The following is a 114,280-nucleotide window of genomic DNA, read 5'->3' as shown; positions in this document are numbered from 1 at the left end:
CGGCCCTCCACAGGCTGGCCAGCACGCCATAGATCGGGTTCATCATCATGTGCTTCCACAGCAGCGCATTGACCGTGGGCATTACGAAGAACGGCGAGATCAGCAGCACCCGCACGACGCCGCGCCCCGGGAACGGCTCGTTGATCAGCAAAGCGATCAGCACGCCCAGCACCAGGGTGATCAGCACCACGCTGGCCAGGAAGTTCAGCGTGTTCCACACGGCGGGCAGGAAGTCCGGATCGGTGATGAAGAAGGCGTAGTTGTCCCAGCCGGCAAAGCGGTGCTCGCCCGGCTGCATGAGGTTGTAGTTGACGAGCGAGAAATAAATCGTCATCAACAAGGGCACGAGCATCCAGCACAGCAGCACGGCCACGGCGGGCGCCATCAGGGCGCGGGGCAGCAGGCGCCTGGCGGACGCCGCCCTGTCGGGAGTCCTATCGGCCCTCATTTGTAGTAGCCGCTTTTCCTCATCTCGCGTTCGGCCAGCGTCTGCGAGGTACTGAGCGCCTGCTCCACCGTGACCTTGCCCGACAGCGCGGCGCTCATCTGCTGGCCCACGGCAATGCCAATGGCCTGGAACTCTGGAATCGCGACGTACTGCACGCCGGCATAAGGGGACTTGGGCTCGGTCGCATCGGTCAGGCTCACGCTGTCGATGGCCCGCTTCTCGGCTGCGGCAAAGCCCGCCACCTTCTGAAACTCGGCATTGGCATAGGTGGACTGGCGCGTTCCTGTGGGCACGGCACGCCAGCCGTGCTCCTGCGCGACCAACTGCACATACTCCCTGGAGGTGGCCCACTTCACGAAGACCTGGGCCGCATCGGCCTTCTTCGAGCTGGAGGGAATGGCCAGGTTCCAGGTCCACAGCCAGGTCGATCCCTTGGGCGTGCTGGCGATGGGTGCAGCCGCATAGGCCACCTTGTCGGCCACCTTGGATTGCTTGGGGTCGCTCACGAAGGAGGCGGCGATGCTCGCATCCACCCAGGCGCCGCACTTGCCCTCGTTGAACAGCGCCAGGTTCTCATTGAAGCTGTTGGCCGAGGCGCCCGGGGGGCCATAGGCCTTCATCAGGTCCACATAGAAACCCACGGCCTTCTTCCAGGCGGGTGTGTCGATCTGCGGCTTCCACTGCATGTCGAACCATTGGCCGCCGAAGGTATTGGCCATGGTGGTGATCAGGGCCATGTTGTCCCCCCAGCCCGGCTTGCCGCGCAGGCAGATGCCATAGACCCCGGCCTTGGGATCGTGGACCTTGGAGGCGAACTCCCGGACCTGCTCCCAGGTGGGCTTGTCGGGCATCTGAAAACCCGCCTTGTCCGCCAGGTCCTTGCGGTACATGAGCATGGAGCCTTCGCCATAGAAGGGCGAGGCATAGAGCTTGCCTTCGTAGGACAGGCCTTCGCGGATGGTGGGCAGCAGGTCGGCCGCGTCATAGGCGGCGTCGGTGGCAATGGGCTGCAGCCAGCCCTTCTTCGACCAGATCGGCACCTCGTAGATGCCCACGGTCATCACATCGAACTGGCCGCCCTTGGTGGCGATGTCGGTGGTCACGCGCTGGCGCAGCACGCCTTCTTCCAGCGTCACCCATTTGAGCGTGATGTCGGGGTGGGCCTTCTCGAACCGGGGGGTGAGCTTTTGCATCTCGATCATGTGGCCGTTGTTCACGGTGGCGATCACGAGTTCGGTGCCGGCGAGTGCGCCCACTGCGGCAGTGGCCATGGCCCATGTGAGGCTGGCCTTGAGCAAGCTGTGCATTTTTGTCTCCTTGTTCCCTGGTCTTCGAATGCTGGATCACCGCGCCTCCCATCCCGGCTGCGGATGAGGCATTGTGGCGACGGCCTCGTGCCCGGACTGGTACGACAGATGCGCCTTTCGATACTTTTATGCGCAGCCAAGCCGGTGATATCCCTTAGCCGATGCATCAAACCATTTGCCGCTGCTGCGGCGCATCCCTACCTCCTAGAATTCCGTTCATCCGCATCTCCGAGGCAGACCATGGCCGTGCAGCGCATCCCTGTTCCACCGAGTGCACTCGGCGAGTCCCCCTTCTGGCACCCGCAGGAACACCGGCTCTACTGGTGCGATATCCAGGACCGGCACATCCATTCCTGGGAGCCCGCCACAGGCCTGCACCGCAGCTGGGCCACGCCCAGCGAACCGGGCTGCTGCGCTCCCACGGACCGGGGCCACATCGTGGTGGGGCTGCGCGATGGCTTCGGCCTGCTGGACACCGCCACGGGACACACCGAAATGATCGCCCGCCTGGACCATGATCCGCAGCAGCTGCGGCTCAACGACGGGCGCTGCGACCGCGCCGGGCGGCTGTGGGCGGGGTCACTGTTCTCGCCCAAGACGGCGCCCGATGCCGCGCTGTGGTGCCTGCGTGCGGACGGCGCCGGAGGCTACGCCGTTCAGCGCATGGCAGGCGACTGCACCACGGCCAACGGCCTGGCCTTCAGCCCCGATGACGCCTGGATGTACTGGGCAGACACGCCAGCCCATCGCATAGACCGCTTTGCCTTCGACCTGGACTCCGGCACGCTGGGCACGCGCTCGCTGTGGAAGGCCTTCGCCCCCAAGGCCGAGGGCAGGCTCTATGGCGGCCGCCCCGACGGCGCCAGCGTCGACGTCCGGGGCAACTACTGGGTGGCCATGTACGAAGGCGGCTGCGTGCTGCAACTGAGTCCCGAGGGCGATGTGCTGCAGCGCCTGGACACGCCCGTGCGCTGCCCCACCATGGTCTGCTTTGGGGGGGAGGACCTGCGCACGCTGTACATCACCTCGGCCGGACACGGCCGGCCCGATCCGGAGCGATCGGCGCAGGTGCCTGCCGGCGCACTGATGGAGTGCCGTGTCGATGTGCCGGGCCTGCCGGTGAACAGCTTCCGCGAAGCCTGAGCCTGCTCGGTCCCGGCAATGTGTTGCCAGGGGCGTCAGGCCCGCATGCGCTGCAGCAGTCCTGCGGTCGATGCATCGAGCTCCGCCACATCCCCGCTGGCCAGGCGCTGCTGCAGGTCGCGCGCCAGCAGCTTGCCCAGCTCCACCCCCCACTGGTCGAAGCTGTTGAGGCCCCACAGCGCGCCCGCCACGAACACGCGGTGCTCCTGCAAGGCGATCAGCGCACCCAGCGCCGCCGGCGTGAGCGCATCCAGCAGTACGAAGGTACTGGGCCGGTTGCCCGGGAAGTGGCGATGGCCATCATCGCAGGAACGCCCCTGCATCAAGGCCTGGGCCTGGGCCAGGGCGTTGGCCAGCAGTTGCTCATGGTGGCCCTGCAGGCCGTGCGACGGCCGCTGCACGGCGATGATCTCCAGCGGCACGATGTCCGTACCCTGGTGCAGCATCTGGAAGAAGGCATGCTGCCCATCCGTACCCGGCTCGCCCCAGAGCACGGGGGCTGAGCCCAGCGCCAGCGGCCGGCCCTGGCGATCCACGCGCTTGCCATTGCTCTCCATCTCCAGTTGCTGCAGATAGGCCGGCAGGCGCCGCAGGCCTGCGTGGTAGGGCGCAATGCAGCGGCTGGCAAAGCCCAGCAGATTGCGGTTCCAGACATCGAGCAGGCCCAGGCGCACGGGCAGGTTGGCCTGCAGCGGTGTCGTGCGGAAGTGGTGGTCCATGGCATGCGCGCCGGCCAGCAGGTCGCGGAATGCCGCTGCTCCCACGGCGAGGGCCACGGGCAGCCCGATCGCCGACCACAGCGAATAGCGCCCGCCCACCCAGTCCCAGAATCCGAAAGTGGTGGTGATGCCCATCTGCGCAGCCGCCGAGGCATTGGTGGTCAGCGCCACGAAATGCCGCGCCACATCTTCACCGCCCTGCGCATGGAACCATTGCAGCGCACTGCGCGCATTGGTCAGCGTCTCCTGCGTGTTGAAGACCTTGGAGGCCACGATGAACAGCGTGCTGCGCGGCTGCAGCCCATCGAGCACCGATTGCAGCTCATGCCCATCCACGTTGGAGACGAAGTGCATGCGCCGCCGTGCATCGCACATTCCCTGCAGCGCCTGCACGGCCATCTGCGGCCCCAGGCCTGATCCGCCGATGCCCATGCACACCACATCGGTGATGCCGGCATCGGCCCTCACGCGCTCGGCATAGGCCAGCATGGCATCCAGCGTTTCGTGCACCTGGGCCAGGGCCCATGCCAGGCCCGGCGGCGACTCGCCGCGCGGGCAGCGCAGCAGCGCATGCAGCACGGCGCGGCCCTCGCTGCCGTTGACGTGCTCGCCGGCGAACATGGCATCGCGCTGCTGCTCCACTGCGCACTCGCGCGCCAGACGCAACAGCAGCGCCTCGGCCGGTGCATCCCAGAGGTTCTTGGACAGGTCTGCAAAACAGTGTGGCGCCTCCTGGCTGAAGTGCGCGAACCGGCCGGGATCATCGGCAAAGGCGTGGCGCAGATCGAAGCCCTTGCGCAGGGCCAAGGCATGGTGGTGCAGCGCAGGCCAGACAGTGGCATGGTCGCAGCGCGGGGGCTGGGGAATGACGGACAGCATGGGATGAAAGTAATCTGATTACCAAATCGACAACACATCTCTGGAACAAAACCTCAATACCTTCCTATAATTTATCCGATTCTTCAAAATTTTGGTAACCAAGTTACCAAAAAAAATAGGCACATCAACTTGTGGAGACAGCATGGGTTTCGATCTGGTTTTGTTCGGTGGCACGGGTGATCTCGCATGGCGCAAGCTCATGCCCGCGCTGTTCCAGGCGTTCCGCCACGGCACCCTCCCCGAGGGGGGACGCATCCTGTGCGTCGGTCGCGATGATCTGAGTGACGACCAGTACCGCGCTCTCATCCAGGGTCGCTTCGAAAAGGTGGAACTGTCCAAGCGCCCCAGTCCAGAGGAGTTCTCGCGTTTCGCGGCCCTGCTGCACTACCTGCGCATGGACCTGTCGCAACCCGCCGACTACGAGCGCCTGGCCACGGCGCTGAACACGCGCGGTGCCGAGACGGTGGTGATGTACCTGGCCACTGCGCCCAGCCTGTTCACCACGGTCTGCGAGCAGATTGCCGCCGTGGGCCTGAATGGCCCGCAGACGCGCGTGGTGCTGGAAAAGCCGCTGGGCCACGACCTGGCCTCCAACCAGGCCATCAACGCCACGCTGCGCAAGGTCCTGCGCGAAGAGCAGGTGTTTCGCATAGATCACTACCTGGGCAAGCCCTCGGTCCAGAACCTGCTGGCCCTGCGCTTCGGCAACGCACTGTTCGAGCCGCTGTGGCGGCGCGAGACCATTGCCAACATCCAGATCACCATTGCCGAGGAACTGGGCGTGGAAAGCCGTGGCGCCTTCTATGACCAGACCGGCGCGCTGCGCGACATGGTGCAAAACCATGCCCTGCAACTGCTGTGCGCCATCGGCATGGAGCCGCCGATCAACGCCTCGGCCCACGCCATCCGCGACGAAAAGCTCAAGGTGCTGCAGTCGCTCAAGCCCTGGACGCCGGAAACCCTGAGCCAGCACGTGGTGCGCGGCCAGTATCTGGCCGGCGCCAGCCAGGGCCAGCCCGTGCCCGCCTACCAGCAAGAGAAAGGCGTGGCGGCCGGCAGCCAGACCGAGACCTTCGTCGCCCTGCGCACCGAGATCTGCAACTGGCGCTGGGCCGGCGTGCCCTTCTACATCCGCACCGGCAAGCGGCTGGCAGGAAGGGATGCGCGCATCGTCGTGAACTTCCGGCCCGTGCCCCATCCCATCTTCCGCTCGCCCCTGTCCGAAGCCAACCGCCTGGTCATCAACCTGCAACCCAAGGACGGCCTGGAGCTGCACCTGCTGGCCCAGGGCGCCACCCAGCAGCAGGCCGAGCCTTCGCTGGCCCCCGTGCACCTGAACCTGGACTTCGACCAGCGCTTCGGCGCCAAGCGCGTGGGCGCCTACGAACGCCTGCTGCTGGACGTGATCGCCGGACGGTTGAACCTGTTCGTGCGCAGCGACGAGCAGGAACAGGCCTGGCGCTGGGTGGAACCCATACTGCAGCACTGGCGCAACGATCTCTCGGGGCCGCGCGGCTATGCGGCTGGCAGTTGGGGGCCCAGCGCGGCCAGCGCGATGATTGCGCGGGATGGGTTTTGCTGGAGCGAGGAGGTTTAGGCACCCCCTGAGGCGCTTCGCGCCTTCCCCCTCTCTACTCGCTACGCGAGGGAGGGGGACGACGCCCTCGCCGCGAGGCGACTCTTGCTCGGCGTCTCTCGCCTGACAGCGCCAGCTTCCTGCGCCGCGCCTGCATATGGCGCCACGCAGTTGGCTTATGGCCCGTGAGAAACGCTGAATCATGGGGGAACCTACAATGAGGCCCCGAGAGACTGACCACACCATGAATCCTGCTGCGCCGGCTGCCGTTGCCGCCCCCACTTCCTCCCTGATCGATCCCAAGCTCGCCATGGGATGGATGCACACGACGCGCTTTTTGACGACGGCTGCGCAACTGCACCATCTTCCCAAGGTCGATGTGCCCGAGATCGCGTTCGTGGGCCGCTCCAATGCCGGCAAGTCCACCTGCATCAACACGCTGACGCAGCAAAAGCAGCTGGCCTTCGCCTCGAAGAAGCCCGGCCGCACGCAGCACATCAACCTGTTCTCCCTGGGCAAGCAGGGCGTGACCGACGCCGTGCTGGCCGATCTGCCCGGCTACGGCTACGCCGCCGTGTCGCGCACGGACAAGCAGCGCTGGCAGCGCGTGATGCTGAACTATCTGGTCAGCCGCGAGAGCCTGACGGGCATCGTGCTGCTGTGCGATCCGCGACTGGGCCTGACCGAACTCGACGAAGCCTTGCTCGATGCCCTGCGCCCGCGCGTGCAGGAGGGCCTGAAATTCCTCGTGCTGCTGACCAAGGCCGACAAGCTCACGCGTGCCGAGCAGGCCAAGGTGCTGTCCATCACGCGACTCAATGCCGGCGGTGGCGAGGTGCGCATGTTCTCCGCGCTGAAGAAGCAGGGTGTGGACGAGGTGGCCCAGCTGCTGTGGCACTGGAGCCATCCCGAAGGGCTGGCCCAGCCGGCCGCCGCTGCACCGCAGGCGGACGTCGCAGCCGCGACGCCCGGCGAGAGCGACAGCCCCCAAGATTAGCGCCCGGAGGCGCTCGTGTAGCCAGCGCCCCGCAAGGAGCGCAACATGGTGACCACCTGCATTCGCGAGCTGCCTCACGGCATCCATCTGCACTGCCGCGTCAGCGGCGAACCTGGCCGGCCGTTGCTGCTGTTCCTGCACGGCTTTCCCGAAGGCAGCTTCATCTGGGAAGGCATGCTGGAGCAGTTCGGCACGCAATGGCGTTGCGTCGCCCCCGATCTGCGGGGCTTTGGCCGTTCCAGCCAGCCGGCCGGCGTGGAGCAGTACAAGGCCAAGCACCTGCTGCAGGATCTGGCGGCGCTGATCGCCATCGAAAGCCCTGGCGCACCAGCCGCCTGCGTGATCGCCCACGACTGGGGCGGTGCCCTGGCCTGGGGTCTGGCCAATCGCCATCCCGGGCTGATGCAGCGGCTGATGATCCTCAACGCCCCGCATCCAGGCGCCTTTCTGCGCGAGTTGCTGGACAACCCCGTGCAGCAGGCCGCAAGCCAGTACATGCATTTCCTGCGCCGCCCCGACGCGCCCGCCCTGCTGGCCGACAACGACTGGCAGCGCATGCTGGGATTTTTCCGCACGCCGCAGGGCGAGTTGCCCGGATGGCTCACGCCGCAGTTGCAGCAACGCTACCGCGAGCACTGGGACCTGGGCGTGCAAGGCTCCTGCCACTACTACGGCGCCAGTCCCCTGGTGCCGCCCCGGCCCGAAGATCCGGACTCAGCCGACGCACTGCGCAACCTGAGGCTGCCGCCCGAGATGCTGGACATCGGCGTGCCCACGCATGTGCTCTGGGGCGACAGCGACCCGGCGCTGCAGCCTGCCCTGGTAGAAGGCCTGGAGCCGTGGGTGCCGCGCCTGACGGTGCAGCACCTGGCTGGCACTTCGCACTGGGTCGTGCACGAGCAGCCCGATGCGGTGCGGCAAGCGCTGGAGCAGTTCCTGTCCCGCCCCGTTCAGTAGACCGAAGGCTCGCCCTCGGGCCGGGTCTTGAAGCGCCTGTGCACCCAGTAGTACTGGTCGGGCATGGTGCGAATCGCCGCTTCCAGCTCACGGTTCATGCGGGCCGTATCGGCCTCGGCATCGTCGGTGGGAAAGTCCGTCCATGCCGGCGTGATCTCGGCCACGTAGCCCGTGGGTGTCATGCGCGTATACATGCCCAGCACCTTGGCCCGGCCCAGGCGTGCAAAGCGCGACAGCGAGGGGATGGTGGCCGCGTTCACGCCGAAGAAGGGCACGAAGACCGAGTCGTTGCGGCCGAAGTCCATGTCGGGCAAAAGGTACAGCAGCCCGCCCTTGCGCAGGCTGGAGATGATGGGCTTGACCCCGTCGGCGCGGTTGAGCATGCGCACGTCGCCAAAGCGCTGGCGCCCTGACATGAACCACTCATCGACCGCAGGGTCCGGGTGGGTGGAGAAGATCGAGGTGAAAGGCCGCGTGGTGTGCAGAGGCAGCGCCAGGCCACCCGCGTCCATGCTGTAGAAATGCGGCGCGAACAGGATGGTGGGCGTATCGCCGTCGAGCTCATGCACGGCGCCCTGCAGCTTCACGCGCTCGGCCACCACCTCGCGCGGCGCGGCCCACAGCCAGCTGCGGTCCAGCCAGGTCTGGCAAAAGACGATGAAGTTGCTGCGCGCCAGCTCCACGCGCTGCGCCTCGGTCAGCTCGGGAAAGCACAGCGCAAGATTGCGCAGCGCCACCTTGCGGCGCGGCGCCGCCAGCACGAACAGCACACGCCCCAGAAACGCACCCAGCCCCCGCAGCCACGGCAGCGGCATCCAGGCCAGCGACCGCATCAGCCACACGCCGATGCGCCCGCTCATGCATGCACCTCGTTGGCAGGTGCTTCACGGCGCGGCTGCTTGTAGCGCGCATAGCCCCACAGGTACTGCTGCGGGCATTGGCGGATGGTGTGTTCCATCGCCTCGTTGATCTGCTGCACCGCAGCTTCCAGATTCTCGGACAAGGGCACGGGCAACTCCTCAAGATACAGCGCATAGCCCCGCCCCCAGGACAAGCGCTCACAACGGGCCACGATCACAGCGGCCCCCGTCTGCAACGCCAGGCGCGCCGCCAGCGTCATCGTATAGGCATCACGGCCGAAGAACGGCGACCAGACGCCCTGCCCCTCGGGCGGAACCTGGTCTGGCAGCAGCCCCACAGCCGCGCCCTTGCGCAGCGCTTTGATCATCTGGCGCACGCCGGCCAGTGTGGTCGGCACTGCCTGCACGCCGGGGCGGTTGCGCGCCGTCTCCATGACGCGGGCCAGCCAGGGCTGGCGCGCGGGGCGGTAGAGAATGGTGATCTCGCCATGCTCGGCCGACCATTGCCGCGCCGCATGCTGCACCGACAGCTCGAAGCAGCCCAGGTGCGGCGTCAGAAAGATGATGCCGCGCCCGGCCGCGTAGGCCCGGCGCACGCATTCCTCGTTGTGCATCTCGCAGCTCGGCTGCCTGCCCATCCACATGCGCGGCAGCTCCGCCACCATGCGCCCCGCGTGTCCCACGGCCGGCGCCACGGCGCCCAGGCCGTAGCTAGCCTGCCTGGCGTTGGCCAGAAAGCGGCGCCGGTACGTGGCCGAAGCGGCGAACGCCACCCAGCCCATGAGCGCGCCAAGGGGGTGCAATAGCCACAAAGGCAGTGCAGCAAACAGTCGGAACAGGGATGGCATTAAAATGATGGGTGTCGCTGAGTTAACTGAGCAACTTGCAGAGCGACGTTAAACAATTTCTGCTAAAGCGTTCGCCAGAGCTCCTGCAGCTTGGGCAGCGCCCAGCAAAAAAGCTGCAACCAAGGAGTTTATTCATATGGCGAACGACTTTCTTTTCACCTCGGAATCCGTCTCTGAAGGCCATCCGGACAAGGTGGCTGACCAGATCTCTGACGCGATCCTGGACGCCATTTTCGCCCAAGACCCGTACAGCCGCGTTGCGGCCGAGACGCTGACCAACACGGGCCTGGTGGTTTTGGCAGGTGAGATCACCACCGGCGCAAACGTCGACTACATCCAGGTCGCACGCGACACCATCAAGCGCATCGGCTACGACAACACCGACTACGGCATCGATTACAAGGGCTGCGCCGTGCTCGTGGCCTACGACAAGCAAAGCCAGGACATCGCCCAGGGCGTGGACAAGGCCAGCGATGACGAGCTCAACACCGGCGCCGGCGACCAGGGCCTGATGTTCGGCTACGCCTGCGACGAGACGCCCGAGCTGATGCCCGCGCCCATCTACTACGCGCACCGCCTCGTCGAGCGCCAGGCCCAGCTGCGCAAGGACGGCCGCCTGCCCTTCCTGCGCCCCGACGCCAAGAGCCAGGTGACCATGCGCTACGTGGACGGCAAGCCCCACAGCATCGACACCGTGGTGCTATCCACCCAGCACAGCCCAGACCAGTCGGAATCGGCTACCAGGATGAAGTCCAGCTTCACCGAAGCCATCATCGAGGAAATCATCAAGCCCGTGCTGCCCTCCGAGTGGCTGCAGGACACCAAGTACCTGATCAACCCCACGGGCCGCTTCGTTGTCGGCGGCCCCCAGGGCGATTGCGGCCTGACCGGCCGCAAGATCATCGTCGACACCTACGGCGGTGCCTGCCCCCATGGCGGCGGCGCCTTCAGCGGCAAGGACCCGACCAAGGTGGACCGCAGCGCCGCCTACGCCGCGCGCTACGTGGCCAAGAACATCGTGGCCGCCGGCCTGGCACGCCAGTGCCAGATCCAGGTGGCCTACGCCATCGGCGTGGCTCGCCCGATGAACATCACGGTCTACACCGAAGGCACGGGCGTCATCCCCGACGCCGAGATCGCCAAGCTGGTGGCCGCGCATTTCGACCTGCGTCCCAAGGGCATCATCCAGATGCTGGACCTGCTGCGCCCCATCTACAGCAAGACCGCCGCCTACGGCCACTTCGGCCGTGAAGAGCCCGAGTTCACCTGGGAGCGGACGGACAAGGCAGCCGTGCTGCGCGCTGCAGCCGGCCTGTAAGCAAAACGCCAGGGGCGCTAGCCCCACCTGATGGCCTCCCAGCCCCATGCCACGCCTGCCGCGACATGGGGCTTTTTTCATCGCGGGCCTTCTCACAACACTCACATCACTTGCGCAGCAGGCGCAGTAACCGGGTTTCACGGCTGTTAAACTGCCTGCGCTTTTCCCATGAGAGGCCATTTGCAAGGCCAACCCATCCAAGCTCCGCCACATCCGAGACAAGACAAGAAGCAATGGCTGCCTCCCCCAAAGCGATCTACTGGTTCAGTGCCCTTCTTTTGCTGGCCATATTGGGCGTTTACCTGCCCGGCCTGAACAACGGGCTGTTGTTCGACGATATGCGCCTGACGGATGGAACGATCTTCGGCAACTATGGCAGCCTGCTGGATTTCAAACAGCGCACGCTGTCGTATGGCAGCTTCGTCTGGATCGAACAGCTCTTTGGAGCCGGCTGGTGGAAGCAGCGCGTCTTCAATATCGCCTTGCATCTCGCGGCCGTAGCGGCTTTGTATGCACTGTTCAAGGCCCTGCTGACGCAGACGCGCTTTCCGCATGACATCGAAGAGCAGCCCCATTTCCTCGCATCGCGCGATGCAGCCCTGCAGTTGGGCTTGATCCTTTTTGCACTGAACCCCGTCGCGGTCTACGCCGTTGGATACCTGGTGCAGCGCTCCATCGTCATGGCAACGCTGTTCGCGGTGCTGGCATGCTGGGCCTTTGTGCGCGGGCTTCAGAGCGGGCGCGCTCTCTGGCATGCCACGGCATTGATCTGCTATGTGCTTGCCGTACTGTCCAAGGAGCATGCGTTTCTGACAGTCGCCATGGTGGTGCCGCTTTACATTTTTGTCAGGCGCCCCGGCATGAAGGCGGCCATGGTCATTGTGGGAGTGGCCTTGATGCTGCTGGCCATTGCCTCGGCTGCCGTCTTTCATTTCTTCGGTAGTCTGGTGGGTCAGATTTTCGACGAGCAATCCCAGGGCTATGCAAGGCAATTGGAAGCCCTTCAACCCGGCATCACCTCTCGGATCTATCCCCTGAGCATCCTCAACGAGGCAGCCCTTTTCTTTGCCTATGGCTTTCTGTGGATCGTTCCCTATGCGGGCTGGATGTCCATCGATCTGCGACCGGCATTTCCTCTCGGCTTCGGCTCGATCTGGCACCTAGCCGGCGCGATCGGTTACCTGGCCCTGCTGGCCTGCTCGATCTGGGCCGTGCTCAGGCGTCCCGGTGTCATTGGCCTGGTCGCGCTCTGCCTCCTGTTTCCCCTGCTCTGGTATGCGACCGAATTCGCCACGGTCTGGCTGCAGGACCCCTTCGTTCTGTATCGCAGCTATCTGTGGGCTGTGGCCATCCCGGGATTGGCGGCCATTGCGCTGACGGGGGTCAAACCACGCACCATCTACATCGTCGGCATCGTCATCGGCGTGGTGTTCGGAGCCCTGGCTTTCGAACGCGTGCTCTCTCTTCAGGATGTAGGCACATCCTGGGCCGATGCCGCTGAAAAAATCGACAAAAAAGCCCCCGCCAATGCCGTGGGACGTGGCCGTGCCTTCCTGAACGTAGGAACAGCACACGCAGACAAGGGCATGCTCGACCAGGCGCTGCAGGACTTCGCCACGGCCAACGCACTTGGAGACCTGGGAGGCAATGCGCTGTTCAACATGGGTGCTGTGCTTTCTCAGCAGAAGAAATTCTCCGAAGCCCTGAATGCCTTCTGGGCAGCGCAATCAAAGGGCTTCAACGGCCAAGCTCTGCATTACCAAAAAGCCGAGGCGCTTTTGGCCCTGGGCCAACCTCGCGAAGCACTCCAGGAATACACCAAAGCACTCTCAGCGCCTGCGGAAGATACTGCCAGCGCCAAGCAGATGGAGCAAACCCTTCGCCTCAAGCGCGCAGAAACAGCCATCGGGGCTCAGCAATATCAGGTAGCCCTTGATGACTTTCAAATTCTGCTGAAAACCTCGCCTAGCGCCCCTCGATTGATTGTCGGGATGGGTCTGGCCTTGATTGGCAAGGGCGAAAGTGCCCAAGCCAAGGAATTACTCAAACCGCTGGTAGCCCGCGACCCCAGCGCACCTGCGCTGTACGGTCTTGCCATGGCCTATCACGGCCAAGGAAATCTGACTGAAGCCCTGAAATACTTGGACCAGGCCATTCGGCGGGAGCCTCAAAATCCGCAATATAGGCAAATCCGTAACCAGTTGAGCCAACAGTCGGCGGCCAAACCCCAGCCAGCGAAGTAAGGCCCTCTGCAATGGCCCTGCGCATACTTCACGTCGGTAAATTCTTCCCTCCCTACCGGGGCGGCATGGAAGTCTTTCTGGCCGACCTGATACACGAGCAACGACGCCAGGGTGTCGATGCCCATGCCCTGGTCCATGGTGATCCGGAGCCGGATGATCCCGCCTGGCTGGAACGCGTGCCCGTTCAATTCAATCTGGTCTATGCCCCCATGGCCATGGGATTCCGGCGCGCACTGGGCCGCGCCATCGAACGCATTCAGCCCGACGTACTGCACCTGCATCTGCCCAACAACTCGGCGCTTTGGGCACTGACCCTGCCCATCGCGCGGCGCGTGCCCTGGGTCATCCACTGGCACTCCGATGTGGTGGTGTCCAACATCAAGTGGTCCGTGGCATTGGCCTACATGCTGTACCGGCCGTTCGAGCAGGCCTTGCTGGAACGCGCCCAACAGGTATTCGCAACGTCGCCACCCTATCTTGAGGCCAGCAATGCCCTGCGCACTTGGCGCAGCAAATGCGAGATCGTTCCGCTGGGCCTGAACCTCGAAACCATCCCTGCACCAGCATCGCTGCAGCACGGCCAAGGCTGGCGCCCCGACACCCGGCTGCGCCTGTTGTCCATCGGGCGGCTGACCTACTACAAAGGCTTCGAGACCTTGATCCGAGCCGTCTCGGCCATGCCAGGCGTGGAGTTGCTGATTGCGGGAGAAGGCGAGCTGCGAGCATCCCTGGAAGAGCTGATACGCCAATGCACGCCCGCGGGTAGGCTGCCCTCCGTACGACTGACAGGCTCCGTTTCGGATGCAGAAAAGCATGCGCTGTTTGCAGAGTGCGACATCTTCTGCTTGGCCTCACGTGAGCGCACGGAAGCATTCGGTATTGTGCTACTGGAGGCCATGCTGCATCAACGTCCATGCATTGTCACGGACCTACCGGGCTCCGGCATGCCATGGGTTATTGCGCAAGCACGCACTGGACTGCATGTTCCTTTCGAAGACATCGAGGCATGGCGCAGTACGATTGCACGCTTGCAGCATGACGGGCAGATGCGAGAACGCTTAGGCAATGCCGGTCCCATCGCTTTGCAACGGATGTTCGGCATTGGAGCATGTGAGCGAGCTGTGGCGCGGCACTATCGCTATCTTGCGCCGGGCCTCGCTCCGGCATCAGCGCGCCACGAATTGATGGTGGTGATCTCGACCCGCAACCACGAGGCAAGCATTTCTCATCTCGTGCTTCGAGCAAAAGCGCTGGTGGACGCCCCCATCCTCGTGGTAGACAATCGCAGCACTGATGCCACGTGCACTTTCGCCGAACAAAGCGGCGCACGAGTGCTGCGGCCCCTTTTGGCCATGACCACGTGGGGCAGCCTGCAGACAGGCATTCGCTACGCACTCGCACAGGGCTTTGAATCAGTCATCACAATAGATGCCGACGGACGCTATGAGGTCGAAGAGATTTCTACGCTACTCAAGGCAGATGCAAGTGCCGATGTGGTTGTTGGCTACTTCGAAGACAATTACAGTCGGGCTCGACGTGCTGCGTGGCAGTGGCTTCGATTTATCACAGGCTTTCCATTACGTGATTTCGTTTCCGGCTTTCGGCTCTACAGACATTCGGCACTGCGCGTTGCGGCCACACCAGATGCCACGTTGCTGGATTATCAAGATATAGGCACTTTGCTGCTCATGCGCAGAGAAAAATTAGGTATTGCCGAAGTAGCTTTACCCATACATACAAAAAAGCCCGACCGATCCAGAATGTTCCAGTCTTGGGCCAATGCAATACGCTATGTTGCTGTTTCTACGCTTCTTGGATTGGCACACCTGCGTTCGAAAAAAATACCCGACTAGATGCTCTCGAAACAAAGTTCCGCTTGCATCCGTCGTATGAAACGCTCTTCCGTGAACCGCTGAGAGCTGGCAATGCAAGCCGTGGACATTTCGCCTGCCTGCATATGTTCCATCTTCTCCATAGCAGCGATGACGGCCTGTGGAGTCGGAGGATTTTCCACAAGAAACCCAGTCTTACCGTCTTCGACGGTTTCAAGCAGCCCACCTTGTGCAACTCCAATAACTGGCTTTCCTGCAGCCATGGCTTCTACAGGAGACATTCCAAAATCCTCATCCACAGGGAGGTAAATCACGGCTTTTGCATGACCGACCCATCTACGGAGCTCATCATCAGTCTGCCATCCTGTGAAAATGATGTTCTGCATACCCGAAGCCAGCAGCTTCAAGCGCTCCAGCTCTGGCCCTCCTGACAGCACCACAAGGCGCCGCTCAGGCGTCTGCATGAACGCACGAACGATGACATCCACGCGCTTGTTCGGCACCAGGCGGGCAGTAGACAAATAATAGCCTTCATCATCCAATTGCTTGAAATGCTGCGTAGCGACAGGCGGATATACGACCTCGGAGTCAAATCCTGTATGAAGCTTCAATCGACGTTTCACATTCTCGGAGTTTACAAGAATTCTATCCATCCGACCGACAGCTGCCTCATACTGACGGCGGAACCACCATATGAACAATGCATATATTGGGCGTAATAAAAAATGAAAGTTCTTTATAGAATCCTCATATAAATCATATGCAAACCTAGGAATGGTATGGCAATAATAAATACGCACCCCCTTACGCTGACTGTATACAGCAAATGGTGTATAAAATCCGCTATAAACAACCTGATCCGCATCATATAAAAATTGCGAACGGAATCTAAAGCACCACATGCTTTCAAGAATTCTTGGCAAAAAGGCAGACCCCCCTCCTTTGAGTTCATGCACTTCAACGGAGGTTTTATCCAACAAAGTCTGTGCCTGTGGATAGCACCGACTTACCACAGTCTCAAAGTCAGGAAGTGCCTTTGCAAGAGTGAGAGTGACGCGTTCCGCACCGCCTACCACCTGCATGAAATCATACAGAAGAAAATTCTTTTTTTTCATGCCTATTGCCATTGCAAAGACCACTTTTCTGAACTATTTCAGCTTGCGCGCAGGAACACCCACATATACCCCCGGCTCTGTGATTGCATTGCAAACCACTGCACCCGCACCAATAACCGAGTGGTTTCCAACCAACAATCCATCAATGATTACAGCCCCTGCGCCAAGCATGGAGAAACTCCCAATAGTGCTTCTGCCGGCAATAACCGATTTCACAGAGACGTGAGAAAAATCCCCCACCACTGATTCATGTTCAACAATGGCGCCAGTATTAATAATGGCACCACGGCCAATGGAGGCCATTGGCCCCACATGCGAGTGATGCGCAATAAAGCTTCCCTCAGCGATGACACTTCCGCACCCTATACTAGCTAAAGGAGATATCAAAGAAATCAATTTCAAACAGGAGGCTTCGATATCTTGGCACTGCTTAGCACGCTTGGCGTTGTCCCCAGAAGCAGAAATGGCGTCGCATGACTCACCTTCAAGGGCCGGAAGAGAACCGACAACCGGATGACCCAGAAAATTCTCATTCGGCTTGGCATTTTCATCCACAAAAAGCAAGCTGCCATATCCGCACGCCAAGGCAACATCAGCAACGCTACGCGCATGCCCCCCAAATCCCAGGATGATCAAGCGTCGATTAAGCATTGGAATGCACCACCGCATTCATGGCGGAAATCTCATCCAGCACCTGCAAATGCTCCCTCACGACGTCGGTCCATGATCGCTCGCACAATTCAGCATATGTCTTGAGTTGAAGCGATAGAAGCTCAGCCCTGTTCTTGATTGCCCATTCAATGCGGCTCGCACAATCCTCCCAATCATAGGGATCGAAGAATGTGGCATCCTGAACATCTGGATCCTGTATAACTTCTTCCGTTACTGGAATCCTTGCCATAACTACAGGCGTGCCGACCGACAACGCCTCCGTGAACGTAAAAGGACACCCTCCCTCGCTCAAGCTAGGATTAACAGCCAAGGTTGCAAGTTTATAGAAAGCGGCAAGCTCTTCTATTTTCAATCCATGAAGAAAAATTACGTCATTCTCTAATCTGTTATCAAAAATAAATTGCCATATTTCAGGGATAGCACTTGGATGCCCAGTCAGAACCAACTTTACACCCAAATATCTTCGTCTCAGCAGATGCAAATAGGCTCGCAGAAGTGTCATCACATTTTTACTTGGCCTAAATTGGCTTGCGTAGAAAAGAAATTCCACATCCCCATTGCTAAATGCGGAGGTGTAATCCACATTGGTACTTCTTTGCAACGCGCCTCTCATCAAGGACTGGCAATATTTACGCGAAGTGGCCTCGACATCAGGAAACCCCGTGATCTTTACCCAATGATGAAGATCGTTTGGCGCGTGCGGTACGACCCTGACGTTAATAGCAGGTATACCGTATCTATCTATCAAAGTATTCCATTTTGTAGTCTCACTGTAAGTTACAAAATTACATCCCCCTTTAATCGATTTCTCCAAAGTCTCATACACAGTCGCAAGGCGATTACCGCCAAGCATGGAAAATCCTACAGGAAAGTCATTCAATACGACATCTGGAACACACATTAGACGCGGAGCTTTGATTTTATTAAAGCTTGGCCAAAATGCCGTGGGGCTGTACCATGCTCGGACACGAGGCAAGCTATCTATGATGTCCTGCATACGAGCAGCCTCAATTTTTTGCATCTCGTCAAAAAGACGAAACAACAGCCCCTCTTTATCAGGTCTAGCGAGCAGTGAATTTATCCTGCTAGCAATTTTATGGCACCACTTGATTTGCGAGGAAGCACGCCGGCGCATCATGCTCCAGCCTCTTTTGATCACAAGTATGGCGGCAACAGGCAACGCAATAATAGAAATTGGAAACGCAACGATTAGGGCAACCAACGACAACAGCAAAAATGCTACCATTGACGAAAAACTATTGACAGCAACAGCTTTTTTCGCAAATACTTGCCAAACTCGTGAAACCTTTCCCATTGCGAAGTCCAGCATACGCTGGAATCTCCCGCTTCGTCTTTTGAATCGAGAACGATATGCTCGCCACGCTTCAAATACGCTCAAAATATATGGTTTATTTTGTGGCGAAGCAATCTCGAAAACTTCTGCCGAGACCTGTTCACTCTCAAAAAGAGTATGAAGAGTTTCCTGTGACCAACTGGGGCAGACGATTATGAACCGTGCATCACCTAGTTTCTCAGCACCTTTAAGAAACATGGCGAGATGCCGCCCAAGCCCTTCCGCTCGCAAATCTACGGTGGGAGGGAAAGCCAAGTAAATTCCATACTGCTTCAAAGACATGCACGAACCTCTTGCCAGTATTTTTTGGCATGATTCCCGATTGATTGAGCCCTCAACAGGGCTTCAGAGGGAAGCATATCTCGCCGTGCTGCTATATTGTTTTCCATCATCTTAAGCTTTTTAGCCATATCTCTCGGAGATTCCGGATCCATCCAGGCCATTCGCAAAGAGAACTGTTCATCAATCTCGCGCATCGCGGGATAATCGCTGGAGAGCGCCGGAACGTTTAAACATGCGCCTTCAATGACGGAAAAAGTACCATTATCCGATTTACCAGAGTGCCAAATGAACTTGGCATTCGCCAACGTTTTTCTGTAAGCAAAATCTGGCAACTCCCCCATCCACTTGACTCTCCGCCTCAGTAGTCTATTTTCTCTAAACAATTTGGCAACTGAATCAGTTTTAGGGTTTGTATCCACCAATATATTTCGAGAATTCACACCGGTTACCCTGCAATCCAGCGTACCATTCATTTCCTCATAATATATATGGAGGGCTTCCAAAGAATTTTTGTGATTCTTATGCGGTGTGGAATTAGTTGTCCAAATGAAATATGAAACTTCTCCATCCAAGGAAGCAATAATTTCCCGATTTATTTCAAATTCCGGAGCCAGCATCGGCACTTTACTTACTTTTTTCGATTCTATTCCTGCATATTGCAGTGCATCTTTCCGCGTAAACTCCGATGTCACCAATATCTTTTCGGCAGAGCGCACAGCCGACAAAAACATCAACTCATATCGCTGAGGAATAACATCAATATACCTTTGCAAGAAATCGTACATCATAAGCACGACGGGCTTCAAAGGAAGAATAGGATAAATCATGCGGTGACTCACTATTATCCAAAGATTGCAATCCTGAAGATTTCGTATCCCATCTTCTGGTACTAGATAATGCTCTGAAGCGGGTCTCCAATTTTCATATCCTGCATAACGCATTGCTCGGCTTGCCTCTTCTGAAGATAATGTTCTCCATTTAAACGGCCGCCGCTTTATTTCTTTTGGAAAATCATCGAAATCTGAATCAGAATAAACGAATGGTTCATCTGGATGCAAGAAAACAACCTCTGCGGCATCACCAGACTGGTGACTGCCCATATGGATTGCATGTGCCAGCGCCTGGACTCCTCGCAAACTACCACCTCGATAGGCTACGGGCAAGACAACTGCTATCCTTTTCTTTCGAGCTACACTGGGGCGCATTGCTTGCTCAGCCCGTACTTCAGCCAAATTGGATGCAATCTGAGCAAATCCAGTGCGCCACGCGGGCTCGCAATTTTCTGGGATCATGGATTGAAGAAGTGCCGCCTGCGTATGACGAATGCTCTCAATCAACTCTTGATTGCCCGATAAAATAGCTTCAATCTTGCGCCTTGCTTCCACAACTGTTTTACAGCGCCCAGGCAAACCAACACCACCCATCCGATCCAACATGCCTCCCGCCATAAAGACAAGCGGCATACCTGCTCGGATTGCCTCAAACGGATGGTAGTGGATATGATTTGGCTCCTGAGAGTGATAAAACATAACGCGACTTTGAGCCATATTATAGGCATGCTCATCGTCTGTCACATAACCCAAGACACGCTCGTCATTTACAGATATAGGCTGTGCACCTGCGACTATATATGGAACACCCTCAAATGCTTTTTTGAAATTCCTATAAATCTCTCCATATATAGGACTTGATGCGATTTCCGGGCAAACGAAATAGATTTTTCTCTCTTTGCCCTCCCATTTGTCCTTAATTTCTGCATTCGCGAGGCCCAGAGGAAGAAAAATTCTCCGGTCACGCAAGTAAGGCGGCTCGGCGTCAGCTATGTGAGAATATGCTTCGCCAAAATAAAAACGCCGCCCCATGCGCCTTATGCAGACCCCCCCATATCCATTCCTGGCAATATAATCGTTGAGCACTAAATCATAAGAAGCGCTCTTGTCACGACCATATATCCGCCAAATGGCGATTCCCCTGAAGTGCTTCGATAGACTATCAAGAGCCTCTCGATTCATTGGCAAAAAGAATATGACATCGAAATATTTGTTCGCTAATTCCCACGTAGCTTCTGGAACACCATCGTACCAATCAGTGGCATTCAGTATAGCGAGATCATCTTTTGGAATTTCGAGCGAAGCATCCTCAGAATAATCAATAGAAGCAGTTCTAAACGATTGATCTTGAGGAAAAGATTTTGGCGTAAATATCTGATTCACACCGATATTCTTCAACATCGATATTTCGAATTTTCTCGCAGTTGTGTGATTCAACAACCACATCACCCGCAAAGGCTTTTCTTCACTCATGACAGCCCGTTCACTTTTTTATATTCAATTATTGCTTTACTCACCGCACCATCAAATACAATTTCCCCTCGATGCAGAACAACCCCTCTCTGGCATAAATTCTCTAGGGCACTGAAATCATGGGATGCCAGAATTAGAATATCAGCCTGTTCAACCAAAGAAACGATACGTTGCTTTGCCTTGTTCATGAAATTCGCATCGCCCGCACCAATTACCTCATCCAGCAGAAGAATATCCCCCCCCACAGCGGTTGATATCGCAAATGCCAGTCGCACCTGCATTCCCGCAGAATAAGTCTTAATTGGATAATCTATAAACTCTCTTAATCCTGCAAACTCAACGATTTCGGGCTCTTTCTCCCGCATGAACTCTGGAGAAAGACCTAGCAGAAGGCCTCTATAAAGTATATTTTCACGGCCAGTTGCGTCCGGCTCAAATCCTAAACTCAGGTCAAACAGTGAACGAACTTCACCATCTACCTGAACGCACCCGCTTGAAATTGGATATAGCCCAGCAACGGTTTTCAAGAATGTGCTTTTACCAGCTCCGTTGTGGCCCAGCAGACCTACGCGCTCACCCTTGCTTATATCGAGATTGATATTTTTAAGAGCATGCACATCCTGCAAGCTCACTCGCTTTTTTCGACGAAGAAGCGTATTTGCCAACAGTTCCCTGACAGAACGCTCTTTGAATGAAACAGAAGCATAGTGGAGATTTACAGCTTCAAGTCGGATATGCGGATTTCTCATAAATAAAATATAACTTTACGCTCTGCTTTTCTTCCGACAAGCCAGGCAATTAGTGCAAATATCAATGCCAATAAAATTGAATAAGCATAATTTTCCCAAGTAGGCCATTTCCCTTCCAGCAATGGTGCGCGGATCAGTTGAAGCAAATGATAGATAGGATTGTTATCCACCAGAAATCCCATTCCTCCTTGCCTGAACATTTTTACTTCAAAATAAACAGGAGAAACAAACCAAAGAGCCTGCAGCACCAGTCCCGCTGCATGAGGTATGTCACGAAAACGTACACCAACATAGGCTAAAAGGGTGGACATCGGCCAAGCGATCAAGGCAGCGACGGGGAATATACTCAATGACGCCAACCAACTCCATCCAAAATTCTGCGGCATCACAGTCAAAGACCAGCCATAGAGTGCCAAGCTGGCCAGAGCAAGAACGGTCAAGCTGCCGAGAACGGTTCTCAGAGTATAAATTGCCAACGGATGCCTACATTGTTTTATATATGCATCTGCTTGAACAAAAGACAATGCTCCTCCAGTGACATTCGCCGCGATAAATTCCCAGACGATGATCCCGGAAAGAATATAAGGAGCATACGTTGTGATATCCGAATTGAACATCTTGCTGAAAACAATGGCAAGCAGCGCAGTCATCCCCAGTGGCTGGATAATAGACCACAAAGCTCCAAAAAAAGATCTCCGCCAACGAGACCTCAAATCAGACATTGCCAAGTGAGTCCAAAAATATCTGGCTCGCCAAATCCCTTGCCAATATTTACGCATGAACCGCTCCAAGCAGCATAATATTCTTTCTCATTAATTGCTTCTTAGATCTCTCCAACAGCAAAATTTTAACGATATTCATTGGATTCTCTAGCGGCCATTTTTATTTCCTGCCAACTATGCGGTCAAAGTATCAATAGATAGACAACATAGCGGGCAGGAAGATAATTTATAAAGTAACTGTCGATATGGCCTGTGAAAATAACTGACTCTATTTATTCTTTAAAATACCGTGAAATCTGAGCACAAATCATCGCTACCTCATCTTGAGAAAGAGCGGGATAACTTGGCAAATTGATACCACGGCTTGAGATGGACTCGGCAACAGGAAATATCTCATCAGTTTGACAATGTGGCATTGCATTGGCCAAATAAAATACAGGGCGTGTTTCCACACCCTGAGCCTTCAGATACGCCCTCAAGGGAGCCCGGTCCGAAGCATCGTTCACCGCAATAGAGCACATCCAGAATGAATGCCGGGTATCCTGCAGTTCAGAATGAAATTTCAGCGGCAAATTTCCAAGATTTGACTCATACCACGATGCGATCTGGCGCTTTCGCTCCAAAATCTCGTCCGCCTTTTCCAATTGTGCCAAACCGATTGCGGCACAGATGTTTGTCATACGATAGTTGTATGCCACCACATCATGCCAGTACTCCCTCGTTTTTGAGACTCCCTGGTTTTTCAGATGAAAAGCGCGCTCAATCGTTGCGGGATCGTTTGCCACAACCATTCCGCCCTCTCCGGTCGTTATGGTCTTGTTTCCGAAAAAAGAAAAGGTGGCAATATCCCCAAAGGTTCCTACATGCTTTCCTTTGTAGTAGGAGCCAAATCCCTCCGCACAATCCTCTATCAGCAAAAGGTTCTTTTCTCGGCAGATCTTGACAATCGGATCCATGTCACAAGGAAGTCCATACAAATGAACAACCATCACCGCTTTTGTACGGTCGGTGATTTTTCGCAGTATGTCATTCGGGTCTATTTGCCAGCTCTGAGCCAGAGAATCTACATAGACAGGTGTAGCACCTGTTTGAATAATGGTATTCACCGAAGCGATGTAGGTCAGCGCGGGAACGATGACTTCATCACCTGCCTTGATTCCAACCGCTTCCAATGCAAGGTGTATCGCGACCGTGCCGTTGTTAACGCTGGTTGCCTTGTTTACTCCAATGTACTCGGCAAATCCATCTTCAAACCGCTGAATGAACTCTCCCTTGGAAGATATCCAAGTGGAATCCAGACATTGGTTGACATAGTTCTTTTCTTGACCAGTGAAATAAGGCTGATAAACAGGAATCATTTTCTGACCTCTTCACTTATTTCATTCGTGGTAATTGAAATACTTGAAACCATGCTGCTTGACCAGCTCATCCCTTTGGGCCTCCTTCAGGTCTTCACGCATCATTTCAGAGACCAGTTCCTGGAAGGACGTTTGCGGCACCCAGCCCAGCTTCTCCTTTGCTTTCGAAGGATCGCCCAAAAGCGTTTCAACTTCGGCCGGACGGAAGTAACGGGGATCAACAGCGACAATGCATTTATTCGTTGCAATGTCGTATCCCTTTTCTTCAATGCCCTCTCCATCCCATCGTATTTGTATACCAGCCTCCTTTGCCGCCAGCTCCACGAACTCCCGGACGGAATGCTGCTCGCCAGTGGCAATCACGAAATCCTCTGCCTTGTCCTGCTGCAACATCAGCCACTGCATCTCAACATAGTCGCGTGCGTGACCCCAGTCACGCAAAGCATTCATGTTTCCAAGATAGAGGCAATCCTGTAGACCCAGCTTGATGCGTGCCAGTGCCCGTGTGATTTTTCGTGTCACGAAGGTTTCACCACGGATCGGAGATTCATGATTAAAAAGGATCCCGTTGCAGGCATACATACCATAGGCTTCCCTATAGTTGACGGTAATCCAATAGGCATACATCTTTGCAACCGCATAGGGAGACCGCGGATAGAATGGGGTTGTCTCCTTTTGAGGTATTTCCTGCACCAATCCATACAACTCGGATGTGGATGCTTGGTAGAACTTCGTTGTATCCTTCAGTCCGGCAATGCGAATTGCCTCCAGGAGGCGGAGTGTTCCCAGCGCATCCGAATTCGCAGTATATTCCGGCTCTTCAAAGGAAACTGCCACGTGGCTTTGTGCTGCAAGATTATAAACCTCATCCGGCCGAACCTCCTGCACCACTCGAATAAGGCTTGAGGAATCTGTCAAATCCCCGTAATGCAGCGTCAGGTCGTAGCCTTTTTTATGCGGATCGTGATACAGATGGTCAATACGATCCGTATTGAACAGCGATGCCCTGCGACGAACGCCATGAACTTCGTAATTCTTTTGCAAAAGAAACTCAGCCAGGTATGCACCATCCTGGCCTGTAATACCCGTAATCAAAGCAATTTTTTTCTTCATATCGATACCCTACTCGATCATTAAAAATACAGCGATATTATTGGTTAGATAATCTACTGCAACTTCTTCAAATTAAAACTGCCCCGGTCAACTGAAATAATTCAATTTTAGAAGACGGAAAGCAAAAAGAGAATTCTCAATACCCTATCCGGGTTAGCTCAACCGCTGAACACGGCCGTAGGTGTCCTCGAATCTCACGATATCATCTTCTCCCAGATAACTTCCGGACTGTACTTCAATGATTTCCAGAGGAACCTTTCCAGGATTGGCCAACCTGTGTATATGCCCAAGGGGAATATAAGTCGACTCATTTTCACCGAGCAAAAATGTCCTTTCACCGTTGGTTACTTCGGCAGTTCCCTTGACCACCACCCAGTGCTCTGCACGGTGATGATGCATTTGCAAGCTCAAGCTTGCGCCAGGATGGACGACGATGCGCTTGACTTGAAAACGCTCTCCGCTATCGATGCTGTCGTACCATCCCCAGGGTCGATGCACCTTGCGATGCGAATGTGCGAGTGCATGGCCAGTCTGAACGAGGTGGGCGACGATTTTCTTAACATCCTGAGTGCGACGCTTGTCAACCACCAGAACAGCGTCGGGCGTCTCCACGACGACCACATCTTGCAGCCCTACGCCAGCAACAAGTCGGCTGCTTGAGAGCAGCAAGGAATTGGAACAGCCATGCTGGACAGCGTCACCCATCAGCGCGTTTCCTTCGGAATCCTGCTCACGCACATCCCATAGCGCATCCCAGGCACCTACATCCGACCAACCGGCTTCCATGGGCACCACCCGTGCAGCGATGTCCAGTTCCGGCATTGTGGACAAGCGCTCCATCACGGCATAGTCAATAGAGTCCGACGGGCAGGCCGCAAATGCCGCCGCATCAGGGCGGATGAAATCCAGGTCGCGCTGAGCAGCTCGCATGGCGTCTTGGCAGGCGCGGAGAATATCGGGCCTGCAATGCTCCATGGCTTTGATCCAGACACTGGCTCTCACCATGAACAAGCCGCTGTTCCAAAGATAGTTCCCTTGTTCCAGATAGTGCCGTGCACGTTCGGCATCGGGCTTTTCCGCGAAGCTTTCCACACGGTGGACGCCTTGCTCGTCAATTTCGCTGAACTGGATGTAACCATAGCCCGTCTCAGGGCGGTCCGCCACGATACCGAAAGTGGCCATGCAGCCTTCACTGGCCTTCATATAAGCCTTATGCACTGCACCATGAAAGGCTTCACGATCAGCAACCACATGATCTGCCGGCATGGCGAGAAGTACGGGGTCCTCCCCGTCCGCACATGCATGGAGTGCCGCCAAAGTCAGCGCAGGGGCCGTGTTGCGACCTACCGGCTCCAACAATATGGCGGCTTGCTGGATACCTACATGCGTAAGCTGACTTGCAGCCAGAAAACGATGCTCCACGTTGCAAACCAGGACAGGAGCCACGGCCTGCGGAATTTGTGCGGTCAGCCCTTGAAGACGTGTTGCTGTCTGCTGAAGCATCGTCTGACTGTCAGCAAGTGCCAGGAACTGCTTTGGATATGTCTCACGCGAAAGTGGCCACAGGCGGGTACCGGAGCCTCCGCACAAAATGACGGGGAGCAGGGGAGAGGTCATGAGGAAAAGGTGTTGGAAGAAGCTGGGCTGCGCAGGGTTTCGGTATCCGCCTCCAGCATGGCTAACCGCTGGTTGAGACGGCGCACGTCGCGCTCAATGCGGGTGTTCATCATGTCGGCGTGTAACGCCTTTAAAAACAACACGATACAAGCCAGCAGTAGCAAAATTGCGGGGGGATAACTGATGCTCAGAACAGCGGCGATGCCATCAACCAAGCCGGGCCAAACGCCGAGCACCACCGCAGCCATGGCCACCGCTACCCAGAACAGTCCATGCATGAGATAGAGGTGGTCGCGGCGTATCAGGTACAGAATCAGCGCGGCCAACCCTACACCCATGACAGTAGTTGTTACCTGAAGTGATGCCATATTGATAATAAAAGACTACCGAATAACGTCGTTCGGTTGATGCAGTGCAACAAAATCACCAGCTGGCACAGCCAAAACGGACCAAGGAATACGTAAAACCTCCCATTGTAGGTTCGCCATCGCGTTGCGCTGGATTTTCTCCCTTTGGTGTCACCCTCGCCTTGACAAGCCCCCACCCCCAGATCCCGTTGCCTACAACGGCACACCATCCTGACAAAGCGGCGGATGGCAAGCAGAGTTCACGCGGCACTACACTGAAGCATTCACATGCTGTCGCCCAAAGCGTTGCTTCTGTGCATCTACCAATGCCATCCTTGAACACCCAGCTCCTGGTCATAGACCCCCAGAACGATTTCTGCGATCTGCCTGAGGACTGGCGCCCCGGCGGGCAACGTCCCAGCCTTCCCGTGGCGGGCGCCCATGCCGACATGCAGCGGCTTGCCGGTTGGATACGGCGCGAGGGGGCGAAGGTGGACGCCATCACGGTGACGCTGGACTCGCACCAGCGCTATGACATTGCCCACCCCGCCTTCTGGCAACAGGGTGACGGCGGCGATGTGGCGCCGTTCACCCCTATCACGGCGGCGCAGGTGCGGGCGGGGGTGTTCCGGCCGCGCAACGCCGAGGCGCTGCAGCGCAGCCTGGAATATCTGGATGCACTCGAAGCCAACAGCCGCTACACGCTGATGGTCTGGCCCGTGCACTGCGAAGTGGGCAGTTGGGGCCACGGTATCCATGCCGATGTGCTGGCGGCCTGTGGCGACTGGCAGCAGCAGCGCCAGCGCGCCGTGTACAACGTTTTCAAGGGGCTCAATCCCTGGACCGAGCATTACAGTGCCCTGCAGGCCGAGGTGCCGGACCCTGCCGATCCGGCGACCCTGCTGAACACCGGCCTGCTGGAGCGGCTGGACCGGGCCGACTTGCTGGTCGTTGCTGGCGAGGCGAGCAGTCACTGCGTGCGCTCCACGGTCGAGCATCTGGTCGAGCACCTTCCCCATCCTGAGCGCATCGTGCTGATGCACGACGCCATGAGCCCGGTGCCGGGCTTCGAGTCCGCGCACCATGATTTCCTGGCAGCCATGCAGGCCCGCGGATTGCGGCTGGCCTCCAGCCAAGAACTCCACCTGTAGGGGCCGGACCGCCTTCCCGCGCACAGCCTCCTTTCCTGTTTCCCCAGCATCGCACCATGGCTCCCATCATCACCAGCCTGCTCGACACCGATCTCTACAAATTCACGATGTGGCAGGCCATGCTGCACCGCAATCCCCAGACCGAGGCCGAGTACGAATTCGTCTGCCGCACGAAGACCGCTTTCCCGCTGGCCGAGCTGCTGCCCGAGGTGGAGCGCGAGCTGGACGCCCTGTGCGCGCTGCGCTTCACGCCCGAAGACCTGGCCTACCTGGGCGGGCTGCGCTTCATGAAGAGCGACTTCATCGACTTTCTGCGCATCTTCCAGTTCCAGCGCGCCTTCATCCGTGCGTGGGCCGATGGCGATACCCTGCACATCGAGGCCAAGGGCCCCCAGGTCCATGTGATGGGCTTCGAGATCTATGTGCTGGCCATCGTCAACGAGCTGTATTTCCGGCGCTTCGACGCGGAGGCGGCGCTGGCCGAAGGCCGCAGGCGCCTGGCCGGCAAGATCGAGCGTCTGCGCCACCTGGCCTGCGAGGCCAGGCTGCGCAACCCGTTCGAGCTGTTCGACTTCGGCGTGCGCCGGCGCTTCTCAGGCGCCTGGCAGCGCGAGGTGGTCCAGGCCTTTGCCACGCAGACGGCGCAGTGGTTCAAGGGCACGTCCAACGTGCTGCTGGCGCGCGACTTCGGCATCGTACCCATAGGCACCATGGCCCATGAGTACCTGCAGAGCTACCAGGCCCAGGGCGTGCGCCTGCGCGACTTCCAGATCGCCGCGCTGGAGGACTGGGTGCAGGAGTACCGGGGCGACCTGGGCGTGGCCCTGACCGACACCGTGGGCATGGATGCCTTCCTGGCCGATTTCGACATGTACTTCGCCAAGCTCTTCGACGGGCTGCGCCACGACTCGGGCGACCCGTATGCCTGGGGCGAGAAGGCCATCGCCCACTACCAGAAGCTGCGCATAGACCCCCAGGCCAAGCGCCTGGTGTTCTCCGACGGCCTGGACCTGGACACGGCCCTGGCCCTGTACCAGCGCTTTGCCGACCGCATACAGCTGGGCTTCGGCATCGGCACGCGGCTGACCAACGACATGGGGCTGGAGACCATCAACATCGTGATGAAGCTCACCCACGCCAACGGCCAGCCCGTGGCCAAGATCTCGGACTCGCCGGGCAAGACGCTGTGCAACGACGAAACCTATCTGGCCTATCTGCGCCAGGTCTTCGGCCTGGCCCAGCCTGTCGCCGCCTGACACCGCCAAGGCTCCATTCATGCTGCGCATCACCATTGCCCAACTCAACCCCACCGTCGGTGACATCGCCGGCAACGTGGCCCGCATGGCCGAGGCCGCTGCCCGCGCCGCGCACGAGCGGGCCGACCTGCTGGTCTTTCCCGAGCTGTCGCTGTGCGGCTACTACCCTGGCGACCTGCTGGACGAGCCCGCCTTTCGCGAGCGCCTGGAGCAAGGCTTGCAGCAGCTGCTGCAGGCCACGCGCCAGTGGCCGCAATTGCACTGGGTCATCGGCGCGCCCACGCGCGCCAGCGGGCCGGGCAAGCCGCTGCACAACAGCCTGCTGGTGCTCAAGGACGGCGCCGTGCGCCTGCGCTACGACAAGCAGCTGCTGCCCACCTACAACATCTTCGACGAGCGCCGCCACTTCGAGCCCGGCCCCGACGCGGCCAAGGTGCTGCGCATAGGCCAGGCCCAGGTGGGCTTTCTGGTGTGCGAGGACGGCTGGAACGACGCCGGTGCCGACTACGCCACCAACCCCTTCGCGCGCATGGCCGACGCCGCGCCCGACCTGGTGGTCAGCATCAACGCCAGCCCCAGCCACCTGGGCAAGCGCGAGCAGCGCCACGAGATCTTCGGCCAGGCGGCCACGCGCCACGGCCTGCCCATCCTCTATGTGAACCAGATCGGCGGCCAGGACCAGATCGTGTTCGACGGTGCCTCGTTCGCGGTGGAGCCCGGGCGCGGCGTGGTCTTCGAGGCCGAGCGCTTTGTCGAAGACCTGCGCACGCTGCAGTTCGACGATGGGCGCTTCCTCGACGCGGCCGGCCAGCCCTGCATGAGCGTGCCGGCCGCAGGCCTGCCCACCATGGAGTTCTACCGCCGCCAGATCGTGCTGGGCCTGCGCGACTATGCGCGCCGCTGCGGCTTCACGCGCGCGGTGGTGGGCAGCTCGGGCGGCATAGACAGCGCGCTGACACTGGCCCTGGCGGCCGAGGCCCTGGGCGCGGACAACGTGGTGGCCGTCACCATGCCCTCGCGCTTTTCGTCGAGCGGCTCGGTCGATGACTCGGTGATCCTGTGCCGCAACCTGGGCATCACGCTGCATGAGCACCCGATCCGCGAACTGGTCGACGGCTATGCGCGCCAGTTCGAGGCCAGCTTCGGCCAGCCGCTGCAGGGCCTGCCGCTGGAGAACCTGCAGGCACGCATCCGCGGCACCACGCTGATGGAGTACTCCAACGCCTTCGGCCACCTGCTGCTGACCACGGGCAACAAGTCCGAGATCTCGGTGGGCTACTGCACGCTGTATGGCGACACCAACGGCGGCCTGGGCCTGCTGGGCGATCTGTACAAGACCGAGGTCTTCGAGCTGTCGCGCCACATCAACCGCAGTGCCGGCCGCGAGCTGATTCCCCAGGCCATCATCGACAAGCCGCCCTCGGCCGAGCTGGCGCCCGACCAGAAGGACGAGGACAGCCTGCCGCCCTATGCGGTGCTGGACGAAATCCTCAAATACGCCATCGAGGGCCGGCACCTGTCCACCGCCGAATACGGCACGGCCGAGCGTTTTGTGACCCAGTTGCTGGGCCAGCCCGGCGGGGCCGAGCTGGTTGACCGCGTCAAGCGCATGATCTTCCGCAGCGAGTACAAGCGCCGCCAGGCCCCGCCCATACTGCGCGTGCGCCCGCGCGCCTTCGGTACCGGGCGCCAAATGCCCATTGCCGCCCACTACGAATGAAGCCAGAGTGAAGCCACCGAGCCTGTTTATGCAAGAGACTGCCGCCATGGACGCCCCCACCGAAACCCCGGCCACCAGCGAGCGCGTGCACACCGCCGTGCTGATCGGGCGCTTCCAGCCGCTGCACAACGGCCACATGGCCCTGCTGCGCGCGGCGCTGGAGCGTGCCGAGCAGATCGTCGTCGTGCTGGGCAGCGCCTGGCAGGCGCCCAATCCCAAGAACCCCTTCAGCTGGCAGGAACGCGCGCAGATGCTGCGCGAGGCGCTGCCGCCCGCGGACGCGGCCCGCCTGCACTGCGTGCCCGTGCGCGACTACTACAACGAGCCGCTGTGGGTACAGGCCGTGCAGCAGGCCGTGCAGTCCTGCGTGCCCGAAGGCGCCAGCGTGGCCCTGGTCGGCCATTTCAAGGACGCCACCAGCGGCTACCTGGCGCGCTTTCCGCGCTGGCAGCTGATCAGCCTGCCGCGCCTGGGCCAGTTCGACGCCACGCCGCTGCGCGACATCTACTTCGGCGAATCAGGCGTGGACTTCGAGGCCCTGGCCGCCCAGGTGCCGCCCGCCACCCTGCAGTTCCTGCGCCAATGGGCCACCACGCCCGCCCATGCGCAGATGTGCGAGGAATGGCGCATGCTGGCCCGGTACCGCCAGGCCTGGGCTGCGGCGCCCTACCCGCCCGTCTTCGTGACCGTGGACGCACTGCTGCGCTGCCGCGTGCCGCACGAAGGCGCGCAACAGGACCACATCCTGCTGATACGCCGCGCCCATGCCCCGGGCCTGGGCCTGTGGGCGCTGCCGGGCGGCTTCCTGGAGCCGCGCGACACGCTGTGGCAGTCCTGCCTGCGCGAGTTGCGCGAGGAGACCTGCTCCACGCTCAGCGAGGCCGACCTGCAGGCCGCCCTGCAGTCCGTGCAGGTCTTCGACCACCCCGACCGCAGCCTGCGCGGGCGCACCATCACCCATGTGCATTACCTGGACCTGGGCGTGCTGCCCTCGCTGCCGCCCGTGCAGGGCGGCGACGATGCGGCACTGGCGCGCTGGGTGGCCGTCTGCGACCTGCCCGCCATGGAAAGCGCGTTCTTCGAGGACCACTTCCAGATCCTGCGCCAGTTCCTGCCCCTTCCGGTGCAACAGCCCCTGGCGGACACGGGCGTGAAAATCGGCTAAAACCGGAGATTGCGGCGCCATCTTGCGCCGCAATACCGTTTTTCCGGGCTTCCCGTGTTCCCCCGCGTTTGAATGACTACCACCCTACAGATCCGACCCGCCACCCCCGATGACGCCGAGCTCATCGTCCGCTTCGTGCGCGAACTCGCCGTCTATGAAAAAGCCGAGCATGAAGTCCTGGCCACGCCAGAGCATGTGAAGCGCACCCTGTTCAGCGACAACCCCGCCGTCTTCGGCCTGATCTGCCTGCATGGCGACCAGCCCGTGGGCTTTGCGGTCTACTTCTTCAATTACTCGACCTGGCAGGGCCGCCACGGCCTGTACCTCGAAGACCTCTATGTCACGCCCGAGGCGCGCGGCCTGGGCGCGGGCACGGCGCTGCTGCGCCGGCTGGCGCAGATCGCCGTCGAGAAGGACTGCGGTCGCTTCGAGTGGAGCGTGCTCGACTGGAACCTGCCCTCCATCGAGTTCTACGACCGCCTGGGCGCCCTGCCCCAGACCGAGTGGATCCGCTATCGCGTGACCGGCGACACCCTGCTGGAGATGGCGCGCGAGCCGGGCTGAGGCCGGCCTCCTTTGTCTGCCTACTCTGGCTCCACGCCCTGGCGCACGGCCTGCTCGACCACCTCGCGCGTCAGCGTGGGCACGAAGGTCTCGATGAAGGCATAGGCATAGCCGCGCAGCCAGGCGCCCTTGCGCAGGCCCAGCCGTGTGGTGTTGACCTCGAACAGATGGCCGGCGTCCAGCGTGCGCAGGCCCTGGTCGCGCTCGGCATCCAGCGCCACCGAGGCGACGATGCCCACGCCCATGTCCAGCTCCACATAGGTCTTGATCACGTCGGCATCCATGGCCGTGAGCACCACGTCGGGCTCCAGGCCCTCGCGCGCAAAGGCCTCGTCGATGTGGGCGCGGCCCGTATAGCCCTGCTCGTAGGTGATGATGGGAAAGCGCGACAGCGCCTCCAGCGTCAGCGCCTGCTGCGACTGCAGCAGCGGGTGGCCGGGCGGCACGACCACGCCGTGCGTCCAGCGGTAGCAGGGCAGCGCGACCAGGCCTTCATAGCCGGCCAGCGCCTCGGTGGCCACGCCGATGTCGGCCTCGCCGCTGCGCAGCATCTGCGCCACCTGCTCGGGCGAGCCCTGGTGCAGGTGCAGGCGCACCTGCGGATAGCGCTGGCGGAAGTCGCGCACCACATGGGGCAGCGCATAGCGGGCCTGGGAGTGGGTGGCGGCAATCGACAGCCGGCCCTGCTCGCTGGCGCTGAAGTCAGCGCCCACGCGGCGCAGGTTGTCGGCCTCCAGCATCAGGCGCTCGACGATGGGCAGCAGCGCCTCGCCGGGCGGCGTCAGCCCGGTCAGCCGCTTGCCTGCGCGGATGAAGATCTCCACGCCCAGTTCTTCCTCCAGCTCGCGGATCTGCCGGCTCACGCCGGGCTGGGATGTGTGCAGCGTGTGGGCCACCTCGGTCAGGCTGTAGCCGCGGCGCACGGTTTCGCGCACATAGCGCAGTTGCTGGAAGTTCATGGGCAAGGCTCCGCCCGGGGCCGGTGCGGCCCGGGCCTGTGAAAGGCAAAAGCAGAAAGGAAAGAGAGAGGGGGACGGCGAGAGGCTTCAGGCCGAACAGGCCACGGCCGGCTCATCCGGGGCATCGGCCGCTGCCTCGCGGGGCAGCTCCAGCAGCTCGATCAGATTGCCTGCGGGGTCGCGCGCATAGCAGCGCCGGCCCTCGCTCACGGGCGCCACCTCCAGCGCCAGGCCGCCGTGCACCAGCAACTGCTGGCGCAGCGCATCCACGTCGCTGACCGTCAGCGCCAGGTGCACCAGGTTGCCCGCCGCGCGCTCGGTGCCGCCGGACTGCCCCTTGTAGGGCACCAGATCGATGCGCTGCCCGCCGGCCAGAAAGCTCAGGCCCGGACGCCCGGCAACGGACAGGGCAGACAGGCCCAGCACTTCGCCATAAAAGCGCTCCATGGCCGCCTGGGCACGCGCCGGGAAGGACAGCTGGACATGGTGGACGCCACAGACGATGGCCACGCCCGGCTTCATGGCAGTGCGGCCGGCAAGAGGGGAAGGCCAGGCGGGGCGTGTGGTGTGGGTCATCGAAGCGTCTCGGAAAAGAATCAGCAGCCCAAATGCTGCTGCAGGCCATTGTCGAGACAAGTCGAAAAAACCAAAAATAATAAAAATTCAGTCTGTTATTTCCAAATCATCTCAAGAGATCGAACGCCGGTGGTCGGCCCGGCGCGCCAGCCATTCGCCGCCGAACTGCAGCACCGACACCAGGGCCACCAGGATGACGATGACCTCGAACATCACGCGCGTCTCATAGCGCTCGTAGCCATAGCGGATGGCCAGGTCGCCCAGGCCGCCCGCCCCCACGGCGCCCGCCATGGCCGAGGCATTGACCATGGCGATCACGCTCACGGTCATGCCGCCGATCAGGCCCGGCAGCGCCTCGGGCAGCAGCACCTGGCGCACGATCTGCGGGCGGCGCAGGCCCATGGCGCGCGCCGCCTCCACCAGGCCGCCGTCCACCTCGCCCAGGCTGACCTGGGCGATGCGCGCAAAGAACGGAATCAGGTTGGCCGACAGCGGCACCACCGCCGCCCAGGTGCCCAGCGTGGTGCCCACGATGGCGCGCGTCACCGGCAGCAGGGCCACCAGCAGGATGATGAAGGGAATGGCCCGGCCGATGTTCACCGCCGCCGACAGCCCCCGGTACAGGCGCGGCCTGGCATAGAGCCCGCCCGGCGCCGTGGTGTGCAGCACGATGGCCAGCGCCAGCCCGGCAACGATGGCGATCAGCGAGGACGCGCCCGCCATCAGCAGGGTTTCCAGAAAGGCCTGCAGGTATTTATCGAGCGGGGGCAGGGACATGGCCAAGCAGTTGCAGTGAATCGGCGCCCAGCGCCTGTTGAAGGGAAGACAGCGCGGCCGGCGAGAGCGGGGAGAGCGACGAGGGCAGATCCTGCACCGGCACGCCCACCAGCAGGCGGCCCTGCGAACGCCCGCGCATGCAGTCCAGCCCGCCCTGCAGCAAGCGGGCACGCGGGCCCAGCACCTGGAGCTGCGCCAGCGGCAGGCCCTGCTGGCTGCCGCCGTCGGCCCATCCGATGGCCAGCACGGCGACGGCCTCCGGGCCATCGGCCGCTGCCACCAGTTCCAGGTCCGCCGCCAAGGCCTGCCGCAGCGGCCGCAGCAGCGCACGCGCAGCCTCCGAGCGCGGTGCCGCAAACAGCTTCCAGACCTCGCCGATCTCCTGCAGCCGGCCCTGGTCCAGCACCAGCACGCGGTCGCAGACCTCGCGGATCACGGCCATGTCGTGCGTGATGAGCACGATGGTCAGCCGCAGCTTGCGGTTGATCTCGCGCAGCAGCTCCAGGATGGACTGCGTGGTCTCGGGGTCCAGGGCCGAGGTGGCCTCGTCGCACAGCAGGATTTCGGGCTCGTGCACCAGCGCGCGCGCAATGCCCACGCGCTGCTTTTGCCCGCCCGAGAGCTGGGCCGGATAGGCGCCGCTCTTGTCCGCCAGCCCCACCAGGGCCAGCAGCTCGTCCACCCGTGCGCGCACGAGCGCGGGCCGCCAGCCCGCGGCCTGCAGCGGCAGGGCCACGTTCTCGTACACCGTGCGCGAGGACAGGAGGTTGAAGTGCTGGAAGATCATGCCGATGCGCCGGCGCAGCGCCACCAGCGCGTCCTCGTCCAGCGTGGCGACATCGGTGCCGTCCACCAGCACGCGGCCGCTGCTGGGCCGCTCCAGCGCATTGATGGTGCGCAGCAGCGTGGATTTGCCGGCGCCGCTGCGGCCGATGATGCCGAACACCTCGGCACGCGCTACCTCGAAGCTCAGCGCCTGCAGTGCGTGCACGGGCTCGCCCGCGCTCCTTCCCGTGCCCGTGCCCGGGTAGTGCTTGCGCACGCCCTCGAAGACGATGTGCGGCCGCTGCAGCGCATCGATTGCATGGGGCTCGCCGGCCGCCGCCTGTTCCACCTTCATTGCCTTACACGCCTCAGAAGGCCGGCAGCACCGAGCCCTGGTACCTGCTCACGATGAACTGGCGCACGGGCTCGGACTGGTAGGCGCGCAGCAGGGCCGCGACCCAGGGTGCAGCGCGGTCGCGCTCGTGCACGGCAATGATGTTCACGTAGGGATTGCGCTCGCGCCTTTCGACGGCAATGCCATCGCGCGTGGCGATCAGCCCGGCCTGGTAGGCAAAGCTGTTGACGATGGCCGAGGCATCGAGATCGTCCAGCGAGCGCGCCAGCACCACCGAAGCGGCCTCCACCAGCTGCACCTTCTTCTGGTAGCTGGCGATGTCGGCCAGGCCCGCCGTGCCCTTGAAGGGGTCGAAGCCCTCGCGCAGCTTCAGGATGCCCTGGTCCTGCAGCACCACCAGCGCGCGCGTCTGGTTGCTGGGATCGTTGGGAATGCCCAGGCGCGCGCCAGCGGGCAGGTCGGCCAGGCGTTTGTGCTTTTTCGAATAGAAGGCGATGGGCGAGATATAGGTATCGCCCGCCGCCACCAGCCGGTAGCCGCGCTGCTGGTTCTGGTCGCGCAGGAACGGCACATGCTGGAAGGAGTTGGCCTCGATGTCGCCGTTGTTCAGCGCCTCGTTGGGGCTGGCCGCGCCGCTGATGACCACGGGCTTGACCTGCAGCCCCTGCTCGCGTGCCACGCGGGTCACCACCTCCCAGATTTCCTCGTCCACGCCGCCGCGCACGCCCACGCGCAGCGGGCCGGCCTGCGCGGCGCGGATGGCGCCTGACATCGCCGTCACCGAGGCCCCCGCCGCCAGTCCCCGCAGAAATACTCGCTTGTCCATCGCACAGTCCTTTCAATATCAGCTATTCATTCCGTTGTGCCCCGAAGGCCATCAAAGCGCGCATGACCCAGGCCAGGGCAGCCGAGCAAGGGCCGCCCCGCAGCGAGGGCTGCGTCCCCTTGCCCGCAGTGCGTAGCGCTGCGAGAGCGGGGGGAAGCGGCGCAGCCGCTCAGGGGGGCTAATACGCTCCTGGGTGCAACTCACGGCCGGCCGCGCGGGCCTGGGCCTGCAGCCGGGCGAAATGCTCGGGATAGAAGCGCTCGGCCACATCCAGGTGGGAGCGCACACGGCCCTTGAGCGCGTTCTCGCCCACATGGCTGAACAGCGGGTTGTCCGGGTCGCTCTGCGGCCCCGTGGCCAGCACGGCCAGCTCGGGCGGCAGGGTCAGCAGCGGGACCTGGCCCAGGTCCAGGCGCGGCGCCAGGAAGTAGGCGATGGAGTAGCGCTGCACGCCCGCGCGCGGCACCAGCACGCGATGCACGTTGGCGCGCAGATAGCCGTTGGTGGCCAGCTCCAGCATCTCGCCGATGTTGATGACGAAGGCCCCCTCACGCGGCGGCACATCGACCCAGCCGGCCGGCGTCTCCACCTGCAGCCCGCCCACCTCGTCCTGCAGCAGCAGGGTCAGCAGACCACCGTCCTTGTGCGCGCCCACGCCCTGGCCTGCTGCGCCCAGCTCGCTGCCCGGGTAGTGGATGATCTTGATGCGATGCGCAGGCAGGCCGCTGACCAGGGCGTCCAGCGCGCCCTCGGGCAGCTGCAGCGCGGCCACGAAGTGGCGCAGCAGCTCCAGCGCCACGCCATGCGCTGCCGCCTGCCAGGCCAGCACCTCCTCGCGGAACCCGGGCAAGGCCTGCGGCCACTGGTTGGGGCCTTGCAGCCCCTTCCAGTCCGGCACGCCGGGGCCTGCGGGAATCTCGGGCGATTCCTCCCCCAGGTCGATCTGCTCGCGCTGGTCGGGCCGCTGGCGCGTGATCTCCATGCCCACGGCCGTATAGCCCCGGAAGTGCCGCGTGTTGGCAATGGCCAGCGCCTGCTTGTCGGCCAGCGGCTGCGCAAAGAATTCGCGCGCGCGCCGCTGTATGCCCTGCCATGCGTCCCGGCCTATGCCGTGCCCTTCCAGGTAGAAGAAGCCGGTGTCGCGTGCCGTGCGCGCCAGCTGGCGCAGCGCCTGGGCCTGCGTGGCCGGGTCGCGCAGGGCCTGCAGATCGATGACGGGCAGGGCCGGGGTTGCCGCTGTGGCGGCGGGCGCGTCGAGAGTGGATGCTGTCAAGGTGCTCATGCTGTGCTGCCAGGGAATGGGGAAGGAAGGAGCGCTCAGGCCGCCAGGCGCTGATCGCGGTCTTGCTCGCGGTTTTGTTCGCGGTCTTGTTCGCGTTCAGCAGCCAACACCGCATGGCCCTGCGCCTGCTCCAGCGCCTGCGCCAGGTCGGCCAGCAGGTCCTGCGGGTGCTCTATGCCGATGGACAGGCGCACCAGCCCGGGCGCAATGCCCACGCGCGCCAGTTCCTCGTCGCTGAGCAGGCTGTGCGTGGTCTCGGCAGGAATGGCGGCCAGCGACTTGCTGTCGCCGATGTTGACCAGGCGCAGGAACAGGCGCAGCGCGTCATAGAAGGCGCGCGCCGCCGGGCGGCCGCCGCGCAGCTCGAAGCCCAGCAGCGCCGGCACATGCCCGCCGCGCAGCTGGCGCAGGGCCAGCGCGTGGTCGGCGTGGCCGCTCTGGCTGGCGTGGTGTATGCGCTCCACCAGCGGATGGCGCTGCAGGAAATCGATCACTGCCAGCGTGTTGCGGCTGGCGCGCTCCTGGCGCAGGCCCAGTGTCTCCAGGCCCTGCAGCAGCAGGAAGGCGCTGTGCGGCGCCAGCGCCGCGCCGCAGTTGCGCAGCAGCACGGCACGGGCCCGCGCGATGAAGGCGCGGTCGGGAAATTTCTCGGTGAAGACAAAGCCCTGGTAGGCCGGCTCGGGTGCGCTGAACTGCGGGTAGCGCCCCGCGTGCGCCACCCAGTCGAAGCGGCCGCTGTCCACGATCAGCCCGCCCAGCACATTGCCGTGTCCGCCGATGGCCTTGGTGGCCGAGTGCACGACGATGTCGGCGCCCCAGTCGAAGGGCCGCAGCAGCAGCGGCGAAGCCACGGTGTTGTCCACCACCAGGGCCACGCCGGCCGCATGGCTGATGTCGGCCAGCTGGCGCAGGTCGGCAATGCCGCCCGATGGATTGCCCACGGACTCCACGAACACGACCTTGGTGCGCGGCCCTATCGCCCGGTGCAACGCCTGCAAATCATCCTTGGCCACGGCCGTGCTCTGCACGCCGCGCGAGGCCAGCACATGGGCGATGAAGTTGTGCGTGCCGCCATACAGCTGCGAGGCCACGACCACATGGTCGCCCGCACTGGCCAGCGTGGCCAGCGCCACGTCGATGGCGGCCATGCCCGAGGCCAGGGCCAGCGCGGCCACGCCGCCTTCGAGAGCCGCAATGCGCTGCTCCAGCACCGCCAGCGTGGGGTTGGCCGTGCGCGAGTACACATCGCCCTCCTCCACCAGGCCGAACAGGTTGGCGCCGTGCTGGGCGCTGTCGAACACGAAGGAGGTGCTCTGGTAGATGGGCACGGCCGCGCTGCGCTGCTGCTCGCGCCCCCGGTAGCCGGCGTGCAGGGCCTGGGTGTCCTGCTGCCACAGCGCATCGCTGGCTGCGTCGTGCGGGGCGGACTCGGTGCCGGTCGCTGAGGTCATGCATGGACTCCGTATGAGTGGTCGATGCAGCCCATTATTCGAAGCCCGCGTCCTGCGCACTACGAAGAAAAACGCGTTCGCTTATTCGGTTTGCGCATGTCGCCGGGCCGCGCCCTTCCTAGTTGCCACGCACATATGGATGCGCGTTTTGCGTCGTTGGAAACACGGCACTCAGCGGACAGCATCGGCAGTCCCGAAACTGCTTTGGAGGGAGTTCCATGACCCGCAAGACCCAGACCGAGATCGACAGGACCCAGGACAGCCGCTGCGCCCATGGCGCCGATTGCGGTGCTTTCGGAGCGCTCGATGCTCCCGAGGCATCCGAGCCCTCGCTCTCGCGCCGCACCCTGATCCGCGCCGGCGCCGCAGCCGGCGCGCTGGGCTCGGCCGCCTGGTTCAGCGGCCGCGCCGGGGCGCAGCCGCGCCAGAAGATCACCTTTGCCTGGAGCCAGGCCAGCTTCTGCCATTCGCCCATTCCCGTGGCGCTGGAGCGCGGCTTCTTCGAGCGCAACGGCCTGGACGTGGAGCTGCTGAACTGGGGCGGCTCGGCCGACCAGTTGCTGGAGGCGCTGGCCACGGGCAAGGCCGATGCGGGCGCGGGCCTGATCCACCGCTGGATCAAGCCGCTGGAGGCGGGGCTGGACGTCAAGCTCATCGGCAGCGTGCACGGCGGCTGCCTGCGCCTGGTGGGCCTGAAGTCGGCCGGCGTCACGCTGGACCCCAGTACGCTCAAGGGCAAGACCATCGGCGTGGCCGATCTCAACAGCCCGGCCAAGCAGTTCTATTCCATCCACCTGGCCAAGCGCGGCCTGGATGTGGACAAGGACATCGAATGGCGCGTCTACCCGGCCGACCTGCTGGATGTGGCCGCCAAGAAGGGCGAGATCCAGGCCATTGCCGACGGCGACCCGAATCTCTACCTGATCGAGAAACGCAACCCCGGCACCTTCCTCGAACTGGGCAACAGCGCCAAGAACGAATACGCCGAAAGCATTTGCTGCGTGATCGGCGCAGGCGCAAAGTTCGCCCGGGCCAACAAGCCCGCAGCGGCCAGCGTGGTGCGCGCGCTGACCCAGGCCTCGGACTACATCGCCGAGAACCCCAATGAAACGGCGAAGATCTTTGCCAAGTACTCGCCCAAGGTGCCCGTCGAAGACCTGCAGCGCCTGCTGGCCGAGCTGACCTTCAAGCACCATCCGCACGGCAAGCCGCTGCGCGACGAGGTCCAGGCCTTTGCAGCCGACTTCCGCACGGCCGGCGTGCTCAAGAAGCAGACCGACCCTGGCCGCTTTGCCAGCCACATCACGCTGGACGTCCTCGCATGAGCACCGCAAGACCACGCTGGCGCCTGGGCGCCACGGATGCCGCACCCGGCCTGGAACGGGAACAGGTGCAGGACTCGCGCAAGGCCGGCCCCTGGCGCACCGGCCTGCTGGCCGCCGCCGCCTGGGCCGGCCTGGGCATGCTGACCCTGCTGTGGCCCAACAAGGAGATCGGCTTCAGCGAATGGGCATTCACGCAGGAGTTCGGCATTGCCGCCCTGGTCGTGGCCCTGTTGCTGCTGGCATCGGCCGTGCTGCCTGTGCGACCCGTACGGGCAGCACGGCGCATCGACCGCTGGCTGCGCCCGGCCGGTGCCTGGCTGGTGGCCGCGCCGCTGCTGCTGGCGCTGTGGGAGACGCTGACGGCCAAGCTCGGCGCGCTGCCGCCGCCGTTCTTCGCGCCACCGCAAAGCCTGATCGACGTAGTGCACGAGGACTGGCAGCGCCTGGGCCTGTCCACGCTGTATTCGCTGCGGCTGCTGCTCAACGGCATCGTGTTCGGCGCGGTGATCGGGTTTCTCACGGGCGTGTGGATAGGCTGGTCGCGCATCGCGGGCTACTGGGTGCATCCGCTGCTGCGCTTCCTGGGGCCGGTGCCGGCCTCGGCCCTGCTGCCGCTGGCCTTTTTCTTCGCGCCGTCGAGCTACTCGGCAGCCGTGTTCCTGGTGGCGCTGGCTACGTTCTTTCCGGTGGCCGTGCTGACCTGGTCGGGCGTGGCATCGGTCAGCAAGAGCTACTACGACGTGGCGCGCACGCTGGGCGCATCGCCCTGGTTCCTGGTGCTGCGCGTGGCCATCCCGGCCGCCCTGCCCCAGGTCTTCGTGGGCCTGTTCATGGGGCTGGGCGCCTCGTTCTCGGTGCTGATCACGGCCGAGATGATGGGCGTGAAGGCCGGCCTGGGCTGGTATCTGCAATGGGCCCAGGGCTGGGCAGCCTACGCCAACATGTACACGGCGCTGCTGGTCATGGCCGTGCTGTGCTCGGGCCTGATCACGCTGCTGTTCACCGTGCGCGACCGCACGCTGTCGTGGCAGAAGGGAACCGTCAAATGGTGATTGCCGCAGAACACGCCGCCAACGCCGCAGCCACGCCCGCCATCGCAGGGGCGGCCCTAGCCGGCGCGGCCATCGATGTGCAGGCCGTCAGCCACTGGTTCGGCCAGGGGCAGGGCGCGCTGCAGGTGCTCGACGAGGTCAGCCTGCAGGTGCGGCCCGGCGAGTTCGTCGCCCTGCTGGGCCCCAGCGGCTGCGGCAAGTCCACGCTGCTGCGCCTGGTGGCCGGGCTGGACGCGCCCACGGCCGGCGCCGTGGCGCAGGACGGCACGGCCATCACCGAGCCCGATCCCTCGCGCATCGTCGTCTTCCAGGACCCCACGCTGTTTCCCTGGCGCACGGTGCGCGGCAACGTGGCCCTGGGCCTGCAGGCACGCGGCCTGCTGGACAGCCAGGCCCACCGCATCGACGAGGCCCTGCGCCTGGTGGGGCTGGAGGATTTCGCGGACAGCCATCCCCACCAGCTGTCGGGCGGCATGGCACAGCGCGCTGCCCTGGCGCGCGCCCTGGTCAACGACCCGCGCCTGCTGATCCTGGACGAGCCGCTGGGCAAGCTCGACTCGCTGACGCGGCTGGCCATGCAAAGCGAGATCCTCAAGATCTGGCAGCGCGCAGGCTTTTCCGTGCTGCTGGTCACGCACGATGTGGAAGAGGCCCTCTTCCTGGCCCACCGTGTGCTGGTCTTCAGCCAGCGGCCCGCCCGCATCGTGGCCGAGATCGATGTGGACCTGCCCTACCCGCGCCAGCGCGGCCACGCCCGCCTGTCCGAGCTGCGCCACGAGGCCCTGCGCCACCTGGGCCTGGACCAGACCTGGTAGCGCCCGCATCCGATGCAACGCAGCGACTCCCCCGACTGGCTCAACCCCTTGATCGGCGCCATGCAGCAGGCCCAGGTCGGCCTGCTGCAGCTGCTGCACGGCCTGGGCCTGGCCGGCACGGTGGATGGGCAGCCCGCCTGGCCGTGGGCCGTGCGCCTGTCCGGCGAAAACCTGCTGATCGACCTGGGCCAGGCCCGAGGCCTGATGTGGTCGCTGGCGGCCGTGGCCACCGCCATCGTTTTGCTGGTGCTGGCCCTGGTGCTGGTCCTGGTGCTGCGCCGCATCCGCCTGCCGGCCCTGGTGCTGACCGCGCTGGCCGCGCTCGCCCTGCTGCTGGCCCCCTGGCCGCGTGCCGACCTGATCCTGGTGCCCGCGCATGCCACCAGCTTCCATGCCTCGCCCACGGGCTTCAGCGTGGAGAGCATTGCGCGCGGCAGCGCCGCCTATGCCCAGCACTGCACGGCCTGCCACGGTACCGATGGCCGGGGCCACGGCCCGCTGGCCGCCAGTCAGCCGGTCTGGCCCCCCAACTTCACCAGCCCGCTGTTGTGGCGCCGCGCCGATGGGGAATTGCTCTGGGCCATTCTTCATGACCGCCGCCCCGTGGAGTCTGGCGACGGCGCACGGGCACACGGCCAAGCCGACCGGCTGTCCAGCGACGACGCCTGGGCCCTGATCGACTTCATGAAGGCCCGCGCCGCAGGCCAGATGCTGCAGATCGCCGGCAACTGGCCCTATCCCGTGGGCCTTCCCGACATGGCCGTGCAGTGCGCAGGCCAGCCCGCACGCCGCCTGAGCACCTGGCAAAGCCGCCAGCAGCGGCTGAGGGTGGTGGCAGGCAGCGGCCCGGTGCAGGAAGACCCGCGCCTGGTCAGCCTGCAGCTGTCGCCCGATGGCGGCAACCGCACCGCCAGCGCCCTCGACTGCACCGTCAACGACCCGCGCGCCTGGCAGGCCATGGCCCTGCTCAGCGGCTCGGAGCAGCTGCAGGGCATGCAATGGCTGGGCGACCGCAGCGGCTGGCTGCGCGCGCTATCGCGTCCGGGCGCCCAGGGCTGGTCGGAGGACGACCTGGTCTGCCGCACGGACACGCCCGCGAGGACGATGGTCGAGGCGACGACGGCCGCTGCGGCAACGGCCGGCCCGTCCGATGGCTCATCCGATGGCCTCGGGGCCCTGATCGCTCGCATGGATGCCGAGCCCGTGCGGTTCATCAAGGGTGGGTTTGTGCACTGAGGGATCAGGCATCCGCCGCCATGAGGCTGGCATAGGCGCCCTGGCGCGCGAGCAGCTCCCGGTGGGTGCCCTGCTCCACGATGCGGCCGCCCTCCAGCATAGCCACGCGGTCGGCGCGGGCCAGCATGGCGGGCCGGTGGGCGATGAGCAGCACGGTACGGTGCTCGCGCAAGGCGTCCAGCGCACGCAGCAGGGCTTGCTCGCTTTCGCTGTCGAGATGGGAGGAAGCCTCGTCCAGCACCAGCACGGGGGCACCGGTCAGCAGCGCGCGCGCCAGGGCGATGCGCTGGCGCTGGCCACCCGACAGGCGCATTCCTTGTTCTCCACAGCGCGTGGCATGGCCTTGCGGCAGCCCGCTGATGAAGCCATGGGCCTGCGCCAGCATGGCGGCCTGCTGTACCTCGTCATCGCTGGCGTCAGGCCGGCCCAGGCGGATGTTGTCGGCGATGGAGATGTCGAACAAATGCACCTCCTGGCGGACCACGGCAAGTTGCTGCCGCAGCACGGCCAGCGGCAATTCACGAATGTCCATGCCGCCCATGCGCAGGCTGCCGGCGTCGGGCTCGCCCAGGCGTTGCAACAGCTGCACGCAGCTGCTTTTGCCGGCGCCGGACGCGCCGGCCAGGCCCACCATTTCGCCAGGCCGCAGGGACAGGTCCAGTCCGCGCAGCACGGGTACGCCGCCACGCTGCCAATGCACACCGCAGAAGTCCAGCGACGCCGTGGCCGGCGCCTCACGGGTTCCGCTGTCCGCAATGCGCCGGGGCTGGCGCAGCAGTTGCACGATGCGGTCGGCACCAGCCTTCACATCGCCCAGCCCGCGCGCGGCCTGCGCCACTTCGGCCAGCGGCGCCAGCGCCATGCCGGCCAGTACCACCACGGCCGGCAGCCAAGCGGCATCGATGTGCCCATGGTCCAGCAGCCAGGCGGCCACGGCAGCCATGGCCAGGGCCGACACGGCCGGCAACGGGTCCGCGGTGGCCAGTTGGCCCGCAGCAAGCGACGCATGCCTGCGCACCTGCGGGGACAGCGCCGCAGCCTTGTCACGCATGCGTGCCAGCCAGCGCGGGCCGGCCTCCAGCAGCGCCAGTTCACGCAGCCCGCGCAGGCCTTCCACCACATCGGCATTGAGTTCGCCCTGCGCCGCTGCCAGCGCCCTGGCCTGCCGCTGCGCCTTGCCGGCCAGCCACCAGGACACCAGCACCGGCAAGGCAACAAAGGGCAGCCAGGCCAGGGCGAGCAGCGGATGCAGCCAGGCCAGCAGGCCCAGCGCGGCCAGCGGCACGCACAGGGCGCCGGACAGCTCGCCCAGCATGTGGGCGTAGAAGTGCTCCATCAGCTCGGCATCGGCCGTGGCGGTGGCGGCGATGTCGCCGCTGCGCTGCGGGCCGGCCGCATTGCCTGCGCCACGCTCCAGCCCGTCGTAGATGCCCAGCTGCAGTGTTTCTATCAACGCAAACGCCAGCGCATGGGAGGCATGGGTCTGCCACCATTGGCTGAGCGCGGCCACCAGCGCCGTCAAGGCCAATGCGCCCAGTGCCGGTTGCAGCGCAGTCCACGGCGCGCCCATGGCGGCCTGTCCGGCAATCCAGGCAGCCAGCACCCAGGCGCCGACCACGGTAGCCTGCGCCAGCGCGGCGGCCAGCAACGTCGCTGCCAGCAGGCGCTTGTGCGACGCCACCGGCGCCAGCAGGCCGGCCCAGCTGCGGGGTTCATCGCGGATCATGCGGCCTCCTCCGTCGTCCTCTTGGCCTGTGACGCCGCCCAGAGCCGTGCATAGCGGCCGCCGCGGCGCAGCAGATCATCGTGCGTGCCCTGTTCGGCCACCCGGCCGTTTTCCAATACCACGATGCGGTCCGCCTCGCGCGCCGTCTCCAGGCGGTGCGCGGCCATGACGAGAGTGCGGCGGCCCCGCAATGGCCGCAACACCTGCAGCAAGGCCTGCTCCGTGCGTGGATCTGCGCTGGATGTGGGCTCGTCCAGCAGCAGCACGGGCGCACGCCTGAGCAAGGCACGCGCCAGGGCCAGCCGCTGGCGCTGCCCGCCCGACAGGTGCGCGCCGAATTCGCCCACCTCGGTCTGCAGGCCTTGGGGCAGGCTGTCCACCAGATCGGCCAGTTGCACATCACGCAGGGCAGCCTCGATGTCGCGGAGGCAGGCCTGGGGGCTGGCCATGCGCAGGTTGTCCTCCAGGCTGCCGCTGAACAGCAGCGTGTCCTGGGCGACCAGGGCGACCCTGGAGCGCAACTGCGCCAGGCTCAGCTCCCGCAGGTCCCGGCCGCCCAGGCAGACCATGCCGCGCCGGGGATCGGCGGCACGCCACAGCAGCGACAGCAGCGTGGACTTGCCGACGCCCGAAGGCCCCACCAGCGCCACCCATTCACCATCGGCGATATCCAGGTCCAGTCCGTGCAGCACCTCGGGCCGCCCCGGTTCCTGCCCCTGGTCATGGGCAAAGCACACCCCGCTCAGCGAGATGCGGCCGTCTGCAGGAGCAGGTCCGGGCCGCTGCGGCTCAGGCACGGGCAGCGGCGCGTGCAGCAGCGCGTCGATGGCATGCAGGCCGTCGCGCGCGGCCCAGGCCGCATGAAAGGCTTTCTCCAGCCGCTCCAGCGGCCTGAAGGCCTCACGCGACAGCAGCAGCACGGCCAGCAGCGATGCCGCATCCAGCCGGCCCTGGCCCAGTTGCCAGCTGCCCCACCCCAGGACACTGGCCATGCCGGCCAGGCCAACGAAACGCGTCAGGCCGGTGCGCAGCAAGGTGGCGCGCAGCGTGTGCATGGACTCGGCACGCAGGCGGGCGGCCTGCTCGGCCAGACGCATGCGCCAGCGCGCCGAGGCGCCAAAGGCCCAAAGGGTCTCCATGCCGCGCAGGCTGTCCAGCAGCTGCGCCCCAAAGGCAGCCAGGGCCGCCATGACGCCGCTGGCCCCGGGCATGTGCCGGCGCAGCCACAGCCGGTCCAGCAGCGGCTGCCCCAGCACGAACACGGCCAGCAGCAGCGCGCAGCCCGCGTCCACCCAGGCCAGGGCACCCAGCGCCAGCGCGCAGCCGAGCACGGCTCCCAGCAGGCCGGGAACATGGCGGCTGGCATGGACCTGCACGGCATCGACCGCCGCAACCAGCGTGGCCTGCAGCTCACCCGTGGGGCGGGCCGCAGCCCAGGCCGGCCCCAGGCGCATCAACCGGGCCAGCAGGCGTTCGCGCAGCACGGCGCGCGTGCGCATGCCCACCTGCTGCGCCCACCACTCTTGCAGCCACACCAGGACGCCGCGCAGCACCAGGGCCGCCAGACCGATCGCCAGCCAGGGATGCAGCGACGCCCCCTCCATGGCCTGGGCCAGCAGTCGAGCAAGGCACAGCGCGTGCACCACCAGCATGGCCTGGGCCAGCAGCCCGCAGGCCACCGTGGCCGCCAGCTGTGCGCGCGAGCGCGACACCATCCAACGTTCCAGCGAGGTGCTCATGACGGCTCCTGCCCGCGGCCGCCCAGCGCGTGCCTCACGGCGACCAGACGCCGGCCGTTGACCGTTTCCACGACAGCCTGCACGCGGTAGACCTCGTGCAGCAGGGCGCTGTCCACCACCTCGACAGGGCTGCCGGCACGCACCACGCGGCCCTGGTCCAGCACCATGATCCGGTCTGCCCAGCCCATGGCCAGGTTGATGTCGTGCAGCACGGCCAGCACCACCAGTTGCCGCTCGTGCGCGATCTCGGTCACCACGTCCAGCACGCGGTGCTGGTGGTAGAGGTCCAGGGCGCTGGTCGGCTCGTCGAGCAACAGCAGGCGCGGACGGCGCACCAGGGCCTGGGCCAGACCCACCATCTGGCGCTGGCCACCCGACAGCGCAGCCAGCGGCCGGTCGGCCAGGGCCGTCAGCTCCAGGCGCTGCAGCACCTGCTCCACGGCGGTCTCGGCCTCATGCGTGCCGACCAACGGCCAGCCACGGGCCGCCTGTGCGGGCTCGCCGGCCATGGCCGCGCTGAGCACGGACTCGAACACCGCCAGTCGCGAGCGTTCGGGCAGGCTTTGGGGCACATAGACCACCTGGCGCGCGCGCTGCAACGGCGGCTGGGAAGACAGCAGCGCCGTGCCCAGGCGCACCTCGCCGCGCATGCGCTGCAAGCCTGCAATGCCGCGCAGCAGCGTGGATTTGCCTGCGCCATTGGGCCCCACCAGCGCGTTGACCGAACCCGCAGCCAAGGGCCCCAGAGTGGCACCGCGCAGCACGGGAGCTGCGCCATAGCCCATGTGCACATCGCTGACATGCAGCGCGTTGCGGAATGGCATGCTCAGCGCTCCTGCCGGCCCGTGCGGGCAACGATGGCCATGAAAAAGGGAATGCCCACCAGCGAGGTCACGATGCCCACGGGCACCAGCACGCCCTCGATCAGCGTCTTGCTGGCCACCGAGGCCATGGACAGGATCAGTGCCCCCGCCAGCGCCGAGGCCGGCAGCAGCACGCGGTGGTCGTCGCCCACCAGCATGCGCGCGATGTGCGGTGCGATCAGCCCCACGAATCCTATGGTGCCCACGAAGGAGACGGCCACGCCCGTCAGCAGGCTGATGCGCAGCAGCGCCCAGCCTCTCAGCGCAGTGACCGGCACGCCCAGGCTGCGCGCGCGGTCCTCGCCCAGCGTGAGCGCGGTCAGCGACCAGCTCTGGCTCCATGACCAGGGCAGGCACAGCGCCAGCACGGCGGCCATGACGGCAATCCGGTCCCAGGAGGCGCGTGCCAGGCTGCCCAGGGTCCAGAAGACCAGCTGCTGCAAGGTGTTCTGGTCGGCCACGAACTGCAGCAGTGCCACCAGGGCGTTGAAGCTGAACACCAGGGCGATGCCGAACAGCACCAGGCTTTGCACGCCAAATCCGCGCCACATGGCCAGCCCGTACAGCAGGCCCACCGACAGCAGCGCGAAGAGGAAGGCGTTGAGAGACACCACGTACTGCGCCGGCACGCCCGGCACGCCCAGTCCCAGCACGATGGCCAGGGCCGCGCCAAAGGCGGCGGCCGCCGACACGCCCAGCGTGAACGGGCTGGCCAGCGCATTGGCCAGCACGGTCTGCATCTCCGCGCCAGCCAGCGCCAGCGCCGCACCCACCAGCACGGCCATCAGCGCATAGGGCAGGCGCACGTTCCAGACGATGACGGCCTCCACGCGCGACACGCTGCCCGGATCGCCCACCACCTGCCACAGCCGTGCCAGCCCCATGCCCGACGGGCCGGTGGCCACGTCCAGTGCCAGGCTGGCCAGCAGCGCCAGGGCCAGCAGCGCCAGCACCAGCCCGTGGCGGGCATGGCGGCGGCGGTAGCGCTGCGCGGCACCGGCTGCCGCAGCGCCCGTCTCTGCCGCCACGGCACTGGCCTCAATGGCCGCGCTCATCGGCCGGCCCCGGAAGGCAGGTCGGTCAGCAGCACGCCGGTCATCGGAATCGGCATGAAGCGCTCGTACAGCTCACGCCGCGTGCGCAGCGGGTCGATGTCGGCAAAGAGTTCGGGATGCAGCCACTTGGCCAGCGCCTCGACGGCAATCACATGCTCCGGCGAGTCGTAGAAGATGTGCCACAGGCCGTGCACGCGCCCCTTTCGGACGGCGGACAGCTCGCGCGTTTGGGCACGCTGCGCCACCGTCGCCAGGCTGGCCTGCGCCTGGGCAGGCGTGGCCTGGTAGCCCAGCGTCACGCCGCCCTGGCCACTGGCGAAGACGCCCGTGGCCACATAGACGGCAGGATCGCGCGACAGCACATATTCGAGGTTCAGCGTACCGATGGGACCGGGAATGCGGCCGGCGCCGATGTTGTCGCCACCGGCCAGCTCCACCATTTCCCCGAAATTGCCCTTGCCCGGCGAGCCGCAGCAGTCGCGCAGACCGGCCAGCATGTCGATGAAGATGGCGGGCCGCTGGAACCCGTCCTTCTGGCGCGCCGCCGCGACTCGCTGGCGCACGCGCTCGATGCGCTGCTCGTAGAAGGCGATGAAGTCCTCGGCGCGCTGCTGGCGGCCCAGCACCTGGCCCATCAGGCGCAGGCTGGATACGGTATGGGTCAGCGGATGCTGGCTGAAATCCACAAAGACCACGGGCACGCCCGCCGCCTGCAGCTGGCGCACGGCCTCGCTGTCGGGCGCGGGCCCGTGACCGCCAGAGACGGCCATGAAGGCCACGTCGGGACGCACGGCCAGGGCCTGTTCCACGTTGAAACTTTCGGGCGTGGCACCTCCGACCAGCGGCAGTTTCTCCATGGCAGGAAAGGCCTTGGAGAAAGCCGCATAGCCCTGGGTATCGAGCAGGCGGAAATCCCCCTGCCAACCCGCCACGCGCTCCACCGCCTGCCGGCCTTCCAGCAGGGCCATGGTGTAGACCATGCGTCCCTCGCCCAACAGCACGCGCTGCACGCGGTCCGGCACCTGCACGCTGCGCCCCGCCATGTCCGTCACGGTCAAGGCCTGGGCCAGCCCACTCCAAAGCGCCAGCGCCGCCACCGCAGCGCGCAACCCACGCCGCATTCCTGTCTGTATTTGCATCTGTTTTCTTCTCTCAGTCGTTGCCGGCATACCCAATGCAACCGGCGCGCCCCAAAGCCTGGGACAGCAAGCAAGGGCCTGAGCCGGCCGCAACGCCCCGCAGCAAGGCTGCCGCCCCCTCAGGGAGACGCCGCAAAGCGGCTCAGGGGGTCAAAACCGGCCGCGCAAGCTCACCTGCACATTGCGCGGCTCGCCATAGACATTGCCGAAGTTGGCCGGCCCGAATCCGCCGCTGCCCAGGCGCGTGTAGTAGCTGCGGTCGAACAGGTTGCTGACGTTCAGCGCCGCACTCCACTGCGGGCTGATGCGGTAGCCCACGCGCAGGCTGGCCGTGGCGTAGCCGCCCTGGGTGGCTCGAACAAGGGGCTTGCCGCCCTCGCTGTAGGTGCCGCTTTGGACGTTGATGCCGCCGCCCACATCCCAGGCGTTGAGCGCGCCCGGCAGCCGGTATGTGGTCCACAGCCGCAGCAGATGCCGGGGACTGAAGGTCCTGAAGGACTGGCCCTGATAGCTGGGATCGCGCTTGTATTCGCTGGTGTTGTAGGTGTAGCCGGCCATGGCCTGCCAGCCCGGGGCGATCTGTCCCGCCAGCTCGGCGTCGAAGCCCTGGCTCTGCACCTTGCCCTGCGCGGCGTAGCAGCAGCTGTCCACGATGACGGGCGACACGGCCACGGCGCGGTTGCTCTCCACGATGCGGAAGGCCGCCAGCGCCACCTGCAGCCGGCCATCGTTGAGCGAGCCCTTGATGCCGGCCTCGTAGTTGGCGCCGACCACGGGCGGCAGTCCGCCGCCATCCTCGCCCCGGTAGTTGCTCTGCACGCGGAAGATGTCGGCATAGCTGGTGTAGAGCGACCAGCGGGAGTCCAGATCGAAGACCAGGCCCGCGTAGGGCGTGAAGCGGCCGTCCTGCCGGTAGTCCGCCGTCTGCGCGCCCGTGCGCTGGTTGACGGAGTCGGTGCGCCACCAGCTCCAGCGCCCCCCCAGCAGCAGGGTCAGCGGATCGGCCAGCTTCAGCCGCGCGGCGCCATAGATGCCGTACTGGCGCGTGCGCGATCGCGAGTCCGATGTCCACTGCACGGCGCCCGGATCGGCGTAGGCGGCCGGGTCGAAGTCGAACACATTGACGGGAATGCCGCCAAAGCCCGGGAGGCTGCCGCCTTGCGAGCGCGCGTCGCGGTCGTACCAGTTGGCGCCCAGAACCACCTCGTGGCGCCGGCCCCAGGCCTGCCAGGCCCCGCTGAGCATGGCGTCCAGCGACAGCTGTTCGTTGTCGTAGTCATTGGCGCCGCCCATCAGGCGGGGACCCAGGCCCGTGGCGCGGTCCACCGCGCCCGAGACATAGGCGTACTTGAGCGCGCTGGACTCGCGGTCGGAGACCGCCGCCAGCTTGAACTGCCAGTCTGCATTGATGGAATGGCTGAGGTCGGCGAAGACCTGGGTGGCCTCGAAGTCCCAGTGCGTCCAGGGCGTGCTCAGGAAGGTGCTGCGTGCCAGCCCCAGGTCGCCGCCGTCGGCGTAGCGCGGCACGCCCATCATGGGCGGCACCCAGTCGCGCGTCTGGTGGCCGGCGCCCAAGGAGACGGTGGTGGCCGATCCCAGGTCGGCCTCGACGATGCCGTACAGCGAATCGCGCCGGCTGCTGGCATAGCGCACATGGGAGTCGCGCTGGTCGTGCGCGGCCGCCAGCCGGGCACGCACCGACCCATCGGCGTTCAGCGGGGTGCTGTAGTCGATCTCGGCACGGGCCGCATTCCAGGAGCCCAGGCCCAGCGAGCCCGTGAAGCGCCGGTCGCCCGTGGGGCGCTTGCGCACCAGATTGATCACGCCGCCGGGCTGGCCCGCGCCATTGAACAGGCCCGCAGCGCCGCGCAGCGTCTCCACATGGTCGAACATCACCATGTCGGGCTGGCTCCAGGAAGCGCCGCCTGTCTGCACGGGAAGGCCGTCGTACTGGAAGTACTCGATGGGATAGCCGCGCGCATAGAAGGCCGGAATGACGCCCGTGCCCGACAGGTCCACGGTCACGCCGGGGGTCTGCGCCATGATCTCGTCCAGCGTGTGCAGGTTCTGGTCCTCGATCTGCTGGCGCGTGATGACGGAGACCGAATGCGGCGTCTCCCTGAGCGTGGCAGGCAGCTTGGTTCCCACCGAGACGCCCGGGGCCGCGTAGCCACCCGTCAGCTCGGTGGGCCGGTCCTTGACCGCCTGGCCCGTGACCTGCACCTCGGGCAGCCTTTCCTCGGCCGCCCGGGCCAGGGCGCACTGGCCCAGGACGCAGACGGCCAGCGCGATCGATGTGATGGAAAAACGGGGCGGGCCGGCATCCCGGTCCGCAGAATCTGGCAGCGACATTCAACCCTCTCGAAGCAAATGAAAATCAATTGCATTCGACTGTAGGCAAGAGGAAGGCTCGCCGCTTTCGCTGGCCGGAGTTTGGCTTTCGCCCGCCGGAGATGGCTCAGCGCAGCAACTCGCTGGGCACGATGCCGAAGCGCTTGCGAAAGGCCGTCGAGAAATGCGCAATGCTGTAGCCCACCTCCAGCGCCACCTGCGTGACCGAGCAGCCGCCCGAAGTCAGCAGGCCGTAGGCCTGCTCCAGCCTGTGCTGCTGCAGGTGCTCGAACACGCTCATGCCGAACAGCTGGCGAAAGCCGGCCGTGAGCTTGCGCTCGTTGATGCCGGCCTCGCGCGCCAGCTCGGCCAGCGACAGGGGACTGCGAGCGTGCGCCGTGGCCACCTCGCGCGCATGCCAAAGCCGCTCCACATCGGCGCGTGACAGCTCGGCGCCTGCTCCCTGCGCGCCCGCCGCCGGCAGGCACTGCTGGAGCACGGCAGCCGACAGTTCCAGGCTCTTGGCATTGAGGAACAGATCACGCATGGGCCCCTGATAGGGGCAGACCAGAATCTGTGTGGCCAGCGCACGCGCCGTGGCCGACAGCCCCTGGCGCAATACCAGCAGATCGTTGTCGTTGAAGCAGTGGTGGCCGCTGCGCGCGATGAGATCGAGCCCGAAGCCCTGGCGCTCCGCCGCCTCGGCGTCAAAGCCTATGCGCACATAGCGCTGAAGGCTGTGGGATTCATAGCGGTCCAGTCCCTCATGCAGGCCCGTGGCCAGCACCAGGTAGACCCCGGCATCGGACACCTCCATCAGACGGCCGTTGACCCCGGCCTGCACCTTGCTGTTGAGGGCCACGATGATCTGCAGGCCCTGGAACACCGGCGCGCGGACCTCCACAGGCTCCTGCGTCATGCGGCAGCCGGCCGCAAGGCACAGCTGGTTGTCGAATCTGGAATTCCACTGGAACACGTTGCAAATCTATGAATGAGAATTATTCTCAAATCATACGACCAATGATCCCGCCATTGCAGGCGCTCGCCCCTTGGCCCCGGACCGGGATGGACCATCGCCATCCCATTCGCAACTTGCACTTGCCAATGCATCAAGCAAATCAGGACTAGTTGCAAGCAAGGCCTCTTTCTATATTCGCGCCTCGACGGCGCCCGGCTTCCATGGGCCGCAGCTGCGCACGACACTACTGCGGGGACCCCACCCCTGCCTGACTGACCCACAACAAGGAGAGACTGCGATGACCGATCTCACCATCAACGGCAAGACCGTTTCCATGGACCTGGACCCCGAGACGCCCATTCTGTGGGCTCTGCGCGACACGCTGGAGATGACCGGCACCAAGTTCGGCTGCGGCGCGGCGCTGTGCGGCGCCTGCACGGTGCACATGAATGGCCAGGCCATACGTTCCTGCGTGACGCCGATCTCGGCGGCCGCAGGCCAGAAGATCACCACCATCGAGGCCATGACCTCGGGCTCCGACCGCGTGGGCACCGCCGTGCGCGATGCCTGGGTGCGCCACGACGTAGCCCAGTGCGGCTACTGCCAGAGCGGGCAGATCATGAGCGCCACGGCCTTCCTCAAGTCGCTGCCCAAGGGCAAGAAGCCCAGCGGCGAGGAGATTGACGCGGCCATGGCCGGCAACATCTGCCGCTGTGGAACCTATGCACGCATCCGCACGGCCGTGGCCGATGCCGCGCGCACCCTGGGCTGAACGGAGAACGCCGCATGCTGACCACCTTCAACCCCGCCGAACTGCCGCGCGCCCTGCAGCACATCCTGGACCGTGACGAGGCCACTGCTGCCATTGCCGACGCGCCCACCCTTGCACAGATCCCCCGCCGCAGCTTCCTCAAGATCGCCGGTGCCGGTTCGCTGGCCCTGGGCGTGTTTCCCGCCATGGCGCAGGCGCCGGCCAAGGGCGAGGCCGCCGGCCTCAAGCCCACCGAGCAGCCCGCCTCCTTCGTGGAGATCTCGCCCAGCGGCGAAGTCACCGTGGCCATCAACCGCCTGGAATTCGGCCAGGGCGTGCACACCGCCCTGCCCCTGGTGCTGGCCGAGGAGCTGGACGCCGACTGGAGCAAGGTCCGCGCACGCCTGGGCGGCAACGATGCGGCCTATGCCGATCCGCGCTACGGCATCCAGATGACGGGCGGCTCCACCGCCCTCAAGCACAGCTACACCCAGTACCGCGAGCTGGGCGCCCGTGCGCGCGCCATGCTGGTGGCCGCCGCCGCCGCGCAGTGGAAGGTGGACGCCGCCACGCTGCGCACGCGCGAGGGCTTCGTGCTCGGCCCCAACGGCAAGAAGCTGTCGTATGGCGAGCTGGCCCAGGCCGCCATGGCCCAGCCCGTGCCGGCCACCGTCGTGCTGAAGAATCCCAAGGACTTCCGCCTGATCGGCAAGCCCACGGGCCGCATCGACGCCCGGGCCAAGAGCAGCGGCCAGCAGAGCTTCGGCATCGACATGCACCTGCCGGGCCAGCTGACGGCGGTGATTGCACACCCGCCCGTGTTCAAGGCGCAGTTGGCCTCGCTGGACGACGCTGCGGCGCGTGCCGTGCCCGGCGTCAAGGCCGTGCTGCGCGTGCCCGTGGACGGTGGCGGCGAAGGCGTGGCCGTGATCGCCACCGGCTACTGGCCAGCGCGCAAGGGCCGCGAAGCGCTGAAGACGCAATGGAACACCGACGCCGTGGAGAAGGTGGACAGCGAACGCCAGCTGGCCCAGTACCGCGAGCTGGCCGCGCAGCCCGGCGCACGCCACTTCGACGCCGACATCTCGGCGCTGGACAAGGCGCCGCGCCATATCGAGGCCGAGTTCAGCTTCCCCTACCTGGCCCATGCGCCCATGGAGCCGCTCAACTGCACGGTGCAGATGGGCGAGACCGGCGAGGCGGGAGCCGACCTCTACCTGGGCACGCAGTTCGCGGGCGTGGACGGCATGGCCGCCGCGCGTGTGCTGGGCCTCAAGCCCGAGCAGGTGCGCGTGCACGTGCAGATGGCCGGCGGCGGCTTTGGCCGCCGGGGCGTGGGCACCAGCGACTATGTGGTCGAGGCCTGCCAGGTGGCGCTGGCCGCGCGCCGCGCCGGCTTGAGCGCCCCCGTGCGCATGGTCTGGAGCCGCGAGGACGACATCAAGGGCGGCTACTACCGCCCCATGCACCTGCACCGCGCGAAGATCGGCTTCGACGAACGCGGCAAGGTGCTGGCCTGGGACCACGCCATCGTGGGCCAGTCCATCACGGCGGGCACCATGTTCGAGGGCGGCATGATCAAGAACGGCATCGACGCCACGGCCGTGGAGGGCATGCGCGAGCCCTATCCGCTGCCCATGCGCCTGACCGTGCACCACCCCAAGGTCAACGTGCCCGTGCTGTGGTGGCGCAGCGTGGGATCGACCCACACGGCCTTCGTCATGGAAACGCTGATCGACGAGATCGCGCGCAGCAGCCGCCAGGACCCCGTGGCCTACCGCATGCAGATGTTCGGCGACAAGCACCCGCGCCATCGCCTGGCCCTGCAGCTGGCCGTGGACAAGAGCGGCTACGGCAAGCGCCAGCTGCGCGCGGGCCGTGCCTGGGGCGTGGCCGTGCACGAGTCCTTCGACACAGTGGTGGCCTATGTGGTGGAGGCCTCGGTCAAGGACGGCCGCCCGGTGCTGCACAAGGCCACGGCAGGCGTGCACTGCAACCTGGCCGTGAACCCGCGCACCATCGAGGCGCAGGTGCAGGGCGCGGCGCTGATGGGCCTGTCCATGTGCCTGCCCGGCGCGGCGATCACGCTCAAGGACGGCGTGGTGGAGCAGAGCAACTTCGGCGACTTCGCCGTGCCGCGCATCACCGACATGCCCGAGATCGCCGTCCACGTCGTGCCCAGCGCCGAGCCGCCGACGGGCATGGGCGAGCCCGGCCTGCCGCCGCTGGCACCGGCCTTCGCCAACGCCGTGGCGCAGCTCACGGGCAAGCCCGTGCGCAAGCTGCCGTTCGACCTGGCGTGATCGATCTGGCGTAATAGACCTGGCGTGATCGAGCTGGCCTGAACGGCCGGGCCTGATCCCGGTCAGCCCCCGGAAAGGGCGGCGGCACCTGCGGCCGCCGCCCTTTCCAGTTCCTCCATGGTCAGCAGATAGTCCGGGCAGTCCTGCAGCCGCTGCACGGCCAGGTCGATGAAGGCACGCACGCGCCGGGGCAGCGCGTCGCGGCTGCCGTAGTAGACATGCAGTCCGATGTGCTCGCTGACATGCGCCAGCAGTACAGGCACCAGGCGCCCCGCGCGGATGTGCGCGGCCGCGCAGATGTTGGACAGCTGGCCCAGCACCTGGCCGGCCAGCACGGCATGCAGCTCCAGCTCGGCATCGTTGGTGGACAGGGCCGGCTGCAGGTAGCGGTGCGTGAGCTCGCCATCGACCGGCAGGTACCAGGGCATCACCGTGTCCGTGGCCGCATGGCGGAACATGCTGCAGCGGTGCGCGGCCAGCTCGTCCAGCGACCGGGGCACGCCATGGCGCTGCAGGTATTGCGGCGCCGCGCAGACGATGAGCTGCACGGGAAACAGCCGCCGCCCGATCACGCTTTCATCGGGCGAGGCGCCGATGCGAAACCCCGCATCGACCCGGTCCAGCACCCAGTTGCCTATGCCGTCGTCCAGCCGCACATCGGGGACGATGCCCGGGTGCAGGCGGCAGAACTCATCGAGCAGCGGCATCAGCACGGGCGCAAAGCAGGACTTGGGGCCCACGATGCGCAACGGCCCCGCAATGCCCTCGCGGCTGTCGCGTGCCAGGTTCAGTGCGCGGTCCAGCGCGGCCAGCGCCGGCTGGGTGTCCTGCAGGAAACGCTGGCCCTCCTCGGTCAGGGCCAGGCTGCGCGTGGTCCGGTGCAGCAGGCGCACGCCCAGGTGCTGCTCCAGATGGGCCACCGCCTGGCTGGCGGCCTGGGGGCTCACGCCCTGGGACAGCGCCGCCTGGCGCAGGCTGCCCAGCTCGACCGCCTTGGCAAAGGTGGCGATGGCGCGCAGTTCATTGATGGGCATGGTGCGGAAATCCGGTATTCGTGGGCTGACAGTGCCGCAGTATCCCGCCTTTGCGCATGCCCTGCCCGCGGCTTGCGGGGCAAGCTAGCGCCCCTGGCGCGCCAGCCACACGCCGGCTGCCGTCAAGGCCATGCCCGCCAGCGCCAGGCCGCCCAGCGTCTCGCCGAACATGGCCCAGGCGATCAGGGCCGTGGCCGGCGGCGTCAGGTAGAACAGGCTGGCCACGTGCACGGCGCCGCCGCGGCGTATCAGCAGGTTGAGCAGGCTGACCGCGCCCACGGACAGCACCAGCACCAGCCAGCCCAGCGCGAACAGGAACTCGCCGCTCCAGCGCACCTGCATGGTTTCGGTGGCCAGGGCCAGCGCCCCCGTCGCCACCAGGCAGGGCAGGTACTGGATGACCGAGCCCGTGCGCAGATCAAACGATGGACAGAACCGCTTCTGGTACAGCGTGCCGGCCGTGATGCCGGCCAGCGCCACCACGGCCGGCACCAGCATGGCCAGCAGGGCATGGACCGGCACCGAGGCGATCTTGCCCGCCACCACCAGGGCCACGCCCGTGAAGCCCAGCGCCAGCCCGGACCACTGCCGGGGCCGCACGGATTCGCCCAGCAAGGTGCCGGCCACCAGCGCAGTGATCAAGGGCTGCAGCCCCACCACCAGGGCCGTCACGCCCGAAGGCAGGCCGTGGGCGATGGCCGTGAACACGCCGGCCAGGTACACGCCATGCACGAACAGCCCTGACACGCCAATGTGCAGCCACTGCCGTGCCGACCGTGGCCAGGGCGCGCGCAGCACCAGGGCCACCGCCGCCATCAGCACCAGGACGATGGCATAGCGCAGCGTCAGAAAGGTCAGCGGCTCCACATAGGGCAGGCCGAACTTGGCGCCGATGAAGCCCGTGCTCCACAGCAGCACGAACAGCCAGGGAAGCAAGGCGGCCGCCATGGCGGGCGGCGAGGTTTTTTGGGTCATGGAGCGGATGCGCAAGACGATAGGGGCGGCGCCAGTGTGTCATGCCCCGTGCGCCAGGGGCTGCGCGTGGCAAACCACCGCACCAGGCAGTCGCGCAGCGCCGTCATGGCCGCGCTGCTGAACGCCGCCGAGGGCCGCACGAAGTAGATGCCCGAGGCGCCATCCAGGCGCCATTGCGGCAGCACCCGCACCAGCCGGCCTGCGGCCATGTGCTCGCTCATCAGCCAGTCGCCGCCGGCCAGAATGCCCACGCCCATGACGGCGGCCGTGAGCAGGGCCTCGCTGTCATTGCTGACCATGGGGCCGCGCACCAGCACGGTGTGCCGGGCCTGGCCTTGCGGTACATCGCCCGATGCGCCACCGTGCACCAGCTCCCATTGCGGAAACGACTGCAGTCCCGTGAAGCCCAGGCAGCGGTGCGCCGCCAGGTCCTCGGGGTGCACCGGCGTGCCGTGGGCCTGCAGATAGGCGGGCGCGGCGCCCAGAATGCGCTGGTGCCCGCCCAGCCGCAGCGCCACCAGCCGGCTGTCCGCCAGCCGGCCTATGCGCACCGCCGCGTCGAAGCGCTCGCCCACGATGTCCACGAAGCGGTCCGCATACTCCACCTCCAGCACGATCTGCGGATGGGCCAGCGCAAACTCGGCCAGCAGCGGGCTGAGCCAGCGCCGTCCCATGGCGGCCGGCAGCGACAGCCGCAGCCGGCCCCGGGCCTGCGAGGCGCCCTGGGCGGCCTCCTTCTGGGCATCGGCGATCAGGCCGGCCGCCTGGCGCACCTTGTCCACCAGGCGCAGGCCCTCGTCGGTCAGGTGCAGATGGCGTGTGCTGCGCTCCACCAGCCGCACGCCCAGCCGGGTCTCCAGCGCGTTCAGGCGTTTGGACAGCACGGACGGATGGCGCAGCAACGCCCGCCCCGCCGCAGCGAAGGAGCCTTGTTCATGCAACGCCACCAGGGCCGCCAGTTCATCGGCGTGCTGGCTGTCCAGAAGGTTCATGGGGTCAGGATGATCGCACCTTGGGAGCGTCCCTGCTCCAGATCGCCATGCGCCTGCGCCACCTCCGCCAGCGCATACCGGCGCCAGACGCCGGGCACGATGATGCTGGCCGCCACGGCGGCCAGCACGTCCCGTGCGCGCTCCTGGTACTCGGCCGCCGTGGCCGTGTGCGCGGCCAGCGAAGGGCGCGTGAGGAACAGCGAGCCCTTGGCATTGAGCGTGGCCACCGAGATGGGATCGGGCAGGCCGGAGGTCGCGCCGAAGGACACCAGCAGGCCGCGCGGGCGCAGGCAGTCCAGCGAGGCGCCCAGCGTCGTGCGGCCGATGGGGTCGTAGACCACGTCGGCCTTCAGGCCCCCGGTGGCCTGCAGCACCTGGCCCGGCAGCGTGGCCGCGTCGAACACGAAGACCTCGTCGCAGCCGGCCGCCCGCGCGCGCTCCACGCTGGCTGCCTTGGACACCACGCCGATCACCAGGGCGCCCAGGTGCCTGGCCCAGGCGCACATCAACTGGCCCAGCGCACCGGCGGCGCCATAGATCACGATGCGGCTGCCGGGGCCCACGGAATGGGTGGTCTTGAGCAGGTACTGCGCCGTGATGCCCTTGAACAGCACGGCCGCCGCCGCGTCGTCAGGCAGCGCATCGGGCAGCTTCACCAGGCGCTCGGCCGGATACAGGCGGGCGCTGGCATAGGCGCCCAGCGGCCCCGTGGCGTAGCCCACGCGCTCGCCCACGGCCACATTCGTCACGCCCTCGCCCACGGCGGCCACCCGCCCCGCGCCCTCCAGCCCCAGGCCCGAGGGAAAGGCGATGGCGACCGCGCCCTTGCGCTGGCTCACGTCCAGCGGATTCACGCCGATGGCCGTCTGCTCCAGCCAGACCTGGCCGGGGCCGGGCGCCTGCACCTCGACCGGCTCCAGGCGCATGGCGTCGGGGGTGCCTGCGGCGTCCATGCGGACCTTGATCAATGCATTCATCTCGCTGCTCCGTGAAATGGGTGCAGCGTAGAAGAAGCGATTGACGGCAGCAATAGGCCGGCGTGCAGTTCACTGCTGCATGGGGTGCAGCAATGACCACGAGCCAGCGCGCACGCAGCCCACGCTGCCCGTCAGAAGTCGTGCCGGAGGCCCAGCTCGAAGGCCGTGGAGGCGCGCCCGCCAAAGTAATTGGCCGCGGCCGGATTGCCGCTGACTGCCGCACCCCCGGCAATGGCGAAGGCCGCCCCATTGCGGTTGGACATGCGGGCCGCATGCGCGTACAGCGCCGTGCGCCGCGACAGCGAGTGCACATAGCCCAGCGCCCACAGGTCGGCATCGCTGGCGCTTTGCGCCGCCGTTGCGCCCTTCTGGTCGGCCTTGACATAGCTGAGCTTGACCACCCCGCTACCCACGGGAACGCTCATGCCCACCAGGGTGTTGACCGTGCGGTCCACGCCATGCACCCAGCGGCGCTGGGCCAGGCTGGCCTTGAGCCAGCCGAAGTCGTAGGAGACACCGTAGCTCTGGTCCTTGAAATGGATGCCGCTCAGAGTGTTGCGCGTGGTGAACTGCGCGCCCGCCACGTTCCAGCCCGCGCCCGCCCAGCCCAGCCGAAAGCCGTTGCCGCGCGTCTGGCCTGCCGCCGTGGCGCCCTTCTCGCCCAAGGTGGCGATCAGGCTGCCGGACACGCCCTGCAGCCCGCCCAGGCCGGCCGGCAGGAAATACTCCACCGCATTGCTCACGCGCAGCGTGGGATTGGCAGCCTGCGACTCCGGCGCCGTGCCGAAGGCCTGGCCCAGCGCGCGGGAAGCCGTGAACGAGCGAAAGCCATTGGCGCTGCCGATGCCCAGCGTGGCAAACGGATCGAAGCCGCTCCACACCAGGTGCGTGGGCACCCAGTCACGCCCCAGCCGCAGCTCGCCCCATTGCCGCGAGGCCAGGCTGACCGTGGAGCGCCGGTCCCAGAACGGGCCGCTGGCGCCCATGGCGCCGGTGTCGGCCAGCAGGCTGCCGTCCAGGTAGAAGCCCGCGCTCAGGCCGTCGCCCAGGTCCTCCTGCCCCCGCAATACCAGCTTGCTGGTGGAGTGGGCGCCGCTGGCCTGCGAGGTGACCGTTCCCAGGCCCTGGTTGCGCACCTGCCTGACGCTCACATCGACGGTGCCCGAGATCGATACCGAGGACTGCGCGCCCGCATGCGCGGCGGCCAGCCCCAGCGAGGCGGCCAGGGCATGGCGTATGAATACCTGCATGTTGTCTCCTTGTGGTTTTTTGCTTTGCTTTGCTCTTTGCTCTTTGTTTTTCTCGGGCGTGTGCCGGGGTCTGCCCGGCTACTCGGGCTTGAAGCCCGCGCCCTTGAGCAGCGCGGCGCTCTGCGCCACATCGGCGGCGATGAAGCGCTTGAACTGCTCGGTGCTCTCCGAAACCGTGTCGATGCCCAGGCTCGCAAAGGCGCCGGACCTGGCCAGCTCGGCCACCGCCGCGTTGGAGGCCTGGTTCAGCCGCTGCACCCGGTCGGCAGGCGTGTCCCTGGGCGCCCACAGTCCGTACCAGGAGGTGTAGGCAAACCGGGGCAGGCCGCTTTCCTGCATGGTGGGCACCTCGGGCGCCAGCGGGCTGCGCTTGCCGGAGGTGATGGCAATCGGCCGCACCTTGCCGGCCTTGGCCAGCGGCAGCACGGAGACCATGGAGTCGAGCAGCAGGTCCACATGGCCGCCGCCCACATCCACCAGCGCGGGTTGCGTGCCCTTGTAGGGCACGTACTCGAGGCGCATGCGGCCCTGCTGGGCCAGCAGCAGCGTGGCCAGGTGGCTGGGTGCGCCCACGGCGGGAATGGCCGCCGTCCACGTGCTCTTGGCGCCTGCGGCCAGCACCTCGCCCAGCTTGCTGTGGGGCAGCTGCGGCGATATCACCAGCATCAGCGGCGCCTCGCCCACGCGCGCCACGGGGACAAAGTCGGTCTGCGGGTCATAGGGCGGATGGGCCAATACCTGCTTGGCCAGCACATGCGTGGCGGCCGAGAACAGCAGGGTGTAGCCATCGGGGGCAGCCGCCAGCACCGCGCGGCCGCCCACCACGCCACTGCCGCCCACGCGGTTCTCGACGATGACCGTCGTGCCCAGCTGCTTGCGCAACTGCTCGGCAAACAGGCGCGCGGCGCTGTCCACGCCGCCGCCCGCCACGAAGGGGACGATGACCTTGACCATCTTGCCCGGCTCGGGAAAGGCGGCGGACGCACTGGACGAGGCCATGCTGGCGATGGGCAAGGCAGCCAGCGCACCCAGTAAGGCGCCCAGCACCGGCCCCTTCAGCCGTGTCAGAGTTTTCATGCTTTGTCTCCTGTTTCTTTTGAAAATGGGCCGGCCGTTGCGTGGCTCAGCCCGGGTCCTGATTCGGCGCGCGCCGCCTGTGCCTGCGCACCAGCACGCTCAGCGTGTCGTCCAGGGCCTGGGCATCCAGTCCCCGCGTGATGAAGACGATGCGCGTGCGCCGGTCGGCACCCGGCCAGCGGGGCAGCGTCTGCGGCGGGGCGAACAGGTGCTGCACGCCATGGATGACCAGGGGCTGGTCCGGGTGCTCCTGCAGGTGCACGATGCCTTTGACGCGCAGCAGGTCATCGCCGCGCATGGCCGTGACCCAGTCCATCCATTCGCCGAACGCCTGCGCGGGCAGGGGCTCGTCGCGCTGCAGCACAAAGGACGAGATGCCGTCGCGGTGCGCGCCTGCCGGCGCTGTCACCGGAGCTGTCACCGGAGCCATGGCCCGGTAGCCGGGCGCCTGGAGCAGGCCCGCAGCGGCGTCCTGCTGCCCCGTCGCGCCTTCCGACATCAGCCGCTGCAGCAGCGCCACATGGTGGGCGGGGTCCATGCCTTGCGGCGCCTCGCCGTTGATGGCCTGCACCTGGGCCAGCAGTTGCGCAGCGGGCTGTGCGCCGCCCAGCAAGTCTGTCTTGGTCAGCAGCACCAGGTCGGCCACAGCCAGCTGCCGCACGGCTTCGGGATAGCCTGCCAGCGTGGCGCTGCCCAGCACGGCATCGACCGTGCAGGCCACGCCGGCCAGCGCATAGCGCGCGCGCACGGCGGGCTCGCCCAGGAAGGAGCGCAGTATCGGCCCCGGGTCCGCCAGGCCGCTGGTTTCGATCAGCACGCGGCGCGGCGCGCCCTGTTCGCGCAGGGCCAGGCGCTCCAGCGCCTCCACCAGATCGCCGCGCACGCTGCAGCACAGGCAGCCATTGGCCAGCAGCACCGTGTCCTCGCAGGCCAGGCTGGTCAGGTCCTGGTCGATGCCGACCGCACCGAACTCGTTGACGATGACGGCCGTCCCGTGCAGGTCCGGCAGCGCCAGCAGCCGGTTGAGCAGCGTGGTCTTGCCGCTGCCCAGAAAGCCCGTGAGCACGGTGACCGGAATGCGCTGGCCCGTCGCTTCGGGCAGGGCCAGCAGGCTGGAGAAATGCCCGCTCATGACGCCACCCCGCCCTGTACCCCGCCCTGTGCCCCACCATGCACCTCGGCGAACGAGCGCAGCGTGCGCTCCAGCCGCGCCAGCGCCCACTGCGCCACGGCCTGCGGCACCTCGTCCGAGCCCAGCGCATCGAGCAGGCCGCGCAGCGGCTGCGCGCCCTGCACGGCTGCGGGCCGGGCACGGAACCAGGCCGCCACCTCGGGCTGCTCGCAGCGCTCGCCCCCGTCCTGCAGGTAGTCCACGATGTCCAGCTCGAAGTCCTCCAGCCGCAGGCTGATGCCGCCCGCCCCGCAGGCGCAGGCACCGCCCAGCGCGACATGGCGCAGCGCCAGGGCGCACCACAGGTCCCAGAGCCGGCCGGCCTGCAGGGCGTGGTCGGACGCCATGGCCGTGCTCACTGCCCGTCCCAGGCCACGGCTGAGGTTGCCGTTGCGGCCGACGGAGACCGGCCGCTGCGCAGCGCCTGCGTGCCCTCGTGGTCCACCTGTCCCTGGCCATCCAGCGCCACGCGGTAGACCTCGCGGGCCACCTGGGCGCTCACATAGCCTTCGCGCACGTCCTCGGCCACCTTGTCCAGTTCGCGCGCCAGCGGGTCGCCAAAGCCCCCGCCGCCGCCCGACAGCATGCGGTAGGCATCGCCGCGCTCCAGGCGCACGTTGAAGATCTTGGCGTTGGCATGGTCGGTCTTCCACTCGCCCTTGTGGCGCACGGCCAGGCCGTTGCCCATGGCGTCACCGCCGCCCTCCAGGCCCCAGGGCTTGCAGTGCACGCGGTCGATGCGCGTGGTGACGGTGAAGGGCGACAGCGCCTGCACCACCATCTCCGCGCCCAGGCCGCCCCGGTACTGGCCCGCGCCGGCCGAGTCCTGGCGGATCTCGTACTTCTCCACCAGCACCGGGTACTTGGCCTCGAGCTGCTCGGTGGGGCTGTTGTGGGTGTCGCCGTCATTGATGCAGACGGTGACGGACACGCCGTCCTCACGGCTCTTGGCGCCCCAGCCGCCGCCCAGCGGGCCGATGCCGACGATGAACAGCCGCCCGTCCTCGGGCGAGATGCCATGGATGTTGGGAAACACCAGGTCCGCATGGTGGCCCGCGATGGAGCGGTCGGGAATCGCGGGCGCCAGGGCCTTGAAGATGGTGTCGATCACCGTCATGGGGAAGGTCATCCACACGCGCATGGGATACGGCCTCTCGGCGCTGATCACCGTGCCCATGGGCATGATCACCTTGAGCGGCCGGAAGCTCCCGTCGTTGACCGGGTAGTCGGTCGGCGTGGTGAGGCATTTGTAGGCCACCTGCGCGCAGGCGATGCCCGTGGTGAAGCCGGAGTTGTAGAAGCCGCGCACCTGCTTGGAGACATCCGACAGGTCCACCGTCATCTCGTCGCCCTGCACCGTGACCTTGACGCGGATGGGAATGCGCTTGCCGATGTCCAGCCCGTCGTCGTCCATGAAGGACTCGGCCTCGTACACGCCATCGGGAATCGACAGCGTGTTCTTGCGCGCCACGGCCTCGCTGGAATCCATGATCTGCGCGATGGCGCCGTTGACCGCATCCACGCCATAGCGCTGCAGCAGTTCCACATAGCGGCGCTCGCCCGTGGTGATGGCCGTGATCTGCGCGCGCAGATCGCCCAGGGCCCGCTCGGCCAGGCGCACGTTCATCGCGATGATGTCGATCAGGTCCTGGTTGACCTCGCCCTGGCGCTGGTACTTCATGATGGGGATCTGTATCCCCTCGCTGAAGATGTCCGTGGTGACGTTGCCCAGCGTGCCGCCCACGTCCAGCCAGTGGGCCATGCAGCAGGTGAAGCCTTCGAGACGGCCCTCATGGAACACCGGCATGGTGAACGTGAAGTGGTTCAGGTGGCTGCCGGTGGTGTAGGCATCGTTGGTGACCAGGATGTCGCCGGGCAGGATGTTCTCGTAGCCGAAGTGGCGGATCTTGGCCTTGACCGTCTCCGACATGCCGCGGATGAACATGGGCAGGCCCAGGCCGATGGACACCGTATCGCCCTCGCGCGTGAACAGGCCGACCGTGAAGTCCAGCGCCTCGTAGATGATGAGGTTGTAGGCCGTGCGCGTCAGGTTGGTCTTCATCTCCTCCGTGACGGCGTACAGGCCGTTGCGGATGATCTCGACGGTGACCGGATCGACGGGCCTGGAGTCAGTGGGGTGGTTCATGTGCGGTCGCTCCCGATGTCGATTTGCAGATTGCCCAGTTCGTCCACGCGCAGCCGGTCGCCGGGCTGCACGACGGTGGTGGATGCGTGTTCCTCGATCAGCGCGGGCCCCGCGATCTCGTTGCCCGCCAGCAGGCGCTCGCGCAGATGCACCGGCGTGTCCACCCAGCCGCTGGAGCGGAAATAGACGGGCTTGACCGTGCGCACGGAGGCACGGCTGGGCTCGGCGCTGCCGCGCTCCACGCTGTGCCTGGGCGGTTTCTTCATCGTGCCCAGCACGGTGACGCGCAGGCTCACGAGGTCGGCCGGCTCCTGCGGGGCCGAGGTGCCGTAGCGCACCTTGTGCAGCTCGTCGAACTGTCGCTTGATGGCCGAGCGGTCCCTGCCCTCGAAGAAGGCCATGGGCAGGTCCACGGTCACCGCATGCTCCTGGCCCACGTAGCGCATGTCGGCGGCGCGCTCGATCACGATGCCGTCCGGCGCGATGCCGGACTGCGCCAGCGCGGCGCGGCCCTCGTCCTCCATGCTCTGGTAGGCGGCCTCGATCTCCTCGAAGGACACCTCGCCCAGCTTGCGGAACACCGAGCGCACGTAGTCGTAGCGCAGGTCGGAGAACAGCATTCCGTAGGCCGAGAAATAGCCGGGCGCATAGGGAATCAGCACCTTGCGGATGCCGATCTCGCGCGCAATGGCCGAGGCGTGCAGCGGACCCGCGCCGCCGTAGACGACCATGGTGAAGCTGCCCGCGTCCAGGCCGCGCTCGGTGGTCACGGCCTTGACGGCATGCGACATCTGCGTCACGGCGATGCGCAGGATGCCGTCGGCCGCCTCGGTGGGCTCCAGGCCCAGCGGGGTCGCCACGCGCTCGGCCATCTGGCGCTGGCAGGCGTCCATGTCCAGCTGCAGCTCGCCGCCCAGGAAATGCTCCGCGTCCAGCCGGCCCAGCACCAGGTTGGCGTCGGTCACCGTGGGCTCCAGCCCGCCACGGCCATAGGCCACGGGGCCGGGGATGGAGCCGGCGCTCTGCGGGCCCACGCGCAGCGCGTTGCCCGTCTCCACGCGGGCGATGGAGCCGCCGCCCGTGCCCACTTCGTGGATGTCCATCATCGGGATCTGTATCGGCAGGGCCTGCTCGTAGCCGCCGATCAGCGCCGAGCCCGTGGTCAGCGGCCGGCCTTCGCTGATCACGCCGGCCTTGGCCGTGGTGCCGCCCATGTCGAAGGCGATGGCGTCGCCCATACCCAATTGCGCACAGATGGCCTGGGCGCCGATCACGCCGGCCGCCGGACCCGATTCGAGCATGCGCACGCAGCCCACCTTGGCATGCTCGACCGGGAACAGGCCGCCCGTGGACTGCACGATGTAGAAGTCGCCCTCGAAGCCCTTGCCGCCCAGGTGGTTCTCCAGCTGGCCCAGGTACTGCGACACGCGCGGCCCCACATAGGCATTGGCCACGGCGGTGGACACGCGCTCGAACTCGCGGTACTCCTGCGACAGCTCGTGCGAGGCGCAGACAAAGGCGCCCGGCATCTCTTCCTGCAGGATCTGCTTGACGCGCTGCTCGTGCGCCGGATTGCGGTAGGAGTGCAGCAGCAGCACGGCCACGGCCTCCACGCCCTGCCCTGCCAGCTCGCGGGCCAGCTCGCGCACGGCCGCCTCGTCCAGCGGCTTGTGCAGGCTGCCGTCGGCGCGCAGGCGCTCGGACACCTCATGGCGCAGCGAGCGCCGCACCAGCGGCTGGTGCTTGTTGAAGAACAGGTTGTAGGCATCGGGCCGGTTCACGCGGCCGATCTCGTAGATGTCGCGGAAGCCCTCGGTGATCAGCAGCGCGGTGTGGGCGCCATTGCGCTCCAGCAGCGTGTTGATGGCAATGGTGGAGCCGTGCAGGAACAGATGGCCGTCGCGCCAGTCGATGCCCGCGCTGTCTATCGTGGCCTGGATGCCGTTGACCAGCTCGCCATGCGTGGACAGGGCCTTGCCGAACAGCAGCCGGCCGCTGGCCTCGTCGAACGCCGCCATGTCGGTGAAGGTGCCGCCGATATCGACGGCAATGCGCAGCCGGGGCCGCTGCGAAATCGCTTGTTGGTTATCCATGAAATTCTCCGGAGTCAGACGGCAGCGCTATCAGTGCCTACGCGATTGCGCAGCACGCCCAGGCCCGTGATCTCGACCTCGACCACATCGCCGTGCTTCATGTACAGAGGCGGCTCGCGGCGGTCGCCCACGCCGCCCGGCGTGCCCGTGGCGATCACGTCGCCGGGCGACAGCGGCGTGAAGCGCGACACATAGGCCACGATGGTGGGGATGTCGAAGATCAGGTCGCCCAGGCTGGCCTGCTGCACCACGCTGCCGTTCAGGCGCGTCTGCAGCGCCAGGCCGCGCACGTCGGCCACCTCGTCGCGCGTGACCAGCCAGGGACCGAAGGGCGCCGTGCCGGGAAAGTTCTTGCCGGGCGTGAACTGGTGCGTATGGCGCTGCCAGTCGCGCACGCTCACATCGTTGAAGCAGGCATAGCCGGCGATGTGGTCGAAGGCATCTTCCTTTGCAATGTGGCGCCCGCCCCGGCCGATGACGAAGGCCAGCTCGCCCTCCCAGTCGAAACGCTCCGAAAAGGCCGGGCGCAGCAGCTCGTCGCCATCGGCGGCCAGGCTGTCGTTGAAGCGCAGGAACAGCGACGGGTGCTCGCTGTCGGCGCGCCGCGTCTCGGCCACATGGGTCTTGTAGTTCAGGCCCACGCAGATGAGCTTGCCGGGGTTGGGGATGACGGGCAGCGCCTGGGTCTGCGCCGCATCGACGGACACGGCGCCGGCCTGCAGGGCCTGCTCCAGCTCGCCCAGCGCCTGTGCGCGCAGCACGGACAGCAGGTCGGGATGGCGGGCGAGAAAGTCGGCGGGCGGCAGCAGGAAGCGCTCGGCCAGAACCTGCCCGTAGCGGGGCTGTCCGGCATGGATGAAGCTGGCGAGTTTCAACGGATTTTCCTTAGGTTCAGTGTCTGGAAAACCTGCCAAGGCAAGGCCGCTGGCAAGGCATGACTGCACTGTAGAAATCCCGTTGATATCTGAATAGATAGAATTTCAGGCTTTCAGAATTGCCTCATCAGGCATACCTCAACCGGGTAACCACCATGCACCTGCCCAGCGTCAAGCTCTTCCTCGAGGTCTCCGAAGCCGGCAGCATCAGCAAGGTCGCGGCACGGCGGCACACCGTGCAGTCGCACATCAGCCGGCAGATCAGCGAATTCGAAGCGTCTCTGGGCGGCCCCTTGCTGCGGCGCACGGGCCGGGGCGTCACGCTGACACCGCTGGGCGCGCGGGCCGCGCTGCGGCTGCGCAGCTGGCTGCAGGAAACCGAGCAATTGCAGGAAACGCTGCGTGCGGACGCAGGCCAGCTATGGGGCGAGGTGCGGCTGGGCATCGTGCCCTCGGCCGCGCACCCGCTGATGACGCATGTGTTCGACTGGCTGCAGCGCGAGCACCCGGGCATACGCCTGAACATCACCGAGGCCCAGGGCACGGAGCTCGACGCGCTGCTGGACAGCGGCGCCGTGGACCTGGCCATCCTCTTTCGCTTCGCGCGCCCGGCCGGCGGCGATGAGCGGCTGCTGAGCACCGCGCACAGCTATCTGGTGTCGCGCCCTGGCGACCCCTTGACCCTGGCGCCCACCACGGAGTTCGCCGCGCTCGACGGCCTGCAACTGGTGCTGCCGCGACGCCCCAGCCATTGGCGCGACGCGCTCGATGAGGCCGCGCACAGCCACGGCTTTCGGCTCGCGGCGGCGGCCGAGGCCGACTCGCTGACCGTGCAAAAGGAACTCGTGGCCCACGCGCCCGGCCTCTACTCGGTGATCGGCCCGTATTCCATCGATGCCGAACTGCGCCAGGGCCGGCTGCAAGCCAGCCGCCTGGTCAACCCCGGCCTGGTGCGCCATGTGACGCTTGCCCTGCCCCGGCACGGCAAGCTCACCCAGGCCTGCCGCGTGGTGGGCGATGCCATCGAGGCATTGACGCAGGCCTGGGGACAGCAGCTGTCGCCGGGGCCGCTGAGCACCTCGGGACTGCTCGGCGGTTGAAGGGATCAGATATCGGCCCCATCGGCTCCAGTCGTCGGCCATGCACGCCGTGGCCAGGCCATCGGAACAGAACGGCCGCAACCATGTCAGCGGGCCTGGCCATCACGCACGGCTGCAATGGCCTCGATCTCGATCATGGCCGCCGGGTCGTAGAGCGCCTGGATCTGGGCAATCGTGTCGGCCGGATAGGGGGCGCCGAAGAACTCGCGGCGCAGGGCGACCACCTCGTCGAAGTGGCCCATGTCGGTGACGAAGATGGTGACCTTGATCACGCCCTTCAGGCTGGAGCCGCCCGCCTCCAGCGCGCGGCGCAGATTGGCAAACGCCTGCCGGCCCTGGGCCAGGAAGCCGCCCGGCACGATTCGGCCATCGTCTCCGGCGCCGGCCTGGCCGGAGATGAACAGCAGCTCGCCAAAGCGAATGCCTTGCGACAGCAAAAACGGCTCGTAGGGGTCGGGTTGCGTGGTGACACGGTGCAGCATGGTTTCATTTCCTTCATCCATCCCCGGCAGGATCGCGCTTGGGGCATGGGTGGACGATAGGGAAGCCGGGTGATTGCGACAAAGGTTCATTTGTCAGGCATAAGATGAGTTTTCCTCACCCCATTGCTCACCCGACCCTTGCGTCCTCCAGCCCTCATGCAACGCAACCAGCTGCCGCTTTCCGCACTGCGCGCCTTCGAGGCCGCCGCCCGCCTGGGCAGCTTCAAGCAGGCCGCCGACGACCTGGCAGTGACCCCCACGGCCATCAGCCACCAGATCCGCGCGCTGGAGGAACAGCTGGGCATGGCGCTGTTCGATCGCCAGGTACGCAAGGTGGTGCTGACCGAGGCCGGCGCCCAGCTCTATCCGGTGCTGCGCGACGGTTTCGACGCCTTTGCCGCCACGCTGGAGCGCCTGCTGCAAAAGCGCCTGCGCGCCCAGGTCAGCATCTCGGCCACCAATGCGTTCACCGTGAAATGGCTGGTGCCGCGCATGGCCAGCTTCCGCGCGATGCACCCGGAGGTGGACCTGCAACTGCAGGCCTCGGACGATGTGGTGGACCTGCGCTCCCATGCCGTCGATATCGCCGTGCGCTACGGGCGCGGCCCCTATCCGGGCCTGGTGGCCGAGCCCCTGTTCAGCGACCGCTTTGCGCCCGTGGCCAATCCCCGGCTGGGCGTGCTGGGTCCGGCCGACCTGGCCCGCCTGCCGCTGATCCGCTTTGACTGGAAGACGGCGCACGCCAGCAATCCCACCTGGGAGCGCTGGTTTGACGAGGCAGGCCTGGCCTGGAATTCACCGGCAGGGCAACTGCGCTTTTCCGACGAGGGTCATGCCATCCAGGCGGCCATTGCCGGTCATGGCATTGCCCTGGTGAGCCTGGCCCTGGTGGCCGAGGACATTGCGGCCGGCCACCTGCTGCAGCCCTTCGGCCCCTCGATCACCGGCCATACCTACCATCTGGCCGTGGGCGAGCAACGGAAGCCGGGCCCCCATGTGCGCGCCGTCATGGACTGGCTCAGAAGCCAGTCCATGGCCGTGTCATAGCCGTACCGCAGCCGCCCTCAGTAGCCCCGCGCCGCGTCCACCGCCTGCGGCAGTTCGCCGCTGGCGCGCCAGCGCCGGATGTTGCCCGCCACGATGGCCGATGCCGTCGCGCGGTCCGTGGGTGCCGAGATGTGGGGCAGCACGGTCACGGCGGGGTGCGCCCACTGCCAGGACGATTCGGGCAGGGGTTCCTGCTCGAACACGTCCAGCACGGCATGGGCCAGGCGGCCGCTGTCCAGGGCGGCGCGCAGCGCGGCATCGTCCACGATGGGGCCGCGCGCAAAGTTGATCAGCGAGGCATGGGCGGGCAGCGCGGCCAGCGCCTGCGCGCCGACGATGCCGCGCGTCTGCGGCGTGAGCGGCAGCAGGCATACGAGGATGTCGGTCTGCGCCAGCATGGCGGGCAGCTCGGCATCACCCGCATGGCATTGCACGCCTTCCATCTGCCTGGGCGTGCGGCTCCAGCCGCGTACCTGGAAGCCGGCCGACAGCAGCCGCTGCGCGGCGGCCTTGCCCAGTGCGCCCAGGCCCAGCAGCGATACCGTCCTGTCCTGCGCGCGCACGCCGTCATGCGCCAGCCATTGGCGAGCGGCCTGCTGGCGGGCATAGCGCGGCATGTCGCGGTGCAGGTACAGGGTCCAGGCGAGCACGGCCTCGGCCATGGTGTCGGCCAGTTGCGGGTCCACCAGGCGGACGATGCGCAGGTCGGTATCGCCCAGGTCGACCACCAGGCGCTCCACGCCGGCCCAGACGCTGTGCACCCATTGCAGGCGCGGCAGCGTGCGCAGGTCGGCAGGCTGGGGGTTGGCGACGATGGCGACCTCGCAGGCCGCGCGCTGGTCCGCATCCAGCGTATCGAGCGCCACCACGCGCTCCTCGGGCAGGGCCGCCTGCAGGGCCTGCAGCCAGGCCTGGGCTGCCGGGTAGCCGGGTGCGCAGAGGAAAGGGAGCGGGGGGAGCGGGGGGAGCGGGGGCAGCGAACCGCTCATTTGGCGAAGACCTTGTCCAGGTCGGCGAAGCCCTTGACCTCGATGGGATTGCCGCTGGGGTCGCGGAAGAACATGGTGGCCTGCTCGCCGGGCTCGCCCTCGAAGCGGATGCCGGGCTGCAGCACGAAATCCACCACGCCGCCCGACAGCCGCGCGGCCAGGGCCTTCCAGTCGTCCATGGCCATCACCAGGCCCAGGTGGGGCATGGGCACCATGTGGTCGCCCACGCGGCCGGTGTTCGTGACCGGGAAGGGCTCGCCCAGGTGCAGCGAGATCTGGTGGCCGAAGAAGTCGAAGTCCACCCAGGTCTCGGTGCTGCGGCCTTCCTGGCAGCCGAGCAGCGTGCCGTAGAAGGCGCGCGCTTCGTCCAGATCGCGGACATGGTAGGCAAGGTGGAAGCTGGTGCGCATGGCTGATCCTTTGGATGTGCTTGTGGTGCAGGCAGGCTCGCAGGCCGTGGCCTGCCGTGGGTGGCGCGAGCCTAGCAGAGGCTTTTCAAAAGTGATAGCGTTGATTTCTTTGCAATCCCCAAGTAAATCTTTTGGAGACCCGCTATCTCAAGAGCCTGATCGCCGTGGTGGACAGCGGCTCCATCGCCGATGCGGCGCGCGCCGAGCACCTGACCGCCGCCGCCGTGGGCCAGCGCGTACAGGCGCTGGAGCGCGAGCTGGGCTTTGCCCTGCTTTCGCGCAGCGGCCATGCGGCCCGCCCCACCCAGGCCTGCCTGGCCCTGCTGCCGCGCGCGCGGCGCCTGGTGCGCGAGGCCGCGCTGCTGGGCAGCGATGCCAGCGCCGATGGCCTGGCCGGCACGCTGCGCATCGGCGCCATCTCGACCGCGCTCACGGGCATGCTGCCGGCTGCGCTGCGCAAGCTCACGCAGGCGGCGCCGCAGTGCCGGCCCGTCATCGTGCCGGGCACCTCGCGCGCCCTGTTCCAGATGCTGCAGGCCGGCGAGCTCGATGCCGCCGTCATCGTGGCGCCCCCTTTTGAACTGCCCAAGGCGCTGCGCAGCGTGCAGCTGCGCCGCGAGCCGCTGGTGCTGCTGGCCCCGCCCCAGGCACGCGGCCGGCCTGCCACGCTGCTGCGCAGCCTGCCCTACATACGCTACGACCCCGATGCCTGGGGTGGCCGCCATGCGGCCGACTGGCTGGCCGACCAGGGGCTGGAGCCTGCGGTGCTGTGCGACCTGGACGCGCTGGAGGCCATCGCCATGCTGGCCGCCGACGGCATGGGCGTGGGCCTGGTGCCGCGCTGGACGGGCCTGGAGCGCTTCATGGGCGACTGCCGCATGCTACCCATTGCGGGCGCCGCCTATGAGCGCGCCATCTGGCTGGTGACCAGCGCCGAGCCCGACCTGCCGCGCATGGCCGAGCTGCTGGAGGGCGCACTCGCGTAGGTTGCGGCCTTCGTTCTCAATCCGCCTGCACGTAGCCCGTGACGCGGATCATTTCGCGGTACTTGGCGATCTCGCGCGCATAGGCGGCCGCCGCATCGTCCAGGCCCATGGGCCTGGCGACATCACGGCCGTCGGCCTCCAGCTTGGCGATGACCTGCGGGTCCAGCAGGGCCTGGCCGATGGCCTGGTTCAGGCGCTGCTTGACGTCCTGCGGCGTGCCGCGCTTGACGAAGTAGCCCGCCAGGCTGGCGTACTCGAAATCGCGCAGCGCCGGCACTTCGGTGATGCTGGGCACGGCCGACAGCACGGCAGGCCGGTTGCGCGACAGCACGGCCAGCGCCCGGAAGCGGCCGGTGCGGATCATCTCCAGCATGGACGCCTGGAACGGCATGATGCTGAAGTCGATCTGGCCGCCGGCCAGGTCCTGGATCACGGGCGCCGTGCCCGCATAGGGCGCGTGGGTGAACGGCACCTTCACCACCTTGCCCATGTACTCGGTGATCAGGTGGTAGAGCGAGCCCACGCCCACCGAGCCATAGGTGAGCGAATTGCTTTCGTTGCGCGAGCGCGCCAGCGCCAGGAACTCTTCCATGTTCCGGGCCGGCAGGCCCGAGCGCACCAGCAGCACCAGGTGGGTGACGGTGATGTACTGCAGGTTCTCGAACGCATCGGGCTGGTAGCGCACGGCATTGTTGGTGAGCGGCGGCAGGATGAGTTCGTTTTGCGTGCCCTGGAAGAACATGCTGCCGTCGGCCCTGGCGCCCAGCACTTTGGATGCGGCAATCGTCCCCGTGGCGCCGCCCAGGTTCTCCACGATCACCTTGGCCGCCAGTCCCTCGCCTATGGGTTTGCTCAGGATGCGGGCGCTGACGTCGCTGGGCCCGCCTGCCGGGTAGGGCACCATCAGGCTGACCGGGCCGGGCGCCGAGGCCGCGGCAGGCTGCAGCAGCAGGGGCGCCAGCGGCAGGCCGGCGGCGATTTTCAGGAGCGAGCGGCGTGTGGGCAAGGCAAGTGGATTCATGGAAGTGCACCAGGCAGTGGCTTGAGGGGGAAGGCGGGAATCAGGCGCGCCCTACCACCGGGCGTGGGGCAGGCGCGCAATGGTGTGGAGCACCGCCAGGCCGCGCGGGACGATGGTGTCCACCTCGCAGTACTCGTCGGTGGTGTGGAACTTGCCGCCCACGGGGCCGGTGCCGCACAGCGTGATGGCGCCCAGGCTGGAGGTCACGCCCGAGTCCGCGCAGCCGCCGCTGAACTCGCCCTCGGCCTTGTGGCCCAGCGCGCCCAGCTCGGTCTGGTACAGCTCGAACAATTGCTGCGACTGCGGCGTGGGAACGAAGGGGCGGAACTCGCCGGTGATGTTCAGCGTGGAGCGCGTGCCCTGGATGAAGGACTTGTCGCAGATGCAGCGGATGCGGCCCACCAGGGACTCGCGCTGGTCCAGGTCGAAAATGCGCAGGTCGATGGCCGCCTTGGCCGACGGCGCCGACGTATTCACCGACAGGCCGCCCGACACCAGGCCCACGTTGACGGTGACGCCCTTGTCCAGGTCGGTGAGCGCGTCCAGCGCCACCACCTTGTGCGCCAGCTCCGAGATGGCGCTGATGCCCTCGGCGAAGTTGGCGCCCGAGTGCGCCGCCTTGCCCTCGATCTCCACGCCGAAGAACACGCCGCCCTTGCGGCCCGTGACCACGTTGCCCGAAGGCCGGCCCGGCTCCGCATTGAAGACAAAGCCCGCCTTGCGCGCAAAGGGCTCGATGACGGACTTGCTCAGGGGCGAGCCGATTTCCTCGTCGCAGGTGAACAGGCCCGTGACCTCGGGCGCAGGCTCCGCGCTGTGGGCCAGCGCAGCCAGCAGGAAGGCGTTCATGACGATGCCCGACTTCATGTCGGCCACGCCCGGGCCGTAGGCCCTGCCGCCTTCGATGCGAAACGGCCTGCGCGCGGCCTCGCCTTCAGGGAAGACCGTGTCGCAGTGCCCCATCAGCAGCACGGGCCTGCCCACGGTGCTGCCCGCGTTCACGGTGACCGAGATCGCCGCCTCCACGCCATCGACGAAATGCGGGCTGACCTGCAGCCCCTGGCTCAGGAAGAAGGCCTCCAGGCGCCGGAACACGCGCGCCACGCCGGGCTTGTCGAAACTGCCCGAGTCGATGTTGACGATGTCGGCCAGCAGCGAAAGCATGTTCTCCCGCTGGCCCTTGATCCACTCCGACGCGCCGACCGCCCGGTCCGCACTGACAATGGCTTGCTGTGGCATCCGCTGCCTCCGTATTTTTCAATACTTGGTATTGTTATTTAATACTTCAGATTCACAATCAGGTAAAACGATGATCGAAAACGCGTTGTATGTGGGCTCCGTGGGCAAGGCATTCCGCGTGCTGGACTGCTTCAAGGGCGCGGCAGGCGACCTGAGCCTCACGGAAATCATGGAGCGCAGCGGCCTGGACAAGAGCGCCGCCCAGCGCTACGCCTACACCCTCAGCGCCGAGGGCTACCTGCAGCAAAACAGCCAGACCCGCCGCTACCGGCTGGGCCCGGGCGTGCTGGACCTGACCTTCCACTTCCTGCGCACCCATGCGCTGGCCGAGGCGCTCAACCCCCTGCTGCTGCAGCTGTCCAAGGACACGGAGCAGAAGATCAGCCTGTCGCTGCGCGACGGCGACTGGCTGGTGCATGTGCTGCGCCACCAGACCAGCACCGAGCACTACCACGCCTCGCTCGTGGGCCGGCGCGTGCCCCTGCAATGCACGGCAGGCGGGCGCGCCGTGATGGCACGGCTGGACGAGGCGCAGGTGGAGCAGCTGCTGGCCCCCGGCCGCCTGCTGGCCAGCACGCCCCGGACGCTGACCACCGCCAAGGCCGTCCAGGCGGAACTGAAGAAGGTGCGCGAGCGCGGCTACGCCATGGTGGTCGATGAATTCATCATGGGCGAGGTAGCGCTGGCCGCCGCCGTGGTCGATGCCGACGGCGTGCCGCTGGGCGCCCTGCACCTGAGCGGCTCGTCAAGCCAGTGGAGCGGCGCCGACTACGCGAAGAAGTTCTCGCCTCTGCTGCTCAACGCCATCGCCCAGTACGAGCGGCGCAACGCGTAGCGCCTGCCGTCCAGCGCGGATCCCGCTATACTGCGCCCCTTCTTTCTTGAACGAGCTGCTGCAGGAAAGACGTTTTCCGGGCCTTTGCCGCCCGGGTGTCTTTCATCGTCCGTACACCCATCGGACGCGGCGAGCGCCAACCAGGCCTCGCGGATCTGCAGCCATGAGCACTCCTCAACGACTCCAGCGTGCCTTTGCACGCACGGGCATCTCTCTCGACTATCGCGACGGCATCTACCACGTGCGCGATGGCCAGGCCGAGGCCCACATTCTTCTTCCCGACAGCCTTCCCCTGGAGGACAAGGCCGTGCGCCAGCTGCTGGCCTTTGCGGCCGTGCGCCGGCATGACGGCCAGGGCAGCCACGGCGCCGTCTGCCGTGCCTGCGCCACGCCCGACTTCCATCCGGGCACGGTGGCGCCCGTGGGCAGCGTGGTGGCCACGCCATCGGACTTCGTCATTCCGGCCGCCATCGGCACGGACATCAACTGCAGCGTGCGCCTGCTGACCACGGGCGCCCGGCTGGACCATCTGGCGCCGCACAAGGGCCGGCTGGTGGAACTGCTGACCGCCAGCCTGCTGGGCAGCGGGCGCGACGTGCCCGTGACCACGGCCGCCTTCCGCGCGCTGTTCGACCACGGGCCGGCCGCCTTTGTGGACCGGCTGAGCGGCCAGGGCCTGTGGGGCCATGTCGACAGGGACCGCCTGCACCGCGAGCTGGCCGCCTGCATCGGCCTGGACAGCTTCGCTGGCAGCGCCCGCCACGCGCCCCATGCCTATCTGCAGGAGCGCCATGCCGTGTTCCGCGACCCGTGCCTGGGCACGGTGGGATCGGGCAACCATTTCGTGGAACTGCAGGTGGTCGACGAGGTGCTGGACCGCCACGCGGCCTACCGGGCCGGACTGCGCGCAGGCGACGTGGTGGTGATGATCCACAGCGGCTCGCGCGACCTGGGCTTTTACGTGGGCCAGGCCTGGATGGACCGCGCCCGGGCCGAGTGGCCGCAAGGCGTGAAGCACCCGGCCAGCGGCCTGTACGGCCTGTCGGGTCCGCTGGCCGGCGAGTACCTGCAGGCCATGGGCGTGGCGGCGCGCTATGCCTGGGCCAACCGCGTGGTGCTGGCCGAGCTGGTGCGCAAGGACCTGGAGCAGATCGTGGGCGCAGCGGATTCGCGCCTGGTGGTCGATGTGCCGCACAACGTGGTCCTGCAGCAAGGCGGCATGAACATCCACCGCAAGGGCGCCACGCCGGCCAACGAGGGCGACTTCGCGCTGATCCCGGGGTCCATGGGCGATGCCTCCTACCTGGTCACGGGCCTGGGCGCGGCCGACTGGCTCTGGTCCTGCAGCCATGGCGCGGGGCGGCGCATGCGCCGCCAGGCCGTGCGCGCGCTGCGGCCCGAAGCCCGCGCAGGCCATGCGGCCGAACAGGGCTGGCAATGCGTGACGCTGCGCGAGGAGCGCCGCATCGAGGAGGCCCCGGAGGCTTACAAGCCCATCGGCCCGGTCATCGAGTCGCAGGAGGTCGCCGGCCTGATCCACGCCGCCGTGAAGCTCAGGCCCTGGATCACCTTCAAGGCCTGAGCACCGGCAGGCGCCTCACTGCAGCCGCAAGCCCTCCGCCGCACGGTCCTGGGCCAGCTTGCGGTACAGCGTCTGGCGGCTGATGCCCAGCATGCGCGCGGCCTGGGTGACATTGCCCCGGCAGTTCTCCAGCGCCTGCCGCACGGCCGAGCGCGAGAGTTCATCCAGGCTTTGCGGCGCAGCGTCGAGCCGGGGGCCGCTGCGGGCGGTCTGCGCCAGCTCGGCCTGGAAGTCGTCTGGCAGATGCTGCCACTGCAGGCAGTCCTCATGGGGGTCGAGCATGGCGCAGGCCGTTCTCAGCACGCTGGCGCACTGGCGCAGATTGCCGGGCCAGCCATGGCCGGCCAGCTGCGCCAGCAGGGCAGGCGCCATGCGCAGCGGGCGCGCGGGTTCGATGTCGGCCAGCATGCGCGCGGCCAGCGCCTCGAAGTCGCCGCGCTCGCGCAGCGGAGGCAGCTCCACGGCCAGGCCGTTGATGCGGTAGTACAGGTCGGCACGAAAACGCCCCTGGTCGGCATCCTCGCGCAGCCTGCGGTTGGAGGCGCTGACCAGCGCGAAATCGACCGCAACGGGCGTGCCACCGCCCAGCGGCACCACCTGCCGCTCCTGCAGCACGCGCAGCAGCCGGGTCTGCAGCGACAGCGGCATGTCGCCGATCTCGTCCAGGAACAGGGTGCCGCCGTGCGCCTGGCGCAGCAGGCCCGCCTGTCCTTCGCGCCGCCCGCCCGTGAAGGCGCCCTGGCGGTAGCCGAACAGCTCGGCCTCGATCAGCGACTCGGGCATGGCCGCGCAGTTGATGGCCACGAAGGGGCCGTCGCGGCGCGGCCCGCTGTCGTGGGCCGCGCGGGCAAACCATTCCTTGCCCACGCCGGACTCGCCCTGGATGAGCAGCGCAATCGGCTTGCCCAGCACGCGCCGGGCCTTGTCGGCCGCCGTGCGCCAGCGCGCATCGCCCGTGTCCAGCCGCGCCAGCGCATCGCGCGCCGGCTGCTGCGGCGCCTGTTGCTGTTGCTGTTGTTCTGCAACCCGCTCCACGACCGAGGACCGGACCGTGCGCCGGTCCGGCACCAGCTGGCCGAACAGCGCCGTGCCGTCATGGCGCCGCAGCGGCTGGGCCGCATCGGGCTGGCGGTGCTGGCGTGACAGCAGCTCCTCCAGGCCCGCGTCCAGCACCTGCTCCAGCGACACGCTGCCCAGCTGCGCCCGCGACAGGCGCAGCAGGGCCAGCGCGGCGCGGTTGGCGCCCACCAGCCATCCGTCCGCGGAGATCAGCGCAATGCCTTCGGCCACCGTGCCAATGCCTTCGGGCCGCGCGTGCAGGTGCAGGCGGATGTGGCGCTGGCCGTCGCAGGCCATGAGGCGGTTTTCGATCATGCGGGCCGCCGTGCCGACCAGTCCCAGCGTGTGCGGGCTGCCCCGGCCATGTTCGCTGGAGATGTCCAGGATGCCCAGCAGCTGGCCCGTGCCCGACAGGATGGGCGCGGCCGCGCAGGTGAGAAAGCCGTTGCGCTCCAGGAAATGCTCGCCGCCCTGGATTTCGATGGAGTCCATCTCGGCCAGTGCCGTGCCGATGGCATTGGTGCCGCGCTGCGCCTCATGCCAGGACGCACCGCTGGCCAGGGCCACGCGCTCGGCCTTGCCCAGAAAGAAGGGGTCGCCGCAGGTATCCACCAGGGTGCCGCAGGGGCCGGCCAGCACCACCACGCTCTGGCTGCCGCGCACCTGCTCGGACAGGTACTCCATGACGGGCCGTGAATGCGCCAGCAGCGCATGGTGGCGGCTGCGCAGCACGCCCAGCGCGTGCTGCTCCAGGTTGTCGGCGGCGCCCAGCCGTCCTGTGGGACGCAGTCCCTGCTCGATGCAGCGCTGCCACGAGCGCGCCAGGCGCTCGTCCACCAGGCCGCTGGGGCACAGGCCTGACTCCATCAGGCTGTGACGGGCCTGGCGCAAAGCCACAAGGGAGGCTCTCGATTGCATGCTGTCTCCTGCTCGGGCGTCATTGCGCCGCGTTGCAGACCAGTATGCGGGGCCGGCGGGCACCGGGCAAGCCAAGTGGCAGGCCAGGCGCCCGACTGTTCCATTTCTGGACAGTTGTCCTGTTGCGCAACGTCACGGCACAGGGCGAACGCGCACGGGAATACCCGCAGCAGCCACGTCCCGCGTGCCTTTGCGGGCACCTGCCCTGCGGCCTGCAGGCTGGCACGGCTTTTGAATCATGTCTGCCGTCCGGCCATGGCTGGATATGCCGATCCACACCCGATCACAACAGACCCATAAGCATCCTCAGGAGACAAGCAGCATGACCGTCTACGCAGCACCCGGCGCCGCTGGCGCCAAGATCGCCTACAAGGCCCGCTACGACAACTTCATCGGCGGCAGGTTCGTACCTCCGGTCAAGGAGCAGTACTTCGACGTGGTCACCCCCATCAGCGGCAAGGTCTACACCCGCGCCGCGCGCTCCACGGCCGAAGACATCGAACTGGCGCTGGACGCCGCCCATGCCGCCAGCGACGCCTGGGGCCGCACCAGCGCGGCCGAGCGTGCGAATGTCCTGCTGAAGATCGCCGACCGCATCGAGGCCAACCTGGAGCTGCTCGCCTATGCCGAGACCGTGGACAACGGCAAGGCCATCCGCGAGACGCTGAATGCCGACATCCCGCTGACCGTGGACCATTTCCGCTATTTCGCGGGCTGCGTGCGCGCCCAGGAAGGCGCGCTCAGCCATATCGACGAGACCACGGTGGCCTATCACATCCAGGAGCCGCTGGGCGTGGTGGGCCAGATCATTCCCTGGAACTTCCCCATCCTCATGGCGGCCTGGAAGCTGGCGCCCGCGCTGGGTGCGGGCAATTGCGTGGTGCTCAAGCCGGCCGAGTCCACGCCCATCAGCATCCTGATCCTGGCCGAGCTCATTGCCGACCTGCTGCCGCCCGGCGTGCTCAACATCGTCAACGGTTTCGGCCGCGAGGCCGGCATGCCGCTGGCCACCAGCAAGCGCATCGCCAAGATCGCCTTCACGGGCTCCACCTCCACGGGCCGCGTGATCGCCCAGGCCGCGGCCAACAACCTGATCCCGGCCACGCTGGAGCTGGGCGGCAAGTCGCCCAACATCTTCTTCGCCGACGTGATGGACAAGGACGATGCCTTCCTCGACAAGGCCGTCGAAGGGCTGGTGCTGTTCGCCTTCAACCAGGGCGAGGTCTGCACCTGCCCCAGCCGCGCGCTGATCCACGAAAGCATCTACGACCGCTTCATGGAGCGCGTGCTCCAGCGCGTGGCCGCCATCCGGCATGCCAACCCGCTGGACACCGACAGCATGATGGGCGCGCAGGCGTCCAAGGAGCAGCTCACCAAGATCCTGTCGTACCTGGACCTGGGCAAGCAGGAGGGCGCCGAGGTGCTGGCCGGCGGTGGCCAGGCCCATCTGGGCGGCGACCTGGAAGGCGGCTACTACGTGCAGCCCACGCTGTTCAAGGGCCACAACAAGATGCGCATCTTCCAGGAGGAAATCTTCGGTCCCGTGCTGGCCGTGACCACCTTCAAGGACGAGGCCGAGGCCCTGGCCATCGCCAACGACACGCTCTACGGCCTGGGCGCGGGCGTGTGGAGCCGCAACGGCAACGTGGCCTACCGCATGGGCCGCGCCATCAAGGCCGGGCGCGTGTGGACCAACTGCTACCACGCCTACCCGGCGCACGCGGCCTTCGGCGGCTACAAGGAATCGGGCATCGGCCGCGAGACCCACAAGATGATGCTGGACCACTACCAGCAGACCAAGAACCTGCTGGTCAGCTACAGCGAGAACAAGCTGGGCTTCTTCTGAAGTTCTTCCCAGGTGAATGCGGCCGGCGGCGCACAGCGCGGCCGGCCGCCCAGGAAAGGACCAACCCATGGTTGACAAAGTGATTGCCACCGAGGCCGCGCTGGCGCTGATCGCCGACCTGCAGGCCCAGCACGGGCCGGTGTTCTTCCACCAGTCCGGGGGCTGCTGCGACAACAGCGCCGCCAACTGCTACCTGCCCGGCGAGCTGACGATAGGAGCCCAGGACGTGCTGCTGGGCCAGGTGGGCGGCGCGCCCTTCTACATCGGCAAGTCGCAGTACGAATACTGGAAGCACACCCAGCTCATCCTCGACGTGATCGAGGGCCAGGGCGGCACCTTCTCGCTGGAGGGCAGCACGGGCAAGGCCTTCCACACACGCTCCAGGCTGTTCACGGACGAGGAATACGCCGAGATCCTGGCCAGTGAGGGCAACGGCCCCTGACAGGGGCTGCGCGGCGGGCTACTTTCCGGTCAGCCGCTTGACCGCGGCCTCGGTCTGGCGCACATGCTCGTCCGGGTCCGAGCCGATGTGCACGAAGCGGACCTTGCCGTCCTGGCCGATCACGTAGGAGATGCGGTCGGCGCGCTGGGGATCGGCGGCGGCCGAGGCGTCGTAGGCGCGGATGGTCTGCGCCTGCGGGTCCGATGCCACGGCGAACTGGTCGCGGCAGGCCTCGGTGGAAAAGCGCTTGAGCGTATCGATGTCGTCATGCGACATGCCCACCACCGTGGCGCCCATGGCCGCGAAACGCGGCGTGGCCTCGGCAAAGGCGTGGGCTTCCATGGTGCAGCCCTGCGTGAAGGCCTTGGGAAAGAAATACAGCACCACCGGCCCCTTCCTGAGCGTGGCGGCCATGTCGAAATCAAAGGCCTTGCCCGCCACGGCAGCCGGCGTGGTGAAACGCGGCGCGTTGTCGCCCACCTTGAGCGCGGCCTGGGCCAGCGGCGACAGCAGCAGCGCCGCCAGCAGGGGAGCGGCGGCACGCGCGCAGCGGCGGCCCAGGGATGCGCGTGGGTGGATGGAATCGCCGCAGCGGATATCGGACATGCATGGCCTCCTGAGCCTGGAACGGGATGCCCCATTGTGGCCAATCGGCCAAAGCCCTGGGCGCGTGTGCCGTGCATCAGCGCCCTGCTTCGCCGGGCCTGATCCTGAACCAGATCGAGTACATGGCGGGCAGGAAGACCAGCGTCAGCACCGTGCCGGCGAGCGTGCCGCCGATCAGCGTATAGGCCAGCGTTCCCCAGAACACCGATTGGGTCAGCGGGATGAAGGCCAGGATCGCCGCCAGCGCGGTCAGGATCACGGGCCGGGCGCGCTGGACAGTGGCCTCCACCACCGCCTGGAACGGCGCAAGCCCCTCCCGCTCGTTGTGCTGGATCTGCCCGATCAGGATCAGCGTGTTGCGCATCAGGATGCCCGACAGCGCGATCAGCCCCACCAGTGCATTGATGCCGAAGGGCTGCTGAAAGACGATCAGCGTCGGCACCACGCCGATCAATCCCAGGGGGCTGGTCAGGAACACCATGACCATGGCCGATATCGACCGCACCTGCAAGATGATGATGATCAGCGTGATGGCGATCATGATCGGGAACAGGGGCAGCATGGCCGTCATGGCCTTGCCGGATTCCTCGATGGAGCCGGCCTCGTCGATGCGGTAGCCCGCAGGCAACGCCTTCCTGATGGGCTCCAGCTGCCGGGTGATGGCCGCCGAGACATCGGGCGGCTGCAGGCTGTCATCGATGTCTCCGCGGACCGTGATGGTGGGCATGCGGTCGCGGCGGCGCATGACGGGCTCCTCCATCTGCACGGTGACCTCACCCAGCTGCGACAGCGGTATGCGCTGGCCAGTGGCGTTGGTGAGCGTGAAGTCGCCGACCCTGGCCACATCGTGGCGGGTGCCGCCCGCAGAACGCGCCATCACCTGCACGGTGCGGATGTCCTCGCGCACGGTGGTCACGGGCACGCCGCTGAGCAGGAACTGTAGCTGCTGCGCGACTGCCGCGGAGGTCAGGCCCATGGCCTGCAGCCGGTCCTGGTCCAGGGTGAAGCGCATGACGGGGGTGCGCACGCCCCAGTCGGAGTTCACGGTCCGCATCATCGGGCTGTCGTGCAGCACCTGGTGCACCTGGCCGGCAATGTCGCGCAGCCGCTGCGGGTCGGGGCCGGAGACGCGATACGCCACGGGGAACGGGGAGTACGGCCCGAACACGATCTGCGATGCGCGCACCTGCGCCTGCGGAGCCAGTCCCTGGGCGATGGCCTCGCGCAGCCGCAGCTTGAGCGCGTCGCGCTGCGCCTGGTTGGCGGTGCGCACGACGATCTTGGCGAACGACGGGTCGGGCAGCTCAGGCGAGATGGCCAGAAAAAAGCGCGGTGCGCCCTGGCCGATATAGGCGGTCACGATCTCCGATTCGGGCTGCTGCAGCAGCCAGGCTTCCACCTTGCGGGTGGTCTCGCTCGTCTGGCCGATGGAGGTGCCGTAGGGCATCTGCACCTCGACCATCACCTCGGGCCGGTCGGAGATGGGGAAGAACTGCTTCTTCACGATGGACATGCCCAGCACGGAAGCCACCATGAGCCCGCCCACGACTGCAGCCACCATGCCCTTGCGGGCGATCACCTTGCCCAGCACGCGCCGCAGGCGCTCGTAGCGGGGCGTGCCATACATCGCCGCATGTCCGCCTTCGACCTTCTTGAGAGGGGGCAGCATCTTCACGCCCAGATAGGGCGTGAACACCACGGCCACCACCCAGGACGCGATGAGCGCGATGCCGACGATCCAGAACATGTTGCTGGTGTACTCGCCTGCAGCGGAGCGGGCGAACCCGTTGGGCATGAAGCCCACCGCCGTCACCAGCGTTCCGGACAGCATGGGCGCCGCGGTATGACTCCAGGCGTAGGCAGACGCGGCCACGCGGTCGTAGCCCTCTTCCATCTTCACCACCATCATCTCGATGGCGATGATGGCGTCGTCCACCAGCAGGCCCAGCGCAAGGATCAGCGAGCCAAGCGTGATGCGGTCGAAATTCTTTCCCGTGGCGGCCATGATGATGAACACGGCCGCCAGCGTCAGCGGCACGGCCGCAGCCACCACCACGCCAACGCGCCAGCCCATGCTGGCGAAGCACACCACCAGCACGACCAGCAGCGCGGCCAGGAACTTGAGCATGAACTCATCGACGGCGGCGCTGATGTTCACGGCCTGGTCCGTCACCTTGGTCAGGCCCATGCCCAGCGGCATGTCTGCGTTGATGGCGCCCACCTCCCTGTCCAGCGCCTTGCCCAGGTCCAGCCCGTTCCAGCCGTCGCGCATGACGACGCCCAGCAGCAAGGCCGGCTCCGCACCGTTGCGGATGATGAAGGTCGAGGGATCTTCGTAGCCGCGCTGGACGGTGGCGATGTCGGACAGCTTGACCGTGCGGCCCTGGGCCACGATGGGCGTGTCGCGGATCTTCTGCAGCGCGTCGAACGCCCCGTCGATGCGGATGAACACCTGGGGTCCCTGGGTCTCCACCGACCCGGCAGGGGTGAGGGCGTTCTGGTTGTTCAACGCAGCGAAGACGTCCTGCGGGCTGATGCCCAGCGTGGCCAGGCGCTCGTGCGAGAACTCCACGTAGATCCGCTCGGATTGCTCGCCGACGATGTTGACCTTCTTGACGCCCGGCACATGCAAAAGACGCTGGCGCAAGGCTTCGGCATCGCGCACCAGCGCCCGGGGCTCCTCGCCGCGCGCCTTGAGGGCGTAGATCGCAAAGGTCACGTCGGCGTACTCGTCGTTCACCATCGGGCCGATCACGCCCGCCGGCAGGTTGCGGGCCTCGTCACCGAGCTTCTTGCGGGCCTGGTAGAACTCCTCCTGCACCTCGCCGGGGGGCGTGGAGTCGAGCAGGGTCAGCGTGGTGAAGGCCAGCCCCGGCCTGACGAAGGTTTCGGTGCGGTCATACCAGCGCAGCTCCTGCAGGCGCTTTTCCAGCTTCTCTGCCACCTGGTCCTGCATTTCCTGCGGGGTGGCGCCAGGCCAGGCCGTGATGATGGTCATGACCTTGACGGTGAAGGCCGGATCTTCCGCCCGGCCCAGCTTCAGGAAGGCAAAGACACCCGTCAGCGAAATCAGCAGGATCAGGAACAGCGTGATGGAGCGCTCACGGACGGCAAGCGCCGATAGGTTGAAACGGCCTTCACTCACGGGACGCTCCCGTGGACACGGAGGACGCCGTGGACGTTGTTGCCATTGAAGGCGCCGGCGCCTCGCTTTCCAGTCGCACCTGCGCGCCCTCGCTCAGCAAATGCGCGCCGAGCGCGACGATCCGCTCCCCCAGGCCGAGCGCACCCACCACCTGGGCATTGCCGTCCTGCACCTGAACCACGGTGACGGGCTGGCGCCTGACCTGATCGCCCTGCACCACCCAGACAGCGGCGCCCTTGCCCTCGTCGAGGATGGCGCCGATGGGGACCTGCAGGGTTGCCTTGCCCGCTGTCGATGTCGATGTCGATGTCGATGTCCCGCCCATCCTGAGCGTGACCGTGCTGCCCAGCGGGGCGCTGGCCGCCGCGCCGGCGTCCAGCACATAGCGGGCCTCAAAGGTGCGGGTGGCCCGGTCCGCCACATCGGACAGCTGGCGCAGTCTGGCGGGGATGACCACATCCTCCCTGCCGAACAGGCGGGCCTGGGCCGCCGAGCCCAGCGCCGGGCGCAGTGTTTCGGGCAACTGGACGACTGCTTCGCGCCTGCCGGCATGGGCGAGGCGCACGACCACCTGGCCGGCACTGACGACCTGGCCAGGCTCGGCAAGTGTTTCCATCACGATGCCATCGGCATCGGCCAGCAGTTCGGCGTAGCGGCTGGCGTTCAGCGCTGCGGCGGCCTGCGCTTCGGCCGCCCTGAGCTGGGCGCGGGCGGAATCCGCGGCTGCCTTGATCTGTTCATGGGCCAAGGCCGAAACGGCACCCGTTCCCTGCAGGTCACGGTAGCGCTGCTCCTCGTCGCTGGCCTGCTGCGCACGTGCCCTGGCGGCTGCGACGGCCTCCTGCTGGGCATTGGCGGCCAGCTTCAGGTCCACCGGGTCGAGGCGCAGCAATGCCTGGCCCCGCCTGACCGTCTGGCCTGTATCCACCAGGCGCTCCAGCACCTTGCCGGCCACGCGAAATCCAAGATCGCTCTGCACCCTGGCCGCGATGGTGCCGGTGAAGACGCGCTCGGAAGCATTGCCTGGCGCTACCAGGGTGGTGCGAACGAGGGGTGGCTGGGTGCGCGGATCTGGCGGCGTGCTTTTGCCGCAGGCAGCGAGTGCAAGTGACAGTGCGCCGACAGCGGCGATGGACAGATGGCGGTGCCGAAGCATGAGGGGTCCCGATCAATGAGCAGGACCCGATTCTGTGATTGGTGACCATTTATGTCAACGGTCACAACTGAGGATTTTAAGGCGACAGGCTTCTCAGCACCAATCCGGCCAGTTGTGCGGGCGCCTCGTCCGCATGGTCGAGGCTGTGCTGCAGCATCACCGGGTTCAGGTAGGGAAGCATGACCAGGAAGATGGCGCGCCCGGTTTCATCCAGCGGCGTCTTGCGCTCGAAGTCGCCCCGCTGGCGCCCGGCATCGAGTATCTGCAGCAGCAGCTGATGCATGCGTTCCTCATAGGCCTGCGCTGCCTGCCAGCGCTCGGCCGACGCCGAAATGGCGATCTCGTACAGCTTGCGGTCTTCGGAGAAAAGCCGCAGCGTGACAGCGACGATCGCCTTGAACAGGCGCCGCAGCTGCTCGGGAGGCGCATCCGTGCTGGCGACGGCCTGGCGGATCTCCGCCTCCATCTCCATCAGGCAGTTGGAACAGATCATCTCGCCGATGACCTGCTTGGACTCGAAGAACTTGTAGATGTAGGCCTTGGAAAAGCCGATGGCCTTGGCAAGGTCGGACACCGTGGTTTTCTCGTAGCCATAGCGGCTGAAATGCTCTTTCGCCGCAGTCACGATCTGTTGCCGGACATCGTGTTCGACCGGGCCGCGCGCAGAGGTCGGATAGACGTTGGTGGTGCTCATGCGGCCTAGCTTACTCCATCAAAAAAATACTATGCAAGTGACCATTTTGGAATATAGTCACAGCGTCACCACGCTTCTGACTGTTGAACATGCCGCGTCTTGCCGCCCCCGTCTTTCTGATGCTCGCCAGCCTCTGTGCAGGGTGTGCGGTAGGCCCCGACTACCAGCCGCCCGCCACGGCCCTGCCCCAGGCCTACATGGGCAGCCGCGTTCTGGGTGAGACCAAGCCGCCCTCGCCGGCCTCCTCCACGGACCTTGCAGCCTGGTGGGCAGCCTTTGGCGATCCGCAGATGGCGCGCCTCGTCACGGCGGCACTGCAGCAAAACCTGGATGTTGCCCAGGCCGCTGGCCGCGTGCTTCAGGCACGCGCCGGGCTGGATGCGGCGGCAGCCGCCCTGCTGCCGTCGGCCCAGATCTCGGCGCAAACGGCCAGGAGCTATCAGTCGGTCGAGACTCCGCTGGGCCGGGTGCTCGACTCCATGCCGGGGTTCGATCGCTACGGCAGCGCCCAGGAGGCCAACCTCGGAGCCAGCTGGGAGCTTGATCTCTTCGGCGGCCTGCGCAGGGCCAGGCAGGCCTCCCTGGCCGAGTACCAGGCATCGGAAGCTGGCGCCACTGCCGTGCGGCTCGCGGTGGCCGCCCAGACTGCGGACACCTATATCCAGATTCGCGGCCTGCAGGCGCGGCTGGCAGTGGCACGCTCGCAAGTGCAAACCCAGCAGCAACTGCGCTCCATCGTCGAACTGCGGTTTGGCAAAGGACTGGCATCAGAGCTTCAATTGCGCCAGGTCGAGGGGGCACTCGCACGGGCGCAAGCAACCGTGCCGCCGCTGGAGAACGCGCTCGAGGCCGCGCTCAACGCCATGGACGTGATGCTGGCCACGGCACCCGGCACGCACCGGGCAGAGCTGGCCGAATCCCGCCCGGTCCCCGTGCTGCCAACCCTTTCCCTGGCGGAGGCGCCCGGCGATCTGCTTCGGCGACGCCCGGACCTCATCGCGGCGGAGCGGCGCCTGGCAGCGTCGAACGCACGCATCGGCGTGGCGATTGCCGAGTACTACCCGAAGCTGTCGATCAGCGGCCTGATCGGCAGCGCCACCTCCATCTCCGCAGGCAATCTCTTCAGCGCCGGCGCGTCGCAGGCAAGCGTTGTGGGCGGCCTGCGCTGGCGGCTGTTCGACTTCGGTCGCATCAACGCCCAGATCCACCAGGCGCAGGCACAGGAGGCGGAAAGCCTTGCCGCCTACCGGCAGTCGGTACTGCGCGCCACGGAAGAGGTGGAGAACGCCCTGGTCTCGCTGGACAAGCGGCAGGAGCTGATGGCCGTGCTCGCCAGGGGCGCGGATGCGCTCACGCGGGCCCGGCAGGCCGCAGGCGCCGCCTACGACAAGGGCGTGGTCAGCCTGATCGAGGTACTGCAGGCGGATGAAAGCCTGCTGGGCGTGCTGGATGCACAGGCGCAGGCCCGGATGGAGTCGGCGCGATCGACGGTCGCGATCTTCAAGGCGCTGGGCGGCGGCTGGACGCCGGAGCCTTCCAGGGCATTGGCAGCCGCCAGCCACGGTCTTCCCGCCAGCGTTGCCCGCTGAACCTGCCACTTCCCGAAAGGAGCCCCCTTTCCACACACAGCAAAGAAACCGAACACCCCTGCGGGACATGCGGCCCAGGCAACCTGCCGAAGCAGGCAGTCGAAGCCATGGCCCGGCTCCACCCACCCCCATCCGTCAAACCATGTCAAACACAATCCCCTCCCCCACCGTTGCTGCAGCCGCACGCCTCCTGAAGCCGGCGCTTGCGGCCATCGCCTTCTCGACCTGCTTCGCAGCCCATTCGCAGCCGCAAGACGCCTCGGCAGCCACATCGGACGCAGCGCTTTCCCGCGCCGAAGTCATCGCCGATCTCGCACTCTGGCGCCGCGCCGGATTGGACCGCCGTGCGGAGATATCGATCTCCTACGGAGTCGAAACGCAGGAATATCGGGCCGCATACCAGGAGTACCTGCGCCTTCGCAACAGCGAGGCGTTTCAGGCGGAGGTCCGCAAGGCGTTGAGTCGGTAAGGTGGAGCTCCTCCCCGCCCAGGCCATCGCGGCAGCGGCTGGCTGCCTAGGGACGTGGCCCGGGGCTTTGCCTACAGGCCCAGGTCGGACAGACCGGGGTGGTCATCGGGGCGGCGGCCCAGCGGCCAGTGGAACTTGCGCTCCGACTCCTGGATGGGCATGTCGTTGATGCATGCGAAGCGTCGGCGCATGAGACCGTCGGCCTCGAATTCCCAGTTCTCGTTGCCGTACGACCGGAACCAGTTCCCGGCATCGTCGTGCCACTCATAGGCGTAGCGGACTGCGATCCGGTTTTCCGCGTACAGCCAAAGCTCCTTGATCAGCCGGTAGTCAAGTTCCTTCTTCCACTTCCTCTCAAGAAGGGCCTGGGCCTCGGCGCGGCTGTTGGCGAACTCCGCCCGGTTGCGCCATTTCGTGTCGAGGGTATAGGCCATCGCGACCTTGGCCGCATCGCGTGTGTTCCATCCATCCTCGGCCAAACGGACCTTTTGGACGGCGCTTGCGAGCGAGAACGGGGGCAGGGGTGGGCGAGTTTCCATGATGTGACCTTTTGAAGAGATGTAGAACGATCTGTCTACATGCGCCACTTTAACGAATGTGGAACGATCTGTCTACAATGTCTTCATGAAAACTTCCCAGCCATCTCTCGAGTCATTGCCGCCCCGCGAGCGCATCCTGGTGGCCGCCCATGGCCTCTTCTACGCAGAGGGCATCCGGGCCACGGGTGTGGACCGGATCATCGAGCGGTCGTCGGTCAGCAAAGTCACCTTCTACCGCCAGTACGCCAGCAAGGACGACCTGATCCGGGCGTACCTCGACTACCGCCATGAGCGGTGGATTTCCTGGTTCCAGGCCAGCCTGGCGCAGGCGACTGACGCTGGCTTACCAGCGTTGGAGGCCCTCGCAACCACCCTCAGGAGCTGGTTCGGCCAGCTCGACTTTCGGGGCTGCGCCTTTCTCAATGCCGCTGCCGAACTGGGCTCGTCCGACCCTGAGATCCTGGCAACGGTCCGGCGGCACAAGCAGGAAATGTCGTCCGTGCTGGATCGCCTGTTCGGTGGCCATCCCGTGTCCGTGGGCGCTGCGCTCACCCTGGTGGCGGATGGCGCCATCGTCCATGCGCAGATGGGTCAGCCGATCGATGAAGTCATGGAGAACTTCAAGGCAGCGGCAGCGGGGGTTGTGAATCGGCCCCTGCCCTTGCGCTAGTGCCGCACCGGGTGTGCCGTCTTGCGGCACATCGACCCTACCTCTTGAATCCTGGCCGAATTGCCTTATTATTAGCACTCGTTGGGCATGAGTGCTAACAGTCCTCTGTCCCACATTGCTTCGAATGCCGGCCCGCCGGGCCGGCAAGTCTTTGTTTCAACTTTGTTGATGATTTAGGAGTTGGTATGAACCTGCGTCCCCTGCACGATCGCGTGATCGTGAAGCGCCTCGAGAACGAAACCAAGACGGCTTCGGGCATCGTGATCCCCGAGAATGCCGCCGAGAAGCCCGACCAGGGCGAAGTGCTGGCAGTGGGCCCCGGCAAGAAGAACGACAAGGGCGAAGTGATCGCTCTGAACGTGAAGGTCGGCGACCGCGTTCTGTTCGGCAAGTACAGCGGCCAGACCGTCAAGGTCCATGGCGACGAACTGCTGGTGATGAAGGAAGACGACCTGTTCGCAGTCGTCGAAAAGTAATCCGCGCTTCGAAACCGCACTTTCCAACTGAATCCGGAGAATTGAAATGGCAGCAAAAGACGTAGTTTTCGGCGGCGAAGCACGCGCCCGCATGGTTGAAGGCGTGAACATCCTGGCCAACGCGGTCAAGGTCACCCTGGGTCCCAAGGGCCGCAACGTGGTGCTGGAGCGCTCCTTCGGCGCCCCCACTGTGACCAAGGACGGTGTCTCGGTCGCCAAGGAAATCGAACTCAAGGACAAGCTGCAGAACATGGGCGCCCAGCTCGTGAAGGAAGTGGCCTCCAAGACCAACGACATCGCCGGTGACGGCACGACCACCGCCACCGTGCTGGCACAGGCCATCGTCCGCGAAGGCACCAAGTACGTGGCCGCCGGCCTGAACCCCATGGACCTCAAGCGCGGCATCGACAAGGCTGTCGCCGCCCTGGTGGAAGAGCTGAAGAAGCAATCCAAGGCCACCACCACCTCCAAGGAAATCGCCCAGGTCGGCTCGATCTCCGCCAACTCCGACGAATCCGTGGGCAGCATCATTGCCGAAGCCATGGACAAGGTCGGCAAGGAAGGCGTGATCACCGTTGAAGAAGGCAAGTCGCTGGCCAACGAACTCGACGTCGTCGAGGGCATGCAGTTCGACCGCGGCTACCTGTCGCCCTACTTCATCAACAACCCTGAAAAGCAGGTTGCCCTGCTGGACAACCCCTTCGTGCTGCTGTTCGACAAGAAGATCAGCAACATCCGTGACCTGCTGCCCACGCTGGAAGCCGTGGCAAAGGCCGGCCGTCCCCTGCTGATCATTGCAGAAGACGTCGAAGGCGAAGCCCTGGCAACGCTGGTGGTCAACACCATCCGCGGCATCCTGAAGGTTGTGGCTGTCAAGGCTCCTGGCTTCGGCGACCGCCGCAAGGCCATGCTGGAAGACATCGCCATCCTGACGGGCGGCAAGGTCATCGCTGAAGAAGTGGGCCTGGCGCTGGACAAGGTGACCCTGGAAGACCTGGGCCAGGCAGTGCGCATCGAAATCGGCAAGGAAAACACCACCATCATCGACGGTGCTGGCCAAGCTGCTGAAATCGAAGCCCGCGTCAAGCAGATCCGCATCCAGATCGAAGAAGCCACCAGCGACTACGACCGCGAAAAGCTGCAAGAGCGCGTGGCCAAGCTGGCTGGCGGCGTTGCCGTGATCAAGGTTGGCGCTGCCACCGAAGTCGAAATGAAGGAAAAGAAGGCCCGCGTTGAAGACGCCCTGCACGCTACCCGCGCTGCTGTGGAAGAAGGCATCGTGGCCGGCGGCGGCGTGGCTCTGCTGCGTGCCAAGCAAGCCGTGGGCGACCTGAAGACCGGCGATGCCGAGCAAGACGCCGGCATCAAGCTGATCATGAAGGCCATCGAAGCGCCCCTGCGCGAAATCGTGGCCAACGCCGGTGGCGAGCCCTCGGTGGTGGTCAACGCCGTGCTGAACGGCTCGGGCAACTACGGCTTCAACGCTGCCAACGACACCTACGGCGACATGCTGGAAATGGGTATCCTGGACCCGACCAAGGTGACGCGTACAGCCCTGCAGAACGCCGCTTCCGTGGCATCTCTGCTGCTGACGACCGAAGCCATGATCGCCGAGTCTCCCAAGGCTGAAGGCGGCCCTGCCATGCCCGACATGGGCGGCATGGGTGGCATGGGCGGCATGGGCATGTAATTGCCCGCCGCAACCGGGCAGGCCTTGCGCCATGCCCGGTTTGCCCAGCAAGACAAAGGCCGCCCTCGGGCGGCCTTTGTCATTGCATGAACGCTTTTGCCGATGTCTTTCAGGACACGGCCTGGCCCCAGGCCCGGCCCAGGCGCGCCACGGCCTCGGTGATCTGGGGCACGGTGGGCGCCGCATACGACAGGCGCATGCACAGGCCGGCCTTGTCTGCCGCATCAGCCGGGAAGAAGGCCTTGCCCGGCACATAGAGCACGCCCTGCTCCACCGCTGCCGTGAACAGCGCACGGGCCAGGGCCTGGGAATCGCCCGCAAGCCGCTGCGGCGGCAGCAGCTGGGCCCAGACGAACATGCCGCCCGCAGGCCGCACGAAGCGGATCTGATCGCCCAGCGCCGACTGCATGCCGGAGCACAGCGCATCCATGCGCGCCGCGTACTCGGCGCAGGCCTGGGCCAGCTGGGGCGCATAGCGGCCCGAGCGCAGATAGTGCGCGGCGATCATCTGCGCCAGCGGCGAGGTGCACAGATCGGCCGTCTGCTTGGCGATGGTGCAGCGGCGCAGCAATTGGGCGTCGGCCAGCATCCAGCCGATGCGCAGCGCAGGCGCCACGGTCTTGGACAGGCTGGACAGGTAGACCACGGGATTGGCCTGGGCGCCGCACAGCGCCAGGCCCGTTTCGTAGATCGACGGTTCGCGCTGGAAGGTAAAGCGCAGCTCGCCATAGGGGTCGTCCTCGACGATGACAAAGCCATGCTGGCGCGCCAGCTCCACCAGGGCCGTGCGCTGCGCCGCGGGCAGCAGGGTGCCGCCCGGGTTGGAGAAGTTGGGCACGGTATAGAGCAGCTTGGGGGCGCGCGCATGGGGCCACTGCGCCAGCAGGCGGGCCAGGGCCTCGGTGTCCAGGCCCTGCTCGTCCGTGGGCACGGCAACGACCTGTGCCTGGGCCAGCTTCAGGGTCTGCAGCGTGGCCGGGTAGGCGGGCACTTCGACCAGCACCGGATCGCCGGGCTCGACCAGCACCTTGACCAGCAGGTCGAAGGCCTGCTGCGAGCCCGTGGTCACGATCATGTCGGCCGGCGTGCAGGCAATGCCGCGCGTGGCGCACAGCGCGGCCAGGGCTTCGCGCAGCGCAAGCTGGCCTTCGCTGGCGCCGTACTGCAGGCTGGTGGCGGCATCCTGCTGCAGCGCGGCCATGGCGGCCTGCTGCAAACCTTCGGCATCGAACAGGCTGGGCGAGGGATAGCCTCCGGCCAGCGAGAGCATGCCGGGACGGCTCAGGTAGGGAAACAGCTCGCGGATCGGCGAGCCTTCGGGCTGTGCGAACAGCGGGTTGAACAGATGGGCGGTGGGCGACGACGCGCCCTGGTCTGCGGTGCTCATGAAGGCCTCCGGCAAATGGCAAAAACAAAGGGGCGCACGCGCAGGCCTGGCGCCTGTGCATGCGCCCCGGGGAAGGGGATCAACGGTGGCGGGCTCTGCCCGGGTCAGCGCTTATGCGGCGACCTTGGTGGCCTGGCCGCGCAGCGCGCTGCGCAGCTGGTCGATGGAGCGCTGCTGGGCCTGCTCGTACAGCGCGATCTCGTCATGCACGCGGGCACCCAGGTCGGCCTCGAAGGCCTGCTGGGCCGCATGGGCCGCGTACTGCTTTTGCTCTTCGCCGCCCAGGTTGGACTGGAAGATGCCGGCCGCGCTCACGGGCAGGAAGTCTTCGTAGACGATGGGCTCGGCCTGGGCCAGGCCGCGGGCGATCAGGGCGTCCAGGTCCGAGGCGGCGGCCGCTGCGGCCTCGCCTGCGGCCAGGGCGGCTCCCTCGTCGCTCAGCGTGAAGCGGTAGAAGGCCAGGTCTTGACGGCGCAGCTGCTCATGGGTGTCGGGGAAAGCCTCGAAGACCCGGGCCAGGCGGCTGCCGTAGTCCGGCGCGGCACTGCCTGCGCTGCCCATGTCGCGCACCTGGGCCAGCAGTTGGTCGTAGAGCGCGCGGCCCTTGCGGGTCAGCGCCACGCCGCGCTGCTCGATCTCGCCGAAGCGCGCCGTGTGCGAGCCCGCGCCCGTGGCATCGCCTGCAAAACGCACGGTCTCCTTGAGCGCCTTGAAACTGGTCTGGCGCAGCAGGATGGGGCAGGCGCGGCGCGGCGGGCCTTCGACCACGTCCTTGGCGTCCATGCCGCGCTCGGGCATGGCGGCCTGGGCGGCATCGATGTCCAGGGTACGCGGCGTCAGGTGATTGATGTGCGGACCCTTGAAGCAGACCACGTCGGCGATCAGGCGGTGGGCCTTGTGCAGCGCGTCGTAGGTGGCGCCGTCCACGGTGGATTCGCTGTGCCAGCGGAAGGTCTCCAGCGCCTCGCGCACGAATGCGTCGGCATCGGCGTCGGCCAGGCCGCCATGGGCTTCGGCCTGGGCGATCAGCGCCAGCGCGCGTTCGGTGAAGATGCTGCGTTGCGCCAGGATGGCGCCCGCCTGGGCCCGCAGCGCCTCGTCGGCAATCAGGTCCAGGCGCAGCAGCGAGGTGAAGACGCGGAAAGGGTTGGCCAGCAGCGCCGCATCGCCCACGGGGCGGAAGGCCGTGGAGTGCACGGGCACGCCGGCCACCGACAGGTCGTAGTAGCCCACGGGCTCCATGCCCATGATGGCGAACAGGCGGCGCAGCATGGACAGCTCGGCCGCCGTGCCCACGCGGATGGCGCCGTGGCGCTCCACGCCCAGGCGCGCCAGCTCGCCACTGCGCTGCATCCGGGCCAGCAGCGCGGGCTCGGCCTGCAGCGTGCGCTGGTTGATGTCGGCCACGAGTTCGATCAGCGTGCCGTACTGGGGCACTTCATCGCGGTACATCTCGGACATGGCGCTGGAAAACCGTGCGCGGATCTCGTCGGAGGGCACGAAGGTGTGGGCAGGCGTAGAGGACATGGTGCTCGTGGGGACTGAAGTTGGAGCCACAGGGCAGCCCTGCGGCGGGGTGGATTCCTGGCACGCATGCTAGGTCTGCGCCTTGAGCCTGGTCAAACGATAATCAGGCCCATAGGTCATTCCCAAACAGAATGCCCCTCCCACGATTGCCCCACCGCCCTCTGCCATGCTGCTGTCCCGCCGTTTCCTGCCCCCCATGTCCCTGCTGTGCGCCTTCGAGGCGGCGGCACGGCACCAGAGCTTCACGGCAGCTGCGGCCGAGCTGCACCTGACGCAAAGCGCCGTCAGCCGCCAGATCCGCGCGCTGGAGGAGCGGCTGGAGGCGGAGCTCTTTGTGCGCGAGCGCCAGACCGTGCGGCTCAGTCCGGCCGGCCAGGCCTATGCCCAGGAGATACGCGGCGCGCTGATGCGCATCTCCACCGCCACGCTGGGCTTTCGGGCCAACCCGCGCGGCGGCAGCTTGAACCTGGCCATCCTGCCCACCTTCGGCACGCGCTGGCTGGCGCCGCGCCTGCCGCAGTTCTTCAGTGCCCACCCGGGCATCACCATCAACCTGACGACGCGGCTGTCCCAATTCGACTTCCAGCTCGAAGCCGTGGACGCCGCCATCCATTTCGGCCTGCCGCACTGGCCGGGCGCCGAGCTGGCCTTTCTGATGAGCGAGACCGTGGTGCCTGCCTGCAGCCCCGCCCTGCTGGCCCAGCATGGCTTTGCCCAGCCCCAGGACCTGCTGCAGGCGCCGCTGCTGCACCTGGCATCGCGCCCCGATGCCTGGCAGCGCTGGCTGTCCGTGCACCACGCGCCCATGGCCGAGGGCCAGGGCATGCTGTTCGACCAGTTCGCCACCGCCGCCCAGGCCGCCATCGCCGGCGTGGGCGTGGCCTTGCTGCCACGCTTTCTGATCGAGCGCGAACTCGCCCAGGGCGATCTGGTGCGTGCCCTGCCCCATCTGCCCGAGATGGAAAGCGCCGAGCGCTACTACCTGGCCTGGCCCACGAGCCGCGGCAACTACCCGCCGCTGCAAAGCCTGCGCGAGTGGCTGCAGCAGGCGGCCCAGGATTTCATGCGGGACGGCCCGCAGCCCTGACGCCCACAGCGCCTGCCACCATCGCCTGCAGCGCGGCCACCGGCAACTGCCCGGCCAGGCCGATGGCCACGATGGCGGGCACCTGCTGCTGCGCGGGCGCGGGCGCGGGCGCGGGCGCTGATGTGGCACGCAGCCGGCCGCTGCGCCCGGCAAACTGAAGCTCGCTCCACTGGCCCGCCCCGGTCTGCACCACGCCCTTGAGCCGCAGCACGCCAGCCGGCATGGCCTGCAGCCACGCCTGCAGGGCCGTCTCGGACAGCGTCCCGGGCGGCTGGCAGGACCAGGTCTCGAACTGCAGGCCATGCATGGGGCGCGCAGTGCTGGCACCCCATGAAACCTCCCGCACGCCACGCATCAGGGCTGCGCCACTGAGCAGTTCCACGGGCACCCGGGCTTCGTGCACGTCGCAGCGTTGCGCGGCTGGCGCGTGGCTGGCTATCCAGCCGTGCACGCGCTCCAGGGTCCGGGCATCGGCCAGATCGGTCTTGTTGACGATGACCAGGTCGGCCCGGGCCACCTGGCGCTGCAGCGTGTCGGCCAGCAGCGGGTCGGCCGCCTGCCCGGGCAGGGCAGCGGCATCGACAACCACGATGACGCCGTCCAGCGCCAGTGCGGGATCGGCCAGGCCCAGTTGGGCAATGCGCCAGGGATCGGAGACGCCGCTGGCCTCGACCACCACGGCATCGAAACGCTCGCGCTGCTGCAGCAGGCCGATCAGGGCCATGGACAGGTCGTCACCGATCTGGCAGCACACGCAGCCATTGGTCAGTGCAATGGTGTCGCCGCTGTGGGCCTTGATCAGACCTGCATCGATGTTGAGCGCACCGAAGTCGTTGACCAGCACGGCCAGCCGCTGGCCATCCGCATGGCGCAGCCAGTGGTTGAGCAGCGTGGTCTTGCCGGCGCCCAGGAAGCCGCCGATGACCGTGAACGGCAACCGCTGCCCCATGTCATGCCGCCTTGAAGACGCGCCCCGACAGCACCGTGCCCCAGACCCGGAGGTCCTTGAGCACCATGGGGTCCAGGGACAGCGGATCGTCTTCCAGCACGCAGAAGTCGGCGCGCTTGCCGCATTCGATGCTGCCGATCTCGTGGTCCATCTTCAGTGTCCAGGCCGCGCCCAGCGTGACGGCATGCAGGGCCTGGGCCACGGTCAGGCGCTCGGCCGCGCCCAGCACGCGGCCCTTGGGCGTGATCCGGTGGACCGCGCACCAGGCGGTGAACAGCGGCCCCAGCGGCGTGACGGGCGCATCCGAATGGATGGCCAGCGGCACGTCGGCGGCCAGCGCGCTGGAGCAGGCATCGAGCCGCATGGCCCGGTCCGGCCCCATGGTCATCTCGTAGTGCTGGTCGCCCCAGTACCAGAGGTGGTTGGCGAACAGGTTGGCACACAGGCCCAGCGCCGCCATGCGGCGAAACAGCGGCGCATCGATCATCTGGCCATGCTGCAGCGTGTGACGGTGGTCGGGCCGGGGCGCGCGGGCCAGCACGCGGCCTATGGCGTCGATGGCAGCCTCGCTGGCCTCGTCGCCATTGGTGTGCGTATGGATGAGCAGGCCTGCGCGGTGGTAGGTCTCGAAATCGGCCTCGTACTGCGCGGGCGCGGTGACCCAGATGCCGTTGGGCGCGCCGTTGTAGTGACCGGGCCAGCGCAGGCGCGCCGAAAAGCCCTGGATGGAGCCATCCAGCATCATCTTGACCAGGCCGTAGCGCAGCCGGTCGGTGTTGCGCGCCATGAGCGTGCGCACATGCTCGGCACCGGCCTCGGCGCCATGCGTGCCGTGGAACGCCTGGAAGGCCGGCAGGATGCGGATGGGCACCTGGTCATCGGCCAGCGCGGCCTCCAGCACGCGGCAGTCCTGCTCACCCAGCCTGTTGACCAGGTCGGTGGCCGTGGTCACGCCCTGGCGGCAGGCCAGGCGCGCAAAGGAGCGCACGCCGGCCTCGGTCATGGGCGCCAGCAGGCCGGCGTTGCCGATCTTGCGCAGCACCAGGAACATGGCGGCCGGCTCCTGCAGCTCGCCCGTGGGCTCGCCGGCCAGGGCGTGGCCGGGTGCAAAGCGCACCACGCCCTCGACCTCGTTGTCGCGCGTGATCTCGGCCAGGCGCAGCATGGCGCTGTTGACGTTCATCAAATGGCCGTTGGCGTGCGAGATGACGACGGGACGGCCTGCGGCGGCGCGGTCCAGGTGCTCCACCGTCATGCGCTCGCCGCCAAAGTAGATGGGATCGAACCCCCAGGCGATCAGCGGCTGGCCGGGCGGCAGGCCCTGCGCATCCATGCGCGCCGCCACCTCGGCCAGGCGGTCCACCACGGCATCCATGGAGCGCAGGCCGGGCCAGACCTTGCCATCGGGGTCGCGCCGGTCGAACCAGCCCGTGTATATCCAATCCCACATGCTGCCTTCCTTGAGGTGGCAGTGGCCCTCCACCAGGCCGGGCAGCAGCACCTGGTCGGCAAAGCGCTCGTCGATGCGGCATTCGCCCCAGGCCGTGCAGCGCGCGAGGTCCCCGACCGCGAGGATGCGCCCGTCGCGCACGGCCACGTGCGTGGCCTCGGGCTGCATGGGGTTCATGGTGATGATCTTGCGGGCGGCGTAGACGGTGATGCTCATGGTGGCGGGTGCTCCGGGTTCACAGGGCCAGCGGCGCGCGCGGCACGCCATCGATGTGGTCCACGCGGATGCAGCGCACCCAATGGCCGGGGGCGGCTTCGCGCAGCGGTGGCGCCTCGGCCGAGCACGCAGGCACGGCCACGGGGCAGCGCCCGGCGAAGCGGCAGCCCGCGGGCGGGTCGATGGGACTGGGCGGGTCGCCGGCCAGCCGGATGCGCCGCGCCGCGCGCTCACGCCCGCCGCGCACCGTGGGCACGGCCGACATCAGGGCCACGCTGTAGGGATGCAGCGGCCGCGCAAAGAAGGCCTGGCGCGGTGCGCGCTCCACGATCTGGCCCAGGTACATGACGGCGATGTCGTCGCAGATGTGCTCGACCACGGCCATGTCGTGCGAGATGAACAGGTAGCTCAGGCCCAGCTCGCGCTGCAGCCGCGCCAGCAGGTTGAGGATCTGGGCGCGGATGGCGATGTCCAGCGCCGACACGGGTTCGTCGCAGACCACCAGTTCGGGCCGCGTGGCCAGGGCGCGCGCGATGTTGATGCGCTGGCGCTGGCCGCCCGAGAACTGGTGCGGGAACAGCTGGCGCTGCTCGGGCCGCAGGCCCACCTGGGTGAACAGCTCGGCCACGCGCGCCTCGCGCTCGGCCGGCGTGCCCACGTCCATCAGGTCCAGCGGAGCGCGCACCGCATCGCCCGCGCGCTGGCGCGGATTCAGCGAGGAAAACGGGTCCTGGAACACGATCTGCATGCGCCGCCTCGCCTGGCGCAGGGCCTCACCCGACAGGCCGCCCAGGTCGGTATCGCCCAGCTGCATGCGGCCCGCCGTCACGGGCGCCAGGCGCATCACGGCCAGCGCCGTGGTCGTCTTGCCCGAGCCCGACTCGCCCACCACGGCCAGCGTGCTGCCGCGCCGCAGGCTGAAGGACACGCCGTCCACGGCCTTGACCACCTCGGGCCTGCCGAACAGGCCCTTGCCCGGGCGCGGAAAGTGGACCTGGAGATCGTCCACCTGCAAGAGGGTATCGTCCATGCGTGCGTTCATGCCAGGGCCTCCGTGTGGGCGCGGATGCGGGAAGCGGGAGCGTGCAGCCAGCAGGCCACGCCGTGGGATGGATCATCCAGCGCGACCAGCGGCGGCGCCTCGCTGGCGCAGCGCGGCTGGGCCTCGCGGCAGCGCGCACGAAAGGCGCAGCCGCTGCCCAACTCCCAGATCGAGGGCACGACGCCGGGGATCTCGGGCAGCTCGGTGCGCCCGCCTGCCTGGCTGCTGCCCAGCTCGGGCAGGCAGGCGATCAGGCCGCGCGTGTACGGATGGGCGGGCGCCGACAGCACCTGCTCGCAGCGGCCCTGCTCGATCACGCGGCCCGCGTACATGACCATGACGCGGTCGGCCATCTCGGCCACGGCCCCCATGTCGTGCGTGATCAGCACGATGGCCGTGCCCTTGTCGCGCTGCAGCTCGCGCAGCAGGTCGAAGATCTGCGCCTGCACGGTCACGTCCAGCGCCGTGGTGGGCTCGTCGGCGATCAGGATGTCGGGCCGGCAGGCCAGGGCCATGGCGATCATCACGCGCTGGCGCATGCCGCCCGACAGCTGGTGCGGGTACTCGTGCACGCGCCGCTCGGGTGCGGGGATGCCGACCTGCCGGAGCATCTCCACGGCGCGCTGGCGCGCGGCGCCCGCATCCAGGCCGGCGTGCAGGCGCAGCGGCTCGGCGATCTGCTCGCCCACGGTGAGCACCGGGTTCAGCGAGGTCATCGGCTCCTGGAAGATCATGGAGATGCGGTTGCCGCGCACCTGGCGCATATGGGCCTCGCCGGCGGCCACCAGGTCCTCGCCCTGGAAGCGCACCTGCCCGCCCGTGATGCGGCCCGGAGGCGAGGGAATGAGGCGCAGCAGCGCCAGCGCCGTCATGCTCTTGCCGCAGCCGGATTCGCCGACCACGCACAGGGTCTCGCCCGCGCGCAGATCGAAATCCACGCCGTTGAGCACCGTCGCCTGGCCGCGCCGGCCCTGGAAGGCCACGCGCAGGCCGCTGACTTGCAACAGGGGGGTGTCGGTGTCCATCAGCGCTCCCTCAGCTTGGGGTTGAGTGCATCGTTGAGGCCGTCGCCGATCAGGCTGACGGCCAGCACGGTGACGAAGATGGCGGCACCGGGAAAGGCCACGGCCCACCAGCACGACAGCAGGTACTGGCGGGCCGACCCGATCATCAGGCCCCAGCTCATCTGGTTGGGGTCCCCCAGGCCCAGGAAGGACAGGCCGGCCTCGAACAGGATGGCGGCGCCCACGGCCAGCGTGGCCGACACCACCAGCGGCGGCAGCGCATTGGGCAGGATCACCTTCCAGATGATGCGGCCGTGGCGCGCGCCAATGGCGCTCTCCGCGCGCACGAATTCAAGCTGGCGGATGCGCATGAACTCGGCCCGCGTGAGCCGCGCCGTGGCCGGCCAGCTCACGCTGCCGATGGCCAGCGTGACCGTCACCAGCGAGGGCGAGAACAGCGTCACCACGACCATGGCGAATAGCAGTGCAGGCAGCACCTGGAAGAACTCGGTCACGCGCATCAGCAGCGCATCGACGCGGCCGCCGTAGTAGCCGGCCATCGCCCCCAGCGTCACGCCGATGCACACCGACAGCAAAGCCGCGAAGGCGCCCACCAGCAGCGTGGCGCGGCCGCCGTGGATGATGCCCGTAAGCACGTCGCGCCCCAGCTGGTCGCTGCCCAGCCAGGCCTCCTCGCTGAACGGCGGGCTCAGCGGCATGGTGCGGATCTCGAACGGGTCTGCAGGCCAGATCCAGGGGCCGGCGATGGCCACCAGCAGCACGATGAGCAGCATGGCCATGCCGGCAATGGCCGAGGGGTTGCGCAGGAACATGCGCAGCGCTTCGCGCGCCGGGTGCTCGGCATGGGCTGCGGCCTGCGGCGCGGCGACGCTCGGCACGGACACGGAAGGTGGTGTGATGGCGTTCATGGTCTCAGGCCGCCTTGATGCGGGGATCGATCAGCCGGTAGCACAGGTCGGTGACGAGGTTCATCACGACCACGACGATGGAGGAGAACAGCAGCACGCCCAGGATGGTCGGGTAGTCGCGCCGCAGCACCGAGTCGAAGGCCAGCCGGCCCAGGCCCGGCCAGTTGAAGACCGTCTCGACGATGATGGCGCCGGCCATGACGTTGCCGAACTGCAGGCCCAGCATGGTCACCACGGGCAGCAGCGCGTTGCGCAGCGCATGGCGGTAGAGCACCACATGCTCGGCCAGGCCCTTGGCGCGCGCCGTGCGGATGTAGTCGGCGCCCAGCACGTCCAGCATGGACGAGCGCGACAGCCGGCTGTACTGCGCCAGGTAGACCAGGGCCAGTGTCAGCGCAGGCAGCACCAGGTGCCGGGCCACGTCCAGCAGGTCGGCAAGGCCTGCGCCGCCTGCGGCATCGGCCGAGCGCATGCCCGACACCGGCAGCACGGGCCACCAGGAGGCAAAGGCCAGCACCAGCAGCATGCCGGTCCAGAACACGGGCGCCGCAAAGCCCACCAGGGACAGCACGGTGATGCACTGCGACAACAGGCCGTTGGGCCGGCGCGAGGACAGCACGCCCAGCAGCGTGCCCACCACGAAGGCCGTGAGCACGGCGGCCAGCACCAGCAGCAAGGTGGCGGGCACGCGCTCGGCAATCATCTGCGCCACCGGCAGGTTGAAGAAGTAGGAGTAGCCCAGATCCCCGCTGGCCACGCGCGCCAGGTAGATGCCCAGCTGCACGGGCAGCGGCCGGTCCAGCCCGTAGCGTGTGCGCAGCTCGGCCATGAGCTCGGGCTCCATGCCGCCGCTGGCGCCGGCAATGGTCTCCACGGGATCGCCGGGCGCCGCATGCACCAGCATGAAGTTCAGCACCACCACGGCCAGCACCAGCGCCAGGCCCTGCAGCAGCCGCTTGAGGAGTGTGCGAAGAAAAGCCATGGACTGCACCTCCCGACTACTTCAGAAAGATCTCGTCATAGGGCGAGGCCGGCCCCCAGACCGTGGTCGGCAGGTTGCCCACGTTCTTGCGCGCAGCCGTGTGGTAGGGCGAGTTGTTGATGAAGATCACCGGCAGCTCGTCCGTCACGGTCTTCTGGAAGGCCGCATAGAGCTTCTTGCGCTCGGCCGCATCCAGCGTGCTGCTGGCCGTGTTCAGCAGCTCGTCCACCTTGGGATTGCGGTAGGACTGGGTGTTGGTCCAGACCACGGGCTTGATGTTGGTGGACAGGTAGCTGCGGTGCACGCCGATGACCGGGTCGCCCCAGTTGAAGACGATGTCCATGGACAGGTCGAAGTCATGCGTGGCCAGCCGCCGGGACCAGGCCGGGAAATCGGCCGAGGCCCTTACATCGACGGCGATGCCGACCTTCTTGAGCTGGGCACGCACGTACTCGGCCACGTTCTTTTGCTGCTCGTCCGTGCCCGGCAGGTAGTCGATGCTGATCTTGAAGCGCTCTCCGTTGGCGCCGGGCTTGAGGCCGGCCTCGTCCAGCAGGGCCGCCGACTTCTTGAAGTCCAGCGGATAGCGCACCAGGTCGGCCGAGGCAAAGGGGCTGGCCGCCACGATGGGGCCGTCGGCCACGGTGGCGAAGCCGCCCATCAGCGCCTTGGTGATGAAGTTCTTGTCGATGGCATGCGCAATGGCCTTGCGCACGCGCACATCGTCCAGCGGCTTCCTGTCGGTGTTGATGGCCAGCCAGTTGATCGAGCCTATGCCCTCGAAGCCCTTGCCGGTCAGCGTGATCTGGGGGTTGGTGGACAGGCGCTTCAGGTCGATGGAGGCCTGCAGGTAGGGCACCATCTGCACGTCGCCGCGCTCCAGGCTCAGCAGCAGGCTGGAGGAGTCGGGCACGATGTTGAAGACCAGCTTGTCCAGGTAGGGGCGGCCGGGCAGGAAGAACTTGTCGAAGCGCTCCATCACGATGCGCTGGCCCGCGCGGAACTCGGTCAGCTTGAACGGCCCCGAGCCCACCACGTCGGCGCTGTTGCGCGCATGGGTCTTGAGGTCGGCACCATCGCCATAGATGTGCTTGGGCAGTATGGGCGCCAGCGCCGGGCTCATGGCCAGCAGGATGGCCGGATGCGGCGCGCTCATGCGGATGATGGCCGTGTAGGGGTCGGGCGTGTCCACCTTCTCCACGGGCCCCAGCATGGTCTGGAACGGGTGGTTGGCCTTGATGGCCATGATGGAGAAGGCCACGTCGGCCGAGGTGATGGGCTTGCCGTCGTGGAACACGGCATTCCTGCGCAGGTTCAGGGTCAGCGACTTGCCATCCTCGGCCAGCTTCCAGGATTCGGCCAGGTAGGGCTGGGGCTTCCACTGGTCATCGAAGCGCAGCGGGCTGGCGAACAGCTGGGTGGAAGGCATGGCCGTGGCAATGCCCGATTGCACGGCGCCGTTCAGGTGCCGTGGCACCTGGGTGCTGCCCACGATCAGGGTGCCGCCGCGCTGCGGCTCCTGGGCCTGCAGCGGCGTGGCCGCCAGGCCCGCCAGCGCGCCGGCCAGGGCCAGGGCCGCCAGGGCGCGGCGTCGGAAAGTGATGGTGTGCATGGACTGTCTCCCTCGTTGGATCGCCAGGCCGCGCGGCTCGCTGCCTTCAATCCAGAATACGCAACAAGGGCGCGGGCCGCGGGGGCCACAGCCGTCCAAACGTAGGAGCCAGAGGCCCGGTGTTTACCCGCGTCGGCCGGCCCAAACCTTTACTTGCCCGCACCCGCACCGCAACATGGCGCCGACCGCGCGCCCTCTGCCCGGCCGCGCCAAGAACGCCCCCGATTGCCTCCGTTGCGCCATGAGCACCCCTTCCGCCACAGACCCACGCCACCAGTGGGCCCGCCTGTTCGCGCTGCCCGAGCAGCCCGGCCTTCCCCTGAAGGACCGCCTGCGCCTGGCCCTGGTCCAGCCCATCCTCGAAGGCCGCCTGCCGCCCGGCGCGGCCATGCCGCCCTCGCGCGAGCTGTCGCGCATGCTGGAGGTGTCGCGCAATACCGTGACCACGGTCTACGAGCAGCTCGTGGATGAAGGCTTTCTGGAATCCCGCCCGCGCAGCGGCGTGTTCGTGGCCCGGGATTCGCGCCTGGCTGGTGTGGACGGCGCCCTGGCCCTGCCTGCGACAAGTCCCGGGGAGCCCGCGCCGGACTGGTCTGCACGCGTGCTGCGCTCGCTGACGGACAGGCACACGCTGTCCAAGCCGCTGCAGTGGCGCGAGTACCCCTACCCCTTCGTATACGGCATGCACGATCCCGCGCTGTTTCCCACCGAAGGCTTCCGGGAATGCTGCACGCGCAGCCTGGCGCGCGCCCAGCTGCCGCACTGGACGCCGGACTTCGAGACCGACGATGTGCCCGACCTGATCGAGCAGATCCGCCTGCGCCTGCTGCCCCGGCGCGGCGTGTTCGCGCTCAAGGAAGAGATCCTGGTCACCGTGGGCGCGCAGCAGGCCTTCTACCTGCTGGCCGACGCGCTGCTGGCCCCCTCGCAGCGCCTGGGCTTCGAGGAGCCCGGCCACCCGCATGCGCGCAACACCTTTTCGCTGCGCCGCCCCCATTGGGTGCCCGTGGCCGTGGACGAGGAAGGCGTGGTGGTCGATGGCCTGCCGCCGCTGGACTATCTGTTCGTCACGCCCTCGCACCAGAGCCCTACCACCGTGACGCTGAGCCTGCAGCGGCGCGAGCAACTGCTGCGCCGCGCCGAGCAGGGCGATTTCGTGATCATCGAGGACGACTACGAGGCCGAGAACCTCTACCAGGGCACGCCCATGCCCGCGCTCAAGAGCCTGGACAAGGGCGGGCGTGTGATCTATGTGGGTTCGCTGTCCAAGAGCCTGTCGCCCGCGCTGCGGCTGGGCTATATCGTCGCGCCGCGCGCGCTGATCGACGAGTTGCGCGTGCTGCGCCATGCCATGGTGCGCCACCCCAGCGCCTTTCTGCAGCATGCCTATGCGCTGTTCCTGTCGCTGGGCCACCATGAGGCCCATGCGCGCCGCGTGAACCAGGCCATGCTGGAGCGCGTGGCGCAGGTGGACCGCTCGCTGCGCGCGCACCTGCCGGATTTCATCTTCCGCCAGCCCCAGGGCGGGGCATCGCTGTGGGTGCAGGCGCCGGCGTGGCTGGACGCCGATGCGCTGGCCGCCGTGGCGCGCCGCCACGGCGTGCTGATCGAGGCAGGCAGCGCGTTCTTTGCGACGCCGCGCCAGCCCTGCCCCTTTTTCCGGCTGCGCCTGTCCTCCATTGCCATCGATCAGATCGATGCAGGCATCCAGGCGCTGGCGCGGGCGGTGATGGAGCTGGACTCAGCCCGCAATCACTGCTGCGCGTAGGATTCCAGCGGCTTGTCGTTGGGCTTTTGCAGCAGCTGCTTGAGCAGGTCGCTCATGGGCAGGTTCAGCGGGGCATTCTTGGGCGGAATGGGCTGCACGAACCACTTGTCGTAGATCTTCGCCACTTCGCCCGAGGCCATCATGCCCACCAGCACGTCGTCCACGGCCTTCTTGAAGGCGGGATCATCGCGGCGGAACAGGATGGCGATGGGCTCGGAGCCCAGCACCTCGCCCACGATCTTGAAGCCTGCAGGGTTCTTGGAGTTGGCGATGACGCCGGCCAGCAGGTTGTCGTCCAGCACGAAGGCATCGGCACGGCCCGATTCGAGCATCAGAAAGCTCTCGAAATGGTCCTTGCCCAGCGAGGTGGGCAGGTTCACGCCATTGTCGCGCCCGTACTTGCGCAGCAGCTGCACGGCGGTCGTGCCGGCCGAGGCCGCCACGGGCTTGCCGTCGAGCTGCTTGAAGGAGGTGATGCCCGAGTCGGCGCGCACGGCCATGCGCACCTGGCTCACGTAGGTGGTCACGGCAAAGGCCACCTGCTTTTGGCGAGCGAGGTTGTTCGTGGTCGGGCCGCAGCCGATGTCCACGGTGCCGTTCTGCACCAGGGGCATGGTGTTCTGCGAGGTCAGGGCCATGTACTCGATCTTGGCCTTGGGCACGATCTGGGCCAGCACCTTCTCGCACAGCTCCACGTGGTAGCCCACGTACTTCTGCGTGGTCCCGAAGGCATAGGCCATGGGCGCCGAGCTTTCGCGCACACCCATCACCACCTTGCCTGTGCTCTGGATCTTGTCCAGCGTGCCGGCCGCCTCCTGTGCATGGGCAGCGCCAGTTGCCGCCACCACACATGCCATCGCCACATGGGCCAGTACGAATCGCATCGAGGGTCTCCTTGGATAGTTGTTGCAGGTCCGAAGGCGCGCTGCGCCTCCACCCTGCCGTGCCGCCGTCGCCGGCTGCCTCCAGGCAGGGCCGCCGTCAAGGCGATTGCATCAACTATCGAGCAATCAGGCGCCTGTGCATAACGATGAAATGGAAGAAGGTCATGCTCCACCCACATGACCCGGCACCCTGCTGGTGCGCCGCGGTGGCCCCAGGCCCGCCGCGCCCGGTCAGCCGGCCGACCCTGCCGCAAGCCGGTGCATGAGGCCCTGCGTCGAGGCATCGACGCCCTGCCAGTCGCCACTGTCCTGGCGCGCATGCAGCTGGCGCGCCAGGTGCTTGCCCAGCTCCACGCCCCACTGGTCGAAGCTGTTGATGCCCCAGACCGCACCGGCCGAGAAGACACGGTGCTCGTACAGCGCGATCAGTGCGCCCAGCGATGCCGGATCGAGCTGCTGCAGCAGCAGGAAGCTGCTGGGCCGGTTGCCCGCGCAATGGCGCTCTGCCCCTTCGCCGTGGCGCCCCTCCATCAGGGCCTGGGCCTGGGCAATGGCGTTGACGACCAGGCTCTGGTGGTGTGCGCCCAGGTATTTGCCGCCGTCGCGCAGCGCGATGAACTCCACGGGAATCACGTCCTGGCCCTGGTGCAGCATCTGGAAGAAGGCATGCTGGCCATTGGTGCCGGGCTCGCCCCAGATCACGGGCGCCGTGCGCACGGGCAGTGTCTGCCCGTCGCGCGTCACGCCCTTGCCGTTGCTCTCCATCTCCAGCTGCTGCAGGTAGGCGGTCAGCCGCCGCAGGCCATGGCTGTAGGGGGCAATGCAGCGGCTGGAGAAGCCGCAGAAATCGCGGTACCAGACGTCCAGCAGGCCCAGGCGCAGCGGCAGGTTGCCCTCCACGCCCGAGGAAAAGAAATGCGCATCCATGGCATGCGCGCCGTCCAGCAGCGCACGGAACTGCGCCGCGCCAATGGCGATGGCCACCGGCAGGCCGATGGCCGACCACAGCGAAAAACGCCCGCCCACCCAGTCCCAGAAACCCAGCGTGCGGCGGATGCCGAAGTCGGCTGCGGCCTGCACATTGGTGGTGAGCGCCACGAAGTGCCGGTCGATGGAGCACGCGGCCTGCGGGTCCTCGCTGCCGCCCTGCTCCAGGAACCACCGTCGCGCCGAGTGCGCGTTGAGCATGGTCTCGGCCGTGGTGAAGGATTTGGAGGCGATCAGGAACAGCGTGCTGTGCGGGCGCACGCGGCGCAGCACATGGCCGAGCTCATGGCCATCGACGTTGGAGACGAAATGGAAGTTCTTGCCCGCATCGACCCAGTCCTCCAGCGCATTGACCACCACTTCGGGGCCCAGGTGCGAGCCGCCGATGCCGATGTTCACGATGTCGGTGATGCCCTCGTCGCCACGCACCTGCTCGGCCAGGGCCAGCATGGCGTCCAGCGTCTCGTGCACCTGGCCCAGCGCCTCGTGCATGGCCGGCTGCCACTGCTGCACGGTGGCGCAGTGGCGCAGCTGGCCGCCGTCGCGCGGCATGCGCAGCAGCCAGTGCATGACGGCACGGCCTTCGGTGCAGTTGACGGGCTCGCCGGCCAGCATGGCGTCGCGCTGGGCCAGCACGCCGGCCTGCTGCGCCAGCTCGCGCAGCAGCTCTTCGGTGCGCTCGGTCCAGAGGTTCTTGGACAGGTCGGCAAAGACATGGGGCGCCTGCTGGCTCAGCGCGTCCAGCCGGCCCGCGTCCGCGGCAAAGGCTTGGCGCAGATCCAGGGTCTGGATGTCTTCGTGGAAATGGCTTTCAAGTGCCGGCCATGCCGGCAAGGTATTGCACAGAACGGGCAAGATCTTCATCCAATCAGTCTGCGGCCTGCTGCATCAATGCTTCGAGCTTGCGCGTGTCGGCAGCAAAGGCGCGAATGCCTTCGGCCAGCTTTTCGGTGCCCATGGCGTCCTCGTTGAGGGCCAGGCGGAACCCGGCCTCGTCGTAGTGCACGGGATCGAGCTCCAGGGTCCGCGCCGCCTCAGGGTCCAGGGCGCGCGCCAGGGGCGCATCGCTGGCGCCCAGCTGGGCCAGCAGTTCGGGGGCGATGGTCAGCAGGTCACAGCCGGCCAGTGCCACGATCTGGCCCGTGTTGCGAAAGCTCGCGCCCATGACCTCGGTGGCGATGCCGAAGTGCTTGTAGTGCTCGTAGATGGCGCGCACGGAACGCACGCCGGGGTCGTTGGCGCCGGCCATGGCGGCCTCGTCCCACTGGGCGCCGGCCTGCTTCTTGTACCAGTCGTAGATGCGGCCCACGAAGGGAGAGATCAGCTGCACCTTGGCCTGTCCGCAGGCCACGGCCTGGCAGAACGAGAACAGCAGCGTGAGGTTGGTGTGGATGCCGCGCAGCTCCAGCTGGCGCGCCGCCTCGATGCCTTCCCAGGTGGAGGCGATCTTGATGAGCACGCGGTCGATGTGCACGCCTTCGGCCTGGTACAGCTCGATCAGGCGCTCGGCACGTGCCACGGTGGCCGAGGTGTTGAACGACAGGCGCGCATCGACTTCGGTGGAGACACGGCCCGGAATGGTGTTCAGGATCTCGCAGCCGAAGCGCACCAGCATGCGGTCCATGACCTCGTCGAGGCTGCGGCCCTTGTACTGGGCCACGGTGGCACGCATCAGCGGTGCGTACTCGGGCTTTTGCACCGCCTTGAGGATGAGCGAGGGATTGGTGGTCGCATCCCGCGGCTGGAACTGGGCCAGTTGGTGGAAGTCGCCGGTATCGGCCACCACGGTCGTGTACTGTCGAAGCGCATCAAGCTGGTTCATGGAACATCCTTTGGGCGGGAGCCTGGCGAGGGGCGGCATCGCACCAGGGCGGTGCGGTTGTACCGGCAAATCCTCCGAGTGTATGCGCGCGCATGGTTTGCATCGGCGTCAGGAAAGTAAGCGAAGGCTGCCGCTCATGCAAAATGCGCGCTGGACCTGCCTTGCGGCAACCGCTTCCCTTCACCCACAGAACAACGCCCACCGCCTAATGCTGGACCGCATCACCGCCTCGCTGCCCTCGCTTGCTCCCGCCGAACAACGCGTGGCCCGCCTGGTGCTGGCCGATCCACGGGCCTTCGCACGGCAGCCGGTGCGCGAACTGGCCGAGCGCGCCCATGTCAGCAAGCCGACGGTGGTGCGCTTTTGCCGCAGCATGGGCTACGACGGCCTGGCCGACTTCAAGCTCAAGCTGGCCGGCAGCGTCAGCGAGGGCGTGCCCTTCATCCACCGCAGCGTGGACACCGACGACAAGACCAGCGACGTGATGGTCAAGGTGGTGGACAACGCCGTGGCCGCCTTCCTGCAATACCGCAATGCCGCCAGCACCACGGCCATAGAGCAGGCGGCGCAGGCCATCGCCTCGACCTGGCAGACGGGGCGGCGCATCGAGTTCTACGGCGCAGGCAACTCGGGCATCGTGGCGCAGGACGCGCAGCACAAGTTCTTTCGCCTGGGCGTGACCAGCCTGGCCACCAGCGACGGCCACATGCAGGTGATGAGCGCCACCCTGCTGGGACCCGGCGACTGCGCGGTGATCATCTCCAACTCGGGCCGCACGCGCGACCTGATGGACGCCGCCGACATCGCGCGCAAGAACGGCGCCACCACGATTGCCATCACCGCCAGTGGCTCGCCCCTGGCCTCGGCCTGCCACATCCATCTGGCCGCCGACCATCCCGAGGGCTACGACCGCTACAGCCCCATGGTGTCGCGCCTGCTGCACCTGCTGGTCATCGACGTGCTGGCCACCTGCGTGGCGCTGCGCATCGGCCCGGCCCTGCAGCCTGCGCTGGAGCAGATGAAGAACAACCTGCGGGCCAAGCGCTACACCTAGCACCGGCCCCCAGGCCCACCCGCCTCGTTCAGCCCTGCCAGCGCCTGAGCACCAGCGAGGCGTTGACGCCACCAAAGCCGAAGCCGTTGACCAGGGCATGCTCCATGGCCCAGGGCCTTGCCGCGCCGGCGATCAGGTCCAGCCCCTGGGCCAGGGGATCGGGCTCCACGAGATTGCGCGTGGCCGGCGCCATCTGGTCGCGCAGCGCCAGCACCGTGAAGATGGCCGCCACCGCGCCCGCCGCGCCCAGCAGATGGCCCGTGGCCGACTTGGTGGAGCTGATCGCCACGCCGCTGCCCTCGCCAAACAGGGAGCGCATGGCCGCCAGCTCGCCCCGGTCGCCCACGGGCGTGGAGGTGGCGTGGGCATTGAGGTACTGCAGCTGATCCGGCGACAGCCCGGCCATGGCCAGCGCCTGCGCCATGCTGCGGCGCGCGCCGTCGCCATCTTCCGGCCCCGAGGTGATGTGATAGGCATCGGCGCTGGTGCCATAGCCCACCACTTCGGCCAGCGGCACGGCGCCGCGCGCCAGGGCGTGGTCCAGCCCCTCCAGCACCAGGGCGCCCGCGCCCTCGCCCATCACAAAGCCGTCGCGGCCTGTGTCGAAGGGGCGCGAGGCCTCTTCGGGGCGGTCGTTGTATCCCGTGGAAAGGGCCTTGGCCGCCGCGAACGCACCCAGGCTCACGCGGTCGATGGCAGCCTCGGCGCCGCCGCACAGCGCCACATCGGCCTCGCCCGAACGGATCATGCGCAGGCCGTCGCCCACCGCCTGAACGCTGGCCGCGCAGGCAGTGACGGGGGCGCCCAGCGGACCCTTGAGTCCATGGCGTATCGACACATGCCCGGCCGCGAGATTGACCAGGAAAGACGGCACGGTGAAGGGCGACAGGCGCGACACCCCCCGGCTGTCCGTGGTGCGCACGGCCTGGGCAATGGCGCCAAAGCCGCCGATGCCCGAGGCAATGATGCAGGCCGTGCGCGTGCGCTCCTGCTCGCTGGCAGGCTGCCAGCCGGCCTCGGCCAGGGCCTGGTCCGATGCGTCCAGCGCCAGCGGAATGAAGCGGTCCATCTTGCGCTGGTCCTTGGGCGAGACCACGGCAT

The 114,280-nt window shown here is 66.3% G+C and carries 97 protein-coding genes (2 of these 97 only partly in view); 33 read left to right on the top strand and 64 right to left on the bottom strand.

Annotation, left to right across the window (positions count from 1 at the left end):
• On the bottom strand, positions 1-448 hold the 5' portion of the coding sequence (locus ACUTR7_RS24400) for a carbohydrate ABC transporter permease (RefSeq protein ID WP_051940972.1). 446 nt of this gene lie to the left of the window's left edge; 448 of the gene's 894 nt are visible here — the first part of the coding sequence; the start codon lies at positions 446-448; the stop codon falls past the left edge of the window.
• On the bottom strand, positions 445-1,755 hold the full coding sequence (locus ACUTR7_RS24395; protein ID WP_269198274.1) for an ABC transporter substrate-binding protein: 1,311 nt from the start codon (positions 1,753-1,755) through the stop codon (positions 445-447). Before ACUTR7_RS24395 ends, ACUTR7_RS24400 begins: the two co-directional genes overlap by 4 nt.
• A gap of 240 nt (positions 1,756-1,995) precedes the next feature.
• Here ACUTR7_RS24395 and ACUTR7_RS24390 point away from each other — a divergent pair, with 240 nt between their 5' ends.
• Positions 1,996-2,898, top strand: a complete 903-nt coding sequence (locus ACUTR7_RS24390) for an SMP-30/gluconolactonase/LRE family protein (RefSeq protein ID WP_445610013.1) — start codon at positions 1,996-1,998, stop codon at positions 2,896-2,898.
• Positions 2,899-2,933: 35 nt separating this feature from the next.
• Here the strand turns inward: ACUTR7_RS24390 and pgi (ACUTR7_RS24385) are convergent, their stop codons facing one another.
• Positions 2,934-4,496: a glucose-6-phosphate isomerase gene (gene pgi / locus ACUTR7_RS24385; protein WP_445610012.1), complete on the bottom strand. Its 1,563-nt coding sequence runs from the start codon at positions 4,494-4,496 to the stop codon at positions 2,934-2,936.
• A gap of 142 nt (positions 4,497-4,638) precedes the next feature.
• Between pgi (ACUTR7_RS24385) and zwf the strand changes: the two genes are divergently transcribed.
• The 3 genes from zwf to ACUTR7_RS24370 all read left to right on the top strand — a co-directional run bounded on the left by zwf (position 4,639) and on the right by ACUTR7_RS24370 (position 8,026).
• Positions 4,639-6,093 carry a glucose-6-phosphate dehydrogenase gene (gene zwf, locus ACUTR7_RS24380; protein ID WP_012207397.1) on the top strand — a complete coding sequence of 485 codons (1,455 nt, stop codon included), beginning with the start codon at positions 4,639-4,641 and terminating at the stop codon, positions 6,091-6,093.
• 223 nt (positions 6,094-6,316) lie between these two features.
• Entirely contained in the window at positions 6,317-7,069 is a 753-nt protein-coding gene (yihA, locus tag ACUTR7_RS24375) for a ribosome biogenesis GTP-binding protein YihA/YsxC (protein ID WP_445610011.1), read from the top strand.
• Positions 7,070-7,114: 45 nt separating this feature from the next.
• The gene (locus tag ACUTR7_RS24370) at positions 7,115-8,026 is read left to right on the top strand and encodes an alpha/beta fold hydrolase (protein WP_016450957.1); all 912 of its coding nucleotides are present in this window, start codon (positions 7,115-7,117) and stop codon (positions 8,024-8,026) included.
• Here the strand turns inward: ACUTR7_RS24370 and ACUTR7_RS24365 are convergent.
• Together ACUTR7_RS24365 and ACUTR7_RS24360 are read right to left on the bottom strand one after the other, a co-directional pair.
• Complete coding sequence (locus ACUTR7_RS24365) at positions 8,020-8,886, bottom strand: lysophospholipid acyltransferase family protein (RefSeq protein ID WP_012207400.1); 867 nt, start codon at positions 8,884-8,886, stop codon at positions 8,020-8,022. The two genes, ACUTR7_RS24370 and ACUTR7_RS24365, sit on opposite strands and share 7 nt — an antisense overlap.
• On the bottom strand, positions 8,883-9,734 hold the full coding sequence (locus tag ACUTR7_RS24360) for a lysophospholipid acyltransferase family protein (protein ID WP_445610010.1): 852 nt from the start codon (positions 9,732-9,734) through the stop codon (positions 8,883-8,885). Before ACUTR7_RS24360 ends, ACUTR7_RS24365 begins: the two co-directional genes overlap by 4 nt.
• A 136-nt stretch (positions 9,735-9,870) precedes the next feature.
• Here ACUTR7_RS24360 and metK point away from each other — a divergent pair, with 136 nt between their 5' ends.
• The 3 genes from metK to ACUTR7_RS24345 all read left to right on the top strand — a co-directional run bounded on the left by metK (position 9,871) and on the right by ACUTR7_RS24345 (position 15,148).
• Positions 9,871-11,052 (top strand): methionine adenosyltransferase, encoded by a 1,182-nt coding sequence (gene metK / locus ACUTR7_RS24355; RefSeq protein WP_374006805.1) that lies wholly within the window; start codon positions 9,871-9,873, stop codon positions 11,050-11,052.
• A 233-nt stretch (positions 11,053-11,285) separates the two neighbouring features.
• Positions 11,286-13,295: a tetratricopeptide repeat protein gene (locus tag ACUTR7_RS24350; protein ID WP_445610009.1), complete on the top strand. Its 2,010-nt coding sequence runs from the start codon at positions 11,286-11,288 to the stop codon at positions 13,293-13,295.
• Positions 13,296-13,306: 11 nt separating this feature from the next.
• Positions 13,307-15,148: a glycosyltransferase gene (locus tag ACUTR7_RS24345; RefSeq protein WP_239972328.1), complete on the top strand. Its 1,842-nt coding sequence runs from the start codon at positions 13,307-13,309 to the stop codon at positions 15,146-15,148.
• Here ACUTR7_RS24345 and ACUTR7_RS24340 read toward each other — a convergent pair.
• From ACUTR7_RS24340 to ACUTR7_RS24295, 10 genes are all read right to left on the bottom strand, one after another.
• A complete protein-coding gene (locus ACUTR7_RS24340) occupies positions 15,145-16,242 on the bottom strand; it encodes a glycosyltransferase (protein WP_223275111.1) in 1,098 nt (365 codons plus the stop codon). The genes ACUTR7_RS24345 and ACUTR7_RS24340 overlap by 4 nt on opposite strands.
• 33 nt (positions 16,243-16,275) lie before the next feature.
• Positions 16,276-16,878, bottom strand: coding sequence for a NeuD/PglB/VioB family sugar acetyltransferase (locus ACUTR7_RS24335; RefSeq protein ID WP_239972329.1), 603 nt, complete (start codon positions 16,876-16,878; stop codon positions 16,276-16,278).
• Positions 16,879-16,885: 7 nt separating this feature from the next.
• Positions 16,886-18,550, bottom strand: a complete 1,665-nt coding sequence (locus ACUTR7_RS24330) for a glycosyltransferase (RefSeq protein WP_239972330.1) — start codon at positions 18,548-18,550, stop codon at positions 16,886-16,888.
• Positions 18,541-20,853: a glycosyltransferase gene (locus tag ACUTR7_RS24325; protein ID WP_239972332.1), complete on the bottom strand. Its 2,313-nt coding sequence runs from the start codon at positions 20,851-20,853 to the stop codon at positions 18,541-18,543. The genes ACUTR7_RS24330 and ACUTR7_RS24325 overlap by 10 nt, the downstream gene beginning before the upstream one ends.
• A complete protein-coding gene (locus tag ACUTR7_RS24320) occupies positions 20,850-21,602 on the bottom strand; it encodes an ABC transporter ATP-binding protein (protein ID WP_080945303.1) in 753 nt (250 codons plus the stop codon). Before ACUTR7_RS24320 ends, ACUTR7_RS24325 begins: the two co-directional genes overlap by 4 nt.
• The gene (locus ACUTR7_RS24315; RefSeq protein ID WP_239972334.1) at positions 21,599-22,381 is read right to left on the bottom strand and encodes an ABC transporter permease; all 783 of its coding nucleotides are present in this window, start codon (positions 22,379-22,381) and stop codon (positions 21,599-21,601) included. The genes ACUTR7_RS24320 and ACUTR7_RS24315 overlap by 4 nt, the downstream gene beginning before the upstream one ends.
• 215 nt (positions 22,382-22,596) lie before the next feature.
• A complete protein-coding gene (locus ACUTR7_RS24310; protein ID WP_239972335.1) occupies positions 22,597-23,682 on the bottom strand; it encodes a DegT/DnrJ/EryC1/StrS family aminotransferase in 1,086 nt (361 codons plus the stop codon).
• Between the two features lie 21 nt (positions 23,683-23,703).
• Entirely contained in the window at positions 23,704-24,795 is a 1,092-nt protein-coding gene (gmd, locus tag ACUTR7_RS24305; RefSeq protein ID WP_239972336.1) for a GDP-mannose 4,6-dehydratase, read from the bottom strand.
• Positions 24,796-24,948: 153 nt separating this feature from the next.
• On the bottom strand, positions 24,949-26,412 hold the full coding sequence (locus ACUTR7_RS24300) for a mannose-1-phosphate guanylyltransferase/mannose-6-phosphate isomerase (protein ID WP_239972337.1): 1,464 nt from the start codon (positions 26,410-26,412) through the stop codon (positions 24,949-24,951).
• Positions 26,409-26,780 (bottom strand): DUF2304 domain-containing protein, encoded by a 372-nt coding sequence (locus ACUTR7_RS24295; RefSeq protein ID WP_043789985.1) that lies wholly within the window; start codon positions 26,778-26,780, stop codon positions 26,409-26,411. The genes ACUTR7_RS24300 and ACUTR7_RS24295 overlap by 4 nt, the downstream gene beginning before the upstream one ends.
• A 305-nt stretch (positions 26,781-27,085) precedes the next feature.
• Here ACUTR7_RS24295 and ACUTR7_RS24290 point away from each other — a divergent pair, with 305 nt between their 5' ends.
• The 5 genes from ACUTR7_RS24290 to ACUTR7_RS24270 all read left to right on the top strand — a co-directional run bounded on the left by ACUTR7_RS24290 (position 27,086) and on the right by ACUTR7_RS24270 (position 32,615).
• Positions 27,086-27,910 carry a cysteine hydrolase gene (locus tag ACUTR7_RS24290; RefSeq protein ID WP_445610008.1) on the top strand — a complete coding sequence of 275 codons (825 nt, stop codon included), beginning with the start codon at positions 27,086-27,088 and terminating at the stop codon, positions 27,908-27,910.
• Between the two features lie 56 nt (positions 27,911-27,966).
• Positions 27,967-29,166, top strand: coding sequence for a nicotinate phosphoribosyltransferase (gene pncB / locus ACUTR7_RS24285; protein WP_047326492.1), 1,200 nt, complete (start codon positions 27,967-27,969; stop codon positions 29,164-29,166).
• A gap of 19 nt (positions 29,167-29,185) precedes the next feature.
• Entirely contained in the window at positions 29,186-30,886 is a 1,701-nt protein-coding gene (locus ACUTR7_RS24280) for an NAD+ synthase (RefSeq protein WP_445610007.1), read from the top strand.
• A gap of 46 nt (positions 30,887-30,932) precedes the next feature.
• A complete protein-coding gene (locus ACUTR7_RS24275; RefSeq protein ID WP_445610006.1) occupies positions 30,933-32,051 on the top strand; it encodes a bifunctional nicotinamide-nucleotide adenylyltransferase/Nudix hydroxylase in 1,119 nt (372 codons plus the stop codon).
• Between the two features lie 72 nt (positions 32,052-32,123).
• The gene (locus tag ACUTR7_RS24270) at positions 32,124-32,615 is read left to right on the top strand and encodes a GNAT family N-acetyltransferase (protein WP_047326490.1); all 492 of its coding nucleotides are present in this window, start codon (positions 32,124-32,126) and stop codon (positions 32,613-32,615) included.
• A 20-nt stretch (positions 32,616-32,635) separates the two neighbouring features.
• Here ACUTR7_RS24270 and ACUTR7_RS24265 read toward each other — a convergent pair whose 3' ends face one another.
• The 7 genes from ACUTR7_RS24265 to ACUTR7_RS24235 all read right to left on the bottom strand — a co-directional run bounded on the left by ACUTR7_RS24265 (position 32,636) and on the right by ACUTR7_RS24235 (position 39,606).
• Positions 32,636-33,574, bottom strand: coding sequence for a CysB family HTH-type transcriptional regulator (locus ACUTR7_RS24265; RefSeq protein WP_013800726.1), 939 nt, complete (start codon positions 33,572-33,574; stop codon positions 32,636-32,638).
• A gap of 87 nt (positions 33,575-33,661) precedes the next feature.
• Positions 33,662-34,150 carry a VOC family protein gene (locus ACUTR7_RS24260; protein ID WP_185751011.1) on the bottom strand — a complete coding sequence of 163 codons (489 nt, stop codon included), beginning with the start codon at positions 34,148-34,150 and terminating at the stop codon, positions 33,662-33,664.
• A gap of 111 nt (positions 34,151-34,261) precedes the next feature.
• Positions 34,262-34,927 (bottom strand): methionine ABC transporter permease, encoded by a 666-nt coding sequence (locus tag ACUTR7_RS24255; protein ID WP_013800725.1) that lies wholly within the window; start codon positions 34,925-34,927, stop codon positions 34,262-34,264.
• Positions 34,905-36,047, bottom strand: coding sequence for a methionine ABC transporter ATP-binding protein (locus tag ACUTR7_RS24250; protein WP_099732835.1), 1,143 nt, complete (start codon positions 36,045-36,047; stop codon positions 34,905-34,907). Before ACUTR7_RS24250 ends, ACUTR7_RS24255 begins: the two co-directional genes overlap by 23 nt.
• Before the next feature lie 13 nt (positions 36,048-36,060).
• Positions 36,061-36,873 (bottom strand): MetQ/NlpA family ABC transporter substrate-binding protein, encoded by an 813-nt coding sequence (locus ACUTR7_RS24245; protein WP_445610005.1) that lies wholly within the window; start codon positions 36,871-36,873, stop codon positions 36,061-36,063.
• A 178-nt stretch (positions 36,874-37,051) separates the two neighbouring features.
• Entirely contained in the window at positions 37,052-38,155 is a 1,104-nt protein-coding gene (locus tag ACUTR7_RS24240; protein WP_343739331.1) for an isopenicillin N synthase family dioxygenase, read from the bottom strand.
• 35 nt (positions 38,156-38,190) lie between these two features.
• A complete protein-coding gene (locus tag ACUTR7_RS24235) occupies positions 38,191-39,606 on the bottom strand; it encodes an O-acetylhomoserine aminocarboxypropyltransferase/cysteine synthase family protein (RefSeq protein WP_445610004.1) in 1,416 nt (471 codons plus the stop codon).
• A gap of 218 nt (positions 39,607-39,824) precedes the next feature.
• Between ACUTR7_RS24235 and ACUTR7_RS24230 the strand changes: the two genes are divergently transcribed.
• From ACUTR7_RS24230 to ACUTR7_RS24215, 4 genes are read left to right on the top strand one after another with little or no spacing between them, the layout of a single operon-like run.
• Positions 39,825-40,931 (top strand): ABC transporter substrate-binding protein, encoded by a 1,107-nt coding sequence (locus ACUTR7_RS24230; protein ID WP_012207415.1) that lies wholly within the window; start codon positions 39,825-39,827, stop codon positions 40,929-40,931.
• Positions 40,928-41,983: an ABC transporter permease gene (locus ACUTR7_RS24225; RefSeq protein WP_445610003.1), complete on the top strand. Its 1,056-nt coding sequence runs from the start codon at positions 40,928-40,930 to the stop codon at positions 41,981-41,983. Before ACUTR7_RS24230 ends, ACUTR7_RS24225 begins: the two co-directional genes overlap by 4 nt.
• A complete protein-coding gene (locus ACUTR7_RS24220; RefSeq protein ID WP_016450923.1) occupies positions 41,977-42,798 on the top strand; it encodes an ABC transporter ATP-binding protein in 822 nt (273 codons plus the stop codon). The genes ACUTR7_RS24225 and ACUTR7_RS24220 overlap by 7 nt, the downstream gene beginning before the upstream one ends.
• Positions 42,799-42,810: 12 nt before the next feature.
• A complete protein-coding gene (locus ACUTR7_RS24215) occupies positions 42,811-44,034 on the top strand; it encodes a c-type cytochrome (protein ID WP_445610002.1) in 1,224 nt (407 codons plus the stop codon).
• Between the two features lie 4 nt (positions 44,035-44,038).
• Here the strand turns inward: ACUTR7_RS24215 and ACUTR7_RS24210 are convergent, their stop codons facing one another.
• The 7 genes from ACUTR7_RS24210 to ACUTR7_RS24180 form a co-directional block, all read right to left on the bottom strand.
• Complete coding sequence (locus ACUTR7_RS24210) at positions 44,039-45,760, bottom strand: ABC transporter ATP-binding protein (protein ID WP_445610001.1); 1,722 nt, start codon at positions 45,758-45,760, stop codon at positions 44,039-44,041.
• Positions 45,757-47,499: an ABC transporter ATP-binding protein gene (locus tag ACUTR7_RS24205; protein WP_445610000.1), complete on the bottom strand. Its 1,743-nt coding sequence runs from the start codon at positions 47,497-47,499 to the stop codon at positions 45,757-45,759. Before ACUTR7_RS24205 ends, ACUTR7_RS24210 begins: the two co-directional genes overlap by 4 nt.
• On the bottom strand, positions 47,496-48,323 hold the full coding sequence (locus ACUTR7_RS24200) for an ABC transporter ATP-binding protein (protein ID WP_043822151.1): 828 nt from the start codon (positions 48,321-48,323) through the stop codon (positions 47,496-47,498). The genes ACUTR7_RS24205 and ACUTR7_RS24200 overlap by 4 nt, the downstream gene beginning before the upstream one ends.
• 2 nt (positions 48,324-48,325) lie before the next feature.
• Entirely contained in the window at positions 48,326-49,417 is a 1,092-nt protein-coding gene (locus ACUTR7_RS24195) for a FecCD family ABC transporter permease (RefSeq protein WP_445609999.1), read from the bottom strand.
• Positions 49,414-50,556, bottom strand: coding sequence for an ABC transporter substrate-binding protein (locus tag ACUTR7_RS24190; RefSeq protein WP_445609998.1), 1,143 nt, complete (start codon positions 50,554-50,556; stop codon positions 49,414-49,416). Before ACUTR7_RS24190 ends, ACUTR7_RS24195 begins: the two co-directional genes overlap by 4 nt.
• Positions 50,557-50,706: 150 nt before the next feature.
• Positions 50,707-52,908, bottom strand: coding sequence for a TonB-dependent siderophore receptor (locus ACUTR7_RS24185; RefSeq protein ID WP_043822147.1), 2,202 nt, complete (start codon positions 52,906-52,908; stop codon positions 50,707-50,709).
• Positions 52,909-53,014: 106 nt separating this feature from the next.
• Positions 53,015-53,863, bottom strand: a complete 849-nt coding sequence (locus ACUTR7_RS24180; RefSeq protein ID WP_051940991.1) for a helix-turn-helix transcriptional regulator — start codon at positions 53,861-53,863, stop codon at positions 53,015-53,017.
• A gap of 280 nt (positions 53,864-54,143) precedes the next feature.
• Here ACUTR7_RS24180 and ACUTR7_RS24175 point away from each other — a divergent pair, with 280 nt between their 5' ends.
• Positions 54,144-54,617: a (2Fe-2S)-binding protein gene (locus ACUTR7_RS24175; protein WP_012207419.1), complete on the top strand. Its 474-nt coding sequence runs from the start codon at positions 54,144-54,146 to the stop codon at positions 54,615-54,617.
• A 14-nt stretch (positions 54,618-54,631) separates the two neighbouring features.
• Positions 54,632-56,899, top strand: a complete 2,268-nt coding sequence (locus ACUTR7_RS24170) for a molybdopterin cofactor-binding domain-containing protein (protein WP_445609997.1) — start codon at positions 54,632-54,634, stop codon at positions 56,897-56,899.
• A gap of 62 nt (positions 56,900-56,961) precedes the next feature.
• Here the strand turns inward: ACUTR7_RS24170 and ACUTR7_RS24165 are convergent, their stop codons facing one another.
• The 11 genes from ACUTR7_RS24165 to ACUTR7_RS24115 form a co-directional block, all read right to left on the bottom strand.
• A complete protein-coding gene (locus ACUTR7_RS24165) occupies positions 56,962-57,933 on the bottom strand; it encodes a LysR family transcriptional regulator (RefSeq protein WP_016450917.1) in 972 nt (323 codons plus the stop codon).
• Between the two features lie 84 nt (positions 57,934-58,017).
• Entirely contained in the window at positions 58,018-58,908 is an 891-nt protein-coding gene (locus ACUTR7_RS24160; RefSeq protein WP_445609996.1) for a DMT family transporter, read from the bottom strand.
• Positions 58,905-59,900: a LysR family transcriptional regulator gene (locus tag ACUTR7_RS24155; RefSeq protein ID WP_043822138.1), complete on the bottom strand. Its 996-nt coding sequence runs from the start codon at positions 59,898-59,900 to the stop codon at positions 58,905-58,907. Before ACUTR7_RS24155 ends, ACUTR7_RS24160 begins: the two co-directional genes overlap by 4 nt.
• Positions 59,897-60,877 (bottom strand): quinone oxidoreductase family protein, encoded by a 981-nt coding sequence (locus ACUTR7_RS24150; RefSeq protein WP_445609995.1) that lies wholly within the window; start codon positions 60,875-60,877, stop codon positions 59,897-59,899. The genes ACUTR7_RS24155 and ACUTR7_RS24150 overlap by 4 nt, the downstream gene beginning before the upstream one ends.
• A gap of 131 nt (positions 60,878-61,008) precedes the next feature.
• A complete protein-coding gene (locus ACUTR7_RS24145) occupies positions 61,009-62,127 on the bottom strand; it encodes a porin (protein WP_445609994.1) in 1,119 nt (372 codons plus the stop codon).
• A 78-nt stretch (positions 62,128-62,205) separates the two neighbouring features.
• Complete coding sequence (locus ACUTR7_RS24140; protein ID WP_445609993.1) at positions 62,206-63,204, bottom strand: tripartite tricarboxylate transporter substrate binding protein; 999 nt, start codon at positions 63,202-63,204, stop codon at positions 62,206-62,208.
• A gap of 46 nt (positions 63,205-63,250) precedes the next feature.
• Positions 63,251-64,336: a CobW family GTP-binding protein gene (locus tag ACUTR7_RS24135; RefSeq protein ID WP_445609992.1), complete on the bottom strand. Its 1,086-nt coding sequence runs from the start codon at positions 64,334-64,336 to the stop codon at positions 63,251-63,253.
• Entirely contained in the window at positions 64,333-64,722 is a 390-nt protein-coding gene (locus ACUTR7_RS24130) for a hypothetical protein (RefSeq protein ID WP_445609991.1), read from the bottom strand. The genes ACUTR7_RS24135 and ACUTR7_RS24130 overlap by 4 nt, the downstream gene beginning before the upstream one ends.
• Before the next feature lie 8 nt (positions 64,723-64,730).
• The gene (locus ACUTR7_RS24125; protein ID WP_043822131.1) at positions 64,731-66,521 is read right to left on the bottom strand and encodes a hydantoinase B/oxoprolinase family protein; all 1,791 of its coding nucleotides are present in this window, start codon (positions 66,519-66,521) and stop codon (positions 64,731-64,733) included.
• The gene (locus ACUTR7_RS24120) at positions 66,518-68,614 is read right to left on the bottom strand and encodes a hydantoinase/oxoprolinase family protein (protein WP_016450909.1); all 2,097 of its coding nucleotides are present in this window, start codon (positions 68,612-68,614) and stop codon (positions 66,518-66,520) included. The genes ACUTR7_RS24125 and ACUTR7_RS24120 overlap by 4 nt, the downstream gene beginning before the upstream one ends.
• A gap of 14 nt (positions 68,615-68,628) precedes the next feature.
• On the bottom strand, positions 68,629-69,489 hold the full coding sequence (locus tag ACUTR7_RS24115) for a fumarylacetoacetate hydrolase family protein (RefSeq protein WP_445609990.1): 861 nt from the start codon (positions 69,487-69,489) through the stop codon (positions 68,629-68,631).
• Between the two features lie 155 nt (positions 69,490-69,644).
• On the opposite strand from ACUTR7_RS24115, the gene ACUTR7_RS24110 reads away from it, so the two are divergent.
• Positions 69,645-70,589, top strand: coding sequence for a LysR family transcriptional regulator (locus tag ACUTR7_RS24110; RefSeq protein ID WP_013800697.1), 945 nt, complete (start codon positions 69,645-69,647; stop codon positions 70,587-70,589).
• Positions 70,590-70,675: 86 nt separating this feature from the next.
• Here ACUTR7_RS24110 and ACUTR7_RS24105 read toward each other — a convergent pair whose 3' ends face one another.
• Complete coding sequence (locus ACUTR7_RS24105; RefSeq protein WP_445609989.1) at positions 70,676-71,071, bottom strand: RidA family protein; 396 nt, start codon at positions 71,069-71,071, stop codon at positions 70,676-70,678.
• Positions 71,072-71,227: 156 nt separating this feature from the next.
• On the opposite strand from ACUTR7_RS24105, the gene ACUTR7_RS24100 reads away from it, so the two are divergent.
• Positions 71,228-72,118, top strand: a complete 891-nt coding sequence (locus ACUTR7_RS24100; RefSeq protein ID WP_445609988.1) for a LysR substrate-binding domain-containing protein — start codon at positions 71,228-71,230, stop codon at positions 72,116-72,118.
• 17 nt (positions 72,119-72,135) lie between these two features.
• Here the strand turns inward: ACUTR7_RS24100 and ACUTR7_RS24095 are convergent, their stop codons facing one another.
• Positions 72,136-73,107 carry a 2-hydroxyacid dehydrogenase gene (locus ACUTR7_RS24095; RefSeq protein WP_445609987.1) on the bottom strand — a complete coding sequence of 324 codons (972 nt, stop codon included), beginning with the start codon at positions 73,105-73,107 and terminating at the stop codon, positions 72,136-72,138.
• Entirely contained in the window at positions 73,104-73,517 is a 414-nt protein-coding gene (locus tag ACUTR7_RS24090) for a VOC family protein (RefSeq protein ID WP_012207434.1), read from the bottom strand. Before ACUTR7_RS24090 ends, ACUTR7_RS24095 begins: the two co-directional genes overlap by 4 nt.
• Positions 73,518-73,648: 131 nt before the next feature.
• Here ACUTR7_RS24090 and ACUTR7_RS24085 point away from each other — a divergent pair, with 131 nt between their 5' ends.
• On the top strand, positions 73,649-74,503 hold the full coding sequence (locus ACUTR7_RS24085) for a LysR substrate-binding domain-containing protein (protein ID WP_445609986.1): 855 nt from the start codon (positions 73,649-73,651) through the stop codon (positions 74,501-74,503).
• Between the two features lie 16 nt (positions 74,504-74,519).
• Here the strand turns inward: ACUTR7_RS24085 and ACUTR7_RS24080 are convergent, their stop codons facing one another.
• Positions 74,520-75,524, bottom strand: a complete 1,005-nt coding sequence (locus tag ACUTR7_RS24080) for a tripartite tricarboxylate transporter substrate binding protein (RefSeq protein ID WP_445609985.1) — start codon at positions 75,522-75,524, stop codon at positions 74,520-74,522.
• Between the two features lie 51 nt (positions 75,525-75,575).
• Positions 75,576-76,763, bottom strand: a complete 1,188-nt coding sequence (locus ACUTR7_RS24075; RefSeq protein ID WP_099753104.1) for a M20 family metallopeptidase — start codon at positions 76,761-76,763, stop codon at positions 75,576-75,578.
• Between the two features lie 70 nt (positions 76,764-76,833).
• Here ACUTR7_RS24075 and ACUTR7_RS24070 point away from each other — a divergent pair, with 70 nt between their 5' ends.
• Both ACUTR7_RS24070 and ACUTR7_RS24065 read left to right on the top strand, forming a co-directional pair.
• Positions 76,834-77,598, top strand: a complete 765-nt coding sequence (locus ACUTR7_RS24070; protein WP_043822117.1) for an IclR family transcriptional regulator — start codon at positions 76,834-76,836, stop codon at positions 77,596-77,598.
• Positions 77,599-77,761: 163 nt separating this feature from the next.
• Entirely contained in the window at positions 77,762-79,180 is a 1,419-nt protein-coding gene (locus tag ACUTR7_RS24065; RefSeq protein ID WP_445609984.1) for an RtcB family protein, read from the top strand.
• 15 nt (positions 79,181-79,195) lie between these two features.
• Here ACUTR7_RS24065 and ACUTR7_RS24060 read toward each other — a convergent pair whose 3' ends face one another.
• Positions 79,196-81,157, bottom strand: coding sequence for a sigma-54-dependent Fis family transcriptional regulator (locus ACUTR7_RS24060; RefSeq protein WP_445609983.1), 1,962 nt, complete (start codon positions 81,155-81,157; stop codon positions 79,196-79,198).
• Between the two features lie 322 nt (positions 81,158-81,479).
• Between ACUTR7_RS24060 and exaC the strand changes: the two genes are divergently transcribed.
• Together exaC and ACUTR7_RS24050 are read left to right on the top strand one after the other, a co-directional pair.
• Positions 81,480-83,003, top strand: a complete 1,524-nt coding sequence (exaC, locus tag ACUTR7_RS24055; protein WP_012207447.1) for an acetaldehyde dehydrogenase ExaC — start codon at positions 81,480-81,482, stop codon at positions 83,001-83,003.
• 67 nt (positions 83,004-83,070) lie between these two features.
• Positions 83,071-83,445 carry a DUF779 domain-containing protein gene (locus tag ACUTR7_RS24050; RefSeq protein WP_071956811.1) on the top strand — a complete coding sequence of 125 codons (375 nt, stop codon included), beginning with the start codon at positions 83,071-83,073 and terminating at the stop codon, positions 83,443-83,445.
• A gap of 18 nt (positions 83,446-83,463) precedes the next feature.
• On the opposite strand, the gene ACUTR7_RS24045 is transcribed toward ACUTR7_RS24050, so the two are convergent.
• The 4 genes from ACUTR7_RS24045 to ACUTR7_RS24030 all read right to left on the bottom strand — a co-directional run bounded on the left by ACUTR7_RS24045 (position 83,464) and on the right by ACUTR7_RS24030 (position 89,046).
• Positions 83,464-84,051 carry a peroxiredoxin gene (locus tag ACUTR7_RS24045; RefSeq protein WP_445609982.1) on the bottom strand — a complete coding sequence of 196 codons (588 nt, stop codon included), beginning with the start codon at positions 84,049-84,051 and terminating at the stop codon, positions 83,464-83,466.
• A 76-nt stretch (positions 84,052-84,127) separates the two neighbouring features.
• Positions 84,128-87,196: an efflux RND transporter permease subunit gene (locus ACUTR7_RS24040; protein WP_445609981.1), complete on the bottom strand. Its 3,069-nt coding sequence runs from the start codon at positions 87,194-87,196 to the stop codon at positions 84,128-84,130.
• Positions 87,189-88,352 carry an efflux RND transporter periplasmic adaptor subunit gene (locus ACUTR7_RS24035; RefSeq protein WP_445609980.1) on the bottom strand — a complete coding sequence of 388 codons (1,164 nt, stop codon included), beginning with the start codon at positions 88,350-88,352 and terminating at the stop codon, positions 87,189-87,191. The genes ACUTR7_RS24040 and ACUTR7_RS24035 overlap by 8 nt, the downstream gene beginning before the upstream one ends.
• A gap of 76 nt (positions 88,353-88,428) precedes the next feature.
• Entirely contained in the window at positions 88,429-89,046 is a 618-nt protein-coding gene (locus ACUTR7_RS24030) for a TetR/AcrR family transcriptional regulator (protein ID WP_012207452.1), read from the bottom strand.
• A gap of 89 nt (positions 89,047-89,135) precedes the next feature.
• Between ACUTR7_RS24030 and ACUTR7_RS24025 the strand changes: the two genes are divergently transcribed.
• The gene (locus ACUTR7_RS24025; protein WP_445609979.1) at positions 89,136-90,635 is read left to right on the top strand and encodes an efflux transporter outer membrane subunit; all 1,500 of its coding nucleotides are present in this window, start codon (positions 89,136-89,138) and stop codon (positions 90,633-90,635) included.
• Between the two features lie 142 nt (positions 90,636-90,777).
• Entirely contained in the window at positions 90,778-91,104 is a 327-nt protein-coding gene (locus ACUTR7_RS24020; RefSeq protein WP_445609978.1) for a DUF4148 domain-containing protein, read from the top strand.
• A 71-nt stretch (positions 91,105-91,175) separates the two neighbouring features.
• Here ACUTR7_RS24020 and ACUTR7_RS24015 read toward each other — a convergent pair whose 3' ends face one another.
• A complete protein-coding gene (locus tag ACUTR7_RS24015; protein ID WP_046240238.1) occupies positions 91,176-91,643 on the bottom strand; it encodes a nuclear transport factor 2 family protein in 468 nt (155 codons plus the stop codon).
• A gap of 85 nt (positions 91,644-91,728) precedes the next feature.
• On the opposite strand from ACUTR7_RS24015, the gene ACUTR7_RS24010 reads away from it, so the two are divergent.
• From ACUTR7_RS24010 to groL, 3 genes are all read left to right on the top strand, one after another.
• On the top strand, positions 91,729-92,313 hold the full coding sequence (locus ACUTR7_RS24010) for a TetR/AcrR family transcriptional regulator (RefSeq protein ID WP_445609977.1): 585 nt from the start codon (positions 91,729-91,731) through the stop codon (positions 92,311-92,313).
• Between the two features lie 185 nt (positions 92,314-92,498).
• A complete protein-coding gene (locus tag ACUTR7_RS24005; RefSeq protein WP_012207457.1) occupies positions 92,499-92,789 on the top strand; it encodes a co-chaperone GroES in 291 nt (96 codons plus the stop codon).
• Between the two features lie 46 nt (positions 92,790-92,835).
• On the top strand, positions 92,836-94,479 hold the full coding sequence (groL, locus tag ACUTR7_RS24000) for a chaperonin GroEL (RefSeq protein WP_013800679.1): 1,644 nt from the start codon (positions 92,836-92,838) through the stop codon (positions 94,477-94,479).
• Between the two features lie 109 nt (positions 94,480-94,588).
• On the opposite strand, the gene ACUTR7_RS23995 is transcribed toward groL, so the two are convergent.
• Together ACUTR7_RS23995 and hglS are read right to left on the bottom strand one after the other, a co-directional pair.
• Positions 94,589-95,866 (bottom strand): aminotransferase-like domain-containing protein, encoded by a 1,278-nt coding sequence (locus ACUTR7_RS23995; protein ID WP_445609976.1) that lies wholly within the window; start codon positions 95,864-95,866, stop codon positions 94,589-94,591.
• A 111-nt stretch (positions 95,867-95,977) separates the two neighbouring features.
• Entirely contained in the window at positions 95,978-97,393 is a 1,416-nt protein-coding gene (gene hglS, locus ACUTR7_RS23990) for a 2-oxoadipate dioxygenase/decarboxylase HglS (protein ID WP_445609975.1), read from the bottom strand.
• A gap of 166 nt (positions 97,394-97,559) precedes the next feature.
• Between hglS and ACUTR7_RS23985 the strand changes: the two genes are divergently transcribed.
• Complete coding sequence (locus ACUTR7_RS23985; protein WP_012207461.1) at positions 97,560-98,480, top strand: LysR family transcriptional regulator; 921 nt, start codon at positions 97,560-97,562, stop codon at positions 98,478-98,480.
• Here the strand turns inward: ACUTR7_RS23985 and ACUTR7_RS23980 are convergent.
• From ACUTR7_RS23980 to ACUTR7_RS23950, 7 genes are read right to left on the bottom strand one after another with little or no spacing between them, the layout of a single operon-like run.
• Positions 98,455-99,429 carry a CobW family GTP-binding protein gene (locus tag ACUTR7_RS23980; protein ID WP_445609974.1) on the bottom strand — a complete coding sequence of 325 codons (975 nt, stop codon included), beginning with the start codon at positions 99,427-99,429 and terminating at the stop codon, positions 98,455-98,457. The genes ACUTR7_RS23985 and ACUTR7_RS23980 overlap by 26 nt on opposite strands.
• Before the next feature lies 1 nt (position 99,430).
• Positions 99,431-101,095, bottom strand: a complete 1,665-nt coding sequence (locus tag ACUTR7_RS23975) for an amidohydrolase (RefSeq protein WP_445609973.1) — start codon at positions 101,093-101,095, stop codon at positions 99,431-99,433.
• A gap of 19 nt (positions 101,096-101,114) precedes the next feature.
• Positions 101,115-102,137, bottom strand: coding sequence for an ABC transporter ATP-binding protein (locus tag ACUTR7_RS23970; RefSeq protein ID WP_016450885.1), 1,023 nt, complete (start codon positions 102,135-102,137; stop codon positions 101,115-101,117).
• Complete coding sequence (locus tag ACUTR7_RS23965) at positions 102,134-103,162, bottom strand: ABC transporter ATP-binding protein (RefSeq protein WP_016448710.1); 1,029 nt, start codon at positions 103,160-103,162, stop codon at positions 102,134-102,136. The genes ACUTR7_RS23970 and ACUTR7_RS23965 overlap by 4 nt, the downstream gene beginning before the upstream one ends.
• Positions 103,162-104,070 carry an ABC transporter permease gene (locus tag ACUTR7_RS23960; RefSeq protein WP_013800672.1) on the bottom strand — a complete coding sequence of 303 codons (909 nt, stop codon included), beginning with the start codon at positions 104,068-104,070 and terminating at the stop codon, positions 103,162-103,164. The genes ACUTR7_RS23965 and ACUTR7_RS23960 overlap by 1 nt, the downstream gene beginning before the upstream one ends.
• 4 nt (positions 104,071-104,074) lie before the next feature.
• Positions 104,075-105,052, bottom strand: a complete 978-nt coding sequence (locus tag ACUTR7_RS23955) for an ABC transporter permease (RefSeq protein ID WP_012207467.1) — start codon at positions 105,050-105,052, stop codon at positions 104,075-104,077.
• A 16-nt stretch (positions 105,053-105,068) separates the two neighbouring features.
• Positions 105,069-106,664, bottom strand: coding sequence for an ABC transporter substrate-binding protein (locus ACUTR7_RS23950; protein WP_445609972.1), 1,596 nt, complete (start codon positions 106,662-106,664; stop codon positions 105,069-105,071).
• Positions 106,665-106,905: 241 nt separating this feature from the next.
• On the opposite strand from ACUTR7_RS23950, the gene pdxR reads away from it, so the two are divergent.
• Positions 106,906-108,432 (top strand): MocR-like pyridoxine biosynthesis transcription factor PdxR, encoded by a 1,527-nt coding sequence (gene pdxR / locus ACUTR7_RS23945; RefSeq protein WP_445609971.1) that lies wholly within the window; start codon positions 106,906-106,908, stop codon positions 108,430-108,432.
• On the opposite strand, the gene ACUTR7_RS23940 is transcribed toward pdxR, so the two are convergent.
• The 3 genes from ACUTR7_RS23940 to tal form a co-directional block, all read right to left on the bottom strand.
• A complete protein-coding gene (locus tag ACUTR7_RS23940) occupies positions 108,417-109,316 on the bottom strand; it encodes a transporter substrate-binding domain-containing protein (RefSeq protein WP_012207470.1) in 900 nt (299 codons plus the stop codon). The genes pdxR and ACUTR7_RS23940 overlap by 16 nt on opposite strands.
• A gap of 231 nt (positions 109,317-109,547) precedes the next feature.
• Positions 109,548-111,167 carry a glucose-6-phosphate isomerase gene (gene pgi, locus ACUTR7_RS23935; RefSeq protein ID WP_202758568.1) on the bottom strand — a complete coding sequence of 540 codons (1,620 nt, stop codon included), beginning with the start codon at positions 111,165-111,167 and terminating at the stop codon, positions 109,548-109,550.
• Positions 111,168-111,171: 4 nt separating this feature from the next.
• Complete coding sequence (gene tal, locus ACUTR7_RS23930; protein ID WP_034397078.1) at positions 111,172-112,125, bottom strand: transaldolase; 954 nt, start codon at positions 112,123-112,125, stop codon at positions 111,172-111,174.
• 208 nt (positions 112,126-112,333) lie between these two features.
• On the opposite strand from tal, the gene ACUTR7_RS23925 reads away from it, so the two are divergent.
• The gene (locus ACUTR7_RS23925; RefSeq protein WP_016448717.1) at positions 112,334-113,179 is read left to right on the top strand and encodes a MurR/RpiR family transcriptional regulator; all 846 of its coding nucleotides are present in this window, start codon (positions 112,334-112,336) and stop codon (positions 113,177-113,179) included.
• A 28-nt stretch (positions 113,180-113,207) separates the two neighbouring features.
• Here ACUTR7_RS23925 and fabF read toward each other — a convergent pair whose 3' ends face one another.
• Positions 113,208-114,280 carry the 3' portion of a beta-ketoacyl-ACP synthase II gene (fabF, locus tag ACUTR7_RS23920; protein WP_445609970.1) on the bottom strand. The gene runs 235 nt beyond the window's last position, so 1,073 of the gene's 1,308 nt are visible here — the last part of the coding sequence; the start codon falls outside the window, past its right edge; the stop codon is at positions 113,208-113,210.

It is taken from the genome of Delftia sp. NA_296.1 (genome assembly GCF_052692095.1).
This window is presented reverse-complemented; position numbering and strand designations above follow the sequence as displayed.

Coding starts and splice junctions, on each gene's coding strand:
- ACUTR7_RS24125 (WP_043822131.1), bottom strand. CDS start 66,521: ATGAACCACCCCACTGACTCCAGGCCCGTCGATCCGGTCACCGTCGAG.
- ACUTR7_RS23950 (WP_445609972.1), bottom strand. CDS start 106,664: ATGCACACCATCACTTTCCGACGCCGCGCCCTGGCGGCCCTGGCCCTG.
- gmd (WP_239972336.1), bottom strand. CDS start 24,795: ATGAAGAAAAAAATTGCTTTGATTACGGGTATTACAGGCCAGGATGGT.
- ACUTR7_RS24175 (WP_012207419.1), top strand. CDS start 54,144: ATGACCGATCTCACCATCAACGGCAAGACCGTTTCCATGGACCTGGAC.
- ACUTR7_RS24130 (WP_445609991.1), bottom strand. CDS start 64,722: ATGGCGTCCGACCACGCCCTGCAGGCCGGCCGGCTCTGGGACCTGTGG.
- ACUTR7_RS24075 (WP_099753104.1), bottom strand. CDS start 76,763: ATGCCACAGCAAGCCATTGTCAGTGCGGACCGGGCGGTCGGCGCGTCG.
- ACUTR7_RS24080 (WP_445609985.1), bottom strand. CDS start 75,524: ATGAATCCACTTGCCTTGCCCACACGCCGCTCGCTCCTGAAAATCGCC.
- ACUTR7_RS23980 (WP_445609974.1), bottom strand. CDS start 99,429: ATGGGGCAGCGGTTGCCGTTCACGGTCATCGGCGGCTTCCTGGGCGCC.
- ACUTR7_RS24290 (WP_445610008.1), top strand. CDS start 27,086: ATGCCATCCTTGAACACCCAGCTCCTGGTCATAGACCCCCAGAACGAT.
- ACUTR7_RS24310 (WP_239972335.1), bottom strand. CDS start 23,682: ATGATTCCTGTTTATCAGCCTTATTTCACTGGTCAAGAAAAGAACTAT.
- ACUTR7_RS24090 (WP_012207434.1), bottom strand. CDS start 73,517: ATGCGCACCAGCTTCCACCTTGCCTACCATGTCCGCGATCTGGACGAA.
- ACUTR7_RS23970 (WP_016450885.1), bottom strand. CDS start 102,137: ATGAACGCACGCATGGACGATACCCTCTTGCAGGTGGACGATCTCCAG.
- metK (WP_374006805.1), top strand. CDS start 9,871: ATGGCGAACGACTTTCTTTTCACCTCGGAATCCGTCTCTGAAGGCCAT.
- ACUTR7_RS24120 (WP_016450909.1), bottom strand. CDS start 68,614: ATGGATAACCAACAAGCGATTTCGCAGCGGCCCCGGCTGCGCATTGCC.
- ACUTR7_RS23975 (WP_445609973.1), bottom strand. CDS start 101,095: ATGAGCATCACCGTCTACGCCGCCCGCAAGATCATCACCATGAACCCC.
- ACUTR7_RS24300 (WP_239972337.1), bottom strand. CDS start 26,412: ATGACCTCTCCCCTGCTCCCCGTCATTTTGTGCGGAGGCTCCGGTACC.
- yihA (WP_445610011.1), top strand. CDS start 6,317: ATGAATCCTGCTGCGCCGGCTGCCGTTGCCGCCCCCACTTCCTCCCTG.
- ACUTR7_RS24170 (WP_445609997.1), top strand. CDS start 54,632: ATGCTGACCACCTTCAACCCCGCCGAACTGCCGCGCGCCCTGCAGCAC.
- ACUTR7_RS24150 (WP_445609995.1), bottom strand. CDS start 60,877: ATGAATGCATTGATCAAGGTCCGCATGGACGCCGCAGGCACCCCCGAC.
- ACUTR7_RS23965 (WP_016448710.1), bottom strand. CDS start 103,162: ATGGACACCGACACCCCCCTGTTGCAAGTCAGCGGCCTGCGCGTGGCC.
- ACUTR7_RS24110 (WP_013800697.1), top strand. CDS start 69,645: ATGCACCTGCCCAGCGTCAAGCTCTTCCTCGAGGTCTCCGAAGCCGGC.
- ACUTR7_RS24315 (WP_239972334.1), bottom strand. CDS start 22,381: ATGCGTAAATATTGGCAAGGGATTTGGCGAGCCAGATATTTTTGGACT.
- ACUTR7_RS24065 (WP_445609984.1), top strand. CDS start 77,762: ATGAGCACTCCTCAACGACTCCAGCGTGCCTTTGCACGCACGGGCATC.
- ACUTR7_RS24215 (WP_445610002.1), top strand. CDS start 42,811: ATGCAACGCAGCGACTCCCCCGACTGGCTCAACCCCTTGATCGGCGCC.
- ACUTR7_RS23955 (WP_012207467.1), bottom strand. CDS start 105,052: ATGGCTTTTCTTCGCACACTCCTCAAGCGGCTGCTGCAGGGCCTGGCG.
- ACUTR7_RS24320 (WP_080945303.1), bottom strand. CDS start 21,602: ATGAGAAATCCGCATATCCGACTTGAAGCTGTAAATCTCCACTATGCT.
- ACUTR7_RS24105 (WP_445609989.1), bottom strand. CDS start 71,071: ATGCTGCACCGTGTCACCACGCAACCCGACCCCTACGAGCCGTTTTTG.
- ACUTR7_RS24060 (WP_445609983.1), bottom strand. CDS start 81,157: ATGCAATCGAGAGCCTCCCTTGTGGCTTTGCGCCAGGCCCGTCACAGC.
- ACUTR7_RS24275 (WP_445610006.1), top strand. CDS start 30,933: ATGGACGCCCCCACCGAAACCCCGGCCACCAGCGAGCGCGTGCACACC.
- hglS (WP_445609975.1), bottom strand. CDS start 97,393: ATGTCCTCTACGCCTGCCCACACCTTCGTGCCCTCCGACGAGATCCGC.
- ACUTR7_RS24245 (WP_445610005.1), bottom strand. CDS start 36,873: ATGGACAAGCGAGTATTTCTGCGGGGACTGGCGGCGGGGGCCTCGGTG.
- ACUTR7_RS24185 (WP_043822147.1), bottom strand. CDS start 52,908: ATGTCGCTGCCAGATTCTGCGGACCGGGATGCCGGCCCGCCCCGTTTT.
- ACUTR7_RS24010 (WP_445609977.1), top strand. CDS start 91,729: ATGAAAACTTCCCAGCCATCTCTCGAGTCATTGCCGCCCCGCGAGCGC.
- ACUTR7_RS24270 (WP_047326490.1), top strand. CDS start 32,124: ATGACTACCACCCTACAGATCCGACCCGCCACCCCCGATGACGCCGAG.
- ACUTR7_RS24030 (WP_012207452.1), bottom strand. CDS start 89,046: ATGAGCACCACCAACGTCTATCCGACCTCTGCGCGCGGCCCGGTCGAA.
- ACUTR7_RS24255 (WP_013800725.1), bottom strand. CDS start 34,927: ATGTCCCTGCCCCCGCTCGATAAATACCTGCAGGCCTTTCTGGAAACC.
- ACUTR7_RS24235 (WP_445610004.1), bottom strand. CDS start 39,606: ATGACCTCAGCGACCGGCACCGAGTCCGCCCCGCACGACGCAGCCAGC.
- ACUTR7_RS23985 (WP_012207461.1), top strand. CDS start 97,560: ATGCTGCTGTCCCGCCGTTTCCTGCCCCCCATGTCCCTGCTGTGCGCC.
- ACUTR7_RS24325 (WP_239972332.1), bottom strand. CDS start 20,853: ATGAGTGAAGAAAAGCCTTTGCGGGTGATGTGGTTGTTGAATCACACA.
- ACUTR7_RS24350 (WP_445610009.1), top strand. CDS start 11,286: ATGGCTGCCTCCCCCAAAGCGATCTACTGGTTCAGTGCCCTTCTTTTG.
- ACUTR7_RS24005 (WP_012207457.1), top strand. CDS start 92,499: ATGAACCTGCGTCCCCTGCACGATCGCGTGATCGTGAAGCGCCTCGAG.
- ACUTR7_RS24205 (WP_445610000.1), bottom strand. CDS start 47,499: ATGAGCACCTCGCTGGAACGTTGGATGGTGTCGCGCTCGCGCGCACAG.
- ACUTR7_RS24025 (WP_445609979.1), top strand. CDS start 89,136: ATGCCGCGTCTTGCCGCCCCCGTCTTTCTGATGCTCGCCAGCCTCTGT.
- ACUTR7_RS24210 (WP_445610001.1), bottom strand. CDS start 45,760: ATGATCCGCGATGAACCCCGCAGCTGGGCCGGCCTGCTGGCGCCGGTG.
- ACUTR7_RS24145 (WP_445609994.1), bottom strand. CDS start 62,127: ATGCAGGTATTCATACGCCATGCCCTGGCCGCCTCGCTGGGGCTGGCC.
- ACUTR7_RS24365 (WP_012207400.1), bottom strand. CDS start 8,886: ATGAGCGGGCGCATCGGCGTGTGGCTGATGCGGTCGCTGGCCTGGATG.
- ACUTR7_RS24165 (WP_016450917.1), bottom strand. CDS start 57,933: ATGCCCATCAATGAACTGCGCGCCATCGCCACCTTTGCCAAGGCGGTC.
- ACUTR7_RS24265 (WP_013800726.1), bottom strand. CDS start 33,574: ATGAACTTCCAGCAACTGCGCTATGTGCGCGAAACCGTGCGCCGCGGC.
- ACUTR7_RS24280 (WP_445610007.1), top strand. CDS start 29,186: ATGCTGCGCATCACCATTGCCCAACTCAACCCCACCGTCGGTGACATC.
- ACUTR7_RS23995 (WP_445609976.1), bottom strand. CDS start 95,866: ATGAGCACCGCAGACCAGGGCGCGTCGTCGCCCACCGCCCATCTGTTC.
- ACUTR7_RS23925 (WP_016448717.1), top strand. CDS start 112,334: ATGCTGGACCGCATCACCGCCTCGCTGCCCTCGCTTGCTCCCGCCGAA.
- ACUTR7_RS24295 (WP_043789985.1), bottom strand. CDS start 26,780: ATGGCATCACTTCAGGTAACAACTACTGTCATGGGTGTAGGGTTGGCC.
- ACUTR7_RS24250 (WP_099732835.1), bottom strand. CDS start 36,047: ATGAAGGTGGAACAGGCGGCGGCCGGCGAGCCCCATGCAATCGATGCG.
- ACUTR7_RS24035 (WP_445609980.1), bottom strand. CDS start 88,352: ATGCTTCGGCACCGCCATCTGTCCATCGCCGCTGTCGGCGCACTGTCA.
- tal (WP_034397078.1), bottom strand. CDS start 112,125: ATGAACCAGCTTGATGCGCTTCGACAGTACACGACCGTGGTGGCCGAT.
- ACUTR7_RS24070 (WP_043822117.1), top strand. CDS start 76,834: ATGATCGAAAACGCGTTGTATGTGGGCTCCGTGGGCAAGGCATTCCGC.
- ACUTR7_RS24160 (WP_445609996.1), bottom strand. CDS start 58,908: ATGACCCAAAAAACCTCGCCGCCCGCCATGGCGGCCGCCTTGCTTCCC.
- zwf (WP_012207397.1), top strand. CDS start 4,639: ATGGGTTTCGATCTGGTTTTGTTCGGTGGCACGGGTGATCTCGCATGG.
- ACUTR7_RS24260 (WP_185751011.1), bottom strand. CDS start 34,150: ATGACCCACACCACACGCCCCGCCTGGCCTTCCCCTCTTGCCGGCCGC.
- ACUTR7_RS24015 (WP_046240238.1), bottom strand. CDS start 91,643: ATGGAAACTCGCCCACCCCTGCCCCCGTTCTCGCTCGCAAGCGCCGTC.
- pdxR (WP_445609971.1), top strand. CDS start 106,906: ATGAGCACCCCTTCCGCCACAGACCCACGCCACCAGTGGGCCCGCCTG.
- ACUTR7_RS24330 (WP_239972330.1), bottom strand. CDS start 18,550: ATGTCTTTGAAGCAGTATGGAATTTACTTGGCTTTCCCTCCCACCGTA.
- ACUTR7_RS24225 (WP_445610003.1), top strand. CDS start 40,928: ATGAGCACCGCAAGACCACGCTGGCGCCTGGGCGCCACGGATGCCGCA.
- ACUTR7_RS24140 (WP_445609993.1), bottom strand. CDS start 63,204: ATGAAAACTCTGACACGGCTGAAGGGGCCGGTGCTGGGCGCCTTACTG.
- ACUTR7_RS24095 (WP_445609987.1), bottom strand. CDS start 73,107: ATGAGCGGTTCGCTGCCCCCGCTCCCCCCGCTCCCCCCGCTCCCTTTC.
- ACUTR7_RS24195 (WP_445609999.1), bottom strand. CDS start 49,417: ATGAGCGCGGCCATTGAGGCCAGTGCCGTGGCGGCAGAGACGGGCGCT.
- ACUTR7_RS24190 (WP_445609998.1), bottom strand. CDS start 50,556: ATGCAAATACAGACAGGAATGCGGCGTGGGTTGCGCGCTGCGGTGGCG.
- pgi (WP_445610012.1), bottom strand. CDS start 4,496: ATGCTGTCCGTCATTCCCCAGCCCCCGCGCTGCGACCATGCCACTGTC.
- ACUTR7_RS23940 (WP_012207470.1), bottom strand. CDS start 109,316: ATGCGATTCGTACTGGCCCATGTGGCGATGGCATGTGTGGTGGCGGCA.
- ACUTR7_RS24220 (WP_016450923.1), top strand. CDS start 41,977: ATGGTGATTGCCGCAGAACACGCCGCCAACGCCGCAGCCACGCCCGCC.
- ACUTR7_RS24155 (WP_043822138.1), bottom strand. CDS start 59,900: ATGAACCTTCTGGACAGCCAGCACGCCGATGAACTGGCGGCCCTGGTG.
- ACUTR7_RS24240 (WP_343739331.1), bottom strand. CDS start 38,155: ATGAGCACCTTGACAGCATCCACTCTCGACGCGCCCGCCGCCACAGCG.
- ACUTR7_RS24360 (WP_445610010.1), bottom strand. CDS start 9,734: ATGCCATCCCTGTTCCGACTGTTTGCTGCACTGCCTTTGTGGCTATTG.
- ACUTR7_RS24370 (WP_016450957.1), top strand. CDS start 7,115: ATGGTGACCACCTGCATTCGCGAGCTGCCTCACGGCATCCATCTGCAC.
- pgi (WP_202758568.1), bottom strand. CDS start 111,167: ATGAAGATCTTGCCCGTTCTGTGCAATACCTTGCCGGCATGGCCGGCA.
- ACUTR7_RS24345 (WP_239972328.1), top strand. CDS start 13,307: ATGGCCCTGCGCATACTTCACGTCGGTAAATTCTTCCCTCCCTACCGG.
- ACUTR7_RS24020 (WP_445609978.1), top strand. CDS start 90,778: ATGTCAAACACAATCCCCTCCCCCACCGTTGCTGCAGCCGCACGCCTC.
- ACUTR7_RS24100 (WP_445609988.1), top strand. CDS start 71,228: ATGCAACGCAACCAGCTGCCGCTTTCCGCACTGCGCGCCTTCGAGGCC.
- ACUTR7_RS24045 (WP_445609982.1), bottom strand. CDS start 84,051: ATGTCCGATATCCGCTGCGGCGATTCCATCCACCCACGCGCATCCCTG.
- ACUTR7_RS24050 (WP_071956811.1), top strand. CDS start 83,071: ATGGTTGACAAAGTGATTGCCACCGAGGCCGCGCTGGCGCTGATCGCC.
- groL (WP_013800679.1), top strand. CDS start 92,836: ATGGCAGCAAAAGACGTAGTTTTCGGCGGCGAAGCACGCGCCCGCATG.
- ACUTR7_RS23960 (WP_013800672.1), bottom strand. CDS start 104,070: ATGAACGCCATCACACCACCTTCCGTGTCCGTGCCGAGCGTCGCCGCG.
- pncB (WP_047326492.1), top strand. CDS start 27,967: ATGGCTCCCATCATCACCAGCCTGCTCGACACCGATCTCTACAAATTC.
- exaC (WP_012207447.1), top strand. CDS start 81,480: ATGACCGTCTACGCAGCACCCGGCGCCGCTGGCGCCAAGATCGCCTAC.
- ACUTR7_RS24390 (WP_445610013.1), top strand. CDS start 1,996: ATGGCCGTGCAGCGCATCCCTGTTCCACCGAGTGCACTCGGCGAGTCC.
- ACUTR7_RS24395 (WP_269198274.1), bottom strand. CDS start 1,755: ATGCACAGCTTGCTCAAGGCCAGCCTCACATGGGCCATGGCCACTGCC.
- ACUTR7_RS24200 (WP_043822151.1), bottom strand. CDS start 48,323: ATGCCATTCCGCAACGCGCTGCATGTCAGCGATGTGCACATGGGCTAT.
- ACUTR7_RS24340 (WP_223275111.1), bottom strand. CDS start 16,242: ATGAAAAAAAAGAATTTTCTTCTGTATGATTTCATGCAGGTGGTAGGC.
- ACUTR7_RS24230 (WP_012207415.1), top strand. CDS start 39,825: ATGACCCGCAAGACCCAGACCGAGATCGACAGGACCCAGGACAGCCGC.
- ACUTR7_RS24135 (WP_445609992.1), bottom strand. CDS start 64,336: ATGAGCGGGCATTTCTCCAGCCTGCTGGCCCTGCCCGAAGCGACGGGC.